The sequence below is a fragment of the Flavobacterium frigoris PS1 genome, assembly GCF_000252125.1.
Classification (GTDB): domain Bacteria; phylum Bacteroidota; class Bacteroidia; order Flavobacteriales; family Flavobacteriaceae; genus Flavobacterium; species Flavobacterium frigoris_A.
Genome location: NZ_AHKF01000025.1, coordinates 1 through 105,997, shown reverse-complemented (window position 1 = coordinate 105,997; position 105,997 = coordinate 1). Strand labels below are relative to the sequence as shown.

Below are 105,997 nucleotides of genomic sequence, written 5' to 3'. Positions count from 1 at the left end.
TTCCAGAAGACATCTCTTTAGTGCAAGAGTGTTTTTTAGAATTAGCTCCACAAGCAAAAGTAGGAGTTGGCATCAAAAAGAGGCCAAATATTACTAATACTAAAAGGTGGATTGTTTTCATATAAAAATATAGATATTCAAAAGTAAAAAATATATATTTAAAACAGCATAAAAGTTTTGTTAATTTTTTTAATTGTTCATTTATATGAAAGTATCGTACTACTTAAGCTGCGTTATCTGGCAACTTTTTCTAAATTCTGAACTTTTTTAAACGTGATATAAATTAGTAGTACTAATGAGTCAAACAGTTTAAAAACTTCCAACTTTCTTATTGAAATATTTGTTTTAAAAAGCGTTATTTTTTTTGATGACTAACTGGTTTCTAAGATCATTAAGTATGTTATTACACTACTAAAAAAGATGGCTTAAGAGTGAATTCAGCACTAGTGCCACCAGAAACCAACTCCCGCCTCTTGCATCATCGATTGATGATCTATATTGTAATCTATAATGATGCAGTTTAAAAGGAATCATGTAACTCTTACCGCCCCGCAATTGTTCGGACCAAAGGGAGGCCAATTGTGGGGCGGCGCACTTTCATACAGCAATTTGCTTATGTTGAAATGGCTAATTTTTGAGCATCATTGTCATTTAAAATTATATATAATTATAAATAAGACAGGCAGTATATTCTACCTGTCCCATTGTGTTAGTTTAGTTCTACTATAGTACCCTTTGCAGCATAATTGGTACAAAGATCAAAAGCAGTTTGCGCACGTAATTGTCCGGTACCACCCATTAGTATAGAAGCTAGTTTTGCTTCATCATCCTTATAAGAACGTACATTTTGAAAGTATCCTGTTATGGCGTTATATGCTCCGAAAACCGTGCCTTTGGTGGTGTTCATTAGTTGAGTTGGGTCGCTCATGGCATATTCATAAGCATTATCTACCATATTAATAAAACAAGTTGATAGGTCCTCTGTTCTACCTTCTTGTAAGGTTTTAAGAACCTCTTTACTAGGAGCCAGAGCAGAGTGAATGAGCTTTTTTACTTCATTATCTGAAATACGTACTTTTGTCCAGTTATTGAAAATTGATTCCAATTGTAAAGCTAGGCGATCAGAAATCCCCATGACTTTGTGTGCTTGCTCAAGCCTTTGTTTTGCGTTAGAAGTATGGCGTATGCGAACAGTATTAGTTTGGTTTCGCAATGCTGCATTGAGAGTGTTGGCGCATACGATACGGATGGGAGTAAAAGCAGCGGTAATGCTTCCACTTCCATCATGGGAGGTGGTCAAGAACAGGTATTTTTCGATAAGGTCATCATTACCTACACGGATATAGTCAGGTAACTTGGCAGTTATGAAGATGCGTTCCCCATGACCCAATGCTCCAGCTGTCTCGTAGAGCATACCGTCGCCACCCACAATGCTGTCAAAAAAAGAAAAAGCATCTCTATTCTGTACGATTTGGTAGTCTTTACCTACCACTCCCAAAACGGTATCGTTGTCCGTGCGTACGGTACTGAAAAAGTTGGGGACTTCTATGCGCATGTCCTGGAGACTGCTTGTGAAAAGTTTTCTTTTTTCGACTTCGTAGTCCAGGCCTGCGTGTTTGATTGCCTCCGCGCTTGTGGGGTAGTCTTGAATGACTTGCCCTAGATTGTGCCATGCTTTTTCCTTTGTGCTAAAAAAACTGTGTTTTTTTGTTTGCTCATTGAAATTTAAATGGTGTGCCATGATCTAAAAATTTTATGATTACTACTATTTTTATTTCTTCCCAGTCTCCTCAAAAAAATGTTTTCAAAAAGAAAAACGGAGAAAAAGAAAGCAAGAATAAAGGGGCTTAAGGAAGTGGAGAGCAATAAGTCCCGTAGGGTGACAAGTGCAACGCAGTCATTATGTGCTAGCAACATTCTTAAGACACTATCTTAGCTGCCTTTTAGTCCGTTTCGAGTGGAAACTTCCTTACAACTTCTTGTTTTTTCTACGAAAAAATCTCTGCAATTTTATTATCAGCTGGGGGGAATTTTTACTAGTATATAGGAATAAGGTATCTACTATTGAATTGGGAGAAATAGAAACGGCTCCAAATCCGATGGCTGGGGGATGATGCAACTGCAGAAAGTACTGGGGGTGAGAGACGGAATACTGCTGGAATGAAGTGAAACGGAATGAAGCGGTATTATGGCTGGTTTAGACCTGCCGAACAGATGAAATGAATGTGTAAAGGTTAGGAACGAAACAGTGCAAAAAAAAACAGCTGCTGTTTTTCAAGCTGCTGTTTATTTAGTACTGTAAAGGGTCTGTGGAATGGAGAGAAAACTAACTGTTAAATCGATGTGATAAATTGCTTATTTACCAAAAGGGCGCTTATGAAAATGTAGGGTTGACCGACTGGAGCAGCCGAACGGAACAAAGAGAATTACCGAAGAGAGACTGTTTGATTGCCCGTCATACTTTGTGATATAATTAAATTTCTCCATTTATCAGGAAAGAAAGGAGTTTGGAAATAATTATGAGCCAGATCTTTTAAAAAAGGGTATCCTGCTTGATTGGTACGATAATTATACTCAAATTCAGTTTTCTTGTTTTCTATCTTTTTTTTAAATTCTTCAAAATTTAAATCTTTATTAAAGTTTTTTGTCAATCTTGTTTCTGATTGATAACCATCCCTAAAGGATTTTGAAAACAATTGTTCTTCCAAATCATTTTCCTTGTCTTTGACTAAATGTGTAGAAGTTGAATTTATTCCATGGTGAGGCACAAATAATCCTAAATCAATTTTACGTTCAAGAATAAATTCTTTCATGATATTGTATTCTTCTTCCATATCTAATAAAGCGAGATATTCCATTAAAACCGTAAGAATAGGAGAAGTACTATCCGAAAAATAGACCGGTTTAACACCTGTAACAGTGAATCTAATCACATTTTCAATACTGTTATTTGCATCAGGAATAAAGTCTAAGTTTTCTTTTGCATACTTAATTTGTCCCAGAACTAATTTTACATAATTTTTAGCATTCTGTAATTCTCCAAAATCAATAAATAAATTAAGAATACTGATTATAGTTGATGAATGAATGTCAATAAGTGGCCTAGAAGAGACACTATTTTGATTAATAATATTTACTAGTTGTAGATGCATACTTTCGTCATTGATTTTTTTATTATAAAATCTTTCTACATTCAGCAAAAAACAAAAATAGTCCAAATACTCAAAAGTTCTTTTTGTATATCCAATTTGCTCATATCTTCCCGAATGTTCAGAAGACAGACCATCTTTTAGATTAGCAATAGGAATTGTTCTTTGAAAGTATTCTAATAATACTTTATAATAGAAATTAAAAACCTGATCAAAATATTTAGTTACAGCTTTGTCGTTTTCTAAATTGTTCTTTAAAATCCAATGCCAGAACTTTATCACTAAATGGGTTAAATATCTCTTTGCGATTTCAAGATTGTTGTATTCTTTCGACTCTGTATATATGATAAACCCGATAAGCTTAAAAGTTTCGAATAGTAGTTGCCATCTTCGAGAAAGTTTTTTAGATTTTTTCCATTCTTCTTTGGAAAGTATTACTTCCAATAAATCTACGAAATCCGATGTTATCCCATCATTTGTATCTAAATTTACTAAAACTCGATTGAATAATTTAGTGGTTTTTGGATCTACCAGTAAATATTCACCAAAAAGTTTTCCGGAAAACAGAAGTGTCAGGCGTGAAATATCCCAACGATCAAAAGAAGTGTTGACTAAATTATTTTGTGTTGCTACTACAAATGATTCAAAAGTAGCCTGTACACTTCCCTTGATCACACCATTATGTACAATTACAATTTTTAATGGTAATTGGTCGAACTCAGGAAAAGCAGAAACAAATTTATTATAGCTAGCTTGAGTTAAAGAATCTTGAATACCGTCTTTTCCATAAAAGTTGCCATCAGTGATGTCTCTATCTTTTCCACCTTTTAATTCAAAATAAAACCTTTTTTTGATATTATCTTCATCAATACCTATGGCTACTATATCTTTTCCATATTCGGGTAATCCTAGATACTCTGTTGGTTTGGATAAAATAGTAAACCCCATGGATTCTAATAAAATAGGAAAAATTCTATTTAACTCATTTTTTTCAGTTAATGATTCTAAGTACTCTTTGACAATTATATTTTTTATATCCATTACTTAGAAATTTTCAAGATTTTGTTCATAAACAGGAGGGTTTTTATAGGCTCTAGTATCGATCATCATACTTGATTCAAAATAACCTAATGGTAGAATGTCTTCTGAATCATCATTTTTCCACGCTCTTCCTCTGACAATTACCATGTTTTTCATCATGGACAAGAATGAGTTTTTATCCTTATCTATGTTCTTCATCATTTTGGCCTGATTTTCATGCTCTAAACGATAGTATAAATCCATTAGATTTCTTTCGTTTTCTTTAGGATCTAAGTCTTTAATTTTTGCCTTAAACTCACGCATTTTAGAATATTCATCGAAAGCCTTTTGTAAAGGAATTAGAAAATCTTTGTCTTTTTTCGAGTTGGTTAAATTCTTTTTGATGAGATCAAGTAGTGATTCTTGATAAACCTCAAAGATTAATTCAGCTAACTTAGTCTGCAAATAATCTTTTACTTCTTTTAAATTAGACTCTTTTAATTTCAATAAGAGAGGAAGTAAATCATCAATGGAATGAGGATAATTGCAAATACTGTCGATTGCAAACAATTGAGCCTGTTTTTCTGACAACTTTAATAAATTGACTTGATGTACTCCCCCATGAGTAGAAAGAATTATTTTGACAGCCAATAAACTATACTTCCTAAAGTTAAATAAGTCTAAAATTTGTTCTTCTGTTTCTTCTTTGTTTGTGTCTAAAAAATGATTTAGTGAATTCTTAAACAAATCTATTGAATCCCTAAATCCAGATGCATCATATCTTTTTATTAGAATGTCAAAAAGGTATTGTGGGTTTTTGAAATTATGGAAAAAATAGTTGAATACATTGAAATTCTGTGTATTGTTCAGATAGACATTTAACAGATAATATTTTTCATATTCATATTTTTCTAAACTATACTGGATATTTTGAAAAGCACTGTCCGCCTTTTTATGATCTTCTGATTTCAAAAGCTTAACAAGCTCTTTGATGGAATTTTCTTTAATTTCAGCTGATGCATTATCATTTTCAATGAAATTACAAAATAAAACACTTTTTAGATTTACTAATTCAATGGTTATTGGTTCAATCTTATTTAGTAACTCAAATAATTGTTTTATATCTGACCCGTTCGAAAGATTATAACCACTGAATGCTTTCAATGCAGTAATTGGATCTTTTTCAAATATTAAAATAGAATCATCAAAAGTATCATTATGACCTTCATTATATAAGCCAATAAATAAATTTGGAATTAAAACAGAATACTTCTGAAAATCATTTTTAATACCAAATTCAGCTAACTGTTTGGCAAGTGTACTATGATTTTTTCCTAACCCTCTTAGAAAATTATAGATGTAATTTGAAGGGTGTTTCTCGGAGTTATTGTATTCTATGCAGGAGCTTAGAATTACTTCTTCGCAAGCATTTGTAATTATTAAAAACTGAAAATATGGGTCTATAAAATTAGAGCTATCCCTTCTTTTTTGTTTTTTGTCCTTTATGAATTCAACATAGAAATCATAAACGCAAAGTTGATTATTTAGAATGGTGAGGACAAATGCTTTTAACGCATTAATTGAGTTAGTAAATTCCTTACTTGAATCGTCTATACAATATTTGTTTTTCAGGTACTTTTCAAAATCATCTATGAAAAGAAACGTGTCAACAATATTGTCAGGTAGTTTTCTTTTTAATTCCGTTTCGGCAATATTTAATAGTAGCTCGTTAAATAAAAAGGAATCTAAATTAATTTCAAGGTATTGGAGATCCTTCTCTACAATTTTTAATACTCCTTGTTTTAAAAGGACGACATGATCCAGTATTTCGGAAAATTTATATTTACCTTTTCTGTTCTCAAAGGTATAGTGTATCAAATCCGTTATTTTGTCAATATTTTGATTCATGAAATGTACTGTATTTTTTTCATACTTGTTTTTTGAATTTAAGATTATTCAAATATTATTTTAAATGAATTTCTATAAATCCTAAAGCTGTAATAAATTTACAGCTTTCATGATTATCTACTTTACTAAAGTATATAAAAAAACTTGCAAGACATCCAACAATTCAAAATTTATTGGATGTTTTGTAAGGCAGTGTTTTTTTACAATTTAATTCTTAAATAAATCTTCCTTGCCATTTTTAGCAGAATAGAACTCTTTTACTTTTTCTATGTCTAAGCCGTTTATTAATTCATCAATTTCTTGCGCTGAACTAAAAACAAAACGGAAGCCATCACTTTTAATAAATTGGTTAGAACTGGATTGCAAGGCATCGCTATCAATAATCAACAAGTATTTATCGTTTATTATTCTAAAACGGGTTGAAAGGTTAACTGAATAATCAAAGTTCCATTTGCCATAAAGGAATGCACCTCTGTAATTCAAATTCTTGTATTCAATTTTCTTGTCCAGTTCCGTTACTTTATTTTCTATAGCAGTTTGTTTCCATTTTAAAAAGGTCTCTTTTATACTTGCAAGAAATTCAATGAAATCCGGAACTTCTTTATTTTTTAGCATTAACGATGCTTTACGACTCGAACTGTCTGAAGAGAAGCAATCAATGTAATAATCAAAATCGCCTTTTTCATTTGGTTTCCCTGCTTGAATTTCAAAGTTTTTCGACAAATAAGTCGAATTGTAAGTGGCAATTTTTTCCTGACCCAATACATTTCCACTAAACATAAAAGTCACAATCCCTGCGATAATCATAATTTTCTTTAACATACTATTTTCTTTTTAAATTAGATTACAAAACTATTTGCTATTAGTGCAGTCTATTCGCATCGTTTAGTTTTAAATTTACCCTATCAAACTTTTCAACTATGGCCATCAACAAAAATGCTCTTATTCGTTTTCACGCTTTAGACAAATGTTTTAATAATTTCAATATGAAATTTTATTTAGATGATTTACTGGAAAATTGTAATGAAGCTTTATATGAACTCAATCCTGATGGGGATGGTATAAAAAAACGTCAACTTTTTGAAGATATTAAGTTTATGGAAAGTAGTCAAGGTTGGTCTGTGCCACTAGATCGAATTAAAGAAGGGCGGAAAGTATATTATCGCTATGAAACTTCTGATTTTTCAATCAATAAGCAACCTATGAACGAACTGGAAGCCGAAAAATTGAAATCAGCTTTATTGGTTTTGTCCCGTTTTAAAGGAATGCCACAATTTGAATGGGTCAATGAATTGATTTTGAAGTTGCAAGAAGCTTTCAAATTGCAATCGCACGAAAGGGAAATCATTAGTTTTGACGCCAATGAATACCTGAAAAACATTCATTTTCTAGGTGATTTGTTCAATGCTATTTTGTACAAAAAAGTGTTGCAAGTGGATTATCAATCTTTCAAAAGCGATATGATGACTACATTGGAAATTCATCCACATTATCTGAAACAATATAATAATCGCTGGTTTTTAATTGGAAATAATCCGCAATTTGAAAATTTCACCAATTTGGCTTTGGATAGGATTGTTTCTTTTTCGGAAACAAACAAAAAGTATCAAGTTTCCCCAATTGATTTTAATGAATATTTTGATGATGTTATTGGGGTTTCTATTTCTCCTGAATCTACAGTTTCGAAAATCACTTTGTTTGCAACACCCGATTTAGCACCTTATATAATAACCAAACCCTTACACGGTTCACAAAAGAAAATCAGTATTGATGAAACCGGCTTTACTTTTTCTATAGAAGTGATTCCCAATCATGAATTGGAAAAAATGATTTTATCCTTTGGAGCCGGATTGAAAGTGATGGAGCCCGACTTTTTTAAAAATGCTATAAAGCTACGGTTAGTACGCAGTTTGGCCAATTATTAGGCAAACATAGCATTTTCATTGACCTGATTGATTACTTGAATCACTTTCATGGCCTTGTCTTCTTCCGGGAATATACCAAAAACGCCTTGGTCGTGATGTTCATTAAATGGGGCTTGTGTCAGTAATTGTTTTTCTATTACTCCTTTTTGGTTGAGGTACTGGATTATTTTTTGGATGAACGTAATTTGGTTGGCATTCAAATTTCCTTTGGAGATAAAATCCGAGAATAATTGATTGGCAATTTCAATATCTAAACCAACTATATTTCGAACAAACTTACCTAATGGTTGTTCTCCGTATTCTTTTATAAAACGGTCTTTGCTTTCCAAAGCTTCTTTCAACAGGAATTGTTCCAATAGCTCCAATTCATTGCTAGTAATAGGTAAATTTTTATATAATTTATCAATCACCAAATGGGATTTGTTTTTTCTAATAAAGGCTTCTACACGGTCTTTATAACTTTGTAATGAAGTATATGTAGCCAAAAGATCTACTTCTTCAACGCCATCTTTTGAAAGCTCATCAGTAAAGGAAGTATAAACAGGGTCTAGTTTCTTTTCGTCTTTTAGAAACTGGATTAAATCACGAAGTTCTTGACGGATTACTTCTAATTGTTGCACATTAACCGTACTCCAGAATTGTTCGTTTTGTAGTTGTTTGATTGTCGCTATTTTGGCTTGAACGGCAGGAATATTACGTTTCGTAAATAGCATATTCACAATATCATACATATTATCAATGTGTCTTACTTGCGCTTTATTTCCAGTAATCAATGCCAGTTGTAGTTTGTAAACCAATAAATCAAATCGTTTAGCAAATTCGTCCTTGTCTTGGTTGTAATCTATTAAATGAGATAAATTACTTTGTATATTGAGTACATCGCCTTGCAGCAAATTGTTCCATCTTGCTCTGTTTTTATATTCTAAAACATAACGCCAGTGTTTGCGGACTTCAAAACGGGCATCATCTAAATGATCCACCAATAGGTGTAAATCATCCGTGAATTGTACTTGAATGTGTTCTTGTTCTTCGGTTGGGTCTTGCAACTGACGCACTGTCATCACAATTTCCAGTTTTGTATTGAAGGTTTGTTGGGCTAAAGAAAGGGCAGTTTTTTGTGTTTCCCCATCTGGATTATCTCCAAAATATTCAAAATTGCCACAGAAATCAAAGATTAAAAAATATTCTTTGTCTATTCCCGGCGCAAAAATATCCGGACACAAACGCGTGCCTCGACCAATCATTTGCCAGTATTTTGAAGACGATTTTACTTCTTTAAAAAACACTAAGTTTAATACTCTAGGCGCATCCACACCAGTATCCATCATATCTACGGAAACGGCAATTTGAGGCTCTTTTTCGTCGCCTTTATCAAAACAAAATTTCTCTAGAAGATCTTGGGCTTTGTCTTCGTAATTGTCAATTACCCGAAGGAAACTGCCTCCATATTGAGGATAGTTTTTATTGAAGCGTTCCTCTATAAAAACGGCATGTTTGTGGTTTTTTGCAAAAAGAATGGTCTTGCCGAGTTTATCACCTCCGGCAATTTTCTGGCCATTAGTCATCAAATAGTCTAATACTTTATCGATAGTATCGGTGTTGTACAACCAGGTATTGATCTTGCTTTTATCCACATCGCAAACTTGGTTTTCGTCTCCAAATTGGACACCAAATAGTTCTTTGAAACGTATTTTATCTTCCTCTGAAAGGTCTTCATATTTAATCCCTTCCCTTGGGAATTTAAGCGGAATTTTAAATGCTTTGGGTGGCTTTAGATAATTATCCGCAACCGCTTTATTTAATTCGTAAGCGTATGTTGGATTACCATCTTCAATTTCGAATAATCTATAAGTGTTTTTATCCACTTCTGTTTTAGGTGTGGCAGTCAATCCAATTAAAATGCAATCGAAATAATTAAAAATGGATTGGTATTTTTGATACACAGAACGGTGTGCTTCGTCAATGATAATCACATCAAAATGACCGACACCATAAAAACGTTCGTCTTCGTTTTTGAGGCTGTCAATTTTGTTCAGGATGGTAGGGTAGGTCGAGAAAACGACTCTAGTACCATTATCTTCTTTTTCTTTAGTTAAATCAATGGCTGACAAGTGTGGCAAATGTTCTTTGAAAGCATTTTTGGCTTGTGTTACCAAGGCATTTCTATCCGCCAAAAACAATATTCTTTTGGCCCAGTTGCATTTGGTAAACATATCTACCATAGCCGCTGCGGTTCTTGTTTTTCCACTTCCGGTTGCCATGACTAACAAGGCTTTTCTACTCGTTCCTTTGAGTTTGTTTTGGTTGGTGGTTACCAAATGTTCTGCTACCCTTTTGATGGCTTCCAGCTGATAATACCTTCCAGCTATAGCTGTGTTTACCGCAAATTCTCTTAAATCCTTACGGGAAAAACGTCTTTCAATAAGTAGCTGTAATTCTTCTTTGGTATAAAAACCTTGTACTTTTCTATCTGGATAAAAAGTATCGTCCCAAATGTGGGTTTCAAAACCATTACTGTAAAAAATTATTGGACGTTGCCCTGTACTCTCTTCCAAACATTTTGCATAAAGACTGGCTTGATGCTTTCCTTTGGTGGCAGAGTGGATGGTACTTTTGGCTTCTACCACTGCCAGTGGTAACCCGTTATCGCCCCATAACACATAATCTACAAAACCTTTTCCTGATGGATTTGTAGTTAATGGCATTCCTGTAACTTCGAATTCTATTTCTCGCCCTTCTCTCAGCTTATCCCAACCTGCTTCTCGCAATAGTAAATCAATTAGAATAAGGCGTGTTTGATGTTCGGATGTGAGTTCAGGAATAGCTTTTTCAACTGCTCTTTCCTGAAAACGTTCTTCTTTACGTTCGGCAATGAGTTGCAATTGTGCTTCTAATTGTTTGCGCAGTAAACCATTTTCTTCTGCAAGTTTTTCCTGTTCTTTTAACCCTTTTTGAGCTTCGGCACGTTCTTGCTCCAGTTTTTCGGCAAGAGCCTGGAGTTGCTTGGTATTTTTATCATTAGTATCTCCATAAGGAATTACTTTTTCTTCAAATTCGGGAATGTTAGGATTATTTTCGCTGTAATACTTGCTTAAAAAAGTCAAAAAGCGAAAGCTGTTTTTCAAAGATTGTAAAGCTTCTAAAGCTCGAACCGTTTTACCATGCGCTGCATTGTTCCCATTCAATCGTACAATATCCAATTCCATTAACATACTTGGTTTGAGTATATTTTTGAAACTTTCATTGTGGAGTAGGGCACCTAATTTGGTGTCATAAGGCAACTCTAAATCTTCATCATTTTTATACAACCAGAACATTGTTTTCTCCAACGTGCTGCGACACAATAAGGCAGCATAACGTGGCGCTGTAAAGGTGTGTTTTTCGGCATCGGCAATCTCTCTATAGATTTCTGGAAATTCGTGTTGAAGAAAGGTAAAGTTGCTTTTCATTTTCCTAGGTTGATGCCACTAAAATACTACATTATTTTGATTTCTTCCGAAAAGTTATTATTTCTCTAGGGTTGTGTGGAACCGCCTGTTTCTTTTCTTAGGAAGAATTATTCTTTATCGCTGTTTAAACCCAGTACCAATCTGTGAAGTAATGCTCCTTGAATGGTGCGTTTGTATTTTTGGTCTTGATGTGTTGGTTTGTCTGGAATAGTCATTTCTATCCAACCTAAGTTTATCAATGGGTCTAAATACCTTTCTCGGTTACGAGAGTGGTTAGAAAGGCCTAAGTTTTCTAAAATTTCGACTCTCTTTTTTGGTTCGTCTAAAATATTCAGAATAGTCAGTGCTTTATCATTAAGATTATTTTCTATAATTTGAACAGCTTGGTTACTAGCTTGGTCACTAAGTTTTGCTAAGAGGTTCTCTAAAATCTCTTTTTCCTTGCTATCACTGGTTTTAGCTTGGTCACTAGCTTGGTCACTAAGTGTGTTTAAAAAGTGACTAAGCTCCTCCAAGTTATTGAAAGGAATATTCTCAATGGCTGTAATTATTTGTTCTTTTGCCAGTAAAACCGAAAGGAAATACGTGCTTTGTTCGTCTGTTTCAAAAACAGGTTCGGGCGAATTATTTTCCTTCATGGCATTTCTGATGGTAGGGAAACCAGTACCGCGTCCTTCTGTCAAGTGTAACTCTTTGAGTAAATCACCAATACGGCGGTTGCGATAATCCCGTGCCACGATGCGTTTATTTTGTTTTAGTATCTGTGCATCTACTGGTGGAACCGGACCAGGGAAACTTAGGATTTCTATTCTGTCGGGCCATAATTGCACTTCAATAGGTTTGTCCATTTCATAGCTTTTATGATAAACCGCATTAGACAAAGCCTCTTCTATGGCTTCGTAAGGAAAATTAAAATGGCGGTTGGCTTCTGCTTTATGGGCTACTTTTTCGACAACTTCCTCAATAACATTATTTCTGAAATAGTCCAATATGGCTCTTAGCTGATGGTGTAAAGGACCTTTGAAATACTTTTCGGAAAAGTTTTTACCAGTTTTGTCTTTGTGAATTACCAATTCAATCCAAGAACGTTCGAGGAATTTTTCGGGATTACGGGAAAAAAATAATAGGCCAACATTTAAGGGGCGTAATGCTTCTTTAGGGCCATTTACAATTTTCATATTGAGACATAAATCCGCAAAAGGAATCTGCTTGCTTTCTTCGTATAAATCGCTTTTTACTTCTTGAAGAAAGGCCTGAATTAAACCTAAATCTAAATCATCAATGGTTGCTTTGCCGTTTATCCTGTCGTCAAAAGGAATACGTGCCGTTAGTTCTTGTAATCGTCTTAAATTATCCTCTTTTGCAATGATGCTACGGGAACCAAAACGAATGTAGGGATAGCGTTGTGCTGCTTTTCCTTGTGTGATTGGGGCGGTATAAGGGCGGTTATCACCGGCAGGACACCATAATATTAAAATGTGTTGTCCTTGTAGTGTGTAAGGTTGTATTAAAGGAAAATAATTGGGAAGCAATTGATAGGCAAGGGTTAAAACTGCCCCTTGAATTCTATCTAAACTTTCGGGAGCTAAACCCGCAGGAGGTAAGATAGGCCTTCCATCCTTTTCTGCAATGCCTACAATGATGTAGCCACCGCCCCAATTGTTGATGTCGTTGGCAAACGCACATAGGGTATGTACAATTTCTTCAGGGTTCCAGCCTTGTTTGAATTCAAGACGTTCCCATTCTATAGCTTGTCCGTTGACTAAATCGTTTATGTTTATTGGTAATGCCATATTTTGTTTAAACTTCTGAAAACGTATTTGTTATTCGATTTTCAAATTTAGAATTTTAATTTTAAAAGCAGTTGGATTATCTATCAAGACTTTCCAATGTTAATCATTCCTTTCGCAACTTCAAGAATCTCTTTTATTGAAAATTTCTAATAATTTCAGTCTTGTCTAAAGTTTGAATAGTTATGTCGAATTGTTCACTAATAGTTGGATATTCTTTATTTTTAATAAAATCTGCGCCAACCTCTTTAAAAATATTTTTTATTAATTCAATTGAAGTTTCAATTGTTAGAAGATTAGTATCTATGTTAGTCCTTTTTTCTAATAGTGATTTTGAAATCCTATCGCTTTCACCACCCCAAAATATACCAAAAGTAAAACCATCTTCATCTTCATTTAGTCTTTTTAGACTCATTTCTTTTGTGTTAAAACAAAAAACTAGAGGTTCAAATTTAAAATAATTTCTATATTTTGAATTTTGGTTTATTTCATCGTAAAATGACACAAAGTAACTTGTTGAATGTTTACACGTGTCTTTGTACAAATTTGATATTTCATTTATAAGTTGATCGTGTTTTATTTCGACATTAAGGTTGATTAAGAAGTCTGTAAAAAAATCTTTAATTTGTTTTTTGCCAATGAATGCATTACCTGCAATTGCAATTGAGATTTTGTTTTTCAAGAAACTTTTTTCTATCTCGTCTTTGTGGTTTATGTATTTTTTTTTACCATTAACTTCATCAATGGTTGAATAAACTTCTCTAGTATCTGAAGCAGTAATTATTCCTTCTGGGCAAACAATCTTTATAATTAATGACATTTTTCCTTTTTAATATTAGTATTGTAATCATTTATATCAACTCGCAGCTAAATACCAAATTATAACAAACTATTTTTTAGTACCTCCAAGAGTTATTAACCCACTCAGGTCTGTTCTCTGAAATTAAATGTTTTTCTTCCTCAGTAGGATTCTCCATTAAATCAACATACTCAAACTTTAATATTTTTAAAAAATATCGCGAAACTGATACAGGAACCTTGGTTCCATGCATTATTAAACTATTTCCAAATTGTTTGTTTATACTTAGTATATTTTTGCCTAGAAGTCCAGCAATAACTGGATTGTCATATGGCATATCAATTGAGCTTTGGCTACATATAATAAATTCTCTCAGTACAGCCTTTTCCTTAGGATCTAATTCGGTGAGGATTTGCTTATGCTCAGCTTTTAATTTATATAGCTTGTATTCAAAATGTAATTTGTTGAATATCCAAATAATTAGATTTACTATTACAAGAACAGTAGAAAATAAAAAAGCCAAACCTACAAATCCTTCATACGTTTGAAATTTATCCAAATGGAGTTTCTTTAAAATTTCTGAACCAGAAAAAATAAATACTCCCGTGACAATTGAAACTACAAGAAAAATCTTTGTTGGTAGTTTCGTAACATCAAAAAATGATTTTAAAAAATCCATATAGTTTGGTTATAATAAATTAATTCAAATCCCCCTTAAACTCCCGTTGCAACAAACTCTGAACCAAATCCTCGCTTTTTAGATTCCTAGTAGGATTATTCATTAAGACTTTCCAATTTTAACCATTCTTTCTGCAACTTCCAGAATCTCCTTTATTGAAAAATTTTCAATTTTATTCTCTACCGATTTTTGATCTCTTTTTCTCAAAGGGTCTTTGTGGATTTCTTCTAGTGCGACTTTCATGTAGTGAATGTATTCCCCTTTATCCACAGATGCATCTTTTTTGAGTTGTTCTGAAAAACCAACTATTGATTTTGCCAACACCATTTTATAGGCGTAATCTTCAATAAGGTTTTTTTGTTTCACGTACTGATTTGCACAAAAAATTGCTGCAATTATAGGTAAAGGAATTAAAGCTATTCGGCCTATTATTAAATGAAGTTTATTCGTTGTATCTAAAGTAATCCAAACACCGAGTCCTATTGCAACTAAAATAAATAAAGAAGCTCCTATAATCCAAGTTCTCGAATATTGCCATTTTTTAGCATCTGTATGCTGAATTTGAAAAGAAGCACTTATACCTTCTGCAGTTTTGTAATTTAAAGCAGTTTTAGCACTTTCAATTAAATTATCTGCTTCTTCCAATATTTTTAATCTTTCAACATTATATTCGTTAAGTTTCTGTTTGTTCTCTTCGGTTAATTGCTGTAATTCTCCTAAACGATTGTCTCTTTCCTGAATTTTTTGGGCAAATGCACTAATTAGTTTTTCATTATTTTTAACTTCTGATAGACTTTCTTTAATTTCTTCAAGATAAGTTTCTGCCGATCCATTAACTTTAACTAAGTTTTCATTGATTGATTCCAGTTTATCAGAATTCAATACAATTTCCGTTTTCACTTCCTCTACTTCTTCTATTTTTTCTTCAAGTTCTTCGAACTTTTTAGTAATGGCTTCTAATTTTTCAGAAACTGAACTGTTTGAATTAGTTGCTTCTTCTTTTATTTCATGGATAAATTTCAAAGCTTCTTTAAACTCATTTCCTTGTTCCAAAAGTAGTTTGTTGGTATCTTGAAACAGTTCCCATCTTTCGATACTATTACGAACATTATACTTTCTTAATTTAACTTTTAAACTATCTATATGTGGATAAAGCAATTGAGGTTTTTGAATGTAACTTAGAATATAATCTAGGTCTTGAGCTATTTCATTTCTTTCTTCTAGGGTAGAAACTTGAATAAATATGTTGTGTGATTTTATAAAATAGGAGACATCAATGAGTAAGGCATTTAGACCTAAATAAATTCCTTTGCCATTGTATTCATTTTCGTTTCCAAATTTGGTACTATTGAATTGGGATGTGTCAAAAGAATTTAATGACTCTTTAATTTGGTCACGTGAAGTTTTGATTCTAAGTACTGATTGTGTTTCCATATTTATAATTCTTATTTTAATTCAATTCCCCCTTAAACGCCCGTTGTAACAAACTCTGAAACAAATCCTCGCTTTTTTCCAAGGCTTCTTGGGCTTGTTGTTTTTGCGTTTCTATATTTTCAATAGATTTTATAAAATTGTTTTGAATTTCTATTGGAGGTAAAGGAATTTCTAAATCCCCAACTACTTTGGAACTTAAGTTTTTCATCGTTACACCTTTAGCTGAATTTTCTAAAACTTGTTTAAATGAATTCGATGAGATAACTTTATATAAATAATTTATATTTAAATTGTTTTTGGGACGAATAAAGATACTTCCTGTTCCACATAAAAAACCATCTTCATTAATTGTTACAATAGCACATCTGCCCATTTCTCCTCTTCTACCAAGAATTAAATCATTGGTTTTTAATCTATATGTTTCAAGCTCTTTCAATTTGTCTTTTGAAATTGTTAATTTATTATCAATCTCAATTTTACCTTTTTTTATGTGAGTTGGATTAACTAATGGAGTTCCATTTTCTATATAATCTTCTACATGTAATAAACTTCCAAAAGGACCAATTCTAATTTTTGAATTATCGGATAATTTACTTTTCTCCCACCCCTTTTCATTTCTCACTGGATCCCCAAACATCTCCAAAAATAAACTTTGTGTTAAGGCATCATATTTTTCTATGAGTTGCTTGTTGAATTGACGCAATTGGTCTGCGGTGTCTAGGATTTCGGCTATTTTTTGTTGGGTTGAGAGATCAGGGAGGGGGATTTCTATATTTTCAAGTTCTGATTTTGAAATGTGCGGAATAGTTGCTCCAGTACAATTGTCTCTTAAGCTTTTAGATTTGGTTTGTAAAAATCTGCCTAAAAAATTCGGGAATATTTTGTAATTATCATTAATTACTAACTTGGCTAAAGTACTACCAACAGCACCTTCAAGATTATATCCAATTATTCCAGCATTTGCCCCATCCCATGCAATTAATATATCGTTTTTCGTACAAAGTACATTCGATTTATTTTGTTCAGCATATTTAAGGTTATCATCATTTCGTAAATCCCCAATTTGGATATATCTTAAATTGGACAGACTTACTTCGGTAGATTTTTTTCCTTTTGATATCTTAACTATATGTTTTAGTCTAACTTTCTGCATTAATTCAAAGTTATTGTCAATTCGTTCATTTACTATTAATTCCATATCTTTATGCTAATTACCCTTTCAAAAGTTTTTTTAAGGATTATGTTTTGAGCAGCTGCCTTCTAAGCAGGCGGTCGAAGGTTCGAATCCTTCTGCGACTACAATATAACTACTGTTAAGGTTATAGGTTGGAATCCAGTCAAGGTCAAGTTATAACTTTAGGGTTTCTGGTTCGAACCCTGTCGCGGTCACGAACCGTACTTTTTCAATGGGTGCAGGATTCATAACCCTGAAGTCATTACTGGATTCGAATCCCATCCTCTCTGCTATTTTATTTTCCGGGGGCTAGAATCCCTCTATCTCCGCGTCACTATTCTAACATTTTTTCTAATTCATTCATGGTATTCAAACGTTTTTTGTCAATTGCTTTGATATCGGCAATCAAGGTTTGTGGTTTTTCATAGATTACTTCATCATAAACAATTTCCTTATAGCGGTTAATGCTCAAGTCGTAGTCATTGGCTACAATATCGGCTTTTGGGATTAGGAAGGATTTTTGGGTTCTATCAGTCCCCACCCCATTCCTCCCCGAAGGGGAGGGAGCCGTGCCGATCGCTTTCCAATCCAACAAAATGTTTGGAATATCGCATTTGCCTTTAAACTCTTCTAAAACTCTTTCCGGGTCAGTAAAACACTGTTCGAATACCTCTTCCGATAGTTGCGCATTGCGTTTGTCGTCCAGGCTAAAACCATCGGCTTGCATGTCATAGAACCAAACGTTATCTGTCCCACCTGAATTGGTTTTAGTAAAGAATAAAATAGCAGTACTCACTCCAGCATAGGGTTTAAAAACCCCGCTTGGCATCGAGATTACGGCTTGTAATTGTTGGTTTTCCACCAATTCTTTACGAATGCTTTTGTGTGCGCCACTGCTACCAAACAGTACACCATCAGGCACAATCACGGCAGCGCGTCCACCTAGTTTTAGCATTCTCAAAATCAAGGCTAAGAATAGTAATTCGGTTTTTTTAGTTTTGGTTACGTTCAGTAAACTGCTTTCTACCTCATCATAATCCAATGCCCCTTTAAACGGTGGATTGGCCAAGATTAAGGAGTACTGACTGCTGATGTCATTGCTTTCACTCAAAGCCGAATTTCCAATAAGTGTAGGGTTTTCCATGCCGTGCAATTGCAAGTTCATGGCTGAAATGCGCATCATCGATGGGTCAATTTCTATACCGTTGAACATGTTTCGGTTGTAATGTTCACGAAAATCCTGATCCATAAACCAGTCTTCGTGTTTTTCATGTACGTATTGGGATGCGGCCACCAAGAAACCAGCTGTCCCGCAAGAAGGGTCACAAATGGTATCGTCTTTTTTAGGTTGGGTCATTTCGACCATCATACGGATAATATGGCGCGGGGTACGGAACTGTCCATTAGTTCCTGCTTCGGCAATTTTGCCCAGCATGTATTCGTATAAATCCCCTTTGGTATCGCGATTGTCCAACGGCAGTTTGTCAATTTGTTGTACTACACGATCCAACAATTTAGCCGTTGGGATCATAAAGGTTGCTCCTTTGATGTATTCAGTGAACGCACCACCATCTTTACCTAGAGTTTTCATAAAGTCAAAAACGGTGACATCATTTAAATGACGTTGCGGACGTGTGAATAATTCAAACATCACTTCCGGGTCTTTGTCTTTGAAACTGCTCCAGCGCAAGTCTTTTTGCTCTGGAGTATAAATAGGTTTGTCAGTAGTAACACCGAGCATATTGGCTCTTTTCTCAATCAAGATTTGTTTGTCGTCCAGTTGTTTCAAGAAAATAAGGTAGGTAAATTGTTCAATTACCGTTAAGGGGTTTGAAATTCCGCCTGTCCAGAAGTCATTCCAGATTTTATCTATTTGAGATTTTAAATCGCCTGTGATCATTATATTGGGTTGTTGTTATTCATTAATAAATTTGGAACCAGTCACTTGATTGTAGTATTAGACGACAAACCTAAGGTGTTAGAGTGCAGACAATGTGCATAGCTCGTTTTTTTTTCTTCAAATATACTTTTTAAACTTCATAGCACGTTTTTAAAAAAGGTTAGATTATGAATTTTTGCTAAGGTATTTAAAATTCCATACATAAAATTGAGGAAAGCCATAACGTATTGAATTTTTTAGTTTAACAAATTGATATAAAAGAGATTTAATAGTAACTGTTTTTTGACGAGCAGTTTTGCTGCAAGGATTGAATCAAATAATTTATATTAGATTATAAATATTGTCCTTCCGCAGCTGTATCTTTTTTAGGTTTGAGTCTTCCTACTACTTCTTCAACACCAAATAAGCCCGGCTTGGATCCTGTAACAGTTGCTCAATTTCAGATTGCATGATCTCTTGAACATCTTGTTTTACTTGCAGATAATTTCGCTGTACTATTGTAGTATCAATCTTCCTGATTACCGCAATATCTTTATAATTTTCTTCTTCTTTTTTAAGTGCTTCATGATCATTAACGATTTCACAATGAAACGTCTTTAATTCAATTTTGCAATCAGGATTATCAGCAACCATGCCCACAAATTCACCTGAACTCAAGGACGATATCTTGGAAGGGGGAACGGCAGATTCTAATTGTTTAGAACGGCTGATGGAAGTATCACCACTATTTATAGATAGTGATTCTCTGTCCTGCATAATTTTTCCAAACCGTTCTGATAACTGTTTGGCGGTGTCACCGGTTACCTGACCGCTAACGATATTTCCGGTGATGTTCAGAATCACATCAGCTTGTTCACGTCCATAATCTTTTCGCAACTGACTGAAGTCTTGAATTCCCAAACAAGTGGCTACTTTATTACTTCGGGCTGTAGCAATCAAACTATCCATATTATTGAGATAGATAGTTGGGAATTCATCGAAGATCAGACTGCTTTTTAGTTTGCCTTTTTGATTGACTAGTTTTATCAAACGAGAGACGTACAGAGATAAGACAGCGCCATAAATTTGAATTTTCTGCGGGTTATTTCCCATACACACAATCTTAGGTTCGGCTGGATTATTGATGTCTAATGTAAAGTCATTTCCAGATAATACATAGTACAATTGGGGAGAAGAGAGTCTGGCCATGGCAATCTTGGCCGAAGCAATTTGTCCCTCCAATTGTTCCATGGCATCATTTAGATAGGCATTGATAAACGGATTGATGAGTACTTCAATTTCTTTCTCCGTTCGTAATATCGTAAACAAACTATCATAGTCGAGTTGCATGAGTTCAATAACATGTGGCAGCGTACAGAATTCCCCTTCCTTGTACTTCCTTAGATACCATATAATTGCTGTCAGAAAATTGATAGGAGATTCGACAAAAAAGTCGCCCTGTCTTTTGATCCATTCTTTATTGAGTCCTAATAGAATCGTTCGTGCCGATTCTGCTGCATCCGTGATATCGGTCATAGCAGAAGGTTCAAGTGGGTTGCATCGGTGTGTGCGGCTTAAATCATCAAAATTGATCACATAAAACTGTGGTGGAATAGGATAGAGGTGCTTGTATTTCAACCAAGTATTATAGGTGATTTTAGAAAGGTCATCAAATTTAAAATCATAAATGAACATCGTAAACCCTTTGCGAATGTGCTGGGTGATAACATGCCGAATCACAAAATAAGATTTACCAGAGCCAGGTGTCCCCAAAACCATTAAGGCTCGAAAGGGATTGATAATATTAATCCAGCTGTTTCGAACTTTGTCTTTCAAATGATAACGTGCTGGAAGATTGATGGAGTATTCATTTTCCAAGAGTCTTTCTTCTTGGGGAAAAGTTTCATTTTCTTTATTGAAAATATCTTTGTTATTCAACTTGTTTTTTATAATCCGTGAGAGTAATGTACCTCCGGAAAGCATCAACAAAAATCCGATACAGCTAATACTGATATAAGCAATCGCTATTTCCGTAGTTTTTGCTTTTAGGTAAAGCGATAGATAACTTAAAAAGTAAATCAATACACCCGTAATGATGTAGGCAAAGGCCGTTTTGTGATTCAATTTTTCCTCTTTGCGTCCTTTGGCTCCAAGCAAGGAAATCAATAAAAAGAATAATGCAAAAACCTTGGATTTATGAAAATTACTGAACATTTCAGTACGGTGTATATTGCCCAAAATTGTATCGCTGAAGGTGCTAACAAAACCCCATTCTTTGAAAGTGGTATAGCAGTAATAATAAAAATGTAGAAGTAAAATTACGATACTGATCAGTCGAGTCATATCGAGTATTTTACGCAATGCCTGTTCGTTTTCTCCGGTTTGCATAGCCATAATAATTTCCTTTATTGGTTATCAGATTGTCCTTTTCGTTTCTTCTTTTTCTTCTTCGCTTTCAATTGATTTGGCAGATACGAGGAATCATGTTCCGACTGCGTAAATGTGTTTACCAATTTACCTATCTCCATAGTGGGTTTAGTTGTAGAATTCTTTAGTGATTCAGTAACGCTTGATGCAAGGAAAACTTCTTTTGAGTTTGCTTGTGCGGTAGTTCCATGCGATTTTTTAATTTTAGAAACGCTGGCTTTTTGCTGCGCTCCATTATTAAAACCACAGCGTTCTTGAATAGCTTTTGCACTATATTGTTTTCCTAAAGCACTACCATTAAATACACATTGCGTTTGGTGATCTACATACGTAATGCCATACAGTAAACCCTCTAAATTTTGTCGAAAAACCATAGTGATTCCAGACAGTGCTGCAATTTTTTTTAGATCCTGAATCGATATTTTTTGTGGATTGAGCAATGCCATATCAATTGTGTTTTTTATTCTGGACTTATGGGGTGTTCGTGCTTTTTCATTTACAATAAATCGTTCTTCTAAAAATTTAAGTGTTGGATGGCTATAAAAATCACTGGCTTTTATTGGAACGCCAACCTTTTCACCACTTTCATTTAATATCCGATAAACCAATCCTCTATTTTGAAATATCCTTGAATTTTCAGTACCTCGATCTGCTACGACATTGTACTGTTGGAGTACCGCATTTAATTCGGGCAAGCTCGTGTATTTATAATTTTTGAGTACTTTATCCAGTACGTTGGTTATTGCTCGTTTTGTTTCTGTGCGTCCGTATTCTACCTTGCTGGCATTAACTGGTTTTGCGACTAATTCTTTTTCTCTTTTATGTTTTTCAGCCGGAACTAATCCATACGATATTTCAATTTCTTTTCTTGCTTTTTCAGATTGGTTTCGACCAATATTCTGCATATCAATCCTGCTGCCATCAGCTCTGACTTTTATAGAAATAATATGAATATGTGGATGTCCTGCATCATGGTGCTGATAGACTAAAAACGGTTGTTCCTTAAAACCAATTTTATCCATATAGTTGTCTGCTATTTCCATCAGTTTCTCTTTTGAAATTTCTTTTTCGGTCACATCAAAATTGAGCGAAATATGAACACTGTTTCGTTTTACATTTTCATTTAAATTAGCCTGTTTCAAAAAGCGGTTTAGTTTCATGGTAAAGCTCATTTTTTCGATATCGACAGGGTAATTTCCAGCCCCAATAAATTCTGCAACCCCTTGCTGAACTTTGTTTTCATTGTAGTTTAAAATTCGATGGATGGAATGTCCCGTTTTGATTATTGCAACCATGATTCTGCCATTTTCTGAATCTGCATCTTTATTTCATCCACCTTATTGAAAAGTGTTTTTTTCTCTAGTTCATAACTGATGAGCCAGTGCTTAAAATCGGAAATTTGATTCAGAGTATGTAACTTTTTTACAGCCTGATTAAAGTTGTTTCCAATAGCGTTCAATTCTCCTCTTAGACGCATCATTTCTGCCATAAAATCGTCTAGGGATTGGTTACGGTAATTAGTAGTAATAGGCTTGTTGAATAGGTGTTTGCGAATGTACTCACTCAGCTTCCTGCAGGTACTGGTTTTCCATTTGCGTTCAATTTTCGCATACTCTTCTGACGTAAATCGTAAACCGACAATACGTGTTCTTTTTGAATTTTCTCTTTCCATCATCTCTCATTTTATTCATTACTGAACTCTTTTTGTCCTTTCAGTCTCACTGCCCACGAGTTCCGAGTGAATGGGCAGCAAGATTTGGTTGTTTAACAACCGGACATCTTGCCGATTGCAGGAACGTGGCAATCTTTTAGCTAATTATAATGGCATTGATTATTGAAGTCGTTTTTTTTGGTGGTATGTAGAATAGTTATGATTTACAGTGAAGATTGGAGTAGGAACTAGCTATTTTTTTGCCGTAAATTAATTTTCTTTGATTTTCCAAAATTCATTGCCCAGTCGTTGAGGTCATTATAGTTTTGATAGAGGTTGCTTTCATCTTTGTATTTTGTACTCAGAGAAAGTGCACGCTTCGTATAGCTTTGTCCCGTTTCATCCCGGTCAAGATAAAGCCGAATGGATTCATGATTTTCCATAAAAGGACGTGCTCTTTCGAAAAAAGAAACAGAGTTTAAAATGACAAAATCCTGACTGTTTTCAGGAAGGTTTTTGGTCATCGCTTTAAAGGATAAATAGTCAAAAAAGCCTTCAAAAACAACTACCTCATTACTGCCATTTTCACAGGTGGATATTCCCTTAGGAGAAGCTGTTGTTTTGAAATAAGGATTGCGAATTTCATAGCCTCCCAAATCATTTTTAAAACCAATTCCGTAGTAAGTATTATCATTTAAATTGTAGTGAACTTCCTTGCAAAACTGTTGTGCAATTGCAACTGGAATAGTACGCTGTTCGAGATAGCGTAAAAGCGGATAAGAAGTAAGCGTAGTCACTTCTATAATTTTAATTTTAGGTTCTTGCTGAACACTATTTTCTATTGGATAAACTATTGGCTGTTGAAGAGAAAGATTCCCACTTAAGTTGTTTAGTAATTCAGGAATGCTACACTTGTAAAATTCGATACCAAAATCAACCAAGTTTCCGCCTTTACCAAGGCCGTGGTCATACCAACGATTTAATCTGCGATTGATTTTAAAGGAAGTTTCTTTTTCATCTCTCAATGGAGACAGGTACCAGTAGTCATCGCGCCTGATTTTTTCAGGTTCAAAACCCAACGACTTTAAGTAATTAACTAAATCTATTTCTTTGGCTTGCTTTATCGAAAAGCTATTGTTGCTGAAATTCATAACATACATTTTATCAGGTTCATAATTCAGATTCCGCTTACTAAAGTAAAAAAGCTAAATCCTTTGTCCAATCCTCATCATATTTTGACTAGGATAAATTGAAGTAAGCTTCTTATTTTTGGAGTACTGAATTATTAATTTAAAACGAGATGATTATGCTAACAACAAATGATGTAGCCCAGGTTTTTGATACGATCCTTAGTATCCCTGGTATGAATGAGCTGGTGAAGATTGATTTGAAAATCTCCCGTAAAAATGTATTGTTATTAAACCATGTAATCGAACGTGGATTATTGGCAAAAGTGGATGATAAAGCATCAAACTTATTGACAAGTGTTCCAGAAGAAAATTTGGAAGAGTTGAGGTCGATAGGAGGGGAGTGTCTCTTAAAAGCCGGACTGATAGAACTAAGTGAAAAATTAAATGCGTTGAGTGGAACCACGAAGTAGGATGTATTATTAATTAGAAACATTAGAATGCCAAATAAGCTGATCTTGTTTATTTGGCATTTCTTGTTTTTAATCATCTTCGGTTCTAGTAATAGTTATTTCTATCCTTTATTCGAAAAACGGCTTGATTTTTAAATATTTTGGCTTGATTTTCAAACCATGTTTCCAAAAAAACAGATGTAATTTTGGTAAGTCTTTAAGAATGATTGTTTTAAATAGTCGGAGAGACTTTGAATCTTTTAAATCCTTATCCAGAGAAACTTCAAAGTTGTGACCATTTAGAATTCATTCGGTTTAATCCAAAAAAAAGAATGGATATGAAAGTAAGTGCATCAATAAAGAAAGGAATCTTAGAGATAATTTGTCTGTTGTACATACTGCTTTTTGTTTATGCTGCAGTAAGTAAATTACTAGATTTTGAGAACTTTCAAGTGCAACTGGGACAGTCACCATTACTAAGTGCTTTTGCAGGATCGGTTTCTTGGGGCGTACCACTTGTGGAACTAATCATAGCCTTATTGTTGCTTATTCCTAGATTTCGTTTTATAGGATTGTTAGCTGCCTTTAGTCTGATGATTATGTTTACTACATACATTATCATTATCTTGAATTATAGTTCTTCTATTCCTTGCTCTTGTGGAGGAATACTTGAAAATTTAGATTGGACTGAGCATTTGGTGTTTAATATTTTATTCGTGCTACTGGCATTTACGGGTATAATGCTGTTACTATTTAATCCGAAAAATGTTGCTTCTAAGAATCATTATAATAGAACTTTTGGAATGGTCTCTATCGCCTTATTGAGCAGTATTGCTGTTGTCGTAATAATTTTTTTATTATCGGAAGATATTACTCATCATCGCAACAACTTTATTCGTCGTTTTCCGCATCATCCAATTACAAAAATTAATGAATTAGATTTAAAACATCCGTCCTTCTATATTGCCGGAATCGAGAAGAACAAAGTTTATCTAGGCAATTATGAGGCACCTCTTCATGTCATAGTACTCGACATTGGGTTACAAACGCAAAAAAGTTATGTTATAAGACTTTCCAAATCTAACCTTCCTTTTCGATCTGTTGAGGTACGGGTTCAGCCACCATACTTTTACCTAATGGACGGAACGATCCCTTGCATATTCAGAGGAAATATTACTGATTGGAAAGCCAATTTATCGATGTATGGTAAAGTCTATTTTACTAAAGCAGAACCATTTGATTCAAAGACCTTCGTTATACGTGCTATAAGCAGTAAAAATCATGAAAATGTTTTAGGAACTATAACAATTACGGATACGATTAAAGTAAGATTAGCATCGCAGCTATTGGAAAAGCAAATTGATGGTATTTTTGATACCGATGGTAATTTAATTTATAATGAGCAATTAAAAAAGGTTCTGTATACTTACTATTATCGTAATGAGTATCTCGTATGTGATGATAGCTTAAATTTAGTACTTCGAGGTCATACCATTGATACAATTAGTCGAGCGCAAATTAAAGTAACTACTATTGATTCAAAAAATCAAATTAAGCTAAGTGCTCCACCTATCATAGTAAATAAAAGAACAGCAACTTTTGGTAATTATCTTTTTGTTCATGCCGGTCTAATGGGGCGTTATGAAACGGAAGAGATGTGGGATAAATCATCTATTATTGATGTCTATGATTTTATGAAAAATACCTATTTATTTAGTTTTTATGTTCCTAATCTTTTAAATCAAAAAATGACTGATTTTAGGATAGTTGAGGATGTTTTTGTAGCCCTATACGATCATTCTATCGTTACATATAAGATACGGACTAATGCTTATGAACCAAGGGGATTTAAGATTTTACATACACCTTGATCTTTATTAAAAAGGAATTAAAATATACTGCGCAGTATCAGGATCTCGATCGAAAACCTGTAAAAAAGAGTAGATCATTAACTTTTAATTTTAGTATTATGAAAACAAATTTTTCAAAAATGGGATTTCCCATTGCAGTAGTTGTTTTTGCGATTGCGGGAGCTTTCGCTAACAATGTTTCAAGTTCTAATTTGAGTAGCACAATTGATGTTAATGGACATCTCCCTGCTTCCTGTGAACAAACAAACGTAAAGTGTTCCACAGTTCCTAATGCGCAAATGTGTACCTCTAGTGGTCAGCAGCTTTATCGTCTGAATGCTGCTGGAACTGATTGTCCGGATGCGCTATTTAAAAAAATTTAGTAACCGTTCTTAAGCCAGTATTTATTGGTAATACAATGCTGGATTTTTTTAAAATCCAGCATTGTTGTTTTTAATTACTACTCAAATTATCTCTAAAGGGTTTCTCCTTAAGATAATGATCGAACCATTCTTTGGTACGCTGTGTCAAGTCATTTTTTGTCTCCCGTTTTAAAAAGGAGTGGTTTTCTCCTGGGTATACTAAAAATTGGTTTGGCTTTTGCAGCCTACGCAAGGCTAAATGCAGTTCGAGTCCTTGCGTCCAACTTACCATTGTATCCTCCAGGCCAGACCATATTAATAAAGGGGTGTTAATTTTTACAGCTTGTGCTACAGTTGAGTTCTCAATGTATCCCTGATAATCTTCAAAAAGGGATACTCCCATGCGTTGTTGCTGCGATTCGTATCTCCACATCCTTGGAAGTCCCCAGTTATCATCCAGACTAAGGTATTGGCTTACAAAGTCGGTAAGTGGGCAACCTGCTACCGCTGCCGCAAAAATATTGGTTTGCGACACAATATAGCCTGTTTCATAACCACCAAAAGAAGCCCCCGTCAATCCGATGTGTTGCTCTTCTACGATTCCTTTTGCTGTCACTACTTTTACTGCTGCTATCACACAATCTGTAGCCGATTTACCGGGTTCACCTACTTCATACGCTATATCAGGATATAAGACGAGATAACCATCCAAAGTGTAATTCGTCCGAGGAAAAGCATCCATTGCATTTTCTGCTGGATTGAAATAATGATGTAGTATGTGTGATTGCTTTTCGTAAATATGTACAATCATGGGATACTTTTTTCCTTTTTGAAAATTGGACGGATAGTACAATACTCCCTGCAGTGGAGTCCCTCTGGAATCGGTATACGAAATCAGTTCGTTATGCCCCCAATCAAAATGGTTCTGTTGTAGGTTGGTTTGTATCAAAATTTTTGGCTGTTTCTCCTTCTCAGTCTTAAACATCAATCTTGGGGATAGTTTAAAAGACTGTTCTCTGAATATATAGCTAGAGGATTGTTCCGCCTTTATCAAGTGATCTATCATTCGATCCTGATACACCATTTTTTTTATGTTTCTTTCTGGATGCCAATAATAATAGCCTGAAGATTTGTCATCGCCAAATGCTTCGATCAATACTCCTTTAGAGAGATCAAATTTATTACCTGGCAATTCTGCATTTCCAAACAGTTGTGAATCCGTATAGCTGTCCTCAGCAATCCGGTATCGAATGTGTTTTTCACGACCGTGTGTTATTCTTTTTTGTGATTTTCCATCGGCAGACAATAACCAAATATCATATTGATCATAAACAATCAGGTATTTTTCATCCACTGACCATCCCGGACTTCCGTAAGGCGGGGCAGTGCCTCCACAATCATAATCCACCTCATCTATGGGGATTCCCAAAGGCAATGTCAGGTTGATATGGCTATCCTCCTTACTATTGTAAACCCACCAATGCTTTTCTTTAAAATAGTTGATGAAATTTCCGGAACCAGATCCCTTGATAAAATCATATTTTCGAATCTGTTTATCCAGTATTTTTTTGCTTTCCCCAGTACGCACATCTGTTAGTACGTAATCAACAGGGCTGGCAAATTCATACTGTGGTTCATATTGCAGCGGATTATGGTTTAAAGCATAATTTCCATCTGCTAATAGTTGCGTTTTTAGAAATTCATCTGTTCCTATCTTAAACAACTTGTTTTCCTCAGGCCACCACACTACCATTTTGGAATTGTAATGCCAGCTTTCTGAATTCTTTTGGCTAGGGTAGGTCCATGGTGTTGCACCGTCCCATACCTGTACGATTTGCTTCTCCTTGGTCTGTAATTTCGGAGTGGTTGTATAAAAGAAAACCTTTTTGTCGTCCGTTGCCATTTCAATGGACTTTCTGGCCGATGGCGTTACAATTCGCAGCCCCTTAAGGATATCTTCAGAAAGCAAGGGATCCAGAATATGTAATTGGGGAGTGGTATCTATATGATTCACAAAATACAGTTTGTGATTGGTTCCTTGGTACTCATCCTGCGGGAGTTCCTGTAAAAAAGCCAGTGCATCGGCGTCTTTATTCCAAATCAAGTTTTTAAAGCGTTTTGCGGAACTCTGAATTATTTCCGAACTGCGGAAGGCTTGGTCAAGCCAAATTAGTTTTACGGCATTTTCCTGTTTTGTAATGTATGCCGCGATTTTACCACTGGCATTAAAACTATATTCCGCAATGTCTTTTGCACTGTATTTTTGTCCGGTTGCCAAATTCAAAATACAGAGTTCCTGTTCCAGTCCTGATTTTTTAAGAAAAGCCACATATGCACCATTTCCCAGAAATTCATAGGAAACCACATTCGCCGTCCATTGACATTTCCCGGTTTTTAAACTCAATATACCAAGTCCTTTTTCTGGTACTATTGCGGCCCACCATTTTCCATCTCGACTGAAATTTTCATCTGTTGCTGAAGGAAAAATGTGTTTTTTACTGCCAGTTGTTTGCTGTACAAAAACAGTATCCTTGCCTGAATCATAGGCCAGCTTATAGCTTACCCACTTACCATCAGCAGCTAATTTCTCGGAGTTAAGCGTACTCCATTGGCTGTAATCAGCAGGAGAAACGTTTCTTTTTACTGATATCTGTCCCCAAATAGTTACGGATCCCAATAAAAAAAGAAGTAAGATTGTATGTTTTTTTATTAATAAGATAGTGTCTTTCATAATTTAGTATCCTTGATTTTGAGGTAATAAATGGCTATTTGCTAGCAGTTCAGACGCAGGAAGTGGAAGTAAATTATCTCTATCTTTCCATGCTGGTTTAATTACACTCAAAACAGTACCTGTTTTTCCAGTACGTTTTAAGTCAAACCAACGGTGCCCAAATTCAGTAAACAATTCCACTCTTCGTTCTTGTAAGACAGCTTGTGATAGTTCCTCTGAAGTATTAGCAGTCGTATTTGCTAAAGTGGCTCTTTGTCTTATCTTATTGATATCATTTTTTGCTTCAGCTAGTTTTCCTAGATGTATTCTAGCTTCGGCTCGAATTAAGTATTGCTCCTCTAATCTAAAAATGATGGAGTACTCCTGAGATGTTCCTGAATTCGTATCAAGCTTGTATTTAAAAGGGAAATAATACGTGTCCGTTCCATCATTCACACTACCCAACCAATGGTTTTTTCTTTGATCTCCAGCTTCAAAGGCATTGAATAATTCTGGACTTATAGCTTCAATATTTGGCGGCGCACTAGTAAAAATAAAAGTTCGGCCTTCCATTGTATTTAAGCCCGCTACACCAGGGTGCAATTGCCAAATCGTGGAAGGACTGTCTTTCAAGAAAACTAAATCCAAATTATCCTGCCACTGATAAAAAGCTGTTTTATTAATAATTGCATTCGATTCATTCTCTGCCAACTGCCAGTTTTCCGTATATAAAAATACTCTAGCCAGTAAGGCAGAAACGGTGTATTTATTGGGGCGGATTCGTTGAGCGGAAGTATACGTTTCGGGTAATAGCTCTTTTGCTTCTAGTAAGTCTGCTATAATTTGGTTGTAGACGTCTGCTTGGGTCTGCTTTGAAATCATAGTGTTTGTTTTATAATCGGTGCTAGTGATATAGGGAATATCTCCAAACAAGTTCACCAAATTAAAGTGTATAAAAGCACGGATAAACAGCGCTTCTCCCTTCAAGCGGTTTCGATTATCTCCTGTAATCGCTGTTGAATTATCTACACCTTCTACGATAGCGTTTGCAGCGTAAATTTGATTGTAGCTAGAATTCCATAAAACGGAAACCCCACTATTGGAAGGTAGTAGTGTATGATTATAAAAGTTTTGCAAGGGAGAGTCACTAACTCCATAGTAGGTTAATTCATCTGCGTAATTTCCTAACAGACTGGAAAGTCCATCAGAATTTCCCGTTATCATGCTGTAATCTCGCATTTGAGCATAGCAGTCGGAAAGAGCTGCTGTCGCTGTTTTTACATCTTGAAAAACGGCAGTTTTGATTAGTTGCGTCTTCGGGAGATCCGTTTCAGTAAAACTATCGCAACTAAAAAGCCAAAGGCATGTAATAACTATTAAAGCAGCTATTAATGCAACTTGTATTTGTCTGTAATATTTCATCTTGTTAATTTTTATGTTATAAACCCAGTTGTACACCCAATGAGATCTGACGCAATGGTGCTATAAAAAAGGAAGATTGATTTTCAGGATCTGCTCCTTTGTAGTTCGTAAAAGTCAGTAGATTTTGTGCCTGTAAATAGACTCTAGCAGTATTAATAGCCGATCCTTTGGTAGGAACTGTGTACGATAGACTAACACTTTTTAAACGGATGTAAGAGGCATCACTGATTGTTGCACTACTATTGCTATAAGAAGACCAAGCATCGAGCGCTTCTCCGTTTTCGCCAGTAGTATACAATTGCGTTTGAGAGTTTGATCCATCCACTGGCCAATGGTTTCCTATAGCTATAGGTTGATTGACCATATCTCCAGCCCAAGAAGTGTTGTACAAATAATTTCTTGCTTTTTGTTTTACAAATTGGAATAAGAAATCCATGGACCAATTTTTATAGCTTAATTGATTAGCAAAACCTCCAAACCAGTTGGGAGCAGTGTCTTCAATCCATTGCTGATCGTTGGGGCTACTAATTTGTCCATCACTATCATAATCTTCGAAAGAATATAGTCCGGTTTGTGGATTGATTCCTGTATAGTGATATACTTTTTGAATACTAATAGATTGACCAATGAGGTATCTATTAGCATAGGGGGAGCTTTCTAGATTAGGAAATTCTAACAACTTGTTTTTGGGAAGACTCAGATTGAAATTCGAAGTCCAATTAAAATTTTTAGATCGAAATGGTTCGACTCGTAATTCCAGTTCTAATCCCGAATTTTGAACTGTTGCATTTAGATTGGCTTGTAAAGAAGAAAACCCTGTAGTTCCCGCTAATGGGATTCCTACTAATTGGTTAGAAGATCGGTTGCGGTAATACGCTGTACTTAAAAAAACACGATCATTGACAAATCCTAATTCTATAGCAATTTCTAATTTTTTATTCGTTTCCCAAGCAAAATTAGGATTGAATAGTCTTGAAGGTTGGAGACCGATGACACCATTGTAATTGTTTCCTGTAACATCATAGGTATCTAAGAACTGGTAATCGCCAATTTGATCGTTTCCAGAGGTTCCATAGCTAGCTCTAAGTTTTCCAAAGCTAAGAAATGTACTAGTATCAAGGAAGGATTCTTTTGAGAATACCCAAGCGGCACCAACAGCGGCAAAATTAGCAAAGCGATTACCAGGTCCAAATCGGCTGGAACCATCGCGTCTGCCCGTTGCATTTAGAATGTATTTACTTTTATAATTGAAATTAATTCGACCAAAAAAAGCTTGGTATTTGTATTCAGAAAAGGAGTTGCTTGAAATGTTTAAGCGCGATGCAGCTGCAAGATTGTAAATCAAACCGTTACTTGGAAACCCCGAGCCTGTTTGTGCTAACTGACTGGATTTTTGATCCTGAAAAGTAGCTCCTGCAAGGATATTAATCTCACTTTTACCTATTTTTTTTAGCCAATTTAGTTGTGGTTCCATTGTCCATGAATGGCTTGATGCATTGTTGAGGTAGAGCGTAGAGCGTTCACTACCAATTCCAAACGCAGGATTATACATTGTAGAAGGATTGATGCGATTTTCCTCTACTCGGTTATCCGTGTAACTCAGGCTCGTTTTTAATTCTAAACCCTCTAATATTTGATAGGATAGCAATGTATTGGCAATTAGCGCAGCGGTAGTAGCAGTATATCTTCCATTTAAGGTAGCTAGAGGGTTGGTCCAGGAATTATTTTCCCAGTTGAGATTTCCGTTTGCATCATACAAAGCGGGTGCATTAGGAGCAAGAACCGCTGCCTTGTAGGTAAAATCAGACGGGGGAAGTATGTTTTTATCGGCAGTATAATTTGCTGAAAAGTTTATTTTGAAACGACCGTCTTCAGTACTGTGAGTCAGGCTGGTATGTACCGCCCCTTTACCGTACTTGGCATCTCCTGGAAAAACGGTGGTTTCCTTGTGCATAGTACCGCTTAGTAAGTATTGGGTACCAGAGCTGCCACCAGATAGTGTAGCCTGTAGATTATTGGTTGTTGCAGTCCCTCCAATTAGTTCTTTTTGCCAATTGGTATACCTTGTTTGATCCCATTTTCCATTGACATCATAGGCATAACTAGGATAGGTTGTGATCCCATCATTTGAGAAAGCCTCACGGCGCATAGATAAGTATTGGTCCGTATGCATTAAGTCTAGGGTACGGGTTAGTGTTCCAAAGCTACTGTAAGCATTTAAGTTGAACTTTGTTTTTCCTGTTTTGCCTTTTTTGGTAGTGATCAAGACCACACCATTGGCCCCACGAGACCCATAGATTGCCGTAGCATCTGCATCTTTGAGTACTTCTATACTTTCTAAGTCAGTTGGATTAATACCGTTTAATGGACTAGTAGTACCCGCAAGTATGCCTGAGGAAGCGGAGCTGAAACCCAGTGATTGCGAGCTATAAGGTACACCATCCACGATGTATAGCGGTGAATTGCCCTCGGTACGGATGCTATTAATTCCCCTAATTTGAATATCAAACCCACCACCAGGCACCCCTGTGGCTTGGGTAATATTCACACCAGACATACGTCCTTGCATGGCTGCTAGCGGATTAGTCACGGGTTGTTTTTCAATATCCTTTGCCGTGATTTTTGCGATACTTCCCGTGCGTTCACTTTCTTTTACGGAATAGTAGCCTGCATTGATTTTGACCTCCTGTAGTGAAGTCGCATCTTGATGCATTTCAATATTAATTATAGTACGGCCAGCAACAGGAATAGTTAGGGTTTTGTAGCTCATAAAACTAAAAATAAGCATATCGTTGGGAGATGCCCTGATCGTAAATTTCCCATCAAAGTCAGAGATAGTAGTTTTTTGTTGCCCTTTTATAGTTATGGTCACACCAGCTAAAGGGCCTGTACCATCAGTGATGATCCCACTTATTTGGTTTTGTTGGGTGGAAGAGGGCAAGGTCGGCAGTGCTGTTTTTGCTAGAGCAGGGGTGCAGGAGATGAGGAACCCGAAAACAATCAGGTACCAAAAAGCCAATCTCCCCTTGTAAAATGAATTATTTTTCATAATATTGGGTTAGTTAATTGAAACGTTAGTTTTGTTAGCAATGGTCCTCTAGTCAACCGCCAAGAAGAGTTAGAGGGCCATTTTTTTGTTTTAAAGTTTAAAGCTTGGTGTCGAAAAGTGACTATTTTCGACATGAGATTGTGTTTTTTATAGCATAGGCAATTGGTTTTAAAGGTTATGTAAGGAAGGCGTACTACCGTTGTTTGTTGCAGCCAAACGCAGGCAGTGCCTTTCCCAACTAATTCAATGATTATTGGTATTGCGAGATTAATAAGAAGAGGCAGTGCTAAGAATAGAAGTTGAGTTTTGCCTAAATAATTGGCATAAAAAATGGCATGGAACTCAGCTTATCGTTATCGGGGTACTGGCGGTACCTTACCACGAATAAGTGAGCCCACGCCATGGGACGTGAGCATCTTACTTATCATCTCGTGGTTATTTAAACGCCAGTTTTCGATAACGAGATTCAAAGCGAATGCTTCAAATATTTTAAATGAAGGATCGCAAAATTATTTAATTTAATACTCAAAGCAAATATTACTTGATAAAAATTTAAATAATAAACAAATATAACAAAAAATACTTATTTGTTATAAGTTCTTATAACATTTTTTTAAATAAATATGACGCCTTTTGTTTAAAAGCTAGAAAATGGATAAACTTAAGGAAGAGCAGTTAATAAAATTTGGTTTGCATATTAAGAAGCTTCGTACTGAATTAAATTTGAGTCAAGATAATGTAGCATTAAACAGTGATAAACTTATTAAAGCCACAATAAGCGATATCGAAAATGGTAAAAGAAATTTATCTTTTACTACTCTTTTGGATTTAGCGAAAGGATTAGGTAAACATCCAAGGGAATTATTAGAGTACAATCATTATGAATGATTATAGTCAATATATAATTTAAAGATGCATGAGCATCTTTTTTTTGTTTTATAGCTAATCGCAACAATTGTCAATTCGGGATTATTAATTGTCAAAAACGGAGTAATTGACTTTATGATAAAAGAGGAAATCTTATACTTTCTATATTTGAGGTATGGAATGGTACGAAATAATAGGATTTATTGTGGTATGTCCTATAGGACTTTATCTGCGAATGAAGATGGATAAGTACAGAAGGGGGTATCATAAAAATGATAGTTGGAAGAGTAGGAGGAAGGGGTGAAAAAGATGCTGATGAGGTGTTTTTTTTTGTTTTTATATAAATGTATCTGAAGAAAGTTTTCTATCGTGATTTAATTTAAATCAAATATCACTAAAAGTGGGTATTGTTTCGTATTGTTAATCTCAATATCTTACGAACCTATTATTTAATTTTAAAACACTTATTATGGAAAGCATTCAAGCAATTAAACCTGGCCCAAAACCAAAGACAGACGAAGGGAAAGATGATAAAAGAAGACGGGTTAATCCTGAAAATCAGCCTAAACATCCTAATTTAAAACCTCATAAACATGAACCTAATGACTGATTTATAGGATGCTATTTTAGATTTCAGTATATGTGTTGCGGTATTTCTAATGTATCGAAATAGTATTATTATCAAAAGTAATTTATAAAAGGATGCACAATATTGGTCATCCTTTTTGTTTTTATAGAAAGGAATACTCATCAATACGGGATTAAAGCTTATCAAAAAAGGATTATTTGATTTCGTGCTAAAAAATGAAATCTTATACGTTCTATATTTGAGATATGGAATGGTACGAAATAATAGGGCTTATTGTGGTATGGTTTTTAGGTCTTTACCTGAGAGGGAAGATTTATGAGTTTAGGAGGGATTATAATAAAAATGATAGCTGGAAGGATAGGTGAAAGCAGTGAAAAATGGATGCTGAGGTTTATTTATTTTTTTTACTGATAATGTGGGAAACCGTAAAGAATTACAGAAATGGTTTTGTATGTTTGGTACAGAGCTGTATTAAGTAATTTTGTGGAAGAAAAATAATCTAATTTTGGTGGATTACAGCTATTTTTATGACTTCTATAAATAAGTTGGTAGAAATTTTGAGAAAAACGAGGCTAAATAGAAATCAACAGTAAGTAATGAAGAAAACAAACTATTTTTATATCGATGAAGCTGGACACATCAACAACAACTCAAATATTTTTATTCACGGTTGTGTTAAAACAGATACTCCCGAAACCTTATTAAAAACAATAAATGAAATAAAAGATGAAATTTTAAATGATGACCATTTTATAGAAGATATTGAGGAAATTAAAGAGCAAGGTTTTCACGCAACGGAAAATCATCCAGACGTTAGAAAGTACTATACCAGCCGCTTACATTATTTTAATTTTAGAGCATATTTTGTAGTCGTTAATAAAAAATCCGAATATTTTAAAAATTTAAAAACAGACAAAGAAGATTTTGAAATATTTGAAATGTTTTTAAGGAAATTAATAAATGACAGAATACAAAGTAATAAAAACGATAAAAATATCTTTTATTTTGAGGATATTGAGATTGCGAAAAAATCTTTCAAAAATATTGTGAAAGATATTTTTGAATCTTTTGACGAGACATTTGACCTTGAATATCACATTGCAGGTAAAGAATTAATTAATCTATCAATAATTGATTATCTAAATTACATACTGTATAGTATTCTAAAAAGTGATAAAAAAGATGACCGAATGGAAAAAAACTTTAATTTAATCTCCCCAAAAATAGGCGTTATTAATATCTTGCATAAAAATGTTTTTTTAGGAAGAAAAAAAACAGATGACAAAAAAATCAACATAACCAATTTAAAAAGAGAATATAGTGGGTAGTTAGGGTAAAATTATGGATATGAGTTCGTATCCGATTATTAGAATAAATTACTATCTACCTTACCCTAACGCCCACTTATTTATTAAAGATGGATTTACTTCAAATAGGAACAAAAAAACAATTTTTATATTTTTTAAGATGTAGAGAATCTTTTTTAGATTCCGTCAATTTAAGAGAATATGTGATAATTGATAATAAAAAAAATGTAAATGTTGATTTCAAAATACTTGAAAGTACAATCGCTATTGAAAAATTTTATATCGAGAAAAGAAATCCAACTTTAGGTTATCGAACTATACATAATTCTTTAAATCACGAATTAGAACATTGTCAAAAAACATTAAATACTGGACTATCTAATATTTATAGACCATTAGATTGTGTTCAAGGTTTTGTATTCAAAAAAAACATTAAAACAAATGCTTTCGTGCATCTGGCAAAAAAACAAATTCTTACATTAGACATTAAGGATTTTTTTGAAACAATCACCCAAAATCAAATTATTGAATCACTTACTAAGTTGGGTATAAATATTCAAGTTTCTGAATGGATTTCTAATATTGCTTGCGTAAATGGATATTTAGTGCAAGGTTTTAGTACTAGTCCGATTCTTGCAAATATTGTTGCTGTAGAAATGGATATGGAAATCCTTAAAAATATTGATGAAACAATTAATTATACTCGTTACGCAGATGATTTATATTTTTCAAGTGATTCAGCTCAATTGAATCTCGAATTAATTACAAAAATTATTACTAAATATGGTTTTGAAATTAACAATTCAAAAACCAAACTAATGAAAAGAGGTCAAAAACAATATGTTACAGGACTTTCTGTATTTGATAATAATTATCCGAGAATTCCAAAAAAAATAAAGCGAGAATTAAGATTAGAGGCATATTACATTGGAAAATATGGATATGAAGAACATATTATGCGAAAATTAAAAATTAAAAAATATCAATTAAAAAATCAAGAAATTAAAAGTTTAATCATTAATGAAATCGATATTACTCGTGATAGAATATATGGTTGGTTACATTTTATAAATTCTATTGAACCTAACTTCAGTAAAAAAATCACACAAGAATTAAAAAAAACTTCTGGCAACAACTAGAGTTTCGTTGCGGGCGCAGCACAAACAATGAAAGCTGTGTTGTACGGCATCGGAGGTAGTTTTAAAAAGAAAAATAATTGTAGTTTAAATAATATATATACTTTAATTAACAAAATAAAGTTCGTCCGGAGGTTTCTAGATGGACTGACGTTGACGGTAATTTTAAAACCATGAATACAAAAAACAACAACTTTCATTCTTTATGAATATTTTTTTAGATACTTCTGTACTTTACAAAGATCCTTTTTGGAAGGGTAATTTTTTTAACGAACTCATTGAAATAGTTAAGGAAAAAGAAATCAATTTATATATTTCTAATATAGTTTTAATGGAGCTTGAACATAATTACAAAAAAATTATTGAGCAAGAAACTATAAAACTAGACAAAGTAAATACGCAAATAAATCAATATAACATTAAGATTAATAATTTAACAAGTATTAATCTGGAGGAGTCATTAAAAACTTTAAATGAATTTTACAATCAATTGGTTAAAGATGATACAATAAGAATATTAGATTATTCAAACGATATGTTGCCTGAAATTGTTCAAAGAGCAATTGAAAGAAAAAAACCATTTACAGAGAATAAAACTGAATTAAAAGACACTATTATCTGGTTAACTTATGTTGACTTTGTGGAAAAGCACAAGTTGAATGATTGCATATTATTAACTAGCAATATTTCTGACTTTTGTGATACAGAAAAAGCAAAAAAAGATATTTTCGAAATTCATTCAGAATTACAAAAAGATAGTAAGAGGTTTAAAGTATATAAGGCTCCAAAAGAATTAATTCAAAATGAAAAATTAAAACTTCAATTCATATCGCAAAGATTTAGCGTTTGGTTGGAAGATCAAGATTTTAGCAACAACTTTGTATTAGATATAATAAAAGAATCTTTTGAAAAGGAAATAACTAGAAAAATTGAAAGAGAATATGAAAGTTTAGAGCCTAGCGATATTTTTGAAAATGATGAATACTACGTTTCTGGTTATGTGAGTACAGGATATTTTGACATCTTTGAAGTAGATTCAATCCAAGTTGATAATTTTAATGAAGAATGTATAATATCGGGTGAGGTTTATATTAGCTGTGATGTTGAAGCTTATGAATATAATTCTGTAAGAGATCCCGGAGAAGATAGCCATCGCTTCTATGGAGAAACAACAAACGTAATTAAACTAATATTTTCATTTTATTACAACAAAACTGAAATACCAAGAAGTTTAAATTTAGATAACTTTGAAATTATAGAATAAAAACTACCGCCAACAGCAAGGGCTCTTTGCGTTCGCATCACGAACAATGAAGCTGTGTTATACAGAGGCGGAGGTAGTTTAAAAAGAAAAATAATTGTGGTTTAAATCGCATATATTTACTTTCAAATTAATAAATTAAAATTCGTTTAAAGGTTATTAGACAAACTGACGTTAGGCGCAATTTAAAAATACGAAAATGCCAAGACTTTTAAAAAATGATACAGTAAGATTAATTGAAGCAAGTATAGAAGCTCTTGGACTAGCGCAATTCGGTATTTGTACATTTAGAAGAGATCAGCTTAAAATAGAACAAGTAAGATATTCTGCAGAAATTGGACTTATTGGATGTTCTATCGAATTAGCTATGAGTGCAATTCTAATTCAAGCACTTGGCAAAAAAAGTATCTTTAGAGATTATGAGAGTGGAAAGTATAAAACTGCCTCTGAAATTTTAAGTGACTTTCGTTCTTTGTTACGTCAATCCTCTTCGAACATACTTTTCCTGATAAATGGAGTTAGCAAATCAGAAGAACATATAAATCGAATACTGGAATTGACCAATAGGTTTCAATTAATAATAACAAGTAGAGCTAATGGCTTACATAATGGATATGGGCTTAAATATGAACTAGTAGCATCACTTTTTCAGAATGTGTCCGAATTCCTATATTTAATATCAAATTCCAATAACCTTAAACCATACTTGACAAAAATACCTGAACTAGTTGGAATTAAAATAGATAAAGACATCTTAATTGATGACCTCTATAATAAACTGAGAGATTCTAAGAATGCACAGGAGCAGAAGATCTTAATTTCGTCGTTATTTTTAATTCTGCCTGAAATACCTAAAAAATTACCTGAATGGATAGAGAAATTTGAAAGTCTTAAAATAGCTCCAAAGAAAACTGATATTGTTTATTTAATTGATGCTTTGGAAAAAGCAAATCCTGTTTCGTTGAATAAAGTCACTGATTCAAGCAATCAACTGAATGTTAAAATAGTGGGACGAGACGTTGAGGATGCAATTCCAATCTCTGCTCAATTTTTAAAATCTGAGTTTACTCAAATACGAGATCAATTCTATGCTGATATAGCTACGGCAAACGGAAGATTAAATAGTAAACAGCTTGATTTGCCTCCTAAATCATCAATTTATAATGCATTTGCATTTGGTGTCGATGAATTGCAAATCCTTGAAAAAGGAAAAGAATTTACTGCACATCAAACTTGGCCATTTATAGTAGAAGCAATTAATGTGGCAAAAAATAATACTTCGACACCCTATTGGTTTTTAATTAGAATGACAAATGATTTAGGACAACTAAAATCTTGTCTTAAAAAGGCATATAAATATGGAAACAGTTCGCTGAAGAAAAATATTACTATCGTTTTAGGTGGAATTGAGGCTATTGAAAATGAAAAATATATTGAGTCAAACTCAGTTTTTATTCAGCAAATTATTTCTGAAACAGAGACATTTATTAGCAATATCGATAAACTTGAAAGTGTATATAAAAAAAATGGACTTAATGGATTAACTGATGATTATGAAAATGATCTTGAGGAACTTTTCTTGGAAGAAAAATCTATATCTGAGCTTTTGGCTAAACTACTCCAAGATGAAAGCGTATCGGATTCTTGTAAAAAGCATTGGGTAGCTAAACTAACATCTCTTATGCCTGAAAAAGATGATTTACCAATTTTTGCTAATATTTTAGATAATATTGAATTCAAAAATGCGCATACCAACATTAGAAAAGTGTTTAGAGCAAATGATTTTGCCGATTATGGACCAAAAATAAAAAGCGCCTAATACATGTCTCTAGATATTTGCAAACTAATTGGAATTGTCGTTTGTAATCGTATTTTAGTTTGGCAGAAAATACTCTGCTTCAAAGTCCGCAAACCGCTTGAGGTGTGGGAATTGTGTAACATATAAAAAAAACAGAAATGGCGAACAAAATTTGGTTTGAAATGGTTGATAAAAAATACGGAGAAATATATTTAACAAAGTATCTTTCACTTCAACGTACTTTAAAAAAATATTTTACCATAATGACGCTTTTAGTTTCTGTTAGTGGAATATTAAGTTGGAAATTCTTTGAAGATTATGCTTGGATAGCTTTTGTCCTTATTGCAATTATGCAACTGGTTATATTGATAGAAAATCAAATTATTAGGTCTGACAAGGAAATAGAAGAAATTAGTAATTTAAGAATGATGTACACTAAATACTTCAATAAACTTGAACAACTTTATACTGAATTTCATTATAACAGAATAACGAAAGAAAATGCAATCGACAAATATTTTGAATTACGAAAAACTGATTGGGAAAAAATTGAAGAACTTGATTGTAAATTAGACATTAAAAAATTTAATTACTTGATGAATGAATCAGAAAATGAATCTAACCAATATATAAATCAATACCATAATTATGAGCAAACAAAATAATTCAACACCGCCACAAAAGCCAAGCGGAAACCCAACAAATAATCCAGGAGGAAACAATGGAAAAGCAAGAGGACAAGTACCTCATATGAAAAACCCACCGCCACCGCCTAAAAAAGATTAAGGGTTTTGACGGATTGGCTTAATTTGAAAATAGTTTGTATTTGGAATGATTTGGCAAATCCGAATAATGGGCTTAATTTAGTCCCAAACACGCTGTAGTAAGACGAGAAGTTATATGCAAGCAAACAGAAAATATGGCTACAGAATTTGACTTAGATAAAAATAAATTATTCGAAATTTTTATGAAAAAGGAATTGAAAACTTATATCATGCAAATACTATTGCGACGTCAATTTCTTTCTTAAATGAAAAATCGCTTTTATCTCGAAAATATGTTGTTGACAATAATTTATTCCAAACAGGTCAATATTCTGATGAGAAAGATAAAAAATTTGATATTTGGGACGGGATATTTTTAGATGCAATGGATATACATACCGTATTTAATAGAAGGAACAAATACGGTCCACTAGTATTTTCTTTCAATGTGGAGTTACTTAAATCGGAACACGTGAATAATGTTAGAATTACAAAAGTTAATCCAGTACATTGGAATTCCACGCAATCGGAAAAAGATTGGTACTATTCTGATTTAGATGAATTCAAAGACAAATATAAAAGGGGAAATAAACTAAAGGATGTTGGATCAATGTTAATTTTAAAAGACATTAATGGGAAACTTCCTTTACGTCCATTTCTGAATAAATTCATACTTGACAATCCAAATGTTTCAGTTAATTATAATGGCAATGAAACTTATCTGTCTGACATAGTCACAGAAAAACTTTTAGAAGAATTAACTAAAAATGAATTTGAGGATGTACCGAAACATCTGAGACACAAAAATAGTTTAGTTAATTGTAGTTGTTGGTCGCAATATAAAAATTTTAATCGTGGAGATTTGAGCGATTTAAAAAAGCTTTTTCATCCAGATCCTGGAGCATAGATTGCCTGGATATAACAGTTAGGGCTTGTTGCGTGCGTAGCACGAACAATGAAACTCAGGTTGAACGGAACTGGAGGTAGTGAAAAGTGAGCGAAATTTTCGTTTTACCCCTTCCCTAAAAGGAGTCGAAAATTTAGGACCTGATTATCGGAAGTTACTGCTTCTTCTAAGCTTGAAAAAGGCGTTTGATGTCGGGGAATTCCTGTGATGTGTTGCCTTCTTAAAAATAAGAATAATCCTCTTTTTATACAAGTATTTTGTTATATTTGGAGTAGTAAAACGCTGGTTTGTTCACAGACTGGTGACGTTATATAGCATTAAAATAATATGAACGAAATAATTGAAAGATTTAAGAATTTAGATTTAGAAAAAGCTTCTGAAAAGGATGTACTTAATATATTTGATAAACTTAGATTTCTTCCTGCTCCAATTACAGACTATCATGAAGGAAAAATAATCCATAGAGCTCGTAGAATTAGTAAAGGACAAACAGTTAACCTAAATTCCGAACTTTCTTATACTCCAGAACAATTTAATAATAGTTTTCAAAGAGCAAGTACACCAAGACAAACTATGTTTTATGGGGCGGTTATCCCAGAAATACGAGGTGAAATAGAAGTGCCAAATGAAAGAATTATTGGAGCCTGTGAAATAAGCGACTTTTTAAGAAACATAGATTTTCCTGATGGAGAAGAAACAATAGTATTTGGTAAATGGAGAGTAAAAGAAACCATATCGTTATTATCTATTATTGACCCTGCAACCGAATTAAACAAAATTGCTTTTTTTAAAGAGATGACCGAGGGCTATCATAAATTCTTAGAACACATCAATGATGAAAAGAATAATGCAATTCTATTTCAAGAATTTATATCATCTGAATTCTCTAAACCGAAAATTAATAGCGAGAGAGATTATCTAATTAGTGCTTTATTAACTGAAAGAGTAATTAATCAATGTGATGGAGTAATTTATCCAAGTGTCAGAGCTGATTATAAAGGTCTTTGTGTTTCAATAAAGCCTGAAACAGTAGATGAAAAAATGGAATTAATTGAAGTTCTTGAATGTTCTGTCATTAAAAAAAATGGGGCTGTTAAAATTACAAATTTAAGATACGCAGAAGTAAATCCTGAAGAATCAGAATTTGAATTAAAAGAGATAAACGCGATATAACAATGTGTATAAAACATAGCTAATAAGTGTTTAATCCAGTGATTCGTACTCATTTGCAAAGACCGCCAAATTTTTAAATTTGGCTTTTGAGAGTATTAAGATAAAAAGAAAAATTTAAAAATTGGGCTCGTGTTTAATCCGAAAAGTTAGCGTTTTTTTACACGCTACGTTCCATACACAAGACCGTTGTAAAACATTAAAAGAAAGAAATTGTAAACTCAAGAGTTATTCATAAATAAATTAATGCTGATATTGCAAATCATATGGAGCAATCTGATAAAAACAAAAGAATAAAGTCTAAAGAATACCTAGATAAAACATTTCTTGAAGAATTAAATCATAAAATATGGTGCACAAAAGGAACTAGATTTAATGCTGATAGTCGATTTAAGAAAAAGTCAAAGTTATCAAATATTAGTGTTTCTATTTTATCTGCATATTTAATTATTGCTAGTTTATTTTCTGTCTATAATATTAATCAAAATTCTGATGATAATATCATCAGTTACCTAGTCACAGCTTTATCTATATTATTACTTGTTGTTAGTATGCACGAGAGTAATCAAGACTATAAATTAAGAGCTTTTAATTTCCATAGTTGTGGACTTGAATTAGCTGAAATTTACAATAGATTAAGAACATTCAAAACCTTAGAAGGTGAAAAAAGTGAATCTGAAATAAGTGAATCTGAAATAAGTGACTTTTGTTTTGAGATTAATAACAAATATCAAAGCATTCTAAATAAATATGATAATCATGATGATATTGATTACGACACATTCAGAATTAAAAATTTAGATTATTTTGAAGAAGTTTTTACCGAGAAGGAAATCAAAAAAATTGAAAGAAAACTTAATTTAAATATATATGCTTGGCATTTATCGATGATAATTATCACTCCAATAATAATTATAGCATTAATAATATTTACTTAAAACGTTTTACAACAAAAGCTATAATTAATACGGGTTTTGGTACTTAATCCAAAGTGAATTGTTTATTTACTAAGTCCGCCAAATCTTTTTGATTTGGCTTTAAAAATGAAAAGATAAAATAAAATAAAATAAAAAGTTTTGACTAAGTGCTAATTCGGAAATTCTGTAATTTTAATTCCCGTACTAACCATAGCCTGGACGTTATAGCCAATTGTATCAACTTTGATCTATGAATGAACAATTACCAAGAGAACTTACAGATTCTGAAATTTCCTTTCTTGAGGAATTAGAACTTTATAATAAAGTACTATGCTTTATTGCCGATATTTCTATATGTCAAGGAGGAATTGATGCTGATGGGCGCGGTGTACGTGGAATGAAAATTTTCACAAGACAAACTGTAATCGCTTTTTCTCTTAGTCGTATTTTTCCTAAACCCCAAAAAACGACTTCTTACGATACAGAATTATGGGATGTTTTATCAATTGCTTCAATTACACGAAATCTAGTTGAGGGTTATTTAGCTTTACATTATTTTGGTTTAGAAAAAATTTCTGATGATGAAGCTGAATTACGATTTCTCATTTTACAATTACATAGAAATATTGAGTGGTTCAACATTAGAAAAATTGAAGAAGGTGATGAAGAATATAAAGAATTTTTTGAAGGAATTATTAACCAAAAAAAGCAAATTAAAAATCATCCATACTTAAATAATCTATCTGTATCAAACCGGAATAAGGCCCTTAAATTTTCTGAAATGTATAGAACCAAATCTGACTTTGAGAATAGTTTACCTATTTGTAATGATTTAATAAAAATTTATAGGCTTCTTTCAAACTTAGTTCATCCGTTACCAATGTCGATCGAACGAATTGATAATGAGAATGGCAGAGGTATCGGTTCAGAAATGGATATTCAGTATTGTATCCAATGCATATTATTAGCTAGAAGATTTCTTGCTGCAACTGTTGTTGATATTGTGGATTTTTTCTCAGACAGTTTCGTTGAATTTTCTGAAAGGCTCGAGGAAATACGCTATTTACAATTTAAAGGATTTGAAATAGAATAATACAACTGCTATAACAGCTAAGTTTTCGTTGCGTGCGCAATACGAACAATGAAACCAGTGTTGAACGGAACTGGAGGTAGTTTAAATCCTGTATATTTATTTCCTAATTAACAAAAGAAAGTTATTTTGAAGGTTTTTAATTCGATAGTTATCCGGACGACTGACGTTAGCGATAATACGCAAAAAAAAAACGAAAAACTAAATGGAAAGCACAGAAATAAGTCAGATAAAAACACTACTCAAAAGTCAATTTGAGAAAGATCTTTTTGATGCAAGTCTTGAAAATTTAAAAGAAAAAAACAATAAAATTAGATTTAATAATTTTGCTTACAGCATTAGAGAATTATCAAGACATTTTCTGCATAATCTATCGCCTGATGAGGAAGTTCAAAAATGTGTTTGGTATAAAAATGAAACTGAAATAGCGGGACAAATTTCAAGAGGCGAAAGGATTAAATATGCTATTCAAGGTGGATTGACTGATAAGTTTGTAGATGAAGAAATTATTGAAATTGAAACAATTATACAAAGGAAAAAAGAAATAAAGGATTGTGTAGAAATATTGAATAAATATACTCATATAAACCCTAAAACCTTTGACGTTTCTCAAGTAAATATTGACAGATATACAGAACAAATTTTATCTGCATTTAAAAAATTTGCAGAAACCATTGAAAATACACACAATATAATTATCGACGAACTATATGAAAAAATTCAAGATGAATTTATACAACATAGTCTTTACGAAATAGCTGATAGTGTTGATATTTTAGCTACGCATCATAATTTAGAAGAAATTTCACCAACAAAATATCACATATCTAAAATTGAAAGTAAAACAATGAAAATTGAAACTGATGGTGTTGTGTATGTTAGACTTCAATGGGGCTCAAATAGTGATTTGAGAAAAGATATTGGAGCCGAAATGCACACTTCATTCCCTTTTAATTGTAATATAAATGTTGAAATAAATAAAACTTTAGAGGATGCAACTGTTGAAATTGAGGATTTTTTAATTGACACAAGCGATTGGTATGAGTAAGTACTACCGCCAACAGCTAAGGGTTCGTTGGGCTTAAAAAGCCAACAATGAAGCCACGGTTGAACGGAAACTAGAGGCAATTTAAATCCCGTATATTTACTTCCTAATTATTAAAATAAAGGTCGTTTGGAGGTTTTTAAAGAGACTGACGTTGTAGGCAATGCTACCGCAGAATCAAGAATTTAACACATTTTTTTATATTAAACTAAAATGAACATAAACTTTTTTTCTAACTTATTTCTTTGGTTACTATTTATAATTTTACCAGAAATTGTATTTTGTCAATCGGCCGACTTTGTTACTCAAGATGTAAAGTTTGAAAGTCAGGGCGTCACTCTTGCAGGCTCAATTTTAACGCCTAAAAAAACAGTTGCAGCAGTTGTAATTGTTCACGGGTCTGATCCTGTAAAAAGAGAAATGGACTTCGTAATACGTCTTGCCAAAGAAGGTATTGCTGTATTGACATATGATAAACGTGGAGTTGGAGAATCAGGCGGTGTATATGTAGGACCATCTGTTGGCACGAATAACATTGACAATACTAATCTTGATTTATTATCTCACGATGCAAGTGCAGCAGTAAATACATTTCGAACCTATTTGAAGGATAAAAAAATACCAATTGGATTAGTTGGCTTCAGTCAAGCAGGATGGATAATCCCAATTGCTGCAAGCAAAAATCCACAAATCGAATTTATGGTTTTATTTAGTTGCCCTACAATTACAACTCTAGAACAACTTCGATTTCAGTTTTATACTAACGGCAACAATAATTTTTGGGAAAATCATACAGAAGCAGATGCTCGTGAACATACTAAAAATGACCCAGACAGGTATCAATTCGTGGCGACTGACCCAAAAAATTCTCTGAATACTCTTTCAATTCCGGGACTTTGGCTTTTTGGTGAGAAAGATATACAGATTCCAGTAAAGTTGTGTATGGAGCAATTAAATACATTGAAAGCTCAAGGTAAACCTTTCGAATATACTTTGTTTTCTAAATTAGGACACAATACTTCTTCCGGCGATATTACAGAAACTGTTGCTATTTCAATTCAATGGATAAAACAGAAAACTTTTAATAGTAAGAAGTCTAAATTATCAAAATAAAGCACTGCCTAAAACAGCTAAGGCTTCGTTTGGCTTGAAAAGCTAACAATGAAGCCTGCGTTGAACAGAAACTAGAGGCAGTTTAATTTCTGTATATTTACTTCCTAATTAATAAAATAAAGATCGTTTTAAGTTTTTTAGACGAATTGACGTTAGTGGCAATTTTAGAAAAATCACGGTAGCAACTACTTGGATAATTATAATTTATGTAGCTTTACACTGATTAACAAATAGATAGTGTAATGGAGAAAATTGGAATTAGCAAAATTGTTGAATTTATACGTCTTAAAGATGGTCCTAGACAGACTTTTATAAATAATCTTAAAAAACCTAAACCACCAAAAAAAATAAAAACAGAAGAATCATCTGATGGAGGGGATTATTGGTCTACATCTATATGGGCCATTAGTAATGCTTACAAGAACAATAAACCTATATTAATCAAGGATAAAATTGCAGATTTGTTTGAAAGGCATGGTAAAGCAACCGCCAAAACATCAAAGGATATGTATTTACAAAACATTCAAATCCTACACAATGTTGAAGATTATGATTTGAAAGTGTTTAAGCCTCAATTCGATCTACAGTACCTTTCAAAACCAAAAGAAAAATCTATTTTCAAAATTAAAGATATTCCTGTTCAAGTATTACCTCAATATGTATTCACTTTTAAAGAAAATGATATTTCAAAAATTGGCGCAATTTGGTTTATTGCAAAAATAAAAGGTTACAGCATAGAGGAAATTGGTCTTTTCGCAGATGCATTATATAGATATTTAAATCTCAACTACTCCAAAGATTTTGAAATTAATTCCAATTATTGCGTAGCATTTGATGTTAGTAGCCTACAAGAAGTTCGATATAGCACAGTCGAAAATAATTCTATAGTAACTCTGTTGGATTCTGTGATGGACATTTTGAAGCCTTTTTTAAAATGAAGCCTTCCCTAGCAAGTGTATCGATTGTGCCCACAATCTATCAATTAATAAAATAATTTCAATGATACGGTATTGTGTTTTCTATTATGATAGTCGTGTTTATTGATCTAAAGAAATACTGGGGAAAAAGATGCTGCTGAGGTGTTTTTTTTTATGAGTTTCGTTTTTTTGAAAGCCTGTTACAAATTAAAATTATTTACAGAATACTTTTACTTTCTACAATATCACTAAAAGTGGGTATTGTAAGAGTAGTAAAAAAAAAACTTTATTTACGAATGAGAATATTTAGCATGAGCTGTGGTAAAACTTTATAAAAGCGTTACTTGTTGATGTTAAATACTAGTTAGCGGTAATTTTAGAAAGATGACTAATAAACCAATTAAAAACAAATGATATGACTACAATTTCAAAATTTATTATAATGACAGTTCTGACAATATCAAGCAGTAGTATTGCTTTTGGACAGTCAAAAAAAGAACTTAGAAAACAAATTGACGATTTAAAAAGTCAAATTACTCAAGCAGAAAAAGAAAAAGAAACTGTTAAAGCTCGACTTAATAGAATTTCAGACATTAAAGTAGATGAAGTAATCACTTCTGACAAACTACCTAAGGATATTATTATCGGTGAAGGTGGTTGGAGAATAGAATTAAATGCTTTTAAATACAAAAGTGACTTAATTGGTCAATTAGGTACAATTTGGGTTGTTGATAGCGATGGACTATTACAACCACAAGGTGCCATAATTTTATCCGACTATAAAATAGACCCAACATTGACAAACCGTGATAAGGATGTTATTTATAAAAGTTTTGTTTCAAGTGGTTCAAAACTAGAAGGTGATGGTGGAGTACCATTTGCGAAGTTAGCCGCTTCGATACAATCGAATCAGTATTCAAGGTTTACAATTAATATAGAAGGAACTTCATCAATCAAAATACAAATACCTGACTTGCAAAAAATTGCGACTTTAGCAAACCAATTATTTGATGTAAATAAAAATAAGGGAGTATATATATGTACAGGTATGCACGTGATTAAATATCATTCAGCTAAATATTCAAAAAGTGATGGCAATGCAAAAATCACTTCCCCAGTAGTAAACATTGGTGGCGAATTTTATGCTGAATCAAGTGAAGAGAATACTGAATACTTTGTTGCACGTCAACTAACCCAATTAAATAAACCTGTAAATAAAACTCCTGCGATTGTAAACAGTGAACTAAATACATTGCTTAATACTTCGTCTGAAACTAATATTATTAATCAATCAAAAAAATATTCACCAGAACAAATTTTGACATTCATACTTAAAAGAGAACCAACATTTGAAGAAATTGTTGAATTTCAGAATAACCCTGATAAGTTTATCAAGGACGTTCCAAAAACTTTTGAATTTAATAATAAAGAAAAACTTTTGATTGATAATGCCAAATTGAAACTAAACGAATTGCCAAAAGAAATTAAATCAATTGACAATTTTAAATAAAAACTACCGCTAACAGCTAAGGGTTCGTTGGGCTTGAAAAGCCAACAATGAACCCGCGGTTGAACGGAACCTGTGATAGTTTAAAAAAGATAAATAATTATAGTTTAATGTAGTATATTTATTTTCTAAATAACAAAAAACAACGCAGTTTGAAGGTTATTAGGCATACTGGCGTTAGCGGTAGTACTCCAGAAAAATGTAAAAGGACAGTTATTTTGATTGATTCCCCTTAAACGTCTAACAATTTTCCTCTATCCATTTATATAAATAATCGATAGTTAATCCCATACTAAAAAGATTAGTTCTTAAATGCAATGCTGGAATATCTTTATCTTTTTCACGATGAGTTATTGTCCGAATACAATTTGGACATTTATAATGATCGTGTGAGGCTTTTGTTCGAAGATATTTACAGTTGTGTGCTTTTAGAAACGAAACCCAATCTTTCGTTTTTACTGGTCTATTATTTCCCATTTATAAAAATTAGCAAGCTACTTTATATTGCTTATTTTTTCTAATGGTAATATTTTCTAATCCTTGTAACAATCCATTTTCGTCAACAAATAATTTAGAAAAATTCTTTCTATGATAAGGAACTTGTGAAAATCCAAGTTTAACTAATTCTAATTTTCTTTGTTCTGCTCCCAATTTCATAAAATCTTCACAAAAAGTTTCAACATTTTCATCTAAAGAATTAATTGCTTCTTCTTCTGTAGAACCATATCCACTAATCATTAAAGAAGGAATAATAGATATAAAATGATCTCCATCTTTGCCACTAACTACAGTAGCTTCCAGAGTTAAATCGCCTCCTTTAATTCGTATAGTATCTTCTTGAGGTTGAATTTCAAGAGGAGTTTTTGTTAATTTAGCCATAACATTGAAGTTTTATATATATAAATATATATGGCAAATATATGGAAAAAAAGAAACTTAAAATTATTTTTAAAGGAAACTTAACTTTTGATTAAGTACACCGCTAAAGATGTATCAAACTAGGCAAAAAAAAACTTAAAAGCCAGTCAATCATGAATGTTGAGAGGATTTTTTCGGTTAGTTGGTATTGACTAAGACCTGCTAATTGGTTTGCGCTACTATAGGGGAATTAGTAGCTTTTAGGTTTTCTTTTGACCTTTTTGTTAGGCAATCAAAAGTAATAAGGCCATCTTTTCTATTTTTGAGACAGAGCTTACCTTACCCACAAATGGATTTTTTTTATTTTAAAAATGTTTTGGAACCACTCGCTGTTTTTGCGGTTCCTATCCAAAAGGGGAAGACGAAAATTAGGGCTTATGTCTTCTAAACTTTTAAAGCGCATTTGTAGGCGGGAAATTCCAGTTATGTGTTGCATTCTTGAAAATAAGAATAATCTTCTTTTTACACGAGTCTTTTGTTATGTTTTACAGGCGTAGCACGCTAGAAGGAGGAGTAATTAGTCCATTACTGGCAAATCTATTTCTTCACCTGGTATTCCTAAGTATAAATAGCATTTCAAAATAAAAATATTGCACAAATAAATCCTTACATTCATTTTAACGGAAATGCAGAAGAAGTAATTACATTTATATAATCCTTCCTGCTTAAATTTAGAATAAATGTTTAAATTTAAATTTTAAAAAAGTTTTAAACGAGAAAAATCATGAATAAAATCGCTAAATATAGAGAACAACTATTGTGCTTTTTAGAAAATGAGGAAGAACCTGATGTCATATGGGATTGGGTTGAAAAACAACCCGTTCTTGATCAACCAGATATTTTTAGAGAACTTAAAACTATTTTTAAAGAAAAAAATATACAAACAGACACTAATTATAGCTACGAAATAAATGACAACTTCGACGTTTTTATCGAAAAATTTGAAGATTCTATTCTTGATGATAAACTTGCCGAAAACCTATTTATTACTGAAATACAAAGAGTTTTGAGTGATACTACAAAAGTAAAGGAGTTTTTAACTTTCACTAGGAAAGCCTTAATTAATAGTATACTTACAAACGATGATAATAATGAAAACATATGGATTTTAGTCCATCAAACAATAAAGGCAGAAAAAGAATCGGGCGTGTACGATCCTGACAATTGGAGTGCTATTATGTGATCGAAAATCCCCTGCTGGCGCAAGCGTCTCGCTTATGCCCACAATCTAAATCAATTAATAAAATTAGCTGATGGTACGGAATTGTATTGTTTGTTGTTATAGTCTTATTAATAGATTTTTAGAGATATATTACTTTTTGATCTAGCAACCTTCTTTTTTTGAGTAACTGAACTGAAAAACACCAGTTATCAAATCTATATATTTTATAAAAGCGTCTATAAACGGCATTTGATAGTCTTTATGTATTACTTTTTTCTAAACTTGAAAAGCGCATTTGTTAACGGGAAATTCCAGTGATGTATTGTATTCAGTTTTCCATCACAATAGAACATAAGTTGCCTTAGCTGTAAAATTAACTATCACAGTCCCGATATCGGGAGAGTTTAGGCTAACGCCAAAATGCTAAGCAGCTAGGCTTTGTATTTCTACTATCAATTTTTATTGTTTGATTTAGTTATTTGTATTACTTTTAAGACGAACTCTTTTTTACAGAAAAGATATAATCGAAAGTTATATCAGCTATATTTACCTTTTAAAGAATAAAAAGCAACTCAAATTTAAGGTCTTTAGACATACTAATCTTGTACAACATATAACGGCATAGACCTGTAAGCATTGACATTAATAAATCCCGAAAAAGAACAGCTGACAAATTATGATTAAGAACTATTTAAAATCGTATAACATTTTAACAGATGATGAGATTGAATTATTTATTCAAAAATCAACAAATAGATATTTAAATAAGCAAGATTATTTTATTAAAGAAGGCGAAACTTGCAAAGAAGTAGCCTTTGTTTTAAGTGGTATTTTTCGTTCTTTTTATATTTCAGATAAAGTAGAGGAAATAACATATTGTATTACTTTTCCAAATAACTTAATGACTGCGTATTCGTCATTTATAACAGGACAAAACACGGTTGAAAACATTCAAGCAATTACAGATGTTGAATTGTTGATAATTCCAAAAAGTACAATTGATGATTTAGTAAAAGAAAATGCAAATTGGATAAAATTTCTAAAAATAGTTGCTGAACAACAATACATTGAGCTTGAAAAACGAATATTTCAATTGCAAAAAAATAGTGCATTGCAACGTTATAGAGATTTGATTACAAATCAACCTGAATATATTCAGCACATTCCTTTACAGTATTTAGCTTCCTACTTGGGGATTACACAAAGGCATTTAAGTCGAATAAGAAAAGAAATTTCGTTTTAGACATTTGTCCTGTATTGCTTATTTTTTGCCATTTATATTTGCCTATCTTAAAACTAAATTCAAAGTAGATGAGCAAAACAATTTTAATTGTAGGTGGCACGGGCTTGATAGGTAAAACCATTTATAAAATGATTTCTGACAGAAATCCAGATCTGAAAATCCTCATTGGATCCCGAAAAAAACATACCCTTAAAAATCATCTGCAATTAGATGTTAACGATTTGAAAACTTTTGATATATTAGAAAATCAGCACATAAATCTGATTGTAGCTTGCACTAAGGACCCGCAAAACAATATCCTTAATTACAGTATAAAAAAGGGTATTGATTACATCGATATTACGAAGCCTTCTTCAGAACTTCACGAAGCACACTATTCCATTAAAAATAGCCTTATAAAAAGTAAAATTGTTTTTAGTTCAGGCTGGATGGCTGGCATCACACCACTGCTAGTATATGCAACTGGAATTTTGCCAAACGAATTAGAAAAAATAAAAATCATCGTTTATTATTCAACTAAAGATAAAGCAGGAGGCAGTTCAGCCGATTTTATGGCTAAAAATGTGAGTACACCATTTACTTTTTACCAAAATAATTTAGCAATTAAAACAAAACATTTTAGGAATGGGGAAAATTATGTTTTTGACTTTGATAATCAAACCAGAAAAATTTTTGATTTCGATATTCCAGATTTGTATATTTTTAATAAAATAGAAAAAATACCAGTCGTAAATGCTAAACTAACTTTCGATTCAAAGCTAATTACATCGGCTTTGGCAATCATGCAAAAAATTAGTTTTTTCAACATTTTAAGTTTTAGAGAAAAGAAATGGATTTTTGGAGGTAGTGGCTCCGGTGATATTACCGCTTTTGAGGTTTTATACAAAGAATACAATTTCCTAGAAAAAAAGATTACTTTGAAATCCGAGAAAGGTCAGTCGCAACTGACAGCATTTTCAACCGTACTTCACGTAGAAAAAATGTTAGAAGATACTAATCCTAATGACATTTATTTTAGCCATCAATTACACCAGCCTAAGCATTTTATTAGTTTATTAAATTCAAACAGCTCCATCTCGACAACATACTATGAATAAAATTTTAATAATTAACGGCCATCCAAACAAAAATAGTTTTTGTTTTGGTATAGTGGATGCCTATAAAAAAGGGGCAAAAATAGCTGGAGCAGAGGTCCAAGAAATAATTATTTCAGAACTACATTTTAATGTGAATCTACAATTTGGTTACCAACAAAGGACTGAACTAGAACCCGATTTGACAGAAGCTTGGGGAAAAATTAAATGGGCTGAACATATAGTTTGGGTTCATCCAGTTTGGTGGGGTGGACTTCCTGCAATTACTAAGGGATTCATTGACCGACTTTTTTTACCTGGTTTTGCATTTCAATACAAGGAAAATTCTGTGTGGTGGGACAAGTTGCTCAAAGGCAAAACGGCACATATTATTACAACTATTGACCAACCAAGTTGGTACTATTGGCTTTTGTATGGACGTCCAAGTGTTAATCAACTTAAAAAATCAACCTTGGAATTTTGTGGAGTAAAGCCAGTAAAAGTGACGTATTTTGGAATTGTAAAAACTTCGACGACCGAATCAAGAAAAAAGTGGCTAGACAAAGTAGAAGAATTGGGAAGAAGACAAAAGTGAAAATTATAGGTCAAAAATCACAAAACCACTAACAAACTGAACATTTGTACTTCTAATTTCTGTCTTCGCTAAGCTGAAAACTGTCTAAAAACTCCGTGAACAAGGTTATATGATTTCGGCTATGCTTTTAGCCATGGAATTTGGGTAAATAATATTGGACTAAAACGTATTCGGGCAATAACGACTAAGGAAAATGATAAATTAGTAAAACTCTTTGAAAAACTTAACTTTATTAAAATTACAGATTTGGATGATAATGAAATTAAATACGAATTAAGGCTGAATGTAAATTTAACCAAATAAGTGAAATAAATCCCAATTACTGAATTGTATTCTGCAAACTCCAATGAAGTACTATAAAAATATTTTTTGAGAATAATAATATAAAAACATTTTGTAAAAAAAGAAAGGGCTGGAAAGCCCTTTTTAATATCCTAAAGTCAATAGAAATTCATAGAATTTGATATTGTTGGAGTTATAAATGACTTCCGCTTCTTTTCACTTTGGATATAGAAGAGTATTGATGGAAGGAAAGAAAAGTGCGATACCTAATCACTAACAAAACTGTTTATAAACATATAGAATCAGACTTAATATAAAAGGAATGAGCTCTGTACAGTAGTTAGCTCATTCAGAAAGTATTAATTAATTTAAATGCCTAACTTTTTGGGTCCATGCACATTTTTAATATATCTCTTTTAGTTCTGAATTTCATAGGCGACATTAAATTGCCGTTAAGCAGGAAACTTTCTTGTCCTACGCTTCTTAGAAAGATATATCCTAAAGCCAGTGATATACAATGTAATGGGAATAAATCCTGCGATAAAAACAAGAATCCTACCAAATATCCCTGCAATTTCACCAATGTGTACAGGGTAAAATTGTGATGCTACACGGTTGCTAGTAGCATCATTCCTATAATCTGTTAAAGAGACTGTTTTTAGGTTTGTGCTGACCGCCAGTTCTTTGGTTTTTCTAAGTCCTTGCGTTTTAAATCTACTCTCAATATATCTAAACCGATAGTTGTCATTTGCATCTTTAGGATAGTAAATGGCACGCAAGTGATAACTTTTATCGGAATCTAATAAAACCGCTGCAAAGGATGAGGGATTCTTATTTTGTGTTTCTTGTTTAAGAATTGTTTTACTATCTAGCACTGATAGCGCCTTTTTATAATAGGAATTATACGTAAAATAGGCACCTGTAAAGGAAATTGTCAAAAGTGGGATAAAAAAGCTAACGCCCAATACTTTGTGAAGATCAAAATTAAATTTCTTTTTCTTACTCTTCCATTTAATTTTAAACCCGTTTTTAAGAGTAGTATTATAGGTTTTGTACCAAATATAAATACCCGAAAGCAATATCAATAGAAGGAAAATAATGGTACTTGTTCCAGTCACATACTTGCCTATTTTTGGAATTAAAAGAGTACGGTGAAATTTTAACAAATCTTCAAAAAACACAATTGAAGCTGAATTCTCTCCTAAAAACTGCCCATTTTCTGAATTATAATAATTGGTTTTCCCGTTTTTATATTCAATAGAAATTGTTTGCTGCTCTCTATATGGTAGAAACATTTTGCTAATACTATCCGAGTGCGTCGTTGTTAAAGAGGATGCCGTTTTTAAAAAAACGGCATCCTCTAAACTATCTATGTTTTTCATCGTTAATAGCTCAGGGTTAAGTGCCGCGCTGATTTCTGGTTGCCATACGTACATAGCACCAGAAATGCCAGAAATCGAAGCAACTAAACCGCATGTAATACCTACCCAAAGATGAATTTTACGCACTATATTCCCTAAAGCCATCAAACAGAAATTAAAAATTATATTGTAAACTTACTTTAGCGTTAGCGCCTTCGCCAGCTCCTGTAAATGTTTTTAATGGGGATGCCCATTGCGATCTTGCAGGAAGATAATACTCGTTTAACAAGTTATTTACCGCTAAGGACACAGACAAGTTAGGTTCTAATTGGTAAGCCAAAGAAAGATTAACTAAGGTATAACCACTTACTGGAAATTCAGTATGTCTATATTCATATTTGTTAGTGTTTACATTTAAAAAAGGATCAAATCTTTCTCTGTCTCCCGAATTGGTAACTCTAATAGAAGTACTTAATTTTTGTATCGGTTTCCAGTTTGCATACACAGTCAATTTTGGTGCAGAAATTACATCACCTCCCAAATAGCTTAAGTTATTTTCGTCTCCTACATTATATTTGGTACCTTCAACATACGAATAGGAGGTTCCAAATTGCCATTTATCGTTTGACGTAAAATAATCTATAGCAACCTCTCCGCCATAAATACGTTGTGGTTGTTTAGAAGGTTGGAATGTATTTAACTCATCAACAAAAACAATTCCCGTACCCAAACTAGAGGTGCTGTAATACCCAACAGCCTCAAACTTCAGGTTATTAAATTTAGATAAAAAACCAAATTCATAGTTTTTAGTCACCGCAGGTTCTAACTGAATATCATTAATATTACTTGCTGTTGCAGAACGCAATACAGAACCTAAATCTGCAATTGAAAAACCTTGTGAGTAACTTATATATGGTATAAATTCTTGATGCTCAATATAGCGTACACCAAAATTAAAGGCGAGATTATTAAAGTTTAATTTACCACCTTGTACGTCTACAGACGGGCTAAAGTTACCATCACTCTTGCCGGAATACGGTAAAGTACTATAATCAACAATATCCATATTAATATCATCATAACGTAAACCTGTTTTAACAACCCATTTTTCATTAAATTTAAGGGTAGATTGTGCGTAAGGCGCCCAGCTAATCATTTCGATATTAGGCACCCATAACCTACCATCTAATAGCCCTTGATTGGTTTTATCTCTAAGTAAATCTACACCATACGTAAGTGTAATATCTGCCGCCTTGTTGTCTGACAACTTCGTGATAAAATTGGGTCTTAACCCATATTTTTCTGCGTTTATTACAGATTGACCTCCGTTTTCAAACTTATCAGAATAAAAGAAAATGTTCTCCGTATTTTGGTAATACAAATCAGTTTGAAAGTCTGTAGTTTCAGAAAATATATTGTTTAAATTATATGTCAATTGTCCATTTCCAAGGATTGAACCGTTAGCTTTTTCTCCCGCAATAGTCCCTTTTTCACCATATCCAGCTGTTATAGAATAATCTCCTTCTTTATTAAAAACTTCAACTTTTGCAGCTACAGGAATAAATGGAGAGTTTTGCACCGATTTATAAAAATTACCTCCTAGGGATATTTTTTGATTTTCAGTTAATTGATACTCAATCTTTCCTAAAGTACTGTATATTTTAGAATTATCAAATCCATAGGTTGGTAAAAGAGGAATACCTTTAGCATCATATTTATTGCCCGTTTTTTCATAACTCCCGCTAATATAATAACTGAATTTATCTAAATTCCCTTTAAAGGATTGGTAACCCCCAAATCCTAATGCGTCTTTTGTTTCTGCTACATTAGATGTACCCCAAACATTGGTGGAGCCTTCAAATTTTTTGATAGAATTAGGTTTTTTAGTAATGTAATTAATAAAACCGCCGTTACCACCGTTACCAAAAATAGAAGTAGCTCCTTTTATAACCTCCACGCGACTAATATCATTAGGAGTAATTGATTTTATTCCTAATTGTCCGTTTCTTAAAGGTGAAGATTGCGGAATACCGTCAACCATAACTAGTAAAGATCGCCCACGTAATGTTTGTCCCCAGTTAGAAAAAGTACCTGAAGACATCGCTAAACCTGGCACTGTAAATTCTAGTATTTCACTAATATTTGAAGTAGATTTAGCAAACTCTTGCAATTTAGCTTGTCCAACTACTGTTACAGAAGCTGGAATTTCTGATAAATATTCAGAGTGCCTGCTGGCAGAAATTACAACTTCATCTAAGCGGCTTATATCATCTGATAAAGTAACATTGTATACTACTGAACTAGTACCATCAAACGTAAAGCTTTTGATTCTAGTTTGGTAACCAAGCATTTCAATCCTAGCTGAATAAGTTCCCTCTTTTATGTTAGACAACAAATAATCTCCAGAAACATCTGTAGTTGTACTATTTCCTGTTTCTTTAATTTGCACAGTCGCCCCGATGACTGCTTGATTATTTTGATCTGTAATTTTACCCTTTAGATTTGATTGCGAAAATGCCTGAACTGATAGAAGTGCAGCAGCAATTAAAATAATAATTTTCATTTTATTCTTATTTAGATTAATTAAATATAAAGCGCGAAAGTAAAACTAAAAAGAAAGTTAGCAAAGTAAAATTAAGTTTATTTTAAGAAATGTATGATTATAGGCTAAGTCCAGCTTATGATCTGTTGAATAGCCGTATTCATATAGACAATAAAGAATTTGCGTTGGATGATGGACTATTACCTGAAAATTTAGATCAAGGAAAAGTAAGGCGACAGTTTTTTGTCTTTGCGGTGCATATAGGCATCAGTGAGAAAAACTTTAATGACATCATGGAGTTGCGTTATCACAGTCAGAAAAGGTAGAAAAAGTGTTAGCTGCTTCTTTCCTAAACGACGCTACTAAGAGAAATTTTTGGCAGTCTTACCATGGCCGGCTAAAACAGTTAAAGAAAGGATAAGCTTTCTATATAGTAATATGTACCACAAAATATAGAAAAGTGCTGCTGGTATTTGTTGAACTAGGGCTCCTAAAATTTAATTGGCATGATAAACCTAAAAACCTCGTTTAAAAAGATTTAAACGAGGTTTTTTTTAGGGAAATATTATTTTTTAGATTCTTCCACAGAAACTTTTCTAAACTCTTTTAATAGTTTCTCTAGCTCTAGAGTTGCTTTACGAGCTCTTGCTCCAGCTGCTTTAACACCTTTTTCAGTTAGTGATTCAGATTCGGTTTTAAATGTTTCAAATTCTGCGTTGATTTTTTCGATTAAATCTTTCATGATATTTTTTTATAAATTTAAGAGGTAAAAATAGTAATTTATGCTCTCGTTAGACGACGTAGAGTGTAAAATTTGAGTTGTTCTCTTGTTTATGTTACGACTTTCTTTTCTTCTTTTTTAAGTTGTGCGATATAGAAAGCTGCAGGCATATTAGCTCTTGCCTTAAAAGCATTCGCAAAACGTTGGGTAGAACTAAAGCCGATTTCTTCAGCCAGTGCTTTATTTGTATACTGTTGTAGAAGTTTACTTTCTTTAAGAGCGTTGATCAGATAGTCAATTTTCAAGTCATTAACGTAGGTAACAAACTTCTTATGGCGGTGATGGTAAACAACAAGAGAAAGATATTTAGTATTGGAGTTAAAAGTAGCGGCTAGTTTTACTAAGGTTATTTCTTTATCTAGGAACTTCTTTCCTTGTTCCCATTTTTCTAATTGCCTAATTAATTCAGTAACCGCTGCAGCATTGATGTCAGCTATTCCAGTATGTTGTATTGGGGTGATTTCTTTTATAGGCTCGAAGCTTTTATTCATCAGTGCGTCATAATTTTTTTTGTACGTACTTTTGATTTTAAAGTTGCGATAGCTTACAAAAAGAAGGGTTAAGAATATTAGTGTTACAAGGACAATAAAAATTAAGTTGTTGGATTTTTGTCCATTTACTTGTGACTCTAATTTTTGTTTTTCAATCAAAATGTTCTTATTATCATATTCCTTGCTCACTTTGGATATGAGGTAACTGTTAGTTTCAAGGAGCAAATGATCTGCTTTAAGTAGTTGGTCTATATAATACAAATGTAGCTTGTCCTCTTTCTTTGTTTTGTAGTAGTTAATTAATAATACAAAAGTTTCTAATAAATCTCTTCTTATAAATTGTTTGCTGTTTAAAATCTGGTCCACTTTTTTAAAATAAGGGATGGCAGTTTCATATTTTTTAAGTTCCCAATAACTTTTCCCAATATAAAAATTCCCTACAGCCTCATTGGCAAAATCATTGTTACTTTCTATTTCAAGCATTGTACTTTTTAAATTATCAATAGCCTTTTGGTAATTATTTAGAAAATATTGGTTCACACCTTCTGAGTGCTGAAAATAAACGGTCATTTCTGGACTAGCACGCTTTTCACTTTCTTTGACTCCTTCCTCGTTAGTTATGGAGCACAAGCCGTAATTCCCCACTTTATTATAAGACAGTCCCAAAGAATGGAGTGAATTCAGATATGCTCTGTCATGATTCTTTTTATAGTAGTTTACACATTCTCTCAATAAAGAAATGCCTTCGTCAAAAAAACCCATGCTGTTCTTCAGCTGAGCAATGTTGTATTTTACTTTATAAATGAGGTATTGATCATTTGTTTTAGCTATATATTCGTTAGCAATCAGATAGTCATCTAATGCCTCTTTGTATTTCTTATTGGAAAACAAAACTATTCCTTTGGTTAAGAACGCACTACCTATTGCAGCATTATCTTTTGTCTTTTTTGCTGCATATACCATGCTATCAGCGTAAATTATCCGCATTGATGAAGGGGACATGTGCATTAAGTTTTGATAGCCGTTTTTAAGCTCCTGCCAGTTGTGTTCCCTTTTCGCTTTTTTGATATAAGTAAATAAGTATATGGCAGCTCTGGTACTGTCATTTTTAAACTGGTCTATTCGGTCTTCCAAATAAGCAAAATCTTTATTTTGAATGGAGTCTGGAACTTTGAACGAGGTATTCTGAGATTGTATCCACAGGGGTACAAATAACATTAGTATAAAAAATGGCTTCATAGTACATCAATTAAATTCGGGGTAGTTGCGAAACACTCCTTGTGTATTCAGATATAGATACTGGAATCTTTTCAACAAAGTGTATTTCAAAAATACTATAATCTACTGATAAATAGTGTTTTATTGGAATAAAAAGAATGTGTGGATTTCGTGAAAATCCATAGTTATTATCGTGAAAACACACCACTATAGTCTTGTGCGGGTACTTTAGAGCATATAGATTTGCTTCGAATTCAAAAGCAAAAAGTTTAGCATCGTGCTAAATAAAGGTTCTGCTTACCCGGGTAGATGAACAGAGAAATTATTCTCAGTCACATTTTATAACTAATAATTATGAAAAATTTATTTTTAGGTTTGTTTGTTGTTTTAGTAATGATTTCCTGTTCTACGGATGAATATGGAAATACAGTTGAAGAAGTTAATAGTGTTTCTGTGCAAGCAAGTGTATCGAAACAATTGGGTCCAGCAAATGATGCTAATCCTTACGATGAAGTTGGGAAAAAATATGGTATTTGGCTTTCGGACTACTATCAGATTCATGGATATTCTAAAACTATTCAAGATTTAGCGACCCAAGTAAATTATATGGGAGCAAAGTTGAAAGCTCCCGATGTTTTTGGTAAAAGCAATATATTGATTACGGAAGACGGTATTAGTATTAGTATAAATAATCCTGAAACTGTGGTTACATCAATACTAGCTGCAGGTACCTTGAGCGAAGCTGCGGAAAGTAGTTTACTCGGTTTTTTTGTATCTCTCATTCAAAATAAGGAAGCAGAGTACAGCCTATTGTATGATTTCATCACCACGTACGAAGCTGGGATATTGGATTCTACTAATCTAACAAGAAACGAATTGGAAACAATTTTAGGAATCACCGCAGTTACCAGATATGCACTTGATGCAGAAGGGGGACATAAAGATCGAGATTGGGAAATTTCCGTTGGGAACAAAAAAATAGCATCAGGGTTTCATCCTTTTCAGGCTTCACTCATTTCTGTAATCGCCCTTCTGCGCTATTACTTATAATCAGTTAATCTTTTTATAACAAAAAATGTCCTTGTTACTGATGAAATTACCCATTTACTTTTCTTTAGTGTTGGTCATATTTAACCTCATTAGTCTCTGTTTCATTATAGATTTATTAAGCTATGATGAAATAGTTGGCTATTGGTTTAACGGTCGCAAGAAAAACGTGAGTACTCAAACGATGGGGTATTTACTTTTTGTAGCAACCCTGATGAATCTGTATTTCATTTTTTTGATTGTTGTCGAAAAATCAAATAAGAACGATTAGTACGACTTTAGTTTGCCAGTATTCCTTTTTATTTGAAACGAGTGAATTATGATAATGACTTTACTACATATCGATTTAAATGAACTTCCAGTTAAAGGCCTAGATGTTCAAATTCTAAAAGATTGTACGCTTAAAAAAGTGGGGCATGAAGCTTTCCTTATAAGTAATACGGCTGTACTACTTATAAAATCAGGCAGTCTAAGAATTTCTTTTCATGACGTTTTTTTGGAGCTGTTCGCCCATGATTTAGTTGTCCTTTCTAAAGGGTCACCTTTAGTCATTTTAGACACGGATCCTCAGCTAAAACTATTCTACCTTTCCTTCAGTACAGCCTTTGCGATAGAAAATTGTAATAAGCAAGCCCTTCTTGACGCTTTTTATTTTCTTAGTGGTAAAAGTATTGGAAAGGTGAGTTTAGATCTTAAAAGTTATTTAGTGGTATCGCTAATCTATAAGTTGATGTATCAAGTGAACAGTGATAAAGCGATTCGGCATGTAGCAACAGAGTTGCAGCGTATTAGTTTTAATCTCTTTTTATATGAACTCCGTTGTATTTATGGGCATTTTGTGAGTGATTACCACTTGAGTTTTACAAGAAATGAAAATTTGACCATTCAATTTTTAAATATTCTTGCCATTCATTTTAAAGAGCAGCACAGCGTAAAATTTTACGCAGGCGTTTTATATGTAACCCCTGGTCATCTCAATAAGGTAGTTAAACATACTACAGGGAAGTCAGTAAAAAGAATCCTTGAAGAAACCCTTATCATGGAGGCGAAAAATGCACTTGAAGACGACCAAATTACAATAAATTTCTTGTCAGAATATTTGGGATTCAACTGTCCTTCCGCTTTTAGTACCTTTTTTAAAAAGCATGTTGGAAAATCACCGACGGTCTACCGAAGCAGTATAAGCAAGTAGATCTATTTCTCCCCAATCAATTGTTTTTCAAAACCAATAAAAACAATTCTATGATGCAAACAAAATACCCCTTAGAATGGTTCGATTGTTTAATAGTACAGGAACTTAATGCAAGGAGTGGAGCACTGCAATCCATAACCATTGCTGAAAGCAAGGAACTCGTTGCCCATATTTTAAAAGAATCTCGTAGGATTCAGATCCAGATTAAGGAAGAAATTTTTTCGATTCGAAAAAAGAGGCAATTTCGGCATTTAGTTCGAAAATACCATTCCAGTTTCATTTACCTTTTAGATTGTAGCATTGAAAACCAGCAGCATGATTTTTTTAGAGAACCCCATCTTTGTATTATCGGTGCTACCGTTATTAATGTGCTAGAGGATTTGATATCTTTTGTTGAAAACCGTTTTTACAAGTACCTTAGTTTGGATGAGCGTGTTCCCATCACCTATCAAATAGTCTCCAAAAGAGAAATTCTGTCCAAACTAGAAGTTTTAAAAAAAAATATTTCTAAGGATCCTTCTAGTACAGAAGAACCTTTACAAATTGTAATTGCAAAACTTTACCAAAAATTGACATCTGAGTACACGCACAAAAGCACTTACAGGGAAATAGTGTATAGAAAGGAACTATTGAACGCCTTAGCTAATGATGCGTTACCAGTTGTAAAAAGTACTATATACTCGGCAGCAGATGAAATATTGATAGCATTTAATTTTAATTGTCAGGAATACAGTTCTTATCTTAAGAATAGGATTATGCTCCAGCTCGATCACTATACTACAGTTGGAGAGAGGTTGGCCGCTATATTACTTATTTACAAAGAATTTGGGCAGCTCTATTGCAAGCCCAAAAGAATGTTTGACCCGCAAGAGCCTCATTTGAAAGAGGTTTTAAATACTTGGTTTCAACATGAAATTCGCTACTTGGAACAGCAATTAAAAACCAAAGAAGAAGCTGCTATCGTTACAACTCCTCAAAGTGACGTAGCGAAAATAGATTCCAATCTTAAAATGGAATGTGATTTATCGTGTGATCAGATAGCTCTTATATTGAGAGCTGCAGATGAATCTCGTGTCGTAAAAGCCCGCTCCATGAGTCAGGTATTTAAAAGTATTGTTCCTTATTTATCTACTCCTTTTAAAAAAGAGCTTTCTTATCAATCTGTAAGAAGCAAGTCATACAATGCAGAAGACCGTGATAAAGTAGTAGCAATTCGCACGTTAGAGAAGATGATCACAAAAATAAATAGCTACTAAATTCCGTGTGTAAAGTGTGATATATGGTCTGTTGACCACGGGTACTAAAGGGTACAACTTAAAGTTGTACTTGTGAAGAAAGTTAACTAATTGTTCTTTTGACTTATGAAATCAAACATTTATTTTTTATAGTGTTCGATGGAAATAAAAAAAGGAAGTTGAACATTTAATTATGAAACTATGTTTACAAACATTTCATGGGGCAATTACATCGTTGTGATTGTATTGCTATTGGCAAGTTGGTATTTATTTATTGGATTGCGATTTTATTTTGTAGAGATCAAAGAAATTGTGACAGGAAAGTGGACCATTCGGAATTGCAGGAGTAAGGATTTAGAAATTCATTATGATGTAGTTCAGCCGCAAACTTTTACTGATACTTCATTGCAGCCATCATTTGGAGAGCCAGAAGAATCTATTATTAATATAGATGCTTTTGTAGAAGGATTGAAAAATGTTGTAAAAGAGGCAGCTCAAAGAAAATTAGTCAAAACAGAGTTTCAGAGTTATCTCAGTTTGCTCCTTTGTGAGTTTCCATCTATTAAAAACTCCCCCTTTAGATCCTCAGTCAGTGAAATGATAATCTCAGAATGCAATAAGCTAGATTTTATAAGTTTAAGTCAGGTAGAGGTAGAAGAATTATGGAACGAAAATGAATAAGAATAATAAAAGATTGTGGAGGAATTGCCCCTGTCCGTTTCAGTGCGGTATGGCTTAATGTGACAGGAATGAGAAATTGAGACAGTGGCATGCTCTGCATTATTTTTAATGATTTGAACTATAAAACAAGGTATTATGAAGAAGTGCATCAGGAATTTAAAGAAAGAGAACCGACAAAATAGAATTATCGGTGTTAGCATTTTGGTATTGCTAGTATTCAGCTATCAAGGATATGGACAAGATGGGCTTGCGGGAATCAATGAAGCGAACCAAAAAGTACGGAGTTATTTTGATGCAGGTACCCAATTGATGTATGCTATTGGTGCATTACTTGGGCTGATCGGCGCCGTTAAGGTATATCAGAAATGGAATGCGGGTGATCCTGATACGGGAAAAGTAGCGGCGGCCTGGTTTGGCAGCTGTGTTTTTCTAGTTGTAGTTGCCACCGTGATAAAATCATTTTTTGGAGTTTAAAACGCTATAAATATGGAAAATACGGTATATCATATCAACAAAGGAATCAATAAAAGTATCGAATTCAAAGGTTTAAAAGCGCAATACATTTGGTATTTTGGAGCAGGAATAGTAGTATTAATGATCCTTTTTTCAATCATGTATATAATCGGATTTCCCTCCTATATTTCCTTAGGAATTATAGGTATTGGAGGAACCGTGATGGTTGTAAAAGTTTATAAAATGAGTCATAAGTACGGAGAGTTTGGGATGATGAAAGAGTTAGCGAAAAGACAATTGCCTAAAGCAATCAAGACTCAAAGTAGGAGCGTTTTTAAAATGCGAAAACTATAGCGAACGGAATGAAGAGACAGTTAAATTGAGATGATGATGGATAAAACGATGGAGGCTATTTTGCCATTAATGGATATTGAACACGATTGTATTCTATCCAAACAGGGAGACATTACTGTAGTATTCAAAGCAGAACTACCAGAAATATTTACGCTATCTGATCAGGAGTATGAGTCATTTCACCAAGCGTGGGTGAAGGCCATAAAGTTATTGCCGAAATTTAGCGTTTTTCACAAGCAAGACTGGTTCATCGATAGTAAGCATCAACCGCATTTTGAAAATGATGACCATAGTTTTCTTAGTCGCTGCAGTGAACGATTCTTTAATGAACGTCCTTTTTTAGACCATTCATGCTACATTTTCTTGACTAAAAAACCAGGGGGAAGAAAGACGTCCAGTTCCTTGTTTTCTAATTTAATTAGGCCCTCAATCGTGCCTGAAGAAACGTTAAAGGAAAGTTTACGTCAAGATTTTGTCGATAGTACAGGGCAATTCAAGCGAATATTGGAAGACAGTGGCTTTGTAAAACTGCAGCGTCTGGGCAATGATGAGTTGCGAAGTCATAGTAGGAAAATTGGCGTTATAGAACGCTATTGCTGCTTGTCTGAGAAACCGGATTCCTTTGAATTTAATGACATTGCTTTCAACGAAGGTTTACAGGTGGGTGACAAACATTGCCAGGTATATACTTTAGGGGACGCAGCCGATTTACCTGCGCTATGCGGTTCTAGAATTAATTATGACCGGTATTCAACTGACAGAACCAAATTTAGCGTTGGTTTTGCCTCAAAATTGGGTCAGCTGCTTTCATGCAATCATATTTATAATCAGTATATTTTTATAGAGGATTTCCAAAAGACTTTGCAGAAATTAGAAAGTAAAAGGTTACGGTTACAATCTTTATCGGCTTATAGCAGAGAGAACTTAATTGCTCGGGATGCTACAAATGATTTTCTTAATGAAGCGATTAGTCAGCAACGGTTACCAGTTAAAGCACATTTCAACGTATTGGTTTGGAGCGATCGAAAAGAAGAATTGAAAGGGATTAAAAACAAAGTTTCTTCTGCTTTAGTACAAATGGATGCAGCTGCAAAACAGGAAACGGTAGGAGCTGCCCAGATTTATTGGGCAGGGATTCCAGGAAATGCAGCTGATTTTCCGATGAACGATAGCTTTGATACGTTTGTGGAGCAAGCAAGTTGCTTTCTGAATCTCGAAACAGCTTATCGTTCTTCGTTAAGCCCCACTGGAATCCGACTAGGTGATCGCTTGACAGGAAAGCCCGTACATGTTGATATCAGCGATGAACCAGTAAAGATGGGTATTTGTACTAATCGCAATAAGTTTATTCTGGGACCTTCAGGAAGTGGAAAATCTTTTTTTACGAACCATATGGTCAGAAGCTATTACGAGCAAGGAACTCATGTAGTGCTTGTTGATGTAGGGCATAGTTACAAAGGATTGTGTGATATGGTAAAAGGGTACTATTTTACCTATGATGAAAAGAATCCAATCAAATTCAATCCATTTTACATTGGTGATGGTGATGCTTTGGATACAGAGAAAAAGGAAAGTATTAAAACCTTGCTCTTGGCGCTTTGGAAAAAAGACGATGAGACCTTTAATCGAATTGAATATGTAGCCTTATCGAATGCTTTACAACTGTATTATGAAAAGCTGGCTGTCAATTTACAGCTGTTTCCCAGCTTTAACACCTTCTATGACTTTTTAAAAGAGGATTTTGTAAAAGTATTGGAAGGGGACAAGGTCAAAGAAAAGGATTTTGATGTGAATAATTTTCTCTACGTATTGCGACCGTATTACCAAGGTGGGGAGTTTGACTATCTGCTCAATGCAACAGAAAATTTAGACTTGTTACAAGAGCGATTTATTGTTTTCGAATTAGACAATATTAAGGATCATCCGATACTTTTTCCAGTGGTTACCATTATCATAATGGAGCTGTTTATTAGTAAAATGCGAAAGCTAAAAGGAGTTCGTAAAATGATATTAATTGAAGAAGCATGGAAGGCTATTGCTAAGGAAGGTATGGCTGAATATATTAAGTATTTATTTAAAACTGTTCGGAAATTTTTTGGAGAGGCAATCGTGGTTACCCAAGAAGTGGAAGATATCATTTCTTCACCAGTAGTGAAGCAGGCGATCATCAATAATAGCGACTGCAAGATATTACTGGATCAGAGTAAGTATCAAAACAAATTTGAGCAAATTCAGGAACTATTGGGACTCACAGAAAAAGAAAAAGCATTGGTGTTATCAGTAAATAAAGCCAATGATCCCAATAATAAATACAAGGAAGTTTTTATTTCCTTGGGTGGTATGCTTTCTAAAGTATACCGAACCGAAGTATCCTTAGAAGAATATCTCGCCTATACTACTGAAGAAACGGAAAAACTAAAAGTCCAATCCTACACAAAAATGTTTGGAGGCGATATTCAAAAGGGAATTGCTGCATTGGCTGCTGACTTGCGAGAGGAAGCAAAAGGATGAAAAAGAGACTATAACGCTCTAATAGAGGAGAAGACAAACCTAAATTAAATGCATTATGAAAACAAAGAGAAAAATAAGCTTGTGTTTGCTTTGTCTACTGCTGGTCAGTAGCCCCGCAAGGCCTGCAAAAGCAGTTGTTGCTTTGCCTATAGTTGGAGTGATAACTGCCGCAATTAAAAAAGTGATTTTGGCGATAGACTTGCGAATACAGCGGTTGCAGAATAAAACCATCTGGCTTCAAAATGCACACAAGAAACTGGAGAATACGCTTTCCAAACTAAAACTAGATGATATTTCGCAGTGGACACAGAAACAAAAAGACTTGTATAAGAATTACTACGAGGAGCTAATGAAAGTTAAATCAATAATTAGTTATTACCAGCGAATTAGGGATATTACGCAAAAACAAGTACGGCTCGTGAATGAATATGAAAGAGCTTGGGACCTCATTAGACAAGACCCACATTTTAATGTGACAGAATTGGAGTATATGCATAAAGTGTATTCGGGTATATTAAACGAGAGTTTAAATAATATCGATCAGATTTTTCTGATTCTTGATTCCTTTACGATCCAAATGAGTGATGCCAAAAGATTGGAAATCATCAATACAGCCGCTGATCAGATTGATGCCAACTATGATGATCTTAGATTATTCAATAGGCAAAATAGGCAACTTAGTCTGCAAAGAGCGAAAACGAAGCATGACGCAGATGCTATTAAGAAATTTTATGGCATCCCGAACTAAAACAATAAAGCTATGAAAAAGTTATTTCTGTTTTTACTATTGACAGCTTTGATGATGACTGATCTTTATGGACAGCTAAAGCAAAGAAAAGTATTGTTGCAGCAAATAGCTGCTTTAAAGGTCTATACTGATTATGCGCAAAAAGGATATTCGGAAGCCAAAAAGGGGCTAACGACAATTGGTGATTTCAAACGAGGAGAATTTAATCTTCACTCCGATTATTTCAATTCGCTGAAAACAGTTAATCCGAAAATAAAAACATATGCAAAGGTGGGAGAGATTATAGCTGTTCAACTAAAAATCATCAAAAATTCAAGTTTCATTATTAAACAAGTGCAATGGGATGATCTTTTTCATGGCAATGAAATAGCCTATATCAAAAGAGTAGTGGATCGTCTAATTGAGAATTGTGATGGAAATTTAGAAGAACTCTTAACCATAGTGACGGATGGTGAACTTGAAATGAAAGAAGAGGAGCGAATGAAACGCATTGATGCCTTGTATCGGAATATGTTGGAGAATTACAGTTTTGGTGAAAGCTTTACTAAGCAAACAAGATTGATGGTGTTGTCGAGAGCCAAAGAAAAGAAAGATCTGAAAACAAGCCGTGACTTGAATGGCATAAATACCAATTTCTAATGAAAAAGATACTAATTATTGGGACTCTTTTCCTGAGCTTATTTTTTCCACCTAGGCTTGCAGCCCAATCACAGGAAATGCAACAGTTGCTATTGAACATAGAAAAGTTAGCGCAATTCAAGCAGATTCTTACAGATATGAAAAAGGGATATCAGATCCTGAGTGGTGGTTATAATACAATTAAAGAATTGTCACAGGGTAATTTCAGCCTTCATGAAACATTCCTTGATGCCTTAATGCAAGTAAGTCCCACAGTACGGAACTACAGAAGAGTCGGTGAGATTGTGAAATATCAATTGCTTTTGGTAAAAGAATATAAGTCCGCATTTGAAGGCTTCAGGAATAGTGGGAATTTCAGTCCTGCTGAAATAGCCTATTTCTCAAACGTATATAGTAATCTACTAAATCAGAGCTTGAGGAATTTGGACGAATTGGTAACGGTTATTACCGCCAATACATTAAGAATGACCGATGAGGAAAGACTCACAGCGATTGACAAGGTTTATGCTGATATGCAGGACAAACTTTTATTTCTTCGAAGCTTTAATAACAACACTACAGTATTGGCGATTCAGCGTGCAAAAGAACGCAATGATGTGCGGGTAATGCGCAGTATTTATAAGACAGATAACTAAATAAAAATAAAGATGGCAAAGAGAAGCAAGGGAGTATTATTTACAGCCCTAGGAATTGTATTGCCCTTTGGGAGCAAGGCGCAAAGCATAGCGTCCGACATGAACAGTTTACATGGAGTTCTTGATCAGCTCTACGATGAAATGATGCCTTTGTGTAACAATTTACTGGGAGTAGGACAGGGCATAGCCGGTTTTGCAGCTATTTGGTATATCGGATCAAGAGTATGGAGGCATATCGCCAGTGCAGAACCGATAGATTTTTATCCGCTGCTACGGCCTTTTGCAATTGGTTTCTGTATTATGATTTTTCCTTCGGTCTTGAACTTGATCAACGGAGTAATGAAGCCTACCGTTACAGCAACTGCTTCGATGGTGGAAGGCTCTAATAAGGCTATTGGGTTATTGCTTCAAAAGAAAGAGGAAGCCATTAAAAGTACCAACTCCTGGCAGATGTATGTTGGGGAATCAGGAAATGGTGATCAGGATCGATGGTATAAATATACACACGACAATGCAAATCCAGATAACGAAGGAATGATTGAGGGGATAGGCAGCGATGTCAAATTTGCCATGGCAAAGGCATCGTTTAATTTCCGCAATTCGGTTAAAGAATGGATGAGCGAAGTATTAAGGGTTTTGTTTGAAGCAGCGTCATTGTGTATCGACACCCTGCGTACTTTTCAACTTGTGGTGCTTTCCATACTAGGTCCTTTAGTATTTGGGATTGCTGTATTTGATGGATTTCAACATACTTTGACCGTTTGGCTGGCGCGGTACATCAATATTTATCTATGGCTTCCAGTTGCTAATATTTTCGGTAGCATCATCGGAAAAATACAAGAGAAGATGTTACAATTAGATATCGCCCAAGTAAATGATTACGGAGATACTTTCTTTAGTAGAACCGATATGGCGTATTTAGTGTTCATGATTATAGGGATTGTTGGCTATTTTACAGTTCCCTCAGTAGCCAATTATATAGTCCATGCGGGTGGTGGAGGAGCATTGAGTCAAAAGGTAACTACGATCTTCAGTAATTCTACAAATTCTGCAATAAGTAGTGTTTCTACTGGTACTGGTATGATGGCAGATGCGATGGGTAATGCGGCAGGAAGGATGTCTCAAAGTATGTCTGGATCTAGTAGTTCAACTCCTTATTTCAAAGATAAGAATGGTTATATGGGGGATAAATTAAAAGGTAATTCTTAATCAATAAACTGAAATATCATGTTTAGTAAAATGAAAAATATTGACACGGCTTTTCGATATGTTCGGAGCTTTACGATGCTAGTTGTAATTGGATGTGTTGTCCTATGCTGCTTTGCTCTTTACAAAAGTTTTAGTCTGGTTTCTCAAATGCAGGATAAGGTATATATACTTGCCAATGGAAAAGCACTTGAAGCCTTTTCATCTGATCGAAAGGAAAACATTCCAGTTGAAGCAAAGGATCATGTAAAGACGTTTCATACGCTGTTTTTCAGTCTAGACCCTGACGATAAAGTAATTAAAATTAATGTTACTAAGGCGCTTTATCTAGCAGATGATAGTGCAAAAAGAGTATATGATGACTTAAAGGAAAACGGATATTATTCTGGTATCATATCAGGAAATGTTAGTCAAACCATAGTTGTGGATAGCGTAACAATTGACATTAATGCCTATCCCTATCAGTTCCGTTGCTATGCTACCCAAAACATAATACGGCCTACAAGTATTGCTCATCGGAATCTAATAACAGAGGGCAATCTTCGAAATGTGTCCCGAAGCGACAACAATCCACATGGCTTTTTAATTGAGCGCTGGAGCACTATTGAGAATCGAGATTTAAGTACAAAGAACAGAAAATAAAAAAGAATGGATTATGAAATTCACATTCAAAAGAAAGAGCAAGAAATGCGCTGAAGACGTTAAGTGTAAAGAGCGCTATTTATTCCAACGATTCGATGAGGCTAATCTTTGGCTACAGCATAAATGCGTTGTGTGGCTGGAGCGGAAGACGGCACATTTATCGGCTAAAAGTTGGATTCTAATACTGTTTTGTTTTGTAGTATTTACAGTTGGTGGCAATGTTTATCTGATTGTGGATAGTCTCAATGGAAATGATTCCAAGAGCATAGAGCGCAGCCCGATCAGTAGGCCAACAAATAGAGTAGTATTCGATTCTAAACAAAATCAACTTAATAGCTCATTAAGCAAAACGGAATTAGAAAGATTTCTCCGTTTCCAAGTATATATGGATAGTTTAGGACGCAGTCCCACTGGCAAAAGAGTACAGGACAGCATTCTAAGGTTCCGCCTTGGATTGTAGGATAGCCTTGTAGTAGTAGAGAATTATTAAAGCTCACAATTTAAAAATAAATAATATGGAACATAAAACCGAATCACTAAAAATGCAAAGGCAGCGCAAGATGCTGCTAGTGCTCCCGCTCTTGGTGCTACCCTTTATTACATGTCTGTTTTGGATACTAGGAGGTGGTGAAATGAATGCCTCCACTTTAGAAACAGCAGAAAAAAAAGGCTTTAATACCAAGCTTCCTGATGCAAACCTGAAAGATGGACTGTTCTTGGATAAGATGAATTACTATGAACAAGCTGCTATTGATTCAGCAAAGTTGGATGAACTCATTAAGAATGATCCGAATTATCTAAGGCAATCTTTTCATGGGGCTATAGCAGAAATTACTGAGGATACAACTTTTAAAGAAAGTAGGCAGAGCGATGGACGCAGCGGATTAAATACAGCTATGTATCGTGATTTAAACGAAGAAAAGATTCATAAAAAACTTGAAGCACTACAAAAGGCCATAGATAGCCCAACTATAATTGCAGGTCAAAATCAAGGTTCGAGTAAAAATGTAATATCAAATACATCAGATATGCATTCCGACGACATTGATAGGTTAGGACAAATGATGAGTTCTATGAATGAGCAGAAAGAAATTGAAGACCCTGAATTAAAACAACTTAGCGGAATGCTTGAAAACATACTTGATATTCAGCATCCTGATAGAGTAAAGGAAAGACTTAGAAAAGTTTCGAAAGAAAATCGGGGACAAGTATTTACGATCAGCTCCAAATCGATGGAAGAGATAGCTTCTTCATTACAAAGCATGCCCAAAAATAATCTTTTAATTGATGGCCAATCCAAGCGTAATGGATTTTATTCTTTGGATGAAAATGGAGGTACTGTCGATGTTCAAAATACAGTACCAGCTGTTATTCATGAAACGCAAACGATCGTTAATGGGGCTACTGTAAAATTAAGGCTTACTAGTGCTATTTATATTAATGGTGTTGAGATACCAAAAGACAATTTTATGTTTGGAATAGCTTCTTTAAAGGGGGAGCGACTGACTGTCAAAATAAATAGTCTTAGGTACAATACTTCCTTGTATCCAGTAGCACTTTCTGTTTACGATATGGACGGATTGGAGGGGATTTATATTCCGGGTACTATTAATCGAGATGTTGCTAAAACAACTGCTGATCGTTCCATGCAGAACATAGGAATGGGGACTCTTGATGATTCTTGGGGAGCAAAGGCTGCGGGAGCAGGAATAGAGGCGGCAAAAAGCCTATTAAGCAAAAAAGTAAAATTGGTTAAAGTGGTTTTAAAGGCGGGTTATCAAGTATTACTTCGCGATGACAACCAAAAAGAAAGTGAATCAAACTAAAAACTAATAACATGAAAAAAATTAATGTATTACTTATGGGATTTTTATGGGTTGTATCTATTGGAGCCTTTGCTCAGCAAACGGAAAGAAATCATTTTGCAGAAATGGAGTCAGATTCCCTATATATTGGGTATTCAAAAACTACAACTATCGTGTTTCCTTATACTATTAAAAGTGTAGACAAGGGAAGTCAAGATGTTTTAGCCCAGAAGGCGAAAGGGATGGAAAACATATTGCATATTAAAGCGGCACAGCAAGGGTTTGACCAGACCAACCTTACGGTGATCACAGCAGATGCAAAGCTGTATTCGTTTGTGGTAAACTATGATGAGGAGTCGCCACAATTGAACCTTAGTATGGACAAGGTAAAGTCAAAAAGTCCTGAAATTTACTTTTCAGAGCAGAGCGATAACGAGGAGGAATTAATTAATTATTCCAAATTAGCTTTTTATCATAAGAATAAGATAGCTGGTGCTATGAAGAAAAAGTATGAGATTAAATTCCAATTAAACGGAATCTATATACGAGATGATATACTTTATTATAAGACAAGAGTGGTGAACAATTCTAGAATAAATTATGATATAGACCAGCTTCGATTTTTTATTCGCGACAGCAGAAAAATAAAGCGAACCGCATCGCAAGAAATAGAAATTATACCAATTCTTACTCACAATTACTTAAGTACAATTAATGGCGAATCTGAGGGAACAACTGTTTTTGCGTTACCCAAGTTTACGATTCCAGATAAAAAACACTTAGTAATCCAACTTATGGAAAAGAATGGAGGCAGGCACATTGAGCTACAACTTAAAAATACAAAGCTTTTGAGGCTTACGGTCCTTCCTAAACTATAATTAGTAATCATTTAAATTTAAGAATCATGAACGAGAAAAATTTTGAATACTTGCGTAACCAGGTTAAGTACACTGGTTTTGGAGAAGGTTTGGACAAAGAATTGAAGGAGAAAATGCAACAACAAACCTCTAATTTCACATTAAACCATGAAGTGTTGTACGGTACAGACCGAGCTAAAGCGACATTAAGTTTTAAAAAATCAGATCAGAGCGAAATGTATTTTTTTAATTCTTACAAGGTCGATTTACAAAAAGACAATTCTAAAGAATCACTAGAACAGACTTTCTATATCAATAGGGGGAGTAATATTACCATGAAAGAAGCCTATAATCTAATGGAAGGTAGAGCAGTCAATAAAGAACTAACTAACAAAGAAGGTCAGATTTATAATTCTTGGGTGCAGATGGATTTTAAGGAAACAGATACCAATGGTAACTTCAAGCTAAACCAGTATCATCAGAATTATGGCTATGATCTTGAAGCTGCCCTAGGTAAGTTACCTATAAAAGAATTAGAAACTCCAAAATACAAAGAAGATCTAATGGAATCTCTGAAAAAAGGAAACCTTCAATCTGCTACATTTTTGAAGGATGGCAAAGAGGTCAAGCAATTTATTGAAGTCAATCCCCAGTTCAAGACAATCAATGTTTACAATACAAATATGAAGCGTATTGATAATCGAGAGTCTAAAGGCAAGAAGCAGAAAGAAGGGGAGAAGGTTTCCGTTAAACAGGATAGTAAAAAACGAGGGACAAGTATCGATAGTGAAGAGCCTGACATACCTAAGGAAAAAAAAAGAACAAAAAAGCAGTCTAATTCAATATGATAAATAATGGAAAGTCTAAAACCCTTATCAGATTTCTTTTCAGCTATTGAAAAAGATTACCGTATCAGTATTACGCATATTGGTGTGTATGCCGCTTTATTGAAATATAGTGAGGATAGGGGTTTTGCTAGTCCTATACAGGTTTTTAGTTATGAAATTATGCGAATAGCAAAAATATCGGCATCAACCACTTATCATAAATGTGTAAGAGAGTTAAGCGAGTATGGTTATATCAAGTACGAACCCTCTTTTAAAAGAAATCAGGCGAGCAAGATTTATTTGTAGATATGTCAAGTAAAAAAAAGATTGTTTTGAGAATAATAAAAAAGCCCGTTTTCGGGCTTTTTTTGTAAATAAAAATAGGGAAATAATGGAAAATAAACTAAACAAGAAAGGAAGAATTACTCCGACACAAACTATGAATATACTTAATTCTGGGGGTATACATGTAACTGTTGAAGAAGCTAAAGCAATTTTGGAGTTTATGAAAAAAATAGCTAATATAGCTGTATCTAAATATTTGCAAACATGAAAAAAGTAGCCGATCTATATATACGGGTAAGTACAGATGAACAGGCAGATAGAGGATATTCCCAAAGAAATCAAGAGGAGGTCCTCAGAAAATACTGTGATATTAACTTTATTGCAGTCCGAGATGTAATTTATGAAGACCATTCAGCTAAGACATTTAATCGCCCGCAATGGAAGAAACTTCTGCTTAATTTAAAAAAGTATAAGAACAAGATAGATTTTATTCTTTTTACAAAATGGGATAGGTTTAGTAGAAATGCGGGCGATGCTTATCAAATGATAAGCACACTTCGAAAGTTAGGAGTAGAACCTCAGGCAATGGAACAGCCGTTAGACTTAGCAATTCCTGAAAATAAAATGATGTTAGCATTTTATCTTGCAGCTCCAGAGGTAGAAAATGATAGAAGAGCCTTAAATACATTTCACGGGATGAGACGTGCAAAAAAAGAAGGGCGATATATGGGTATAGCTCCATTTGGTTACGCAAATAAATCTAAAGAAGACGGTCAGAAATATATTTGTCAGAAAGATCCAGAGGCTTCGATAATGCGATGGGCATTCGAGGAAATAGCTAAAGGAATATTCAGCACAGAACAAATTTTTATTATGGCTAAGAAAAAAGGTTACACAAGAGGAAAAAGTAACTTTTGGCTTCTAATAAGAAATCCTATTTATTGTGGAAGAATCTTTATTCCAAAGTATAAAGATGAGGAAAGTACGTTTGTATCAGGGCAACACCAGCCAATTATTTCAGAAGGTTTATTTTATAACGTTCAAGCTGTATTAGATGGTAAATCCCGAAGTTATCGAACTAAGATTGAAACTATTGAGGAGTTTCCTTTGCGTGGATTCTTTACTTGTCCAAAATGCGGGAAAAAATTGTTAGGAAGTAAATGTAAAGGGCGTACAAAATATTATTACTATTATCATTGTGATTCTGAATGTAAATATCGTATAAACTCAGAAGTAGCTAATGATGTTTTTGCAGAGAATCTAAAAACATACGAACCGCTCCATGAGGTAAAAAAAATCTATACAGCTGTCTTAATAGAAACATATAGAGATTTAACAGATAGTGCACGTGAAGAGAAGCAAAGAATTTTAGAGCAGATAAAAGATTATAATAATAGATTAAGTAATTCGAGGGATTTACTTTCAACAATGCAAATTGATCCTTCAGATTACAGAGTAATGAAACTTGATTATTCTGAAAAGATAATCAAGTTAGAATTTGAACTATCTCTAATAAGTAATGACAAACAAAGTATAGATGGGCTATTGAGTAATGGTATTGAAAATCTTATTAGACTAAACAATAATTATAGCAATGCAAGTTTGGCGGAGGCAAGGGACCTAATTGGTTTAATTTACCCTGAAAATTTCACAATTCGTGGAGAGCAAGTACAAACCACAAGGATAAACAAGGTAATTGAGTGTATCTACATGATTAACAATGAGTTAAGTCGTAAAAAAAACGGGACAAAAGAGAGTTTTTTCTCTTTGTCCCGTAAAGTGACCTTGACTGGATTCAAACCAGTAACCTCTTGAGCCGTAATCAAGTGCGCTATTCAGTTGCGCCACAAGGCCTTTTTGTTTTGCAAAGCTTTATTTTCATAAATGTTGTGTCAACGTGTTTGCGGGTGCAAAGATAAGGATAAATGTGTAAATTGCAAGTCTAATTAAACATAAAAATAAAAAAAAATGCAGTTAGAAAATTATATACGTGATATTCAGGGATTTCCAAAAGAAGGAATTTTGTTTAAAGACATTACACCCTTATTAATTGACCCAAAAGCAAGAAAAGAATGCTTGGAAATTTTGGTTTCATCGCTAAAAGATAAAAAAATAGACAAGGTAATCGGAGTAGAGAGTCGTGGCTTTTTCTTCGGGATGCTAATCGCACAAGAATTGAATGTAGGCTTCGTTCCTGTCAGAAAACCTAATAAGTTGCCTTACGATACTATCTCAGCTTCTTACGAACTAGAATATGGTTCGGATACCCTAGAGATTCATACGGATGCTATCCGTAAAGGCGATAGAGTGCTTATTCATGATGATGTTCTTGCTACTGGCGGTACGGCCAAAGCTGTTTGCGAATTGGTAGAGCAATTAGGTGGTGAAATCGTTCAGTTTAATTTCCTGATGGAACTTAGTTTCCTCAATGGAAGGGATAAAATAATGGGATATGATATTTTTGCGGCAATAAAGTACTAACTCAATGCACGAGTAGTAACGTAATAACGATAGCCGATGATTGCCATTTGCCATTTTTTGGCTTTGGCGAGATCCATTCGCTGTTTGCTGAAACTCGGTAAGAGTACTTTATTGATTTGAGCTAAAATTTTGAACATAAGTGTTTTATTTTGGACAAAGGTATAAAAAAAGACGGTCTACAACTAGACCGTCTTCTTTTTGTATAATACGAGAAAACTAGTTATTTTTTTCTATCGCCTCTCTGTATTTTTCCATTGCTTTTTCATATTTTTTCATTTCTTTTTCAAATATTGCTTCGCGTTTGGCCATTATTTCCTCGATTTTTTTCTCATAGGCTGTCATATCAGGCTCAAATGACTCCATCTTTTTTTCGAATTCCTTCATTTTTTCTTCAAACTCAGCCATCGATTTTCTATCTTTTATATTTTTAGGCGGACTAGGAGCAGCAGGTAAATTTGACATCTGAGGGGCAGCAAGCAATGGTCCTTTTGGAAATTGTGGTGGCGTTGGAGGATTTGGTTTATCTCCGTTGTTCTCAGTTTGAGTTCTAGTTTTAGTAACTACGCGAATCGTATTTCTTTTAGTATTATTTGCATCCGATTTTTGCACGTCCACTTGTGCAATCATATTAGGATCCAATTCATCTAACTCTTTTTTACTCGTTTTTTTACCATCAATATAAATTTCAGTCTCATCTGGAATATGATCTGAATTTTTAGTGATTATTTTTATAGTAGAACTTTGTCCATTTTTATTAACGTCCATGGTCTTAACTGCATTAGCGTCTAATGCGTCAAGCTCGGCTTGGCTTGCTTCTTTTCCATCAATATAGATAGTTGTATCTTCGTCTGTATCACCATTTTTTATGACTTTTACAGTTACAGTTTTCTTAACTGTATCATTGTGGGTATTACTGGATTCCTTGCCATTTGCAATATCTGCACTGTTTTTGATCACGGTCACCGATTTTGTCTCTTTGACTTTTTCCTGGGCGACTACATTGATTTGAAATAGAAATACAAAGGCAATTAGTGCCGGAAGTATTGATAAATACTTCCATGAGTTGCTTTTTTTAGATTGATTTTTGTTTAACATAACGATTCGTTTTTTGATTAATGATTGATAAAAATGATTGGATAAGGCAACACAATTTTCGTGTGTTGTTATTTTCAAAAGCGTGATTTGATATGCTTTTTTGTCTGAGATTTTCAATAGAGCTTCGCTGTCTGCGATGAACTCCAGATTTTGAAGTATGGCTTTCTGGTACAGCCAAATTATGGGGTTGAACCAAAACATGATGCTAAATAAACGTGTTACTAATACGTCAACGGTATGCTTTTGTTCGGAATGCACTTTTTCATGCTCAATAATATTTTCTAATTCCATTCTGCTATATAAAGCCGAATTGTATACAATGGTGTTAAAAAACGAAAAAGGAGCTAGTTTTTCATTCACATCAATAAACTTAAAATCGGCTTGCTGTTGAATCGTTTTTCCTTTAAACACTTTGGTTAAACTGTAATAATCCAATCCAAATCGGATCAAAAAGCCCATTATTCCAAGCGTATAGATCATGCCTATCGTCAAAAACCAATCAATCTCATACGTGCTTTTTTTGATTGGAATTACAGCGGGAATATGTGACCAGTCAATTGCTGTCGCACTTGCTTCTACCCAAATGGTCTTTGTAAAAACTAGTAATGGTAGTAGCGCCGAAGTGATTAAACCTGCGATTAAAAACCAACGGTTGCTGGTGAAAAAGGTTTCTTTTTGCAATAAAAAATAGTAGGCCAGAAAGAACAAAGTTATTAAGCCACTTGATTTAAGGAGGTAAATAAATAGTATTTCCATTGTTTTAATTTTTAAATACACAATTATTATTACTTAGAAAAAGTCTATAATTCTTCTTTCGGATTTTCTATCATCGCTAAAATTTCACGCAGTTCTTTGGCAGATATTTTCTCTTCTTTGGCAAAGAAGGAAACCATATTTTTATACGAGCTATTAAAATAATTGTCAATTGCCGTATTCATAAATCCTTTTCTGTAGTCTTCAATCGCAATGATTGGGTAGTATTGATGGGTGTTCCCAAAGGCATTATGTGCAACATAACCCTTGTCCTCTAGGTTCCGCACAATGGTCGATAAGGTGTTGTAGTGAGGTTGGTCCTCTGTGATTTCCGCCATGACTTCTTTTACGAATGCTTTTTTTAGCTTCCATAAGATGTGCATGATTTCTTCTTCTTTGTTCGTCAATTTTTCCATAGCTTAGATTTATTTGGGCGTTATCCGCAAGGGCGGGTCAGGCTTTCGGCTATATCTCTTCGTTTCACTACGAGGATACCGCCTTAATCCTTAACGCAATCCAAAGTTACAACTATATTTGTAGTTACACAACTATAAAATTAGTTAATTAACTAGATATTTAGTTTTCAGGCTATTTGTTCTTCTTTTTAAGTAATTATAGGAGCTGGGAAATCTTTATTACCCATTTGTTGTTCTGCAAATGAGGCCGCGTGAGGGATAGCAGCAGTCCGCCGCAGCGGAGCGTATAGCCCGACCGCGTTGTTTAAAGGGGGCAATATAACCAGTTTGTTAGTTAGCCCCTTTGAGCAATGGGGGCACGCCCAAATGATTACTATGGGATTATTTTTACTCTTTTTTAACAAGTTTTTGCAGCCAGATGCAGCTTGCTACTGAAAGAATTCCTAAACTGCCCATGACAAACCAGTTCGCCTGATAGCCAAATGAATCTATGATCGTCAATCCGGTTTTAGAACTCGCAATGTGCGCTAAGCTGAAACTCATTGTAAATAAAGCCATGTAACGGCCTTCATGACCTTTTGGTGCTCTGCTTAAGGCAAAAGAATTGGAGAAAGGGAAGATGAACATTTCGCCAAAAGTGATAAAAAGGATACTAATAATTAACATTCCAGCCCATATGTTGATCAATAGAACATAGAAACTAAGGGACATTAGTAGTGTACCCCAAAGAATAATCCGGAGATGATTTATATTTTTTCTTTGGGTGAAACTCACAATTGGCATTTCGAGAAAGAAAATTAGCAATCCATTTAAGGACAATAAAAGTCCACTTTGAAACTCTGTTAACCCAAATTTTTCATTGTGATAGAGCGGTAGCGTCGTAAACAATTGGAAAAAAAGCATCGCCGTTATAAAACAAACGAAGAGAAAGAGCCAGAATATTTTGTCTTTAAAAACGGAGACCGGTATTTCGGTTTCGCTGTTTGCCGTTTCTAAATCGGCAGACTTTTTACGTTCTTTTACTAATAGGGTAAAAATTAAAATCGATATGATACAGGAGCTTCCATCTACCCAAAATAATCCGCCGTAGCCTAAATTCATGATTATTAATCCTCCTAAAGCGGGTCCGGCTGCGAAACCTAAATTTACTGCTAATCGAACTAAAGTCAATGATCTGGTGCGATTCTCTGGTTTTGAATAAGTTGCCAAGGAGACAAACATGGCGGGACGAAACATATCAGCGACAGTCATAATAACAAACATTCCAGCACACAATCCCCAAAAAGTACGGATGTATTGTATGAAAAATAGTAGTAGTCCGCTGGTGAATAAACTGAAAACCATGATTCTGTAAAAACCTATCTTATCGGATAATTTACCACCTAGCCAAGAACCTAACATCGATCCCAAACCAAAGGCGACCATAATCCATCCTACTTCAGCATAGGATAAGTTCAAATCTTCTTTTAAATATTTAGATAAAAAGGGCAAAACCATTGTTCCGGCACGATTGATAAAAGTAATCAACGTAAGAATCCAAATTTCTCTCGAAAACCCTCTGAAATTGTTAATATAGCGACTGAAAGCGGTTGCGAGCATTATAATTAGATTCTTTTTTGCAAAGGTAGGGAACTTTGTAACTTTCAGTCTTTGTTGCTTTGTAACTTTTAAACTATTTTTGCTAAAATAAAAAAAATGAAAAAGATTCTAGTTCTGTTGCTTTTGACACAATTGAGTTTGGGCTTTGCCCAAGGAAAATTTGATAGCAAGTCAGCAGAAAAATTTCAAAAAAAAATCAATTCTGAATATGCTGATGCCAAAACTAGTCCACTGACAGCAGCTGATTTAGCTGTATTTAAGTCGTTGGATTTTTACCCTATAAATGAAAAATACGTCGTGACAGCTACTTTTATAAGAACTGATAAAGAGAAGCCATTTGGAATGAAAACATCCACAGAAAGAACACCGACCTATATTAAATATGGAGAAGTGCATTTCACGATTGATGGAAAACTATTAAAACTGAATGTCTATAAGAACATCGAGCTTTCAAAAAAGAAAGAATATAAAGATTACCTTTTCTTGCCTTATTCAGATCTCACTTCAGGTAATGAAAGTTACATAGGCGGCAAGTATATCGATTTAAAAATACCAAAAGGCAATACTATTGCGATTGATTTCAACACTGCTTACAACCCGTATTGCGCCTACAATCACAAATATTCGTGCCCTAGAGTGCCTTTAGAAAATGATTTAAACATCGAAATAAAGGCGGGAGTCAAAAAATTTCACGATTAATGAAATTCTTTAATTTCCATACTCACAGCTTCAGCAATCAATCGGATGTCTTGGAATTGGTTAATCAATATCCACAAGAATTTGATGCCTCGATTCCTTTTTATTCAATAGGGATTCATCCTTGGTATATTGTCGAGAACAGGTTGGCAACCGATTTCGAAATAATAGAAAGTAAGTTAAAAGAGATCAATTGCCTTGCTCTAGGCGAGTGTGGTCTGGACAAAAGGATTGAAATCCCAATGGACCTGCAGCAAACGGTTTTTGAAAAGCAATTGCTTTTAGCACAAACATACAACAAACCCGTTGTGATACATTGTGTGGCCGCTTTTCAAGAAATAATTGCAATTAAAAAAAGCTTAAACATCACTGTTCCCATGATTATTCATGGTTTCTCTAAAAATGAGCAAACGGTAAAGCAATTATTAGAAAATGGATTTTATATTTCGTTTGGGAAATATCTATTAAAAAATCTAGAATTGGAATCCGTTTTTAAAAGCGTCCCCAATAATCGGTTTTTTCTGGAAACGGATACTATCGAAGAAAATATAGATGTTGTATATGCTTTGGCAGCAAAATATAAGGACGTAAATTTGGAGGAACTTCAAAAACAAATAAGCAGTAATTTTCAAGCCGTTTTTAAAACTGACTTGATTTAAAATATCAAATATTTAAAAGGAGAAGTTTTTTTGAACTTTAAACCTTAAACTTTTAAACAAAAAACAGCAATGGCAGAATGGACAGAAAGAGCGGAACTTTTATTTAAAAAGGAAGGATTAAATAAATTGCAAAATGCTAACATTTTAGTAGTAGGATTGGGAGGCGTAGGATCATTTGCTGCTGAATTTTTGGCAAGAGCAGGAGTAGGGTCTATGACGATTGTAGATGGTGATGTGGTGGATATTACCAATATTAACAGGCAATTACCAGCCTTGCATTCCACCGTAGGACAACCCAAAATAACGGTTGTAGGAGATCGATTGATGGATATTAACCCAATGTTGAAATTAACTCAAGTACAAGAATTTCTCTCGCCAGAGCGTGCTTTTGAAATTGTTACTGAAGAATTTGATTATGTGTTGGATTGCATCGATAGCGTGACTCCAAAACTTAATTTAATTATTGGCGCCAAGCGAAAAAGAGTTAAAATAATATCAAGTATGGGTGCTGGTGGAAAGATGGAAGCTGCAAAAGTAAAAGTGTCTGATATTAATAATACAGAAAATTGCTTTTTGGCAAAAACAATTCGTAAAAGATTAAAAGAACATAAAATTGATAAATTAAAAGTCGTTTTTTCATCAGAAATTCAAGATGATGCCAGTTTAAAAATGACAGATGGTTCCAATTATAAAAAATCTTTTTATGGAACTAACAGCTATATGCCAGGATTATTTGGCTTGTTTGCCGCAGAAACAGTGATTCGCTATTTGCTGAAAAAATAAGATTTCGTTTAAGAAATTATATCTAAAAATTTAAACTCATAAAATGATACAAACCGTAATTTTTGACATGGATGGTGTAATTGTAGACACTGAGCCGGTACACCGTTATGCTTATTTTCAACAATTTAGTGAACTTAAAATTGATGTTACCGAGGAAATGTTTACTTCCTTTACAGGAAATTCGACTCGAAATACGTTTCAGAAAGTAAAAGATATTTTTCAGCTTGATCACGATGTTGAAGATTTAATTCAGAGAAAACGAACTATTTTTAATGATGCTTTTGATAAAAAGGAAGATTTAGAATTGTTAACTGGTGTCGAAATCTTAATCAAAGATTTTCATCATAAAGGAATGCAGTTAATTTTAGCATCATCAGCTTCAAAAGTAACAATCGAGCGCGTTTTTAACCGATTCAAATTACATGATTATTTTACCCATATTGTTAGTGGGGAAGACTTTCCTAAATCAAAGCCACATCCGGCCATTTTTGAACATGCGGCATCCTTATCAATAGCTCCTAAAGAAAATTGCATCGTTATTGAAGACAGTACAAATGGTATCAAAGCGGCAAAAGCAGCGGGGATATTTTGTATAGCCTACAATAGTTTCCATTCTAAAGACCAGGATTTATCAGCAGCAGATGTGGTAATCAACCATTTTAATGAAATTGATTATGAAAAAGTGGCGCGCTATAGATTAGATATTAATAAATAATTAACAGTATCATTGGCTGTATTTTGTAAATTTGAAAAAAAATATAAATTTTAGAAAATGAAAAAAATACTTATAGCATTAGCGATTATTATTACTCAATTTACTATTGAGGCACAGGTTCAAACGCCACAGGCAAGCCCAAAGGCGACTATAAATCAAGTGGTGGGCTTGACCGATGTAGAAGTTGTTTATTCCAGACCTTCGGCTAGAGGAAGAGCCGTTTTTGGTAATTTAGTTCCTTTTGGTAAACTATGGAGAACCGGAGCAAATGAAAACACAACTGTTTCTTTTAGTGATGATGTAATCATTGGTGGTAAAACGCTGAAGAAAGGGAAATATGCGTTATACACTATTCCAAACATTCAAAGTTGGGAAATTATATTTTATTCGACTACAGATAATTGGGGAACTCCACAAGAATTTAAAGAAGCAAATGTTGCATTACGAACAACTGTAAAAGAGGAATCAATGCCAAAAGCAAAAGATACTTTTACCATTGGAATAAGCGGTCTGAGTTCAGATTTTGCTTTTCTTGAAATAAACTGGGAGAACTCTTATGTAGCAGTAAAATTTGAAGTACCTACCCAAAAAACGGCGATCGCAAATGTAGAAAAAGCACTTGCAGGTCCGTCATCTGGTGATTATTTTTCGGCAGCACAGTATTTTTATCAGTCGAATGGCGATATAGATAAAACAAGAACCTATGTAGATAAAGCACTAGAATTGAACAGTGAAAAACCGTTCTTTTATTTGAGACTAAAATCATTGGTACAAGCGAAACAAGGGGATAAAAAAGGAGCCATTGAAACGGCTAAATTATCACTTGCCGCTTCTGAAGCAGCAGGAAATCAAGATTATGCTAAAATGAACAAAGACAGTATCTCAGAATGGAGTAAATAAAGGTTCGTTCTTTTATAAAAAAGCAAAACCCGTTTCAAGAAATTGAAACGGGTTTTGCTTTTTAGGATGGTTATAAGTTACTTTTTCTCATTTCTGAAAAAAGTTAGCTGCATCAAGGAAGACAAAATAATCGTAAGCATTGCTCCGATGAAATTTAGCCACAAATAACCCAATTTAGCTTCGCCTGCAGGAAAAACATAAATAGCATAGTAGTATATTATAAAAATCGTCATTTGGCTCACTAAGGCGCTATAAAATATGGACTTGGCTTTTATAAATTTAATATAAAATCCTACTAAGAAAATCCCTAGTACCGTTCCGTAGAAAATGGAACCAACAATATTAACCAATTGAATTAGATTTTCGAACAGGGTACCGATGCTGGCAAAAAGAATAGCTACAACTCCCCAAAACAAAGTGAAGAACTTTGTTGCATTGAGATAATGTTTTTCTGATTTTTCTTCCTTTAAATTCCGTTTGTAAATATCGATCGCTGTTGTGGATGCTAATGCATTAAGTCCCGAAGCCGTTGAAGACATAGCTGCGGATATAATTACCGCAAGCAATAGTCCGATAAGTCCTTTGGGCAGGTAATTTAAAATAAAATGGAAAAAGACGTAATCTTTATCGTTCGTCTCGCTGCCGCTATCTGCTTTTAGAATGATCTCTTTAGCGCGGTCTCGCAGGTCTTTTTCTTTTGCCGAAAGGCTAATTAATTCTTTTCGCAGAATCGGATTGTCGTAATCCTGATTAAGTTGGTCGATATATAGCAGATTAATTACTTTTTTATCTTCAGAAAGGGCGTCTAATTTATTTTCTAAAGTATGGTATTCCTCTTTGTATTGCGATTTTTCAACTATTATTTTATTATTGGGATTAAAATTTAAGGGTACCGGGTTAAATTGGAAAAAGACAAATACCATAACTCCAGTAAGCAATATGAAGAATTGCATTGGCACTTTTAACAATCCATTCATAATTAGTCCCATCTGACTTTCACGAACTGATTTCCCAGAGAGATAACGTCCTACCTGTGACTGATCCGTTCCGAAATAGGCAAGCGCCAAGAAGAAACCACCCGTTATTCCACTCCAAATTGTGTATTTTTCTTCGGGATCAATGGAAAAATTGACAATGTTCATCTTGTCATTTGCTCCGGCAATATGTAATGCATTACTAAATGTCATTTCATTAGGTAGAAAGTGTAGTATGAGGAAAAAAGTGATTAACATTCCCGACATGATGACAAACATTTGTTGTTTTTGGGTCACGTTTACCGCTTTTGTTCCACCTGAAAACGTATAGATAATAACGAGCATACCTATTATAATGTTCATATAAGTAAGGTTCCATCCTAGTAAGGCCGACAAGATAATGGCTGGAGCATAAATGGTAAGCCCAGTTCCTAATCCTCTTTGAAACAAGAACAGAATGGCTGCTAGGGAACGTGTTTTTAAATCAAATCTTTTTTCGAGGTATTCATAGGCCGTATAGACTTTATATTTATGATAAATGGGGATAAAGGTCAAACAGATCACGACCATGGCAATAGGTAAACCAAAATAAAATTGTACAAAACCCATTCCATCATGATAGGCCTGTCCAGGCGTTGACAGAAAGGTTATAGCGCTTGCTTGTGTCGCCATAACCGATAAACCTACAGTATACCATGGTGTTTCGTTGCTGCCAAGAATATAGTCTTCTACGTTTTTACTTCCCTTGGTTTTCCAAGCGCCGTAAACTACTATAAATAGTAAGGTTACTACGAGTACAATCCAGTCAAATAGCTGCATAATTTAAGAATATAATTTCATTATTATATAAAATATCAAAATATAAAGGGCATTGGCTACCAGGACCCAGGTATAGTTTTTTTTCCAGTTTTTTGTTTTTTTTGTTTCCATATTACTTGTATTATGGTTTTATCTTTTGAGTGGGAAGTGTTATTGGTGCTTTTAACGAAATTATGTTTGCTAAAATACGGTATGCACCAGATACTCCTTCGGGCAATTCTCTAAATAAACTTAAACCGGTATAAATATAATATCCTTTTCCATAAGGGGCAATTAATAAGGCTCCATTTTTTGGACTTTCACCTTGGTCATGGGAAGACAAAATAGGAGTGAAGGCTTTGTCAAATTCATTTGGATAATACAATCCTTGTTCTTGTGTCCAGCCTTCAAAATCTTTGGAAGTGATTTTGTTAGGATAATTTAAAACGGGGTGATTTGGCGCTAGAAACTGAACTGCTGCATTTTCTTCCGTTACTCTGTCGCGAGATATTTTTAATGGATATGGCGCAATATTTGCCGTCTCAAACTCATCTGGAGTGTTGTATTGTACCAACATTGTTTTTCCTCCTTTAATAAAATCGAATAATATATCTTGTTTGTTAGCTAATGCTTCTACCGTATTGTAAGCCCGTATCCCAGTAATAACAACATCAAAGGATTCTAGTTTTTCGGTGGTTATGTCTTCTGGATTCACTATGCTAACACTATAGCCCATTTGGGTCAGACTTTCAGGAACCTCGTCACCGGCCCCCATAATGTAAGCAATTTTTTGCCCGTTAGTTTTCAGATCCAGTTTGATGAATTTGGCTTCGGCAGGCTCTAAAACTTGTTGCTTTGTAATGTGATCGTAATTTATAATGATTTGGTCTTTATCGTATCTTATCTTGTTAACGGTAGCGATACTTTTAGCTATGATTTCAGAAGGTTCAGCAGGTGGGCTTACGTCAAAGTAAAGCACTTTTTCCATTCCCTTTTTAGCTAAGTCGAAAGGAATTAATTTTGGAGAAACGGTCCAGTTTGTAGGTAAATCTAATTGTAAATCACCTTCAATATTGTCTTTTCCAGATTTAATTTTAACGGCTATTGATTTATGGTTCCCATCATTAAAAAGAGCCACTTTGTTAAGTATACTTGTCGTTATTTCGGGAACAATATCAAGATAATTATACATTTCTCCTTTTACATTGTCATTGTATTTGTAAACTACAGTACGCTCAAAAGGGATTTCGATTCCGTTGATAGCGATGTTGAAAACAACCTTTACTTCTCTGATGACATCTGGAACTCCAATGTTTTTTTGATCTTTTACCGCATACATACCAACGGTACCTTTTTCCTTAAGCCAATAAGGTTGGGTATATTCTATTGTTGTAGGTAATTGTAAATCTAGATTTATATTTTCTGAAACAGTATTGTTTAATGCTCTTTTAAAGGGGGTGTTTCTATTCTCTGGAAAAGTTGTTACGCTCAGTAAATCCATTTTTATGGCACTTCTGTTTATGGCTTCAAGCTTTAAATTTACAGTGCTCCCTGGAGTTGCTTCCTGATTTTGTGAAACGGCTTCGAGGTAAAGACCAGAACAGGCCGCAATTATATTTGTTAATTCGTTAGATTTTAGTGTTTTCCAATGATTTTCTTCCAAAGTCTGAATCATTTGATAGGCTTTGACCAAATTAGGAATACTAGCTGATGGGTTTGAAAAGTCATATTGCGATACAATTAGCGTAAGTAGTTCGCCTATTTTTCTTCCACCTTTTACCCGGTTCCAACTGGTGTCAATTCCTTCGAAAAGGTTTGAGTTGTCTTTTGATTTTTCGCCGTTAATAAATTCTAAGTATTCTGTGTCTTCACCACGACTTCCTGTACTTCCGAAGCCCTGCGATTGATGACTACTTCGACTTAAGGCAGCTATTTCCTGGTTTGACTTCCCTAGTGTGGGATAGTAAACACCAGTTTGCAAATTCACTAAATTGGTTTTGTCAGCTGCGTCAAATTTTTCTTTGCTACCATAAAACCACCAAGAAGTATTAAAAAACTGGCGTTTGGGTTGCCAAGTTTGCACTAATTTTAATTGGTCGGGAAATACGGCTGGATTGTTTGTCAAATCAAAGCTTTCGGTACTCAAAAGAGCTGATGCCGTATGATGGCCATGCGTTGTACCTGCTGTACGATGATCAAAACGATTTATTATTACATCAGGTTGAAATTTTCTAATGGCGTATACTACATCGGCTAACACTTTATCTTTATCCCAAATTTGTAATGTTTCCTTTGGGTTTTTGGAGTATCCAAAGTCATTGGCTCTTGAAAAAAACTGTTCTCCTCCGTCTATTTTTCTTGCTTCGATCAGTTCTTGGGTTCTGATTACACCTAGGAGCTCCCTTAATTGTGGGCCAATCAAGTTTTGACCTCCGTCACCTCTAGTCAAAGACAAGTAAGCTGTTCTGGCTTTCACATCATTCGATAAATACGAGATTAAACGCGTGTTCTCATCATCTGGATGGGCGGCAATATAAAGAACAGAACCTAAGAAATTAAGCTTCTGAATCTGGTTGTATATTTCTGCTGAATTGAGTTTTTGAGGCTTTTGGGCCGATAATATGTGAAAAGAGAAAATAAATATTAGTAAAAACTGAATTTTGTTTTTGTACATTTTTTTTGATTTTTTGTGCAATTACTTCAAATGTAGTAATTAAATGTTTTTCTGTAAAATGATTCTTATTTTCTTTGCTGAAAAGGAGAATCTGAGCAAAAAAAAAGCCCCATTATGGGGCTCTTTTAATTTTTAATAGATTTTCAGGAATTAGTGTTTCCCGTGACCTTTATTTTCTCTTTTATTTCCGTGGTCGTTGTTTCTGTGGTTATCATACTTACCATGGTTATTTGAAGACTTACGGTTTTCGGAATATCTACGAGTATCATATTTTCTATGGTTTACAGCGTTTCTGTCGTTAGAATATCTGTGATTATCTTGTCTTTGTACAATTGTTCTTTGGTTTCCACCTCTATATCCTTTATAGTATGTTCTTCTGTCGTTATGGAAATTTGCGTAAGGTCTGTTACCATGGTAATCATTCAATACTACCTTATAGCCACGATTTAAATCATAGTTTCTATATTGTCTTGGTAAGTATCTTGATCTTACCCATCTTCCTTGTCCGAAATAGATAAACTGTGAAGCTCTAATATCATAGTAGGCCTGTACATCAGGTAAATAGTAGTAGTCTACATTTGCGTACCCTGTAGGACCCCATGATGGAGCTGTTCCTATATTTAAACTTACTGAAACTTGAGCTTGTATAGAGCTCGATACGAGTAGAATTATTCCAACGGCGATTAGTTTTAATGTTTTCATGTTTCTGTTTTTATTATTATTATATTTTTATTCCTTTTGTATATACTTTATGGCTAAATCCAACAACTGTGCCACAATGGTTTTAGCTCTATTTAATTAGGTTTATGCCTAACAAGAAAGTAAGACAATTTCGTTTATTTTATATAATATTGTTTGGTAATAAGTTGAAAATCAGAAGAAAATATTCAGATGTTTGTTTTTAATAAAGTTTGAGTAGTATTATCTCAACAAGGATTAATTTTATTTTTTTCGATTGTTAAATAATATTGTTTGTTATTTTTTTTCAGAGGCTTAATTGTAGCTATTGCACGATATTGATTTTAGCATGATTTAAATTGAGTTTTATTTGCAAAAAAAAAAGAAACGCGATTTGCGTTTCTTTTTTTAATTTGAGAATTAATGTTTGCCTTTTCCATTGTTTCCATGACTCTTGTGGCCGTTTCCTTTTTTAGAATAGTTATTATGGTTATCATTTCTTTTACCTATGGATCTTTGTGGTTGTCCTTTGTACCCTTTGTAATATTTAACTTTGTGTTGTTTATAGTGGGTATAAGGTGTTTTACCGTGATAATCGTTTAACACCACTTTGTATCCGTTGTATAAATCGTAGTTTCTGTATTGTCCTGGTAAATATCTAGATCTTACCCAGTTTCCGCTTCCGAAATAAATAAATTGTGAGGCTCTGACATCATAATAGGCTTGAACATCAGGCAAATAATAATAGTCTACATTAGAGTAGCCAGCTGGACCCCATGACGGAGGAGTACCAATGTTTACGTTGACTGAAACTTGAGAATGCATAGAACCAGATACAAAAAGTACGATTCCTAAGGCAAGGAGTTTTAATGTTTTCATTTTTTCTTTTTTTTTCTTTAAATCATTTTATGGGCAAGTATATTATCTATGCCTGATGGTTCAATTCAACTACTGTGCCACAGTGTTTATTTAACGTTTAATTGGTTTTAATTTTTGGCAAAAAAAAGAAACGCTAAATGCGCTTCTTTCTTAGTTTCAATGTAATTGACATTTATTATAATAATAAAATCAATAATAGGATAATGATAATTATTGCACCCACAGAAAAGTAAACACCATTTCCCGTAGATCTTAATTCCGATTTAATTTCACGAACTTCTTTGCGTAATTCTTTTCTTTCTGAAGAATTTAAAGAGGATTTGTCCATTGCTTTTATTTCATCTAAGCGATTAAGCATAGTTTGAACTTCAGCAGGAATTTCTTTTGGTTCGGTTGTAACTGCTGCTGCAATATTTTTTTCAGCAGCGAACATAGTTGTTGGTAACGCACCTAATGATAATACCATTACCATTAAATAGAAACTAAGTTTTTTCATCTTTTATTTGGTTTTAATTTAGAACGATTATTTACATAAAGATAATAACAATTTATTTATCAACATTATATAATTGCTTGTAAAATTTATAAAATTTACACTTTTTTTAACTATTTATTGTTTGTAGTTTTCTGTATACTAAGTGGTTAAAAATATATTAAGAGTACTTGTTTACTCGTAGAGTACTGTTCTTGGTTTTGCCAATTCGAAATTCTGAAGTCCAAAATCACCAGTTTCAAATGCGTTGGTCCTGAAAACATTATCACCTTCAAAAGGAATTGTAGGATAGTACGAAAGAGATAGCTGGAAAGAACTGAACACTAGATAATCATTGGTTATAATTAGTCCAACGCCAATTTTAGAATATGCTTTTGTCGTCTTGTTTCCATTTTCTTTTTGCCCCAATAAAGCTATGGAATAGTTGAAGTAAGGATTCATTCTAAATCCCCAAACATCATTTGGCGCATAGGCTTGTGTTTGCAAAGTTAATACCATTTTGTTCGATCCATAAACCGCACTATTGAAACCTTGAATGCCACGATCCCCATTAATAGTCAATTGATCACCTACGGAATTTAGTCTGTTAATTCCTATGATAGCTTGCGGTTTTATGAACTGTCTTAACTTCCATTTACCAAACTCAGTAAGTGAAGTGAAATAATTGGCTTGAAATGAAAATACAGTCTGTTCCGTTACGGATTTATTAAAGAAAGTGCCTATTTCAAAGTTGGTGCTTAAGAAGCCCCAATTGTGGTAATTTCCAAAGGAGATCTGACCGCCCAAATAGGGTCTCCACTTATTATTTTTATATTGGTATCCAAAGGTTAATCCATATATCCTGCCGATAGGAACATCTTCAACGACTCCGTTTTTAAAAATATACCTGTCTTGAATAAAATTACGTGTAGTGATACCAATTCCGGACATTATGAATTTTTCATTAGAGTAAAAATTGATGGGATCGTAATCAATAGTTGGAGTCTCGAGGTAATTTATGTTTAAGAAGCGTCCAGAAATAATTAAATTAGTAGTTTTGGCATTGATTGTATTCCCTTTAAATATTTGAACGGCTTTTCCAATCCAGAAATCATGCGAGCTGTATTTAAAATTTTGGCTGACATATTTTAAATCTATACCCTGTAAGGTGTCTTTTCTAAATTGTTGGTCCAAAGTGATCCCAGCAGCCCATTTTGTTAAAGGGGAATAAAAAGGGCGCTCAAAAGAGATGCTTTTATCATAATAATTATCTAGATCTATTTGGTATTTTAGTATTGTTTTTATGAAGGTGTTCCTAATGTTTGGTACGGTATACGCTAAATTATTGGCGGTTTTGCCATCACTTAATCTCTTGGTGAATTTATAATCAAATTGGTGACCTATTCCAAAAAAATTCCTTTCATTCAGTCCCAAGGAATTTCGTGAACCAGAAACAGAAATTTTGGGGATGCTGCTCCAAGAATCCAATACGCGAATGGTGATATCGACCGAATCAGATTTTACACCTGCAAATTCTTCTGTAATTGTTACTCGATTAACAAACTTCTGCGCCCGGATAATACGTTCAGATTCTTGAATCTTTAAAAAATTATAGGCTGAATTTTTTTTAAAAAGCAAGAGATTCTTTATGGCAAGTTCTTTTGTTTTAAGATGCAATCTATTACCTGTTCTTTCGGCCCAATTACCGGGTCTTCTTATGGTGTCAAGGTCAGAATAACCAAAAGGATCCAGTGTAATAATATTAATATTTCTTATTATTTTGTTTTCAGCTGCAATTCTTTTTTGTTCCTTAACAATTGGATTGTGTTTTTTTAATTTTGTTGGTTTAAAAATTAAACCATGCATAAACTTAGTGATTTTATTTTTTTTAGAATAGGTCTGGATTTGCTGATAAATTTCTGTACTGTCTTTTTCTGTTTTTTTAACTTGTGAAAAAGCATGCTGAACGCCCAAGAGCATCAAAAGGAGGAGCACTGTTTTTTGATTTCGAGACATTTGAATGTGAATTTCGGTAAAATATAAAAGCCGTTTTTATTCAAGCTACTGAGCTACAAATGTAATAATAATGGTTTTACATTGTCTCATTTTGATTAAAACCTTCTGTTTTATCGTTACCACTAGGGTCAAAAGCGTTGGCTTCATTTGTTTCAACTTTAGGATTTTTATTTGGTTTTACCGCTTTTAAATGTCTCCAGATGAATTTTTTTGGCATATTATCGCCCATCAGATAACCCCAAGGTTCTAAACTTTCAATTCGGTCGAAAATTATTTTTAGCATAGCCAATATTGGAATAGCCAAAAACATTCCTGCAATACCCGCAATACCACCTCCGATAATAATTCCAATAATTGATACGAATGCATTTATTTGAACTTTCGTATTTATTATTAGAGGAACAAGGATGTTATTGTCAATCAACTGAACAACAACATTTACTGCTATTACGCCCAGAATTATTGATATATCAGGTGCTCCGGTAAGTGAGGACAATATGGTCAAAACACCCGCAACAAGAATACCTAAATAAGGGATTAGATTTAGTATTCCCGTTATAATTCCCAATAAGATAGCATATTTTACACCTATAAAGTAAAGTCCGGCGCTTGTCAAAATAGATACAAAAATCATTTCTATGATCAAACCTACAATGTAGCTTTGTACAGATCCTTTGATTTGGGTTAAAATTTCTTGCAATTTTTGATGATGTTCTTTTCTGAATAGTTTAGCAAAGAATAAAATGAAGTGGGTTCTGTAAAGTAGAATTAAAAATGTATATATGGGGACTAATATGATATTGGCGATCGTGTCTGAAACAGATATTAAGGTGGTTGCCATGCTCTCTTTTCCCTTTTTAACAGAATCTTGTGTCACATCTTCAATGTATTTTCTTTGTTCCCAAATACTTACATTAAAATTACTTCTAATGAATCTTTGAATATCCGATATAAAAATGTTGACGTTTTTCTTGATAGTATTAAAATCGGCTGCAATATCACTTATTTGATAGGATATGAAGGCAAGAATTCCAATTATTGCAAAGACAAATAGGATCACAATGATAAATACCGCTAATCCTTGTGGGAAACGTAGTTTTGAATTCAAAAAAGTAACTCCGGGTAGCAATAGAACGGCAAATAGAAAAGCCATTAATACAGGTATTAATACACTTTTGCCCAAAAAGAAAATGTAGGTAATACTAATTATACATATTAAAGAAAAACCGAGTCTGATATAAAACGGATATTTGGTTTTGGGTTCCATAGAAATTTCGGAATTTATTGAGACAGATAAAATTAACTTGCAATTATCAAATAGCAGCAAACAAATATGATGTTTTTTTTGCTTTTCAAAATTACAGCTTTTTTATTTTTTTTTATATAATTACCACTTAAAATATATAAAGAGAGAAGGAGTGAGGATACCTTTTCTCGAATAAAATATTAATCGACAAAATTAGTTTCATTGAAATGATTTTTCATAATAGATATTCCTTTTTGAAAAAGTAAATTGTTGGGGTAAACAATTCTTTCTCCATCTTCCGTTTTTAAGGCAACATGAAAAGCACGAATATCTTGGATTTCTGCTACGATGGGGAAATCTTTATCATGAATTCTGATTACGTCTCCAATTTTAAAAGGAAATGAAAAAAACAGTATTACACCGGATGTTATATTACTTAAAATAGACCATTGTGCAAACATAGCAACACCTACCACTGTTGTAATTGAGGAAATGGCTATAATAATGTCTTTGGGTTGTACCCCCCAAATGATAATTAAAGCAATTATTGACAAAATGGTGGTTAACAAATGGATGTATTTGATCACCAGATTTGTTCGGTGCTCAATTCTGTGTGTCGTTTTTGCAAAGCGCTTCACTAGTTTTGAGATGATAATTCGCAATGCTAATACCAAAATTATCAAAATGGCAGTTGCAATCGCTTCTTTAAAAAAATCGTTAATAAAAGCCATCTTTTTCCTTTTATGCTAATTTACTCAAATATTCGTAAACTTTGTCAACAGGCAGCCCCATAACATTTGCATATGAACCTTCAATTTTTGAAACTCCTATAAACCCAATCCATTCTTGAATTCCATATGCTCCCGCTTTGTCATAAGGTTTATATTTATCGATGTAATAAATAATTGATTCGTCACTTAATTCGTTGAATGTTACTTTTGTTATTTCGTGCAAGAGCTCTGTTTTCAAATTTGTTTTAAAACAAACAGATGTAATTACCTCGTGAGTGGAATTAGATAGCGATTTTATAATTTCAAATGCATGTTGTTTGTCTTTTGGTTTACCCAAGGCATTTTCATTGTGCCAAACTATCGTATCGCTGGTAATAAGTATTTCATTTTGCTCTAAGTCGCCTTCAAATGCATTGGCTTTTAATTCAGCAAGAAAGTTCGTGATTTCAGCCGCTTTTAATTCTGGTGGATAAATTTCTTCTATCTCCTTTAATCTGATTTCAAAATCTAATTCCAGATCTTTAAAGAATTGTTGTCTTCTTGGCGAGCCAGATGCGAGGATTAGTTTGTACTGTTTTAATTTATTTTGAAGCATTGTATTTTATATTTAAAGTAATGATTACAATGGATATAATCCCTAAAAGCAGAATCCATTTTAGTAGTAGACTTAATTTATGAAATTCTTTCTTTGTTTTGGCAGGCCAAACTTTAATACTGAAGTAGAGCAATGGTGCCACCACAAACATAAAAGCATAAAATGTTGTTGCGAATAAATTATTAGCTACAAAATAATTGTTGATATAAACCAAAAGGAAAACTGTAGGTATTAATCCTAGAACAGAGGCTAATTTTGATGTCTTTTCAACTCCCAAAACGATGGCTAGAGTTTTCATTCCCTGATTAGAATCTCCTTTTATATCTTCTAAGTCTTTTACGATTTCCCGAATAAAATTAATCATAAATGCAAATATTGCAAAGTCCAAAAGTATTGAAAATAGGTTGGCCATGATTGGCTGATTAGCTTGGTCAATAACAGGATATAGATCGAAAACACCAATAATTACAACACTAAACGCAAGCAAAAGCGCAACAATTAGGTTACCTAGAAGTAGCATTTGCTTTAAGCTAGTCGCGTAAATATAGAGGGTAGCGGCAATTAGGATGAAAATGGCGGCAAAGCCAGGTTTTAAAATGACATTCGATAAATAGAAGCCGATTCCAACACCCGCAACATTTAATGCCACATAGATATTGTATGCGTTTGCTTCCGTAATTTTAGTACCAACAATGACATCTTTAGGTTTATTTTCAATGTCGGTATCCTGATCAAAAACATCATTGATCACGTAACCGGCTGCTGCCAATAAAACAGTACTTAGAACTAATAATCCGTATTGCCATTCCGCTAAAGCTAAAGGGACATTTTGTAGTTTCAAAAAGCCATATCTGAAAATCAACTGCATGAAAGCCAACATCAGTAGATTTTGATATCTGATAAGTTTAAGGAAATTCATAGCTGAGTTTAAGGTTATAGATTTTCAGTTACACTTTATTTTGAGGCTACTAAATGAGACTAGTCATGCTTTGCGTCAAAATATTCCATCCATTTACCCTGTACTTTCATTACCTGCTCTATAACATCACGTGCAGCACCTTTTCCGCCATTTTTATTGGAAATATAGGTAGAAATAGCTTTGATCTCAGGGCTGGAATCTTGAGGACATGTAGGAAGTCCTACTAATTTCATAACATGATAATCAGGTATGTCGTCACCCATATAAAGAACTTGTTCAGGATTTATATTGTACAATTCTATATACTCTTTAAACGTTTCCACTTTATCGGGGGTTCCTAAATGAATATCGGTAATACCTAAATTTCTCAATCGGACGCGAACTCCTTCGTTGCTTCCGCCAGAAATGATACATACGTTATAACCGCTTTCTACTGCTGCTTTCATGGCGTAACCGTCACGAATATTCATCGTTCTTAAAATTTCACCTTCGGTGGTTACAAATACGGAACTATCTGTAAGTACGCCGTCAACATCAAAAATAAAAGTAGTGATGTCATTCATTAATTCTTTATAACTTTTTGCCATTATCTTGTATTGATTGTGTTAGTATTTTATAAATGTTTGATTGATTGTTATTGGTCAAGAATAATTGATGCGCTTCAATTGTTTGCTTATCATTGCGTATTGCTGGCCCAGTTTGAGCATCTTCAGGTGATAGCGTAGTTATTTTTTGCGCTGTTTCCAGAATCAAAGGTTTTAGAATATCAAAAGGGACTTGGTGTTCCTTACAAATTTCACTTCCTAACTGGTACAAATGATTACTGAAATTATTTACAAAAACTGCAGCCACATGCAAGGCTTTTCTTTGTTGAGAGTTGATTGCAAAAACCTTATCGGAAATTAATTTAGCGACTTTTTCTAACAATCGAAAATCGGTACTGTTTTCACTTTCTAAGCAAATAGGGATATTTTTAAAATCGACTTCCTTATTTTTAGTAAAAGTTTGAAGCGGGTAAAAAACTCCTTTTCGGTTGTTATTATTCAGAGAATCTAGCGCAACACTACCCGATGTATGAACTACTAATCTGTTTTTGAAAGGGAGTTGATCAGAAACACTGGCGATAGCATCGTCAGAAACGGCTATTATATAAAGATCAGCATCCATTAAATCATTATAAGCAGTTACAATTTTGCTAGAGTCTAATAAGTGATTAGCAATCGAATCTTTTTTTCTAGAATAGACTTGAACCAATTCAATTTCGTTCCCAATGTTTTGGGATTTTTGTAGAGCAGCTATCAAATGTTGCGATACATTTCCAGAGCCAATAATAATAACTTTAAGCATTCGACAAAATTAGCATTTTTTTTTAAAGTGTTTGCAACTATTCGTACTATACATTTTTGATAAAAAAATGAATAAATACGATTGTTTCCTTGCCAATAAAAGCCTTAATTTTTGATTAAATTAACAATTGTACAAATAAAAAAGTCAACATTTTTAAGTACTTTTGTGGCAGTTTTAAAAAACGTAATTACTTACAAATGAATAAAAAATATTTCTCCTTTTTATTTTCTACACGATTAATGGCTATACTTTTCCTGACTTATGCAATAGCAATGGGTGCAGGAACTTTTATCGAAAGCAAATACAATACAGATACAGCTCGAATTTTAATTTATAACTCTTGGTGGTTTGAAGCTATTCATCTGTTTTTCTTGATTAATTTCATTGGAAACATAAAACGGTACCAGTTACTGAAAAAAGAAAAATGGGCCACTTTATTACTTCATTTGTCCTTTGTTTTTATCCTTATGGGGGCTTTTGTAACCCGTTATATAAGCTATGAAGGAATGATGCCAATACGCGAAGGCGCCGCCGAGAACCAGTTTTATTCGGATAAAACTTTCCTTACCGTTTATGTTGATGGAGAATATAAAGGAGAAATGAAACGTAAAGTCTTTGAGAAATCACTTTTACTTTCTCCTGCAACTAATAATAATTTTTCCATTTCTGATAAATTTGCCGATACTCCTTTCGTAGTTGAATACAAAGATTATATCATGGGAGCTAAAGAGTATGTAAAGGCTGATGATAAAGGGGTTCTGTATTTAAAGTTGGTAGAAGCAGGTGACGGAGGTCGTGAAGAACATTTCTTGAAGGAGGGAGAGGTTCAAAATATTCACAACGTTCTTTTTGCTTTAAATAAGCCTACAGAAGGCGCTATCAATATAAATACAACAGGAACAGAGTATACTATTCAAACTCCCTTTGAAGGAAATTTTATGCGAATGGCAGACAAACTTCAGGGCGCAGTTACTAAAGATGTTGTGCAACCCTTAATGATGCGTTCCCTATATTCCATTGGAGAGAAACGTTTTGTATTTCCTGATCCGGCTGTAAAAGGGGTAATTGCTTACGAGTCAAATAACGATTATAAAGCTAAAAATCATGATGATGCCTTAGTTTTAAGCATAAAAGCGGATGGACAAGAAAAGGAAGTTACCGTTGTAGGTTCAAAAGGGAAAGTAGGGCAGGTTCAAACGGTAAAAATAGGAGCGATTGATTATACTTTCTTCTACGGAAGTAAAGCTTATGTTTTGCCATTTAAAATAAAGCTGAATGATTTTATAGCTAAGAAATATCCTGGAACAGAGAAAAGTTACTCTTCGTTTGAAAGTAAAGTTAGCGTTCAAGATAGTGCTGAAACTTTTGATGCCAGAATTTTTATGAACAATGTATTAGACTATAAAGGATACCGCTTTTTTCAATCTTCTTTTGATCCTGACGAAAAAGGAACAGTATTATCTGTAAACCATGATTTTTGGGGTACAGGAATTACTTACGCAGGTTATTTCATGTTGTTTTTTGCGATGATGTCTATTATGTTTACGAAGCATTCTCGTTTTGCGGATTTAAAAAGAAAATTAGAAGTGGTAAAGGGTAAAAAATCAAAATTGATCACCGTTTTTGTTTTGTTGTTGAGTTTTAATGGCTTTGCACAAGTTCACAATCATGAGCATGATGCCGATGGGAATCATGAGGATCATGTTGAAAACGGGAATCACATTCGTGTTGCGCCTACCGAAAAACAGTTGGATTCCTTGGTTAATAAATTCAAAGTATCCGAAGAGCATGCGTCAAAATTTGGGCGATTAGTTATTCAGGATGCCGGCGGAAGAATGAAACCAATCAATACTTTCTCTTCTGAATTATTAAGGAAGGTGAGCCATTCCAATGATTATAAGGGAATGAATCCCGATCAGGTATTTTTATCAATGTCTCAATATGCACAATTATGGATTGAAGTTCCTTTGATTTATATCAAAAGTGGAAATGATAGTATTCGTAAGATAATAGGTGTTGATGTTAAAGCCCAAACGGTTCCATTCATCGCTTTCTTTGATGAAAAAGGGAATTATAAGTTGTCTCCGTATTTAGATGCTGCCTATAAAGCAGCTAATCCAAATCAATTTGAAAAAGATTTTATTGAAACGGATAAGAAAGTGAATCTAATGGAATCGGCATTAAGCGGAAGGATATTAAAGATTTTTCCAATTCCGAATGATCCTAATAATAAATGGGTATCTTCTTTAGAATTAGGTGAGGCTGGGTTAAAAGGAATGGATTCTACTTATACAAAAAGTGTATTGCCTTTGTATTTTGGCTCCTTAAACAATGCTTCGGTATCTAATGATTATAAAAATGCAGATGATTTAGTAGAAAGTCTCCATGGTTTTCAAAAGAAATTTGGTAGTAAAGTAATGCCTAGTGAAAGAAAAATCACGATGGAGATTCTTTATAACAAGTACGATATACTTCAAAAATTACCTTACGCCTATATTTTCGCTTCAATTTTGATGTTGTTTTTTACAATACTTCAAATTTTTAAAGAAAATAAGGTATTGCGTATTCTTATAAATAGTATGCATGTGGTAATAACGATTTTATTCGTTTTACATACATTTACTTTAGCGGCACGTTGGTTTATTTCAGGTCATGCGCCTTGGAGTAATGCGTACGAAGCTATTGTTTATGTGGCTTGGGCAACTATGTTCTTTGGTTTGACATTTGATATCAAATCAAAGCTGACAGTGGCTTCGGCTGCATTTGTAGCAGCAATGATTTTATCAGCGGCATACATGAACTGGATTGATCCAGAAATAGCTAATTTACAGCCTGTACTTAATTCTTATTGGTTAATGATTCACGTGGCTGTTATCGTTGCGAGTTACGGACCTTTCGCTCTGGGAATGATATTAGGTTTTGTTTCTTTATTATTAATCTTTTTCACTAATGAAAAGAACAAAGCAAAAATGGATTTGAACATTCAAGAGATAACCTATATCAATGAAATGGCCTTAACGATAGGGTTAATCATGTTGACTATTGGTAACTTCCTTGGTGGACAATGGGCTAATGAAAGTTGGGGGCGTTACTGGGGATGGGATCCAAAAGAGACTTGGGCATTGATCAGTATTATGGTTTATGCATTTGTGATTCATGCGCGATTTGTACCTTCATTAAGAGGAAAGTGGATATTTAACCTGATGAGTATGTTTGCTTTTGTATCTATTTTATTTACCTATTATGGAGTAAACTTTCACTTGGTAGGATTGCATTCTTATGCAAGTGGAGAAGCACATTCATTAAGTTGGATATGGTATTCTTTAGGGACAATCTCTTTTATAGGTGCCATTACTTATCCAAAGTACAGAAAGTACTATAAAAAATAAAACCGTTTATTTTGGTTTCAAAAATTATAAAGGTTCAACTGAGAAGTTGAACCTTTTTTGTTTCGTAAATTCTCGGGCAGTGTCATTCGAAATTGCTTTAACAGGTATTTTTTTACATGAAATTATGTAAAAATGTAGTTTAACGTTTTTTATCGTATTTCATCCTGTTTTTATGAAAAATAGGTTACATTTATTCAAGATATATTTGTAAGTGTTTAATTAAAAAAATTCGCATGAAATTTTTGTTGTTGTTTTTTTCTTCTTTCACTTTTTATGCACAAGTTATACATCATCAAATGATCTCTTCGCAGGGAGGTTCTGTAGAATTGACTAAGGGGTTAATTGTGAATCAAACTATTGGCCAACAAAGTAGTATTGGTAATTCAAATAAGAATTATATTATCATTCAGGGTTTTCAACAAAGTTTATGGAGTACTTTTATATCTTCTAATAATGTTGATTCGGTTGTTACTAAAACATATCCAAACCCTTTTGTAGAAACGGTAAATTTTCAATTCTCACAAGCAATTACAGAGCCTATAACTATCCTTATTTATAATGTTAGCGGGCGCCTAGTTTTTGATGGGAAGAAAAGTGCAACTGATACAATTTTGAGCGTTAACCTAGCAAATTTACCCACATCACAATATTTAGTTCACCTATATTCAAACAACTTCAGTTACTATACTCAAATCATCAAATTATGATAGAAAACTACTCTTCATTTACTTCGCTTAAAATAAGCGACTCTGTTTTTATCAAGGAGTTTATTTCTTTCTTGTGAAAAGTCCCAAAATATATTTATGAAAAATCAAATTGTTAGCCTGACTTAATCTGTTAAAGTAGAATTATTAATTGCTACGGAAATGGTTTGTTTAGGTGGGGGATATAATTTGCCTTGTATTAATAATATATTGAGGCTGTCAGGCAGTTTTTTTATTTAGACCCAATTAACTATAATTTAAAATACAATATCAATTCATTTCATTATGAAAAAAATAATCATATTATTACTACTTTTTACAGCAGCTAAAAGTTTTGCACAAAATAATGGAATTACTTATCAAGCTGTGATAATGAATGCGCGAGGGGGTCAATTGCCTAGTGTTGCTTCTCCAAATATCCCTTTAGTTGAAAAAGATATTTGTATGGTTTTTAAATTCGTTGATGAATTTTCAAATGTTGAGTACCAGGAGACCGTTCAAACCAAAACAGATCAGTTTGGAATGGTAAATTTAATTATTGGTTCTGGAAGACAGACCGCTGGATATGCCGATTCTTTTAAATCTATAGTGTGGAGTTCTTTAAATAAAAATTTAGTTGTTGGAATTAATACCGACGGTAATTGTTCCAGTTATACTCAGATTAGTGATCAGCCTTTTAGTTATGTGCCGTTGGCTTTTTCTGCCTTAAATGCTGATAATGTTACGGGTGTTGTAGCAATTGAAAATGGAGGGACAAATGCATTAACAGTTTTGGGAGCTAAAACTAATTTACAAATTGAAAATGTAAATAACACAAGTGATCAAGATAAGCCAATAAGTACTATAACTCAGTATGCGTTAAATGGAAAAGAAAGCTTAGCTAATAAGAGTTTAAATATTGCTTCGGATGGTTATTCGGATACTAAATACCCAAGTGTTAAATCAGTAAAAAGCTATGTTGATGCTAGCGCTACTTCAGGATCTACGGCTTTAGGAGCAGAAGTTTCAAGAGCTACAACAGCAGAAACAGTGAATAAAACGGCAATTTCAA

At 33.7% G+C, this 105,997-nt stretch carries 92 protein-coding genes and 1 tRNA gene; 53 read left to right on the top strand and 40 right to left on the bottom strand.

Annotated features, from left to right (window positions below):
• Positions 1-709: 709 nt before the first annotated feature.
• The 4 genes from HJ01_RS15615 to HJ01_RS15600 form a co-directional block, all read right to left on the bottom strand.
• Complete coding sequence (locus HJ01_RS15615; RefSeq protein WP_007139459.1) at positions 710-1,741, bottom strand: DUF932 domain-containing protein; 1,032 nt, start codon at positions 1,739-1,741, stop codon at positions 710-712.
• A 685-nt stretch (positions 1,742-2,426) separates the two neighbouring features.
• The gene (locus tag HJ01_RS15610) at positions 2,427-4,190 is read right to left on the bottom strand and encodes a hypothetical protein (RefSeq protein WP_007139457.1); all 1,764 of its coding nucleotides are present in this window, start codon (positions 4,188-4,190) and stop codon (positions 2,427-2,429) included.
• Between the two features lie 3 nt (positions 4,191-4,193).
• On the bottom strand, positions 4,194-6,077 hold the full coding sequence (locus HJ01_RS15605; protein WP_007139456.1) for a hypothetical protein: 1,884 nt from the start codon (positions 6,075-6,077) through the stop codon (positions 4,194-4,196).
• Positions 6,078-6,284: 207 nt separating this feature from the next.
• On the bottom strand, positions 6,285-6,899 hold the full coding sequence (locus HJ01_RS15600; RefSeq protein ID WP_007139455.1) for a hypothetical protein: 615 nt from the start codon (positions 6,897-6,899) through the stop codon (positions 6,285-6,287).
• A gap of 98 nt (positions 6,900-6,997) precedes the next feature.
• Between HJ01_RS15600 and HJ01_RS15595 the strand changes: the two genes are divergently transcribed.
• Entirely contained in the window at positions 6,998-8,002 is a 1,005-nt protein-coding gene (locus HJ01_RS15595; protein ID WP_007139454.1) for a helix-turn-helix transcriptional regulator, read from the top strand.
• Here the strand turns inward: HJ01_RS15595 and HJ01_RS15590 are convergent.
• The 11 genes from HJ01_RS15590 to HJ01_RS15540 all read right to left on the bottom strand — a co-directional run bounded on the left by HJ01_RS15590 (position 7,999) and on the right by HJ01_RS15540 (position 24,435).
• On the bottom strand, positions 7,999-11,451 hold the full coding sequence (locus HJ01_RS15590; protein WP_007139453.1) for a DEAD/DEAH box helicase family protein: 3,453 nt from the start codon (positions 11,449-11,451) through the stop codon (positions 7,999-8,001). The two genes, HJ01_RS15595 and HJ01_RS15590, sit on opposite strands and share 4 nt — an antisense overlap.
• 107 nt (positions 11,452-11,558) lie before the next feature.
• On the bottom strand, positions 11,559-13,244 hold the full coding sequence (locus tag HJ01_RS15585) for an ATP-binding protein (RefSeq protein WP_007139452.1): 1,686 nt from the start codon (positions 13,242-13,244) through the stop codon (positions 11,559-11,561).
• Positions 13,245-13,377: 133 nt separating this feature from the next.
• Entirely contained in the window at positions 13,378-14,061 is a 684-nt protein-coding gene (locus HJ01_RS15580) for a hypothetical protein (protein ID WP_007139451.1), read from the bottom strand.
• Positions 14,062-14,137: 76 nt separating this feature from the next.
• Complete coding sequence (locus tag HJ01_RS15575; protein WP_007139450.1) at positions 14,138-14,719, bottom strand: super-infection exclusion protein B; 582 nt, start codon at positions 14,717-14,719, stop codon at positions 14,138-14,140.
• Between the two features lie 102 nt (positions 14,720-14,821).
• Positions 14,822-16,153, bottom strand: coding sequence for a hypothetical protein (locus tag HJ01_RS15570; protein ID WP_007139449.1), 1,332 nt, complete (start codon positions 16,151-16,153; stop codon positions 14,822-14,824).
• Between the two features lie 16 nt (positions 16,154-16,169).
• Positions 16,170-17,351, bottom strand: a complete 1,182-nt coding sequence (locus HJ01_RS15565; RefSeq protein WP_007139448.1) for a restriction endonuclease subunit S — start codon at positions 17,349-17,351, stop codon at positions 16,170-16,172.
• 310 nt (positions 17,352-17,661) lie between these two features.
• The gene (locus HJ01_RS15560) at positions 17,662-19,227 is read right to left on the bottom strand and encodes a class I SAM-dependent DNA methyltransferase (RefSeq protein ID WP_007139447.1); all 1,566 of its coding nucleotides are present in this window, start codon (positions 19,225-19,227) and stop codon (positions 17,662-17,664) included.
• A gap of 384 nt (positions 19,228-19,611) precedes the next feature.
• Entirely contained in the window at positions 19,612-21,594 is a 1,983-nt protein-coding gene (mobC, locus tag HJ01_RS15555; RefSeq protein ID WP_040474054.1) for a conjugal transfer protein MobC, read from the bottom strand.
• Positions 21,595-21,611: 17 nt separating this feature from the next.
• Positions 21,612-22,928, bottom strand: coding sequence for a relaxase/mobilization nuclease domain-containing protein (locus tag HJ01_RS15550; protein WP_007139444.1), 1,317 nt, complete (start codon positions 22,926-22,928; stop codon positions 21,612-21,614).
• Positions 22,916-23,308 (bottom strand): plasmid mobilization protein, encoded by a 393-nt coding sequence (locus HJ01_RS15545; RefSeq protein ID WP_007139443.1) that lies wholly within the window; start codon positions 23,306-23,308, stop codon positions 22,916-22,918. The genes HJ01_RS15550 and HJ01_RS15545 overlap by 13 nt, the downstream gene beginning before the upstream one ends.
• A 224-nt stretch (positions 23,309-23,532) precedes the next feature.
• Positions 23,533-24,435: a toprim domain-containing protein gene (locus HJ01_RS15540; RefSeq protein WP_007139442.1), complete on the bottom strand. Its 903-nt coding sequence runs from the start codon at positions 24,433-24,435 to the stop codon at positions 23,533-23,535.
• 155 nt (positions 24,436-24,590) lie between these two features.
• Between HJ01_RS15540 and HJ01_RS15535 the strand changes: the two genes are divergently transcribed.
• From HJ01_RS15535 to HJ01_RS15525, 3 genes are all read left to right on the top strand, one after another.
• Positions 24,591-24,884: a hypothetical protein gene (locus HJ01_RS15535; protein ID WP_040474053.1), complete on the top strand. Its 294-nt coding sequence runs from the start codon at positions 24,591-24,593 to the stop codon at positions 24,882-24,884.
• Between the two features lie 230 nt (positions 24,885-25,114).
• The gene (locus HJ01_RS15530) at positions 25,115-26,734 is read left to right on the top strand and encodes a MauE/DoxX family redox-associated membrane protein (protein WP_238531099.1); all 1,620 of its coding nucleotides are present in this window, start codon (positions 25,115-25,117) and stop codon (positions 26,732-26,734) included.
• 98 nt (positions 26,735-26,832) lie between these two features.
• The gene (locus HJ01_RS15525; protein ID WP_007139439.1) at positions 26,833-27,096 is read left to right on the top strand and encodes a DUF6520 family protein; all 264 of its coding nucleotides are present in this window, start codon (positions 26,833-26,835) and stop codon (positions 27,094-27,096) included.
• A gap of 70 nt (positions 27,097-27,166) precedes the next feature.
• On the opposite strand, the gene HJ01_RS15520 is transcribed toward HJ01_RS15525, so the two are convergent.
• The 3 genes from HJ01_RS15520 to HJ01_RS15510 are packed head-to-tail and all read right to left on the bottom strand — an operon-like array spanning position 27,167 to position 34,256.
• Positions 27,167-29,806, bottom strand: coding sequence for an alpha/beta hydrolase family protein (locus tag HJ01_RS15520; RefSeq protein WP_007139438.1), 2,640 nt, complete (start codon positions 29,804-29,806; stop codon positions 27,167-27,169).
• A gap of 3 nt (positions 29,807-29,809) precedes the next feature.
• Entirely contained in the window at positions 29,810-31,207 is a 1,398-nt protein-coding gene (locus tag HJ01_RS15515; protein WP_007139437.1) for a RagB/SusD family nutrient uptake outer membrane protein, read from the bottom strand.
• 16 nt (positions 31,208-31,223) lie between these two features.
• Positions 31,224-34,256, bottom strand: coding sequence for a SusC/RagA family TonB-linked outer membrane protein (locus HJ01_RS15510; RefSeq protein ID WP_007139436.1), 3,033 nt, complete (start codon positions 34,254-34,256; stop codon positions 31,224-31,226).
• A gap of 330 nt (positions 34,257-34,586) precedes the next feature.
• Here HJ01_RS15510 and HJ01_RS17560 point away from each other — a divergent pair, with 330 nt between their 5' ends.
• The 17 genes from HJ01_RS17560 to HJ01_RS15440 all read left to right on the top strand — a co-directional run bounded on the left by HJ01_RS17560 (position 34,587) and on the right by HJ01_RS15440 (position 50,647).
• Positions 34,587-34,778: a hypothetical protein gene (locus HJ01_RS17560; RefSeq protein WP_138984276.1), complete on the top strand. Its 192-nt coding sequence runs from the start codon at positions 34,587-34,589 to the stop codon at positions 34,776-34,778.
• A 129-nt stretch (positions 34,779-34,907) separates the two neighbouring features.
• On the top strand, positions 34,908-35,144 hold the full coding sequence (locus tag HJ01_RS15505) for a helix-turn-helix domain-containing protein (protein ID WP_007139435.1): 237 nt from the start codon (positions 34,908-34,910) through the stop codon (positions 35,142-35,144).
• A 448-nt stretch (positions 35,145-35,592) separates the two neighbouring features.
• Complete coding sequence (locus HJ01_RS17790; protein ID WP_007139434.1) at positions 35,593-35,733, top strand: hypothetical protein; 141 nt, start codon at positions 35,593-35,595, stop codon at positions 35,731-35,733.
• 575 nt (positions 35,734-36,308) lie between these two features.
• The gene (locus tag HJ01_RS15500; RefSeq protein ID WP_007139432.1) at positions 36,309-37,040 is read left to right on the top strand and encodes a DUF3800 domain-containing protein; all 732 of its coding nucleotides are present in this window, start codon (positions 36,309-36,311) and stop codon (positions 37,038-37,040) included.
• Positions 37,041-37,129: 89 nt separating this feature from the next.
• Positions 37,130-38,158 (top strand): reverse transcriptase family protein, encoded by a 1,029-nt coding sequence (locus tag HJ01_RS15495; RefSeq protein ID WP_007139431.1) that lies wholly within the window; start codon positions 37,130-37,132, stop codon positions 38,156-38,158.
• 202 nt (positions 38,159-38,360) lie between these two features.
• On the top strand, positions 38,361-39,419 hold the full coding sequence (locus HJ01_RS15490) for a PIN domain-containing protein (protein ID WP_007139430.1): 1,059 nt from the start codon (positions 38,361-38,363) through the stop codon (positions 39,417-39,419).
• A 196-nt stretch (positions 39,420-39,615) separates the two neighbouring features.
• On the top strand, positions 39,616-41,235 hold the full coding sequence (locus tag HJ01_RS15485) for a hypothetical protein (RefSeq protein ID WP_007139429.1): 1,620 nt from the start codon (positions 39,616-39,618) through the stop codon (positions 41,233-41,235).
• A 137-nt stretch (positions 41,236-41,372) separates the two neighbouring features.
• Positions 41,373-41,879 (top strand): hypothetical protein, encoded by a 507-nt coding sequence (locus HJ01_RS15480; RefSeq protein WP_007139428.1) that lies wholly within the window; start codon positions 41,373-41,375, stop codon positions 41,877-41,879.
• On the top strand, positions 41,863-42,000 hold the full coding sequence (locus tag HJ01_RS17685; RefSeq protein ID WP_007139427.1) for a hypothetical protein: 138 nt from the start codon (positions 41,863-41,865) through the stop codon (positions 41,998-42,000). The genes HJ01_RS15480 and HJ01_RS17685 overlap by 17 nt, the downstream gene beginning before the upstream one ends.
• Positions 42,001-42,450: 450 nt before the next feature.
• Positions 42,451-42,885, top strand: coding sequence for a hypothetical protein (locus HJ01_RS15475; protein WP_138984275.1), 435 nt, complete (start codon positions 42,451-42,453; stop codon positions 42,883-42,885).
• Positions 42,886-43,212: 327 nt separating this feature from the next.
• The gene (locus HJ01_RS15470) at positions 43,213-44,058 is read left to right on the top strand and encodes a hypothetical protein (protein ID WP_007139425.1); all 846 of its coding nucleotides are present in this window, start codon (positions 43,213-43,215) and stop codon (positions 44,056-44,058) included.
• Positions 44,059-44,321: 263 nt separating this feature from the next.
• On the top strand, positions 44,322-44,993 hold the full coding sequence (locus HJ01_RS15465; protein WP_007139424.1) for an SLATT domain-containing protein: 672 nt from the start codon (positions 44,322-44,324) through the stop codon (positions 44,991-44,993).
• Between the two features lie 229 nt (positions 44,994-45,222).
• Positions 45,223-46,065, top strand: a complete 843-nt coding sequence (locus tag HJ01_RS15460) for a DUF5677 domain-containing protein (protein WP_007139423.1) — start codon at positions 45,223-45,225, stop codon at positions 46,063-46,065.
• 202 nt (positions 46,066-46,267) lie between these two features.
• Positions 46,268-47,110, top strand: coding sequence for a hypothetical protein (locus HJ01_RS15455; RefSeq protein WP_007139422.1), 843 nt, complete (start codon positions 46,268-46,270; stop codon positions 47,108-47,110).
• A gap of 210 nt (positions 47,111-47,320) precedes the next feature.
• Positions 47,321-48,220: an alpha/beta hydrolase family protein gene (locus HJ01_RS15450; RefSeq protein ID WP_007139421.1), complete on the top strand. Its 900-nt coding sequence runs from the start codon at positions 47,321-47,323 to the stop codon at positions 48,218-48,220.
• Positions 48,221-48,462: 242 nt separating this feature from the next.
• Positions 48,463-49,158, top strand: coding sequence for a hypothetical protein (locus HJ01_RS15445; RefSeq protein ID WP_007139420.1), 696 nt, complete (start codon positions 48,463-48,465; stop codon positions 49,156-49,158).
• Positions 49,159-49,552: 394 nt separating this feature from the next.
• Entirely contained in the window at positions 49,553-50,647 is a 1,095-nt protein-coding gene (locus tag HJ01_RS15440; RefSeq protein WP_040474049.1) for a hypothetical protein, read from the top strand.
• Positions 50,648-51,130: 483 nt separating this feature from the next.
• Here the strand turns inward: HJ01_RS15440 and HJ01_RS15430 are convergent, their stop codons facing one another.
• Positions 51,131-51,523: a hypothetical protein gene (locus tag HJ01_RS15430; RefSeq protein ID WP_007139417.1), complete on the bottom strand. Its 393-nt coding sequence runs from the start codon at positions 51,521-51,523 to the stop codon at positions 51,131-51,133.
• Positions 51,524-52,286: 763 nt separating this feature from the next.
• On the opposite strand from HJ01_RS15430, the gene HJ01_RS15420 reads away from it, so the two are divergent.
• The 4 genes from HJ01_RS15420 to HJ01_RS15405 all read left to right on the top strand — a co-directional run bounded on the left by HJ01_RS15420 (position 52,287) and on the right by HJ01_RS15405 (position 55,635).
• On the top strand, positions 52,287-52,745 hold the full coding sequence (locus tag HJ01_RS15420) for a hypothetical protein (RefSeq protein ID WP_007139416.1): 459 nt from the start codon (positions 52,287-52,289) through the stop codon (positions 52,743-52,745).
• A gap of 655 nt (positions 52,746-53,400) precedes the next feature.
• Positions 53,401-53,967, top strand: coding sequence for a Crp/Fnr family transcriptional regulator (locus HJ01_RS15415; RefSeq protein ID WP_007139415.1), 567 nt, complete (start codon positions 53,401-53,403; stop codon positions 53,965-53,967).
• Positions 53,968-54,035: 68 nt separating this feature from the next.
• Positions 54,036-55,064, top strand: coding sequence for a hypothetical protein (locus HJ01_RS15410; RefSeq protein ID WP_007139414.1), 1,029 nt, complete (start codon positions 54,036-54,038; stop codon positions 55,062-55,064).
• On the top strand, positions 55,057-55,635 hold the full coding sequence (locus HJ01_RS15405; RefSeq protein ID WP_007139412.1) for an NAD(P)H-dependent oxidoreductase: 579 nt from the start codon (positions 55,057-55,059) through the stop codon (positions 55,633-55,635). The genes HJ01_RS15410 and HJ01_RS15405 overlap by 8 nt, the downstream gene beginning before the upstream one ends.
• Before the next feature lie 734 nt (positions 55,636-56,369).
• Here HJ01_RS15405 and HJ01_RS15400 read toward each other — a convergent pair.
• From HJ01_RS15400 to HJ01_RS15380, 4 genes are all read right to left on the bottom strand, one after another.
• Positions 56,370-57,443 carry a PepSY-associated TM helix domain-containing protein gene (locus tag HJ01_RS15400; protein ID WP_007139411.1) on the bottom strand — a complete coding sequence of 358 codons (1,074 nt, stop codon included), beginning with the start codon at positions 57,441-57,443 and terminating at the stop codon, positions 56,370-56,372.
• Between the two features lie 10 nt (positions 57,444-57,453).
• Positions 57,454-59,841 (bottom strand): TonB-dependent receptor, encoded by a 2,388-nt coding sequence (locus HJ01_RS15395; protein ID WP_007139410.1) that lies wholly within the window; start codon positions 59,839-59,841, stop codon positions 57,454-57,456.
• Between the two features lie 544 nt (positions 59,842-60,385).
• Entirely contained in the window at positions 60,386-60,562 is a 177-nt protein-coding gene (locus HJ01_RS15385; RefSeq protein ID WP_007139408.1) for a histone H1, read from the bottom strand.
• Between the two features lie 89 nt (positions 60,563-60,651).
• Positions 60,652-62,331 (bottom strand): helix-turn-helix domain-containing protein, encoded by a 1,680-nt coding sequence (locus HJ01_RS15380; protein WP_007139407.1) that lies wholly within the window; start codon positions 62,329-62,331, stop codon positions 60,652-60,654.
• Between the two features lie 333 nt (positions 62,332-62,664).
• Between HJ01_RS15380 and HJ01_RS15375 the strand changes: the two genes are divergently transcribed.
• The 19 genes from HJ01_RS15375 (at position 62,665) to HJ01_RS17395 (ending at position 79,242) form a co-directional block, all read left to right on the top strand.
• Positions 62,665-63,360, top strand: coding sequence for a hypothetical protein (locus HJ01_RS15375; RefSeq protein WP_007139406.1), 696 nt, complete (start codon positions 62,665-62,667; stop codon positions 63,358-63,360).
• A gap of 316 nt (positions 63,361-63,676) precedes the next feature.
• Positions 63,677-64,549, top strand: coding sequence for a helix-turn-helix domain-containing protein (locus tag HJ01_RS15370; protein WP_007139405.1), 873 nt, complete (start codon positions 63,677-63,679; stop codon positions 64,547-64,549).
• 50 nt (positions 64,550-64,599) lie between these two features.
• Positions 64,600-65,805: a hypothetical protein gene (locus tag HJ01_RS15365; RefSeq protein WP_007139404.1), complete on the top strand. Its 1,206-nt coding sequence runs from the start codon at positions 64,600-64,602 to the stop codon at positions 65,803-65,805.
• Between the two features lie 180 nt (positions 65,806-65,985).
• Positions 65,986-66,465, top strand: a complete 480-nt coding sequence (locus HJ01_RS15360) for a hypothetical protein (RefSeq protein ID WP_007139403.1) — start codon at positions 65,986-65,988, stop codon at positions 66,463-66,465.
• A 135-nt stretch (positions 66,466-66,600) separates the two neighbouring features.
• Positions 66,601-66,939 carry a DUF4134 domain-containing protein gene (locus tag HJ01_RS15355; RefSeq protein WP_007139402.1) on the top strand — a complete coding sequence of 113 codons (339 nt, stop codon included), beginning with the start codon at positions 66,601-66,603 and terminating at the stop codon, positions 66,937-66,939.
• A 12-nt stretch (positions 66,940-66,951) separates the two neighbouring features.
• On the top strand, positions 66,952-67,272 hold the full coding sequence (locus HJ01_RS15350) for a DUF4133 domain-containing protein (RefSeq protein WP_007139401.1): 321 nt from the start codon (positions 66,952-66,954) through the stop codon (positions 67,270-67,272).
• 36 nt (positions 67,273-67,308) lie between these two features.
• Positions 67,309-69,783: a TraG family conjugative transposon ATPase gene (locus tag HJ01_RS15345; protein WP_040474052.1), complete on the top strand. Its 2,475-nt coding sequence runs from the start codon at positions 67,309-67,311 to the stop codon at positions 69,781-69,783.
• A gap of 55 nt (positions 69,784-69,838) precedes the next feature.
• The gene (locus HJ01_RS15340; RefSeq protein WP_007139399.1) at positions 69,839-70,531 is read left to right on the top strand and encodes a hypothetical protein; all 693 of its coding nucleotides are present in this window, start codon (positions 69,839-69,841) and stop codon (positions 70,529-70,531) included.
• A gap of 12 nt (positions 70,532-70,543) precedes the next feature.
• Positions 70,544-71,170, top strand: a complete 627-nt coding sequence (locus HJ01_RS15335) for a hypothetical protein (protein ID WP_007139398.1) — start codon at positions 70,544-70,546, stop codon at positions 71,168-71,170.
• Positions 71,170-71,805 (top strand): hypothetical protein, encoded by a 636-nt coding sequence (locus HJ01_RS15330; protein WP_007139397.1) that lies wholly within the window; start codon positions 71,170-71,172, stop codon positions 71,803-71,805. The genes HJ01_RS15335 and HJ01_RS15330 overlap by 1 nt, the downstream gene beginning before the upstream one ends.
• Before the next feature lie 12 nt (positions 71,806-71,817).
• Positions 71,818-73,014, top strand: a complete 1,197-nt coding sequence (gene traJ, locus HJ01_RS15325; protein ID WP_007139396.1) for a conjugative transposon protein TraJ — start codon at positions 71,818-71,820, stop codon at positions 73,012-73,014.
• A gap of 18 nt (positions 73,015-73,032) precedes the next feature.
• Positions 73,033-73,653 (top strand): conjugative transposon protein TraK, encoded by a 621-nt coding sequence (gene traK, locus HJ01_RS15320; RefSeq protein WP_007139395.1) that lies wholly within the window; start codon positions 73,033-73,035, stop codon positions 73,651-73,653.
• A gap of 13 nt (positions 73,654-73,666) precedes the next feature.
• Positions 73,667-74,113 carry a hypothetical protein gene (locus HJ01_RS15315; protein WP_040474046.1) on the top strand — a complete coding sequence of 149 codons (447 nt, stop codon included), beginning with the start codon at positions 73,667-73,669 and terminating at the stop codon, positions 74,111-74,113.
• A gap of 82 nt (positions 74,114-74,195) precedes the next feature.
• Positions 74,196-75,479 (top strand): conjugative transposon protein TraM, encoded by a 1,284-nt coding sequence (traM, locus tag HJ01_RS15310; RefSeq protein ID WP_238531097.1) that lies wholly within the window; start codon positions 74,196-74,198, stop codon positions 75,477-75,479.
• An 11-nt stretch (positions 75,480-75,490) separates the two neighbouring features.
• Positions 75,491-76,336, top strand: a complete 846-nt coding sequence (gene traN, locus HJ01_RS15305) for a conjugative transposon protein TraN (protein WP_007139393.1) — start codon at positions 75,491-75,493, stop codon at positions 76,334-76,336.
• A gap of 26 nt (positions 76,337-76,362) precedes the next feature.
• Positions 76,363-77,163 (top strand): hypothetical protein, encoded by an 801-nt coding sequence (locus tag HJ01_RS15300; RefSeq protein WP_007139392.1) that lies wholly within the window; start codon positions 76,363-76,365, stop codon positions 77,161-77,163.
• Positions 77,164-77,169: 6 nt separating this feature from the next.
• Complete coding sequence (locus HJ01_RS15295) at positions 77,170-77,448, top strand: hypothetical protein (RefSeq protein ID WP_007139391.1); 279 nt, start codon at positions 77,170-77,172, stop codon at positions 77,446-77,448.
• An 85-nt stretch (positions 77,449-77,533) separates the two neighbouring features.
• Entirely contained in the window at positions 77,534-77,695 is a 162-nt protein-coding gene (locus tag HJ01_RS17780; RefSeq protein WP_007139390.1) for a hypothetical protein, read from the top strand.
• Positions 77,692-79,242 carry a recombinase family protein gene (locus HJ01_RS17395; RefSeq protein WP_081478725.1) on the top strand — a complete coding sequence of 517 codons (1,551 nt, stop codon included), beginning with the start codon at positions 77,692-77,694 and terminating at the stop codon, positions 79,240-79,242. Before HJ01_RS17780 ends, HJ01_RS17395 begins: the two co-directional genes overlap by 4 nt.
• Here HJ01_RS17395 and HJ01_RS15290 read toward each other — a convergent pair.
• A tRNA-Arg gene (locus HJ01_RS15290) sits at positions 79,208-79,281 on the bottom strand. The genes HJ01_RS17395 and HJ01_RS15290 overlap by 35 nt on opposite strands.
• Positions 79,282-79,395: 114 nt before the next feature.
• Between HJ01_RS15290 and HJ01_RS15285 the strand changes: the two genes are divergently transcribed.
• A complete protein-coding gene (locus HJ01_RS15285) occupies positions 79,396-79,908 on the top strand; it encodes an adenine phosphoribosyltransferase (protein ID WP_007139389.1) in 513 nt (170 codons plus the stop codon).
• On the opposite strand, the gene HJ01_RS17920 is transcribed toward HJ01_RS15285, so the two are convergent.
• From HJ01_RS17920 to HJ01_RS15260, 4 genes are all read right to left on the bottom strand, one after another.
• Entirely contained in the window at positions 79,905-80,045 is a 141-nt protein-coding gene (locus tag HJ01_RS17920) for a hypothetical protein (protein WP_007139388.1), read from the bottom strand. The genes HJ01_RS15285 and HJ01_RS17920 overlap by 4 nt on opposite strands.
• Before the next feature lie 79 nt (positions 80,046-80,124).
• On the bottom strand, positions 80,125-81,759 hold the full coding sequence (locus tag HJ01_RS15275; RefSeq protein ID WP_007139387.1) for a M56 family metallopeptidase: 1,635 nt from the start codon (positions 81,757-81,759) through the stop codon (positions 80,125-80,127).
• A 44-nt stretch (positions 81,760-81,803) separates the two neighbouring features.
• On the bottom strand, positions 81,804-82,172 hold the full coding sequence (locus HJ01_RS15270; RefSeq protein WP_007139386.1) for a BlaI/MecI/CopY family transcriptional regulator: 369 nt from the start codon (positions 82,170-82,172) through the stop codon (positions 81,804-81,806).
• A gap of 387 nt (positions 82,173-82,559) precedes the next feature.
• On the bottom strand, positions 82,560-83,771 hold the full coding sequence (locus tag HJ01_RS15260) for an MDR family MFS transporter (protein WP_007139385.1): 1,212 nt from the start codon (positions 83,769-83,771) through the stop codon (positions 82,560-82,562).
• Between the two features lie 96 nt (positions 83,772-83,867).
• Between HJ01_RS15260 and HJ01_RS15255 the strand changes: the two genes are divergently transcribed.
• From HJ01_RS15255 to HJ01_RS15235, 5 genes are all read left to right on the top strand, one after another.
• Positions 83,868-84,470 carry a DUF1684 domain-containing protein gene (locus HJ01_RS15255; RefSeq protein WP_007139384.1) on the top strand — a complete coding sequence of 201 codons (603 nt, stop codon included), beginning with the start codon at positions 83,868-83,870 and terminating at the stop codon, positions 84,468-84,470.
• Positions 84,470-85,126: a TatD family hydrolase gene (locus tag HJ01_RS15250; protein WP_007139383.1), complete on the top strand. Its 657-nt coding sequence runs from the start codon at positions 84,470-84,472 to the stop codon at positions 85,124-85,126. Before HJ01_RS15255 ends, HJ01_RS15250 begins: the two co-directional genes overlap by 1 nt.
• A gap of 69 nt (positions 85,127-85,195) precedes the next feature.
• On the top strand, positions 85,196-85,909 hold the full coding sequence (locus HJ01_RS15245) for a ThiF family adenylyltransferase (protein ID WP_007139382.1): 714 nt from the start codon (positions 85,196-85,198) through the stop codon (positions 85,907-85,909).
• Positions 85,910-85,952: 43 nt separating this feature from the next.
• Positions 85,953-86,624, top strand: coding sequence for an HAD family hydrolase (locus tag HJ01_RS15240; protein ID WP_007139381.1), 672 nt, complete (start codon positions 85,953-85,955; stop codon positions 86,622-86,624).
• Between the two features lie 57 nt (positions 86,625-86,681).
• Positions 86,682-87,524 (top strand): DUF2911 domain-containing protein, encoded by an 843-nt coding sequence (locus tag HJ01_RS15235; RefSeq protein ID WP_007139380.1) that lies wholly within the window; start codon positions 86,682-86,684, stop codon positions 87,522-87,524.
• Between the two features lie 77 nt (positions 87,525-87,601).
• On the opposite strand, the gene HJ01_RS15230 is transcribed toward HJ01_RS15235, so the two are convergent.
• The 12 genes from HJ01_RS15230 to HJ01_RS15175 all read right to left on the bottom strand — a co-directional run bounded on the left by HJ01_RS15230 (position 87,602) and on the right by HJ01_RS15175 (position 100,853).
• Positions 87,602-89,317: a sodium:solute symporter family transporter gene (locus HJ01_RS15230; RefSeq protein ID WP_007139379.1), complete on the bottom strand. Its 1,716-nt coding sequence runs from the start codon at positions 89,315-89,317 to the stop codon at positions 87,602-87,604.
• Positions 89,318-89,438: 121 nt separating this feature from the next.
• Complete coding sequence (locus HJ01_RS15225; protein ID WP_007139378.1) at positions 89,439-91,970, bottom strand: PIG-L family deacetylase; 2,532 nt, start codon at positions 91,968-91,970, stop codon at positions 89,439-89,441.
• Positions 91,971-92,120: 150 nt separating this feature from the next.
• Positions 92,121-92,672, bottom strand: a complete 552-nt coding sequence (locus HJ01_RS15220; protein ID WP_007139377.1) for a hypothetical protein — start codon at positions 92,670-92,672, stop codon at positions 92,121-92,123.
• Between the two features lie 396 nt (positions 92,673-93,068).
• Positions 93,069-93,527: a hypothetical protein gene (locus tag HJ01_RS15215; protein ID WP_007139376.1), complete on the bottom strand. Its 459-nt coding sequence runs from the start codon at positions 93,525-93,527 to the stop codon at positions 93,069-93,071.
• Positions 93,528-93,702: 175 nt separating this feature from the next.
• The gene (locus tag HJ01_RS15210) at positions 93,703-94,023 is read right to left on the bottom strand and encodes a hypothetical protein (RefSeq protein WP_007139375.1); all 321 of its coding nucleotides are present in this window, start codon (positions 94,021-94,023) and stop codon (positions 93,703-93,705) included.
• Between the two features lie 171 nt (positions 94,024-94,194).
• A complete protein-coding gene (locus HJ01_RS15205; protein ID WP_007139374.1) occupies positions 94,195-96,015 on the bottom strand; it encodes a hypothetical protein in 1,821 nt (606 codons plus the stop codon).
• Positions 96,016-96,091: 76 nt separating this feature from the next.
• Positions 96,092-97,282 (bottom strand): AI-2E family transporter, encoded by a 1,191-nt coding sequence (locus HJ01_RS15200; protein ID WP_081478724.1) that lies wholly within the window; start codon positions 97,280-97,282, stop codon positions 96,092-96,094.
• Positions 97,283-97,461: 179 nt separating this feature from the next.
• A complete protein-coding gene (locus tag HJ01_RS15195) occupies positions 97,462-97,992 on the bottom strand; it encodes a mechanosensitive ion channel domain-containing protein (RefSeq protein ID WP_007139372.1) in 531 nt (176 codons plus the stop codon).
• A 10-nt stretch (positions 97,993-98,002) separates the two neighbouring features.
• Positions 98,003-98,587 carry a Maf-like protein gene (locus tag HJ01_RS15190; RefSeq protein ID WP_007139371.1) on the bottom strand — a complete coding sequence of 195 codons (585 nt, stop codon included), beginning with the start codon at positions 98,585-98,587 and terminating at the stop codon, positions 98,003-98,005.
• Entirely contained in the window at positions 98,574-99,506 is a 933-nt protein-coding gene (locus HJ01_RS15185) for a geranylgeranylglycerol-phosphate geranylgeranyltransferase (protein WP_081478723.1), read from the bottom strand. The genes HJ01_RS15190 and HJ01_RS15185 overlap by 14 nt, the downstream gene beginning before the upstream one ends.
• 59 nt (positions 99,507-99,565) lie before the next feature.
• Positions 99,566-100,093: a KdsC family phosphatase gene (locus HJ01_RS15180; protein WP_040474044.1), complete on the bottom strand. Its 528-nt coding sequence runs from the start codon at positions 100,091-100,093 to the stop codon at positions 99,566-99,568.
• Complete coding sequence (locus HJ01_RS15175; RefSeq protein ID WP_007139368.1) at positions 100,077-100,853, bottom strand: Rossmann-like and DUF2520 domain-containing protein; 777 nt, start codon at positions 100,851-100,853, stop codon at positions 100,077-100,079. The genes HJ01_RS15180 and HJ01_RS15175 overlap by 17 nt, the downstream gene beginning before the upstream one ends.
• Positions 100,854-101,050: 197 nt before the next feature.
• On the opposite strand from HJ01_RS15175, the gene ccsA reads away from it, so the two are divergent.
• The 3 genes from ccsA to HJ01_RS15160 form a co-directional block, all read left to right on the top strand.
• Positions 101,051-104,242, top strand: coding sequence for a cytochrome c biogenesis protein CcsA (gene ccsA / locus HJ01_RS15170; RefSeq protein WP_007139367.1), 3,192 nt, complete (start codon positions 101,051-101,053; stop codon positions 104,240-104,242).
• 233 nt (positions 104,243-104,475) lie between these two features.
• Positions 104,476-104,949: a T9SS type A sorting domain-containing protein gene (locus HJ01_RS15165; protein ID WP_007139366.1), complete on the top strand. Its 474-nt coding sequence runs from the start codon at positions 104,476-104,478 to the stop codon at positions 104,947-104,949.
• Between the two features lie 282 nt (positions 104,950-105,231).
• The coding region (locus HJ01_RS15160) for a hypothetical protein (protein ID WP_040474043.1) at positions 105,232-105,997 on the top strand (766 nt) is incomplete at its 3' end.

What these genes read in the sequence shown, in the direction of transcription:
- HJ01_RS15510 (WP_007139436.1), bottom strand. Translation starts at nt 34,256, where the DNA reads ATGAAAAATAATTCATTTTACAAGGGGAGATTGGCTTTTTGGTACCTG.
- HJ01_RS15535 (WP_040474053.1), top strand. Translation starts at nt 24,591, where the DNA reads ATGCTAACAACAAATGATGTAGCCCAGGTTTTTGATACGATCCTTAGT.
- HJ01_RS15445 (WP_007139420.1), top strand. Translation starts at nt 48,463, where the DNA reads ATGGAGAAAATTGGAATTAGCAAAATTGTTGAATTTATACGTCTTAAA.
- HJ01_RS15335 (WP_007139398.1), top strand. Translation starts at nt 70,544, where the DNA reads ATGAAAAAGTTATTTCTGTTTTTACTATTGACAGCTTTGATGATGACT.
- traK (WP_007139395.1), top strand. Translation starts at nt 73,033, where the DNA reads ATGTTTAGTAAAATGAAAAATATTGACACGGCTTTTCGATATGTTCGG.
- HJ01_RS15595 (WP_007139454.1), top strand. Translation starts at nt 6,998, where the DNA reads ATGGCCATCAACAAAAATGCTCTTATTCGTTTTCACGCTTTAGACAAA.
- HJ01_RS15395 (WP_007139410.1), bottom strand. Translation starts at nt 59,841, where the DNA reads ATGAAAATTATTATTTTAATTGCTGCTGCACTTCTATCAGTTCAGGCA.
- HJ01_RS15200 (WP_081478724.1), bottom strand. Translation starts at nt 97,282, where the DNA reads ATGGAACCCAAAACCAAATATCCGTTTTATATCAGACTCGGTTTTTCT.
- HJ01_RS15430 (WP_007139417.1), bottom strand. Translation starts at nt 51,523, where the DNA reads ATGGCTAAATTAACAAAAACTCCTCTTGAAATTCAACCTCAAGAAGAT.
- HJ01_RS15220 (WP_007139377.1), bottom strand. Translation starts at nt 92,672, where the DNA reads ATGAAAACATTAAAACTAATCGCCGTTGGAATAATTCTACTCGTATCG.
- traJ (WP_007139396.1), top strand. Translation starts at nt 71,818, where the DNA reads ATGGCAAAGAGAAGCAAGGGAGTATTATTTACAGCCCTAGGAATTGTA.
- HJ01_RS15600 (WP_007139455.1), bottom strand. Translation starts at nt 6,899, where the DNA reads ATGTTAAAGAAAATTATGATTATCGCAGGGATTGTGACTTTTATGTTT.
- traN (WP_007139393.1), top strand. Translation starts at nt 75,491, where the DNA reads ATGAAAAAAATTAATGTATTACTTATGGGATTTTTATGGGTTGTATCT.
- HJ01_RS15540 (WP_007139442.1), bottom strand. Translation starts at nt 24,435, where the DNA reads ATGAATTTCAGCAACAATAGCTTTTCGATAAAGCAAGCCAAAGAAATA.
- HJ01_RS15545 (WP_007139443.1), bottom strand. Translation starts at nt 23,308, where the DNA reads ATGATGGAAAGAGAAAATTCAAAAAGAACACGTATTGTCGGTTTACGA.
- HJ01_RS17920 (WP_007139388.1), bottom strand. Translation starts at nt 80,045, where the DNA reads ATGTTCAAAATTTTAGCTCAAATCAATAAAGTACTCTTACCGAGTTTC.
- HJ01_RS15485 (WP_007139429.1), top strand. Translation starts at nt 39,616, where the DNA reads ATGCCAAGACTTTTAAAAAATGATACAGTAAGATTAATTGAAGCAAGT.
- HJ01_RS15410 (WP_007139414.1), top strand. Translation starts at nt 54,036, where the DNA reads ATGAGCAAAACAATTTTAATTGTAGGTGGCACGGGCTTGATAGGTAAA.
- HJ01_RS15235 (WP_007139380.1), top strand. Translation starts at nt 86,682, where the DNA reads ATGAAAAAAATACTTATAGCATTAGCGATTATTATTACTCAATTTACT.
- HJ01_RS15255 (WP_007139384.1), top strand. Translation starts at nt 83,868, where the DNA reads ATGAAAAAGATTCTAGTTCTGTTGCTTTTGACACAATTGAGTTTGGGC.
- HJ01_RS15230 (WP_007139379.1), bottom strand. Translation starts at nt 89,317, where the DNA reads ATGCAGCTATTTGACTGGATTGTACTCGTAGTAACCTTACTATTTATA.
- HJ01_RS15260 (WP_007139385.1), bottom strand. Translation starts at nt 83,771, where the DNA reads ATGCTCGCAACCGCTTTCAGTCGCTATATTAACAATTTCAGAGGGTTT.
- traM (WP_238531097.1), top strand. Translation starts at nt 74,196, where the DNA reads ATGCAAAGGCAGCGCAAGATGCTGCTAGTGCTCCCGCTCTTGGTGCTA.
- HJ01_RS17780 (WP_007139390.1), top strand. Translation starts at nt 77,534, where the DNA reads ATGGAAAATAAACTAAACAAGAAAGGAAGAATTACTCCGACACAAACT.
- HJ01_RS15420 (WP_007139416.1), top strand. Translation starts at nt 52,287, where the DNA reads ATGAATAAAATCGCTAAATATAGAGAACAACTATTGTGCTTTTTAGAA.
- HJ01_RS15295 (WP_007139391.1), top strand. Translation starts at nt 77,170, where the DNA reads ATGGAAAGTCTAAAACCCTTATCAGATTTCTTTTCAGCTATTGAAAAA.
- HJ01_RS15185 (WP_081478723.1), bottom strand. Translation starts at nt 99,506, where the DNA reads ATGAATTTCCTTAAACTTATCAGATATCAAAATCTACTGATGTTGGCT.
- HJ01_RS15590 (WP_007139453.1), bottom strand. Translation starts at nt 11,451, where the DNA reads ATGAAAAGCAACTTTACCTTTCTTCAACACGAATTTCCAGAAATCTAT.
- HJ01_RS15570 (WP_007139449.1), bottom strand. Translation starts at nt 16,153, where the DNA reads ATGGAAACACAATCAGTACTTAGAATCAAAACTTCACGTGACCAAATT.
- HJ01_RS17685 (WP_007139427.1), top strand. Translation starts at nt 41,863, where the DNA reads ATGAGCAAACAAAATAATTCAACACCGCCACAAAAGCCAAGCGGAAAC.
- HJ01_RS15250 (WP_007139383.1), top strand. Translation starts at nt 84,470, where the DNA reads ATGAAATTCTTTAATTTCCATACTCACAGCTTCAGCAATCAATCGGAT.
- HJ01_RS15525 (WP_007139439.1), top strand. Translation starts at nt 26,833, where the DNA reads ATGAAAACAAATTTTTCAAAAATGGGATTTCCCATTGCAGTAGTTGTT.
- HJ01_RS15605 (WP_007139456.1), bottom strand. Translation starts at nt 6,077, where the DNA reads ATGAATCAAAATATTGACAAAATAACGGATTTGATACACTATACCTTT.
- HJ01_RS15470 (WP_007139425.1), top strand. Translation starts at nt 43,213, where the DNA reads ATGAACGAAATAATTGAAAGATTTAAGAATTTAGATTTAGAAAAAGCT.
- HJ01_RS15355 (WP_007139402.1), top strand. Translation starts at nt 66,601, where the DNA reads ATGAAGAAGTGCATCAGGAATTTAAAGAAAGAGAACCGACAAAATAGA.
- HJ01_RS15245 (WP_007139382.1), top strand. Translation starts at nt 85,196, where the DNA reads ATGGCAGAATGGACAGAAAGAGCGGAACTTTTATTTAAAAAGGAAGGA.
- HJ01_RS15560 (WP_007139447.1), bottom strand. Translation starts at nt 19,227, where the DNA reads ATGATCACAGGCGATTTAAAATCTCAAATAGATAAAATCTGGAATGAC.
- HJ01_RS15190 (WP_007139371.1), bottom strand. Translation starts at nt 98,587, where the DNA reads ATGCTTCAAAATAAATTAAAACAGTACAAACTAATCCTCGCATCTGGC.
- HJ01_RS15175 (WP_007139368.1), bottom strand. Translation starts at nt 100,853, where the DNA reads ATGCTTAAAGTTATTATTATTGGCTCTGGAAATGTATCGCAACATTTG.
- HJ01_RS15580 (WP_007139451.1), bottom strand. Translation starts at nt 14,061, where the DNA reads ATGTCATTAATTATAAAGATTGTTTGCCCAGAAGGAATAATTACTGCT.
- HJ01_RS15585 (WP_007139452.1), bottom strand. Translation starts at nt 13,244, where the DNA reads ATGGCATTACCAATAAACATAAACGATTTAGTCAACGGACAAGCTATA.
- HJ01_RS15460 (WP_007139423.1), top strand. Translation starts at nt 45,223, where the DNA reads ATGAATGAACAATTACCAAGAGAACTTACAGATTCTGAAATTTCCTTT.
- HJ01_RS15330 (WP_007139397.1), top strand. Translation starts at nt 71,170, where the DNA reads ATGAAAAAGATACTAATTATTGGGACTCTTTTCCTGAGCTTATTTTTT.
- HJ01_RS15490 (WP_007139430.1), top strand. Translation starts at nt 38,361, where the DNA reads ATGAATATTTTTTTAGATACTTCTGTACTTTACAAAGATCCTTTTTGG.
- HJ01_RS15225 (WP_007139378.1), bottom strand. Translation starts at nt 91,970, where the DNA reads ATGTACAAAAACAAAATTCAGTTTTTACTAATATTTATTTTCTCTTTT.
- HJ01_RS15450 (WP_007139421.1), top strand. Translation starts at nt 47,321, where the DNA reads ATGAACATAAACTTTTTTTCTAACTTATTTCTTTGGTTACTATTTATA.
- HJ01_RS17395 (WP_081478725.1), top strand. Translation starts at nt 77,692, where the DNA reads ATGAAAAAAGTAGCCGATCTATATATACGGGTAAGTACAGATGAACAG.
- HJ01_RS17560 (WP_138984276.1), top strand. Translation starts at nt 34,587, where the DNA reads ATGGCATGGAACTCAGCTTATCGTTATCGGGGTACTGGCGGTACCTTA.
- HJ01_RS15240 (WP_007139381.1), top strand. Translation starts at nt 85,953, where the DNA reads ATGATACAAACCGTAATTTTTGACATGGATGGTGTAATTGTAGACACT.
- HJ01_RS15550 (WP_007139444.1), bottom strand. Translation starts at nt 22,928, where the DNA reads ATGGTTGCAATAATCAAAACGGGACATTCCATCCATCGAATTTTAAAC.
- HJ01_RS15405 (WP_007139412.1), top strand. Translation starts at nt 55,057, where the DNA reads ATGAATAAAATTTTAATAATTAACGGCCATCCAAACAAAAATAGTTTT.
- HJ01_RS15615 (WP_007139459.1), bottom strand. Translation starts at nt 1,741, where the DNA reads ATGGCACACCATTTAAATTTCAATGAGCAAACAAAAAAACACAGTTTT.
- ccsA (WP_007139367.1), top strand. Translation starts at nt 101,051, where the DNA reads ATGAATAAAAAATATTTCTCCTTTTTATTTTCTACACGATTAATGGCT.
- HJ01_RS15415 (WP_007139415.1), top strand. Translation starts at nt 53,401, where the DNA reads ATGATTAAGAACTATTTAAAATCGTATAACATTTTAACAGATGATGAG.
- HJ01_RS15455 (WP_007139422.1), top strand. Translation starts at nt 46,268, where the DNA reads ATGGAAAGCACAGAAATAAGTCAGATAAAAACACTACTCAAAAGTCAA.
- HJ01_RS15270 (WP_007139386.1), bottom strand. Translation starts at nt 82,172, where the DNA reads ATGGAAAAATTGACGAACAAAGAAGAAGAAATCATGCACATCTTATGG.
- HJ01_RS15440 (WP_040474049.1), top strand. Translation starts at nt 49,553, where the DNA reads ATGACTACAATTTCAAAATTTATTATAATGACAGTTCTGACAATATCA.
- HJ01_RS15515 (WP_007139437.1), bottom strand. Translation starts at nt 31,207, where the DNA reads ATGAAATATTACAGACAAATACAAGTTGCATTAATAGCTGCTTTAATA.
- HJ01_RS15375 (WP_007139406.1), top strand. Translation starts at nt 62,665, where the DNA reads ATGAAAAATTTATTTTTAGGTTTGTTTGTTGTTTTAGTAATGATTTCC.
- HJ01_RS15285 (WP_007139389.1), top strand. Translation starts at nt 79,396, where the DNA reads ATGCAGTTAGAAAATTATATACGTGATATTCAGGGATTTCCAAAAGAA.
- HJ01_RS15385 (WP_007139408.1), bottom strand. Translation starts at nt 60,562, where the DNA reads ATGAAAGATTTAATCGAAAAAATCAACGCAGAATTTGAAACATTTAAA.
- HJ01_RS15500 (WP_007139432.1), top strand. Translation starts at nt 36,309, where the DNA reads ATGAAGAAAACAAACTATTTTTATATCGATGAAGCTGGACACATCAAC.
- HJ01_RS15210 (WP_007139375.1), bottom strand. Translation starts at nt 94,023, where the DNA reads ATGAAAAAACTTAGTTTCTATTTAATGGTAATGGTATTATCATTAGGT.
- HJ01_RS15370 (WP_007139405.1), top strand. Translation starts at nt 63,677, where the DNA reads ATGATAATGACTTTACTACATATCGATTTAAATGAACTTCCAGTTAAA.
- HJ01_RS15340 (WP_007139399.1), top strand. Translation starts at nt 69,839, where the DNA reads ATGAAAACAAAGAGAAAAATAAGCTTGTGTTTGCTTTGTCTACTGCTG.
- HJ01_RS15380 (WP_007139407.1), bottom strand. Translation starts at nt 62,331, where the DNA reads ATGAAGCCATTTTTTATACTAATGTTATTTGTACCCCTGTGGATACAA.
- HJ01_RS15345 (WP_040474052.1), top strand. Translation starts at nt 67,309, where the DNA reads ATGGATAAAACGATGGAGGCTATTTTGCCATTAATGGATATTGAACAC.
- HJ01_RS15520 (WP_007139438.1), bottom strand. Translation starts at nt 29,806, where the DNA reads ATGAAAGACACTATCTTATTAATAAAAAAACATACAATCTTACTTCTT.
- HJ01_RS17790 (WP_007139434.1), top strand. Translation starts at nt 35,593, where the DNA reads ATGGAAAGCATTCAAGCAATTAAACCTGGCCCAAAACCAAAGACAGAC.
- HJ01_RS15575 (WP_007139450.1), bottom strand. Translation starts at nt 14,719, where the DNA reads ATGGATTTTTTAAAATCATTTTTTGATGTTACGAAACTACCAACAAAG.
- HJ01_RS15365 (WP_007139404.1), top strand. Translation starts at nt 64,600, where the DNA reads ATGATGCAAACAAAATACCCCTTAGAATGGTTCGATTGTTTAATAGTA.
- HJ01_RS15610 (WP_007139457.1), bottom strand. Translation starts at nt 4,190, where the DNA reads ATGGATATAAAAAATATAATTGTCAAAGAGTACTTAGAATCATTAACT.
- HJ01_RS15205 (WP_007139374.1), bottom strand. Translation starts at nt 96,015, where the DNA reads ATGTCTCGAAATCAAAAAACAGTGCTCCTCCTTTTGATGCTCTTGGGC.
- HJ01_RS15315 (WP_040474046.1), top strand. Translation starts at nt 73,667, where the DNA reads ATGAAATTCACATTCAAAAGAAAGAGCAAGAAATGCGCTGAAGACGTT.
- HJ01_RS15180 (WP_040474044.1), bottom strand. Translation starts at nt 100,093, where the DNA reads ATGGCAAAAAGTTATAAAGAATTAATGAATGACATCACTACTTTTATT.
- HJ01_RS15480 (WP_007139428.1), top strand. Translation starts at nt 41,373, where the DNA reads ATGGCGAACAAAATTTGGTTTGAAATGGTTGATAAAAAATACGGAGAA.
- HJ01_RS15195 (WP_007139372.1), bottom strand. Translation starts at nt 97,992, where the DNA reads ATGGCTTTTATTAACGATTTTTTTAAAGAAGCGATTGCAACTGCCATT.
- HJ01_RS15275 (WP_007139387.1), bottom strand. Translation starts at nt 81,759, where the DNA reads ATGGAAATACTATTTATTTACCTCCTTAAATCAAGTGGCTTAATAACT.
- HJ01_RS15400 (WP_007139411.1), bottom strand. Translation starts at nt 57,443, where the DNA reads ATGGCTTTAGGGAATATAGTGCGTAAAATTCATCTTTGGGTAGGTATT.
- HJ01_RS15465 (WP_007139424.1), top strand. Translation starts at nt 44,322, where the DNA reads ATGGAGCAATCTGATAAAAACAAAAGAATAAAGTCTAAAGAATACCTA.
- HJ01_RS15360 (WP_007139403.1), top strand. Translation starts at nt 65,986, where the DNA reads ATGTTTACAAACATTTCATGGGGCAATTACATCGTTGTGATTGTATTG.
- HJ01_RS15505 (WP_007139435.1), top strand. Translation starts at nt 34,908, where the DNA reads ATGGATAAACTTAAGGAAGAGCAGTTAATAAAATTTGGTTTGCATATT.
- HJ01_RS15215 (WP_007139376.1), bottom strand. Translation starts at nt 93,527, where the DNA reads ATGAAAACATTAAAACTCCTTGCCTTAGGAATCGTACTTTTTGTATCT.
- HJ01_RS15300 (WP_007139392.1), top strand. Translation starts at nt 76,363, where the DNA reads ATGAACGAGAAAAATTTTGAATACTTGCGTAACCAGGTTAAGTACACT.
- HJ01_RS15350 (WP_007139401.1), top strand. Translation starts at nt 66,952, where the DNA reads ATGGAAAATACGGTATATCATATCAACAAAGGAATCAATAAAAGTATC.
- HJ01_RS15495 (WP_007139431.1), top strand. Translation starts at nt 37,130, where the DNA reads ATGGATTTACTTCAAATAGGAACAAAAAAACAATTTTTATATTTTTTA.
- HJ01_RS15565 (WP_007139448.1), bottom strand. Translation starts at nt 17,351, where the DNA reads ATGGAATTAATAGTAAATGAACGAATTGACAATAACTTTGAATTAATG.
- mobC (WP_040474054.1), bottom strand. Translation starts at nt 21,594, where the DNA reads ATGCAAACCGGAGAAAACGAACAGGCATTGCGTAAAATACTCGATATG.
- HJ01_RS15165 (WP_007139366.1), top strand. Translation starts at nt 104,476, where the DNA reads ATGAAATTTTTGTTGTTGTTTTTTTCTTCTTTCACTTTTTATGCACAA.